Below are 115,343 nucleotides of genomic sequence, written 5' to 3'. Positions count from 1 at the left end.
TTCTGCAATAGCAGTTCTTGTTCCCGCTACAGGGTCAATTAACGAAGCTACTGGCGAGTGACCTACAGTGGTCGCAATTCCTTCTTTGCCTTTGAAATCCAAAGCCATAACTCCCACATTGTTAAGTGGTAATTGCAATGGACCAGCACATTGTTGTTTGGCCACGCGACCTCCCACACAACGGTCTACTTTATTGGTTAACCAGTCTTTACAAGCAACCGCTTCTAATTGCAGTACTTGATTAAGATAGTTCGGGATATTTTCAGTAGTATAATTTAGTTCTGTATAATTTACAGCTACTTTTTTGTCTGTCATTATCGTTTTTGGAGAACTTCCAAAGAAATCTTCCAAAGCATAATCCATAGGTTTTACTCCTGTAGTTTTGGATTCAAAAGTAAAACGATGGTCGTTCGTCACGTCACCTACTTGGTACATTGGAGAACGTTCTCTATCAGCAATGCGTTGTAAGGTGTCAATGTCTTTTTCGCCAATCACTAATCCCATACGCTCTTGCGATTCGTTACCAATGATTTCCTTAGCAGAAAGCGTTGGGTCACCTACTGGTAATTTATCCAAATCAATCAATCCACCAGTTTCTTCTACCAATTCCGAAAGACAGTTGAGGTGTCCACCTGCTCCGTGGTCGTGAATTGACACGATAGGGTTATGGTCGCTTTCTACTAGTCCACGAATGGCATTCGCAGCACGTTTTTGCATTTCTGGATTAGAACGTTGTACGGCGTTCAATTCGATTCCGGAGCCAAAAGCACCTGTATCGGCTGAAGAAACCGCTGCACCACCCATTCCAATTCTATAGTTTTCTCCACCTAAAATAACGATTTTATCGCCAGCTGTAGGTTTCTTTTTTATCGCTTGGTCTAATTTTCCGTAACCAATTCCACCCGCTTGCATAATGACTTTGTCGTAGCCAATTTTACGGTTGTTTTCTTCGTGTTCGAAAGTCAAAACAGAACCCGTAATCAACGGTTGTCCAAATTTGTTTCCAAAATCAGACGCTCCATTCGAAGCTTTAATCAAAATATCCATTGGTGTTTGGTACAACCAAGGTCTTTCTGCCATTCCTTTTTCCCAAGGTCTGTCATCCTGAGCGGAGTCGAAGGAGTTTAATCGAGAATACGCAGTCATATAAACCGCTGTTCCTGCTAATGGCAACGAACCTTGTCCTCCTGCCAAACGGTCACGAATTTCACCACCAGAACCTGTTGCCGCTCCGTTGAAAGGTTCTACAGTAGTAGGGAAGTTGTGCGTTTCAGCTTTTAAGGAAAGTACGGCGTCAAATTCTTTTTCTTCGTAAAAATCAGGCTTGTCAGCACTTTTTGGTGCAAATTGTGTCACTTTTGGTCCTTTTACAAAAGCCACATTATCTTTATAGGCAGAAACAATATCGTTTGGATTCGTTTCTGAGGTTTTCTTAATTAATTTGAAAAGAGAAGTCGGTTTTTCTTCGCCATCAATTACAAAAGTTCCATTAAAAATTTTGTGACGACAGTGCTCTGAATTCGCTTGCGAGAACGCAAAAATCTCAGAGTCGGTTAATTTTCGACCTAATTTGGTTGCCAAATTAGAAAGGTACTCCACTTCTTCTGGACTCAAAGCCAAACCTTCGGATTGGTTGTATCCTTCAATATCGTCAATTTCTAAAATAGGTTCTGGTTGGATATTGATGGTAAAAATATCTTGATTGAGTTCGCTAAACTTTTGCGAAAGCATAGGGTCAAAATCCGAAAAATCTTGAGTGACACGTTGAAATTCCTCTATTCTGATGATGCCAGAAATACCCATATTTTGAGTAATTTCAACCGCGTTGGTACTCCAAGGCGTAATCATAGTGGCGCGTGGACCAACAAAAAAATCCGACAAGACGGATTTTTCTATTTTAGTGGCATCAGCAAATAGCCAGTTGAGTTTTGAGATGTCTTGAGCTGAAATTTCGTTCTGCGTGTGTACGGCAAAAACAGTGTTACTTTGGTTTTCAAAGAAATGAATCATTGTTGTAGGGTTTGTTGTATTGCGGTGCAAATTTAGTTAATTAAGGCCTAAAAAAAAAGCGGCAATTGCTGCCGCTTTAAATAAAATTATCTTATCGTTATCTAATTTACAATTAGCTTTTTGGTTGTTGATTTTCCTTCTTTTGTGACTTTGACCAAATAAATACCTTTTTGAAGATTATTTACAGCCGCAGCAGCGGTGTTATTGTATTCTTTTTCAAAAACTTTTTGTCCCGAAACAGAAAATATGGTAACGTCGTGTTTGTCGTTAGCATTTTCAAAATTGATTTTTACCGTTCCATTAGAAGGATTAGGATAAATATTGAATTCATTAGCGTCAAAATCAATATTAGAAAGGGTTGCCAATGAATGACTCCCCAATCCATTGCAAGTATCCTTAGTATATACATCCCATTCAACAGTTTTGTTGAAAGTAGTGTTTGGACCTGTAATGCTCGGTTTTCTACGCAAGGTCTCATCAATTGCAAAATTTGGAGATCCTCCATTGAATGTTCCTATGATATCGATTAACACTCCATTTTTAAATAATCCCATAGGATCATTCCCATTGAATGCTTCTTGAGCTGATGATAGATTGGCATTTGCTACAGTGAAACAAGTTGTAGTGATTTGTGGATCAACTAAAATAAATACAGCACCAGAATTTAAAGTTCCAGTTAAATTAAGTCCTGTGGCGCTCCAAGCTCCAGCACCATTAGATTGTTTTTTTATAGAATAACCTGTCAAGTCAACTGCAGCTCCAGTAAAGTTAGCAATTTCTAACGCTTTGTTAAAACCAGTTCCTTCAACATACTCTGAAAAGAATAACTCTGTAGCTCCGGATCCACCTGATGGGGCAGCCGTAGTTGTTCCCGTTACCGAAGCACTCGCCACAGAAGCATTTCTATCAGCGTCTCTAGCAATTAAATAAAAGGTATAAGTTGTCTCAGCTGCTAAACCAGTGATAGTTGTAGTTATCCCAGTTACTGAAGTTTTCAAGGTGCTATTTACATATACATCATAGCCTGTAACTCCCACATTGTCTGCTGCCGCAGTCCAAGTTAAAGTTGCTGCATTGGTAGTGGTTTCGGTTACTACTAGATTGGTTGGGGCAGTTGGAGCTTCAGTATCAACGGTACCTGCTTTCCAAATTTCGGTTACATAGTTTGGGTTATCAATAAATGGATTTCTATTGTTTTGTCTGGCATAAATGGCATTGTTTCTTGCAATTTCCCTTGCGCTTACGGGGTCTTGATTGTGCCAAGCTAATAATTGATTTAAAAAAGCAGTGGTAAAAACTTGATTGCTGGTATTGTTGAACATCGCATAGTTGTAACCTGCTACGGTATTTTCATATCGAGTAGCAAAGTAGAAATACATTCTAGCAATATCTCCTTTGAATTCATCGATGGGTTCAAAAACCAATCCGCTGTAACCGGCTGTTGTGCTTGTTCCCAGTTTGCTTCCATTTAAGGTAGTTTGCGAAGGCGTTACTACAACTGAATGCGGATAGTTAGAACGGATTCCATTTACTTTTCCATCGGTTGGCGTAATAAAATGTGCATCAGAAACCATTGGTGAAAGCTCATTAAATACCGATTGCGGAATAATGTGTTCTCTGTTATAACAATCACCTTCGTTAGTGTAATTGCCACATCTTTGAGTGGCTGCAATGCTGTAGTTGTAAGGGTCTGTTCCTGCAGGATTCTCCGAATACATATCTAAAACGGAACCGTCTTTTTCGAAAAAATTGTCAATGTCAGAAGTTTGATAGGTGACATATAACCCTGCATAATCAATAACAGTATGGTCTTTAATAATGTTGTACAATTGGGTTTTTAGCGTGTAGCCTGTACCTGTTGCGGTGGAATAATATCCAGCCGGAGCTTGGGCAAAACTCGCTGAAAAGAGGACTAAAAAAAGTAGGGAGTAGATTTGTTTCATAATGTGAAATGGGATAAAATGTTTAAAAGTTTGTAAAGCTATTCTTTACAAATGGAACCTAGGTTAAGAAATATTTAAATATTAGTGGATTGGGGTTTATTCTTTTATGAAGAAAAAAGTATTGAGTTAACATAAAAAAAACGACACAATTGTGTCGTTTTTCATATTGGAACTGGTTGTAATTAGTTGATAATTATCTTTTTGTAGATAGTTTGTGTAGCGTCTTCTATTTTGATCAAATAGAATCCTTTTGGAATAGTGTTTAGAGTCACCGAAGGTTGCGTAATGTTTTCTTTCTCAAAAATGATTTGTCCTAACAATGAGATAAGCTGAATAGAATAATTTTTGTTAGAATTGTTGTAATTAATCGTGAAATCACCGTGAGAAGGATTGGGGTAAATTGAAATTGCATCGATATCAGTTACTTCTTCTTTGTTCACTTTAGTGCTAGTTTTGCTACCAAGGTTGTTGCAAGTGTCTGTTGTGAAAGAATCCCATTGGCTTGAAAGATTAAAGGTTGTGCTGGGTGACGTTACCGTTGCTTTTCTTCTCAAGGTTACATCGGCAGCGAAATTAGCCGTTCCTCCATTAAAAGTCCCAATGATATCAATCAATACTCCATTTTTAAAAAGGCCTACAGCATCATTTCCGTTAAATGCTAATTCGGTTGCGGCTGTTGAAATATTGGCAGATGTTTTAGGATAGCAAGTGGATGTGATAGAACTATTCACTATGGTAAATTTACCACCACTTGTTAATGTTCCTGACAAAGTTAGTCCCGTGCTCCAAGCTCCAGCACCATTAGTTTGTTTTTTGATGGTATAGCTCGATAAGTTTACTGCCGCTCCAGTGTTATTGGCAATTTCTAATGCTTTGTTGTTCGATGAACCTTCTATGTATTCAGAGAAAAGCAAGTCGATTGCAGCTGTTCCACCGCTATTAGTTGTTGCTGTAATGGTAGTACTTTTTGTTGAACTATTTCCTGCAGCGTCTTTTGCAATTACATAAAAAGAGTAAGCGGTAGAAGCAGTCAATCCTGTTATAGAGGCAGTTGTACCAGTAACAGTAGTTTTGAGGGTGTTGTTCATATAAATAGCATACCCAGTTACTCCCACATTATCTGTTGAAGCAGTCCAATTTAATGAAACAGAAGTAGCTGTAATAGCAGAGGCTGTTAAATTGGTTGGAATAGTTGGTACTTGCGTATCAGAAGAAGGAGCGTATCCCCAAATAGCTTGTACATATTCAGGATGGTCTATATAGGGGTTACGGTTATTTTGTCTTGTATAAATAGCATTGTTTCGAGCTATTTCTCTTGCACTCACAGGATCTTGATTATGCCATGCTAATAATTGATTTAAAAAAGCGGTAGTAAAAACTTTGTTGCTAGAACCATCAAACATTGCAAAGGAATAGCCTGCTACGGTATTTTCGTATCGAGTGGCAAAGTAGAAATACATTCTTGCAATATCACCTTTGAAATCATTTATTGGCTCAAAAACAGTTCCGCTATACCCAGATACACCACTCGAACCCAATTTCCCTCCGTTCAATGACGTCCAACTTGCAGTAGTGACATTTCCGTGTGGATAATTAGAACGCTGTCCGTTTACTTTTCCGTCAGTAGGAGTAATGAAATGTGCATCAGAAACCATTGGTGCAGCAGAGTTAAAGGTAGATTGTGGGATAATATGTTCTCTATTGTAGCAATCGCCTTCAACTGAGTAAGTACCACATCTTTGCGTCGAACCCGAACTGTAATTGTAAGGATCTGTACCAGAAGGTTTTTCGGAATACATATCTAAAATGGTTCCATCATTTTCATAAAAAGAATCGATGTCAGAGGTTTGATAAGTGGTGTACAGTCCAGCGTAACCATTGTCGGTGTGACCTTTGATGATGTTGTAAAGTTGGGTTTTTAAAGTATATCCAGTACCAGTTGCAGTGCTGTAATAACCAGATGGAATTTGTCCAAATCCAATCGAAGCCGAAAGAATAAGAAGTAAAACGTAGAGTTTTTTCATAAGTGCAAGTTTTAGTTAAGTTAATAGATTAGGGTTTTATGTGTTTGGTTTTCAATATTATAATCTAGGTTTAATAACAAAAGTACCTTTTTTTGTTATACATTATGTTAAGAAATAGTAATATAAATATGGTTTTTCTTATTTTTTAATGAAGTATGATATAATGGTAAATTTTGAGTAATTAGATAGCTATAATGTATTCTCAAAAAAAAGTGCTGACGTAAAAGCATAAGTAGTTGCATCATCTGCATAACTAAATGCTGATGACGAGATACTTTAAAAAACGGTAGAATTAATTGGTTTTCGGAAAAGCTTTATTTTGATAAGCACCCAAATCAGGTGGCAGGGTTCTGCTTGTTCCTAAAATGTCCAATGGAATTAAATAACTAGTATTCCCTTTAGCAAAAGCCGCCGAAGTATTGTCAATGTTGAGTTGGTTCTGATTTACTTTGAAAAATTTGGGGTCTTTGTTTAAAATTATCCCACTGTAGTGAGTGGCATCCGTCTCAAATTGGTATAAAGGGTTATTTGTAAAAGAATTACTGCTATTGTTGAATTTAAGCAAACAATGATTGAATTGATAATTGAAAGCCGAAGTAGCTTTTTTATTCAACAGCATTTCATTAGAGTAAGAGCCGTAAATGATACAGTTATTAAAAGTAGCTTGCGTCAAATCTTTAGACTCAGGAACGGCGCCAGTAATAAAGTTGCTGACCAAAACTGCAACTTGTGAGGAACTGTTCCAATTGTTATTGAAAGTAGAATGCGTAAAATTATATTCTCCACCATACAAACAAGCCAAACTTGCCACACCTGCATTGTTTATCACTACATTTTCACCTACGATTTTTCCCGTTTGAGCCAGAATGCCGTAGTTACTTGAATTATAGATTTGAGTATTTTTTAGTTGTACTGTAGTTCCATCGTTATTTTGAATCAAAAGTCCGATGGTTGCATTTTTTATAGTCAAATGGTTGATGCGGTTATTGGTGCTTCCGTTGGTTAGCCATAACGCTCCCCATTGTCCTGCTACATTCGAAAATCCGGGCTCTAAGCGATTGCCTTCAAAAATGACTTCATTTTCTAAAGCATTCGTGGTTGAGGTAGTTCCGTTGATTTGAATGCTTCCTTGATTGGCAACAATCAATCCAGAATTGGCGTGAAAATGCACTCGAGAACCCGCATCAAAAACAGCTATTTTTCCCGAAGGAACTGCAGCATAACCATAAATAACATAAGCTTTTGTTTTGGTAAAATGCAACTCATTGCCATTGATTGGGTCATTTTCGTCCAAATAAAAACCTTCGATTTTTTCGCTGCCAATCGGCAGAGTTTCGGTCGTGCCATCCGCGAATCGCTGTGGATAAAGAAAAATAGCATCTTGAATTAGCGTAACCAATTCAACCGTTTGTAAATTGGCACCACTATCAAATTGAATTTTATCGGTATACAAAAAATCAGTAGGGTTAGCATCAGCGATACTTGCCGTGGTTTCGATGAAAATATACAAACTGTCTTTGGCCAACAACGTAATGTCTTTGAAAATCTTATCCGCTGTTCCTTGCTGTCCGTCTACGGTCATTCGGTATTTCGAATTGAGTCCTTTTTCGAATTGAATGATTGGAATGTTGATGTCCTTTTTACTTTTATTATAGACTTTTAGTTGGTACGTACTCGAACCAATATTGGTAAAAACCGTGTCCAAATACACCGTATCCTTAGAAAATTTCAAATCGCCCGTGCTAGCCACAGTTTCAAAATCAGCTCGGCAAGAACCCAGCAGCAGTATAATTCCAAGAATAAAAACGGTAGCAATGGAGCGCATTTCTTATTTTTTTTGGTAAAAATAACGATTAATTAGAATATGCCATCGCAAAACCCACAAATTTGATGGTGATGGCTGTTGCCTTTAAATCTAGTCAATTATACTAAAAAACAAGGATAGGTTTGTACTGACCAATTAGTTCGCTTATTTTTACAAGAAATATAATGACAATGGAAAAAGACAAAGAAAAAATGCTCCAATTTTGCAATGACTTTTCGAAGAATACGTTGATGGAGACCTTAAATATAGAATACATTGATGCTGGCGAAGGTTTTTTGGTAGCCAAAATGCCAGTCAATTCCACAGTACATCAGCCTATGGGATTGTTGCACGGCGGAGCTTCTGTGGCTTTGGCAGAGAGTGTTGGGAGTGCGGCTTCTCACTTTTTTATCAATCCTAAGGAACAAGAAGTTCGTGGCATTGAAATCTCGGTGAATCATCTAAAAAGCATACGTGAAGGTGTAGTTTTCGGTACCGCCAAAATTATTCATAAAGGTAAAACCGTACATTTATGGGAAATAAGAATCACCGACGAAGCCGGAAATTTGATTTCTTTATGTAAATTGACGAATATGGTTTTGCAAAAAAAGCCTTAATTATTTACCAACCATAAAATAGCGGTTATGATTGATTTTTTTATAAAAGTACAGCAGCAAATTGCCTTAAATTTACCTTTTGTTATCTATCACAAACCTAATAAAAGTAAGATAGTGGGCTTTTTTCAAAAAAATGACCACTTGTTTTTTGTAGATGATTTTAAAGAAAGTGGATTTGTTTTTTCACCTTTCAATGGGAACCAGATCATTTTGATTCCACTCAAAGAGTCTGTTAAATGGGAAACGATTGTGCCAACCGTTGATTTCGAAGAAACAAAAGTTACTTCTTCAGATGAAAATCAGGAGGCAAAAAATCATTTTTTAGCACTAATTGAAAAAGGAGTCGAAACGATTAAAAAAGGAGTTTTTGATAAAGTGGTTTTGTCTCGACAAGAAGAGGTCAATGTGTCCAATTTTGATGTTGTTACTACTTTCGAAAAATTAATTGCTTTGTATCCTACAGCTTTTACGTATTGTTGGTTTCATCCCAAAATAGGGCTATGGATGGGCGCTACACCCGAACGATTGTTGAAGGCGAACAAATTTAAGTTTTATACCACTGCTTTGGCCGGAACACAAACCTTTGACCCCAAAAAACGAACAACAGTTTGGGGAAATAAGGAACAAAAAGAGCAACAATATGTTACGGATTCTATTTTAGATAGTCTTAAAAACCATACTTCTGAGATTGTAATTTCGAGTCCTTACACCATTCAAGCAGGAAAGTTGCTGCACATCAACACAGATATCGAAGGCGTACTAAAACGAAGTTCGAGTTTAAAAGAAGTAGTTTCGGTTTTGCATCCAACTCCTGCTGTTTGCGGATTACCCAAGGAGCAAGCTAAAGATTTTATTTTGGATAATGAAGGCTATGACCGCAGTTATTATACTGGTTTTTTGGGTGAGCTAAATGTCAAAGGAGATTATTTGAATAAACCAAAATCTCATTTATTTGTAAATTTGCGTTGTATGCAAATTAAGCAAAGTGAAGACAAATCCGATACAGCAAAAGCTTATTTATATATGGGTTGCGGTATTACTTTAGAAAGTCTTCCAGAGAAAGAATGGGAGGAAAGTGTCAACAAATCGATGACGATGAAAAGGGTTTTGGGTTAATTGGAAGAAATTTTAATTTAAATAAACAAATAAATGACAACATTAAAAAAAGGAGATCAAGCACCCCAGTTTTCTGGAGTAGATCAAGACGGAAACACGCATCAATTATCTGATTATGCTGGAAAAAAATTGGTGGTTTTCTTCTACCCAAAAGCCAATACGCCAGGTTGTACAGCCGAAGCTTGTGATTTGAGAGATAATTTTGCTCGATTTGAAACACAGAATTATGCCTTGTTAGGCGTAAGTGCCGATAGCGCCAAAGCACAAGCAAAATTTAAAGATAAATATGAGTTTCCATTTCCTTTGTTGGCCGATGAAGATAAATCAGTGATTCAAGCTTTTGGTGTCTGGGGACCCAAGAAGTTCATGGGAAAAGAATACGATGGGATTCATAGAACCACTTTTGTGATTGATGAAAAAGGGGTTATAGAAGATGTGATTTCTGATGTTAAGACAAAAGTTCATGCTTCGCAAATTTTGAAATAAAAACAATTTTAGTTGTTTAAAGTAAGCCAAATGATTCGTTTTATTTGGCTTTTTTTGTTACTACATGTTAAAGAATCAAGACTGTTAAATAATGATTATATTTGATAATTACTTAAATCTTCACTGTTTCTTAATTCTCAAGTTATGAAAAAAACACTGCTACTTTTTACGTTTTTTTTGTCATTTACTTCAAGCTATGCTCAAAATGACAATCCAAAATATGATGCATCATTGGCACAACAACTGGGAGCCGATGAATATGGTATGAAAAACTATGTTTTTGTATTGCTAAAAACAGGAACGAATACGACTAAAGATAAGCAATTCATAGCGGATTGCTTTGCTGGTCATATGGCTAATATTGCTAAATTGGCCAACGTTAAAAAATTGATTGTGGCAGGGCCAATGGGCAAAAATGAGGCCAATTTGAGAGGGATTTTTATTTTGAATGTGGCCACGATTGAAGAAGCCAACAAATTATTAGAAACAGATCCAGCTATCAAAGCCAATTTATTAAGTGCTGAGGTGTTTCCTTGGTATGGCTCAGCGGCATTACCCGAATATTTGCCTTTTCACGAAAAAGTATCGAAAAAGAACCATTAATAATACAAAAGCCAAGTCTAGAACTTGGCTTTTACGGTTTTATTAGGCTTGTAACATTTTTTCTGGATCGTAACCAAATAAGCGCTGTTTTTTGATGATTTCTGCAACACCAGAAGGTAACATAGGTTCCCATCCAGGCTTACCTTGGCTAATCATTTTGAGGACTTCTCTCGAGAAAATCTCAAGGATTTTTGGGTCATAGTCCGTGATGTCTTCAACTTTTCCATTGAATTTAAAGAATTTGTACAACTCTTTCATTCTAGGATGAACTTTAAGGTTGGCTGAGGTAATAATTTCGCCTTCTTCACCAATCATCGGATATAAAAATACTTTCATGTCTCGGTAAAACAATTTACCAAAAGCTTCCAAAATACCTCCACTCAAATGGCGGTAGTATTTCTCGTCAAAAATATCAATTAAATTGTTAACGCCCATTGCTAATCCCATTCTGGCTTTGGTGTAGTTAGAGAAATATTCAACTACTTTGTAATACTCTTGGAAATTTGAAATCATTACGGTTTGTCCAAGCGAGCACAATAATTCGGCTCGATCCATGAAATCTCTTTCATCAATTTCACCATCAGAACGAAGATTCGATAAGGTAATTTCAAAGATAACCTGTGTGTTTTCTTTTTCTACTTTGTTTTCTTCCAAAAACATTTCGATGGATTTTTCATACATGTCCATATTAACTTTGGTCACAGGACGGAAACTTCCTCTAAAAGCCAAGATGTTTTTCTTGTATAAAATGGCTGCAGGAAGAATGTTTTTTCCTTCTGGATTGAACATCACAGCGTCGGTCATGCCGTTTTTAACCAATTGTAAACTCATCAAACGATTGTCAACTTCAGCAAATCGAGGTCCAGAAAAGTTGATGGTATCTATTTCAAGTTGGTCTTTATCTAAGTGATCGTACAAATAGCGCAACAATTTTTTCGGATCGTTGTATTTATAAAAAGCACCATAAATTAAATTCACCCCAAGGATTCCAAGCGTTTCTTGTTGTAAACGAGAGTCAGTTTCTTTGAAACGAATGTGAAGTATAATTTCGTTATACGCCTCAGTAGGATCCAATTGGTAGCGAATACCCACCCAGCCGTGGCCTTTGAATTGCTTTGCAAAATCGATAGTCGCAACAGTATTGGCGTAGCTAAAGAATAACTTGTTTGGGTGTTTGACTCTGCTCAAACGTTCTTCAATCAATTCTCCTTCAAAAGTCAACATTTTTTTAAGACGACTTTCGGTTACATATCGTCCATCTTCTTCGATTCCGTATACTGCGTCACTAAAATCTTTATCATAAGCAGACATTGCTTTCGCAATCGTTCCAGAAGAACCTCCTGCTCTAAAAAAATGTCTTACCGTTTCTTGTCCCGCACCAATTTCAGCAAAAGTACCGTATATGTTCTCGTTTAGATTTATTCGCAGTGTTTTGTCTTTTATGGATGGAATTTGTTCAATAAATTTATCCCCTTTGAGTTTGATTTTTTTTGTGTCCATTGGCTATCTAAAAAGTAGAATTTTGTTACAAAGTTAACTAATTCGATTTCGAATTGAATGATAAATAATTCTATTTTTGTAAAAAAAATAACAAACATTGAACATCTATTTTTTAGGTACAGGCACGTCACAAGGAATTCCTATTATTGGGAGTTCTCATCCTGTTTGTAAAAGTATTGATCCTAAGGATAAAAGGCTCCGCGTTTCGCTCTGGATGTCGTGGAATAATCATTCCTACGTTATCGATTGCGGGCCGGATTTTAGACAACAAATGTTGGCGGCTGATTGTCAGAAAGTAGATGGTATTTTATTTACCCATGAGCATTCAGATCATACGGCGGGTTTAGACGATATTCGCCCCTTTAACTTTAAGCAAGGGGAAATGCCTATTTACGCCCATCAGCGGGTTATTGAGAACTTGAAAAAACGATTTGATTATGTTTTTGAAACCGAAAACCGATATCCAGGCGCTCCCTCGGTAAAGACGATTGAAGTGATCAATGACCATCCTTTTGAACTGGGAGGCAAAACAGTTATTCCGATTAACGTTATGCATGGGAATTTACAAGTTTTTGGGTATCGCATAGAAAATTTTGCCTATCTCACAGATGTGAAAACGGTAGCTCAAGAAGAAATTGATAAATTGAAAAATTTAGAAGTTTTAGTATTGAATGCTTTGCGTATTGAACCGCATACTACGCATTTTAATCTTCAAGAAGCATTAAGTTTTATTGCTTTAGTACAACCTAAAAAAGTGTATTTGACGCATATTAGTCATTTGTTAGGTTTTCATGAGGAAGTACAACAACAATTGCCAGAAAATGTATTTTTGGCCTATGATAATTTAGCCATTACCCTTTAATCTTTATATTTAAAATGAAAAATTCGCTTTTACTTTATGGTTTTATTTTGGCAGTTTTATTCAATATTTACACCTATATGTTTTTGAGCAAAGAGGTGAAATTTGAACAAGATAAAAGTGCAAAAATAGCCAACAAACTTCGAGACAGTATCAAAACAGTAGGTTTAAAATTAGACGATGCGAATTACTTTTCGCTAGCTAAAAATGAGAATGCTCAAAACTATTTCGAAGCCAGTAATCCTAATAAAACTATTCTTATTGATCAATTGATTCCTGTTGTAACTGAAAAATTATTAGATTATAATGATGATCCAAAAGGCAATCCCTACACCGGGCAAGATCGCATTGGAGCAAATAAATTTGTGATCAACAAAGTCAGAATCTTAAATCACCGTTGGATTATTGCTGATTTTAGTGATGGAGAATATTGGGGAGAAGTACTCTTAAAATACTTTGTCAACTCCGATGATACGATTTCGTTTGAAGTAAATCAGTCTATTTTGTATCAAAAATAATTTTAGACATTAGTTTAAATGAATGTAACTCCTACGATCGAAAGAGTAACCATAAAGGACGCAGCTGAAATTAGCGATTTGATTTTAAATAATGCCTCATTTTATTTAAGGTCACATTATTCTGATGCACAATGGAGAGTTTTCAAGAGGTATTATTCAATTGAAACCATTCAACAAAAAATCCTAAAACAGCAAATGTTTTGTGCTAAACTAGAAAATACAATAGTGGGAACCATTGCTATAGATCACGATTATATTGTGGGGTTCTATACCCATGTTGATTATGCTAATAAAGGAATTGGGTCAAAGTTGCTTTGTTATATTGAAAAGGAAGCGCAAGAAATGGGACATTCTGAAATTTATTTGGCATCATCTCCAGTTGGAGTTGATTTTTATCTAAAATTTGGATGGCAGATAGTGGAAGAACTTGCCATCGAATATTTGGGAGTTCCTTTTGTAGAAGCGGTAATGAAAAAGCGACTTTAATCGATGGATTAAAGCCGCTTTTTTTGTACTTGAAAGGACTGCTATTTGTTTATTGCAACCAATTTTTAAAATCATAAAAATTTTGCGGCGAAACACCATGCCCAATAGGATATTCTTTATAAGTTATAGCAACGCCTAATTTTTCCATAAAAGGAGTTGTTTTTCTAGCCCATTCTACTGGAATTACTTGATCTACAGTTCCGTGAGAGGCAAAAATGCGTAACGAATTCAGATTGTTTTTTAAGTAATCTTCAGTAATGATATCAGGATTCAAATAACCGCTCATCGCTACTATTTGTTTTATTTTTTCTGGGTAAGAAAGTGCGACAGCATAACTCAAAATAGCACCTTGACTAAAACCAATAAGAGTTACTTCTTCTTTGTTGATAGGGTAATGTTGTGTTAATTCGTCGATAAAGTTCGCAATGCAATCACGAGATTCGCGTGCTTGATCATTATCTGAAAATTTGTTTTGATCGGCATCAAAATTAATCGCATACCAAGCATAACTTCCGTATTGTAAATCATAGGGCGCTCTGGCTGAAATGATATAATAATGCTCTGGTAATTCTGGTGCAAAAGAAAACAAATCAGCTTCATTACTACCGTAACCGTGCAGTAAAATCAAAACAGGATTTTTTTCTAAAACAACTTTAGGCTCTCTTATTTTGTATTCTAAGGATAAATTCATGAAATGTATTTGATTTATTTTATGTTTTTAAAAATCTTTTGAAATTGTTCACCTAAAAGCGGAATGAGTTTGGTTTCTCCTTGTAAGGCGGCAGTAAAACCATAAATCCAAAGGATAAAATAGAATACATAAAAGGCAGATGAGATCATCCAACTATCAAAATAGCCAATGAAATAGCCAATTAGAAAAAAAGAAATAAAAATTCCTAACGCCTGACGAATATGAAATGCGGCAAAAGTATCTTTTTTTTCTGAGTTCATGAAAATAGCAATCACGGCTCCAATTATGGTGATATAACTAACAATGGCCGTGTTTTTGCCTTCTTTAGTAGGATTCATTTTTTTGAATTTAATTTAATACAATTTGGTTTTGGTGAATACAGCCATACACTTTTCCTTTCATCGGCTGTCCTAAAAAGGCTGAATTTTTAGATTTGGAAAGGATGTTTTCTTTCTCAAAAACGCTTTCTCCTTCAGAAGTGAAAAGGGTTATATTGGCCATTTGTCCTTCTTCAATTGTTGTTACTGGAATTCCAAAAGTGGTTTTGCCAGCCGTTAGTTTGTCAATGATTACAGGCGTTGGCAAAACGGTAGATAAAGCTCCAAACGCACTTTCTAATCCAATGGTTCCGATTTTGGCTCCATCAAATTCCATTTTCTTGTGTTCAATATCAATTGGATTGTGATCGGAAGTAATCATGTCTATCGTTCCGTCGAGAACGCCTTCTATTAGAGCTTTTCTGTCTGCTTCGCTTCTAAGCGGTGGACTGACTTTGTAACGGGTATCAAAGCCATCGAGTAAGTCTTCGTTTAATACTAAATGATGCACACTCACACTACAGCTTACGGCTAGTCCTTTAGCTTTAGCTTCTTTAATTAAAGCTACCGATTTTTGAGTAGAGATGGTAGGAATATGAAGTTTTCCACCGGTGTATTCTAATAGAAATAAGTTTCTAGCAATATGTAATTCTTCGGCCAAAGCTGGAATTCCTTTTAAACCTAATCGGGTAGAAGCTAAGCCTTCGTTGGCGACTCCGTTTCCTTTGATTTTTTCATCTTGTGCAAAAGCGATGACAAGGCCATCAAAATCTTGTACGTATTGCAAAGCGATTTTCATCAAATTAGCGTTGTCCAAACTTTTATTATAATCACCAAAGGCAATCGCTCCTGCTTTCTTCATATCGTATAATTCTGCCATGTCTTTTCCTTCGCTTCCTACTGTAAGGGCGCCAATTGGATAAAGTTGTGTTACAGAATGCTGAGCTTTGTTGCGTACGAAATTAATCTGTGATTGATTGTCAATAATCGGAAACGAGTTGGGCTGCAACGCAATGGCAGTAAATCCGCTCTTGGCAGCTACGGTCAGACCGTTGCTGATGGTTTCTCGGTCTTCAAAACCGGGTTCGCCTAAAGATACACTACTATCAAACCAACCTGTAGAGATTTGTAAGTTTGGTAACTGGATTTCTTGTGCACCGTCATTTTGAAGTTCGGGACCTATTTTTTTTATCCAGCCGTCTTGGATATAAACATCCAAGGTTTGGTTATGAAAGGGACTTTTAGAATCGAGAATAGTGGCTGCTCTAAGGAGAATTTTCATGGGTTGAGAAGATTATTTTTTGAAACTTTTTTATTTGACAAATCGGATAATGGCCATTTCTGCTAGCAAAAAAGCTAGGGCAAAGATAAGAAACCATTTCCAAAGTTGATGGTCTGTTCTGTTGATTTGTAACGTGTTGAAAACGCTTTTGATACTATCAATTGTTTCAAAATCCGACGTCCATTGGGTGTTGATTTGGTTCAAATCGCTCTCCGTTCTGGCATAATTAAAGGAGAGGTTTTCTATGGTTTTATTTTGATTTTGTAAGCTGTAGTTTCCAGAGGTATGTGGTAGGTCAGCAAAAGTAACTTTGACTTTGTTGTCCAACATTTGTTGTATGGGTATAAACTGTTCTGTGGTGCCTTTTACGGTCAGCACGGCTTCTTTACTCAAAGATGTAGTGGCCCAAAACGGAATGTTGTTGCCAATCGTTATTGCATTGAGTAAGGTATTGTTGTTGGTTACGGCCATTTTATAGAAAACCGGAACAATTAATGGTGATTGCTGAAAATTACTATTGTCCGTATTTAGAGGTGCAGCGAAAACAAAAACGGCTCCAACGGATTTAGGAATAGCTGTTACAAATTGGGTTTGATCCTCGAACGAAAGAATGGAAGGATATGAGCTATTCAAAACAAAGCTGTTTTCGGTTTTTGGATATTGAAAATTAGAGGTTTTACTTTCGAAAACACCGCCAAAAAGAGGATGGTCAAAATTGATTTTGGTAATTTGTTGGGCTTGATTTTTTAGCGCAGCCAATTGTACACTTCCTAAGGTTTTTAGGAACGAATTGGTGGTTTCAAGTACGGAAGTTTCAGAGGGGATTAACACCAAATTCCCACCTTTGGCCACAAAAGAATGCAGTGTTGTTTGTAAGGCTTGTGGAATATCGGCTACTTCGTTGAGAATAATTGTTGATTGGTTTTCGATCAGGTTGTAATTCAAACTGCGCAATTCAGTAGGCGTGAAATTGAATTCTTCTGGGGTGAAAATACGAGAGAGAAAGTTGTTTTTTTGGGTGTCTCCTATACTTAAAACGGAAATTTTTTTGTTTTTGCTGATGCTGAAAAAATATTCATTATCGTAGGTTAAGCCTTTGTCCTTGATGGTAGCATAACCATGAAATTCTTGTTTGGGAATGGTGAAATTTACCTTTTTCTTAGGGGTTTCAAAGTTGACGATAGTTTTGGCTATCAATTTGTTTTGATTGTACAATGCTAGGGGAATGGGGCTAAAGTCGGATCCGAAGGCCTGTAAAGCTACAGTTATTTCATAAAAATTATCGAGTGTTTTATGAATGTAAACACTATCAATCGCGACATTGTTTTTTTGTTCAGCTTCGGATATAATGAAATAGGGTATGGGTTGATCCGATTTTTTTTGAGCTGTTTTTTGGGGCTTGCCAACAGCATCTGAGAGGATGATGATGTCTTTATTTACGGCTGATTTACGAGCGTTGACTTGGGTTAATTGCTCGTTGATGTCAAAGGGTTTTGCGGAGTAGCTTACTTGATGTAACTCACTTTGTATGGATTTGATGTCCGTGTTCCAAAACGTTTGGTCGTTGGTTAAAAGCGAAAAAGTAGTGTTTTCAGGAGTATCTTCTAGTAGTTCTTGAACGGCTCTTTTTAGGAGTTCGCCACGATTGCCTTTGGCTTGCATACTGAAGGAGTTGTCTAAAATGATGTACAACTCGTTGTTGGTATTGCTGCTGTCTTTGGCAGCAAAAAAGGGTTGTGCAAAGGCCAAGATTAATCCGGTGAGCAGTAATAAGCGCGTGGCCAATAAAAGTCTTTTTTTGATTTTAGAACTTTTTCTGGATTCGATGGTTAGTTTTTTTAGAAAACGGACATTGGTAAAATATTCTGTTTTAAATTTTCGCAACTGGAACAAATGCACCAAAATAGGTACTAAGAGAAGGAATAAAAAATATAGAATTTCGGGGTGTTTGAAATGCATTCTATGTTGGTTTTACTTGAATATTAGATTAAGCGTATTGGTTTTAATGCTTTTTGATAAAGCCCATTGTTATGATTTAGCCCCGATCGAAGTGGCATCCTTTTTTTTATAGTTAATAGGTGCAAACCGGTTAACTATAAAAAAAAGATACAACGTAGAGCGGGACGATGTGTGTTAAAAGGCCAATTGTTCATGCTCCTAAAAAAAAAGAGTAGCCCAGTGAACGAGCTTTCAAAAATACAAATTTGTGACCAATGCTGATGGAAATTATAGGTGTTTTTGAGTAGGAAATATTTTGTTTCAAATTCTTGAAAATTGCTGTACTTTCGCAGCAAAATTTGACCGTTACTATCGGAAATACAGGATCGAGATGGTTTAGTTACTAATCGATTAGATAATGGTCAAAAGCCTCAATTACAAAAATCAATTGTTATGAAAATTAAAGCGTTATCATTTTCTTTTTTATTCTTTTTTACGGCTGTACAAGCGCAACAAAATTTGTATCATTTATTGGTAGGAACCTACACCAATAAATGCGAGAACAAAGGTGTTTTTAATTACAAGTTAGAAGTAAATTCTGGAAACTCGTTATTGCATGGTTCGACTGTTAATATTCAAAATCCGAGTTTCTTGGCTCTTTCGTCAGATAATAAGCATTTGTATGCGGTTAATGAATCAGGTAATTCTAGTACTGTGACTTCATTTAATTACGATGGCAAAGCGGGAAAAATTATTATGCTGAATAAGCAGGCTACTAAAGGAGCGGATCCTTGTTACTTGATTACAGATGATAAAAATGTGATTACAGCCAATTATTCAGGTGGCAGTATTACGGTGTTTTTTAAGAATGTGGATGGTAGTTTGACAGATGCTAAGCAAGTGGTACAACTTTCTGGTAGTGGTCCGAATAAAGAGCGTCAAGAAGCGTCACACTTGCATATGGTGGCTTTTTCTGAAGATCATAAGTATGTTTTGGCTGTTGATTTGGGGGCGGATAAAATTTATGTGTACAATTATAATGCCGATGCGAGTAAAGATATTTTGACCTTTAAGGGAAGTGTGAGCATGAAACCAGGTGCTGGGCCGCGACATTTAACGTTTAGTGAAGATGGGAAATTTGTGTATGTTTTGAACGAACTAGATGGTGGTTTGTTGACGTATAGTTTTTTGAAAGGGGAATTGATTTTGCTGGATGACACCTCGGTAATGCCAAGAGATTATACTGGTGATTTTCGTGCAGCTGCTATCTTATTATCGCCAGATGGTAAGTTTTTGTACGCAACTAATAGAGGGGAAGCCAATACGATTTCTGTTTTTAAGGTGTTGAAAAACGGGAAATTAGAGTTTAAAGAAACGGTAAGTACTTTGGGTAAAGGGCCAAGAAGCTTTGTGATTGATCCAACGGGTAATTTATTGTTGGTGGCTAATCAGTTTAGTAACGAAGTAGTGATTTTTAAACGCGATAAAGAAACGGGAAGTTTAACGGATTCAGAGAAGAGGATTTCGGTGTGCGAACCGGTTCATTTGCTTTTTGAAAAGCGATTGTAATCTGTTGAAAACAAAATATCAAGTTAAAGCCACGAATTCACCCATTTTATTAATTTGTGAATTCGTGGCTTACTTTTTATTTTTTGCTCTTATTTATTGGAGTCTTTGCGTTTTTTATTTCTGGTTTTAAGCATGTTTCGGTTTACGGAGCCATGTGTTTTTTTCTTGGTTACCCCAGGTCCTCCCAAATTAACTTTTTTATTCTTTTTGCTTTTTTCGTGAAAAGCGCCATCACCCTCTAATTTCACCTTTTTCATTAGGAATTTAATAGGTTGGCGATCTTTTTCGGGTTCGATGAGTTTGGTGGAGATTTCGACTTCTTCTGGAAAATCAGCGATGGGTAATTCCATGTTCATCAAGACTTCGACTTCTATCTTTGATTCTTCTTCACGTGGAGTTACAAAACTGATGGCTGTTCCTGTAGCGTCGGCTCTACCGGTTCTACCAATACGGTGCATGTACAATTCTGGCATTTCCGGCATTTCAAAATTGATAACATGAGTAATGTTTGAAATGTCCAAACCTCTAGCCATAATATCGGTAGTAATTAGCCCGCGTAAGTTTCCTTGCTGAAATTCGGCCATGGTGCTCAAACGGTAATTTTGGGATTTGTTGGAGTGGATCACACCAAATTGCCCTTCAAATACTTCGTCCATTCTGGTAAAAAGCATGTCCGAAATCTTTTTGTTGTTTACAAATACTAAAATGCGGCTCATGTCCTCATTATTTTCTAGTAAATGCTGTAAAAGATTGATTTTGGTGTTGAAGTTAGGAAGATTGTAACTTATTTGGGAAATGTTTTCCAATGGTGTTCCTGAAGCTGCAAGCGTTACTTCTTCTGGGAAATCAAAATAGTCATTCAATACAGCATCCACTTCATCGGTCATGGTGGCCGAAAACAAAATGTTCTGTCTTTTAGTTTTCATCATCGCCAATAAGGCGGTTAACTGTGTTCTAAAACCTAAGTTGAGCATTTCGTCAAACTCATCAATCACTAATTTTTGTGTTTCGTCAAAACGGACTACGGCATCTAAAGCCAAATCCATCATTCTACCAGGTGTTCCCACCAAGATGTCAACACCTTCATAGATGGCTTTTTTTTGAGTATTGATGTTAACTCCACCGAAGATTCCAAGGGTTTTAACCGACATGTATTGGGTTAATTTTTCAACTTCTTCAACAACTTGTACTACTAATTCTCGAGTAGGAACTAAGATTACGATTTTAGGAGTATTGGTGTTGGTAAATTTATATAGTTTTAAAAGCGGCACTAAGTAAGCAAAGGTCTTACCTGTTCCGGTTTGTGCAATTCCCATCATATCTCTTCCTGACATAATTACCGAAAAGGTTTTTTCCTGAATGGGAGTAGGAGAAGTGAATCCTATTTCATCAATTGCTTTTTGTAAAGATTTAGGAAGGTTAAATTGCTCGAAAGTACTCATTTGTATTAATTTTTTTGCAAAGGTACACTTTTTTTTGGTCTTGTTTTGTGTTGTTATTCAGTGGTTTATGTAAATGAATAGGATCAGAATAACATAATTAGATCAGATGTAATCATGCAGACTCCTGCTTTTTGTGAGATGATTTTTGATTATTTTTTCAATAAACGCTTTATTCGTAGTAAAAGTTCGTTGGGATTGAATGGTTTGGCAATAAAATCTGAAACACCTAATTGAAAGGCTTCTTCAACTGTTTTTTCTTCGTCTGCCAAGTTGGAAAGGGCTACGATCGGAATGTTGGGATAGTTTTTACTTAGGTAATTGATAACTTCTAATCCTGATCGTGGCGGAATGAGTATTGCTATTAATATCAAGTCGAATGGTTTTTTTTGTACCAGTGAAATGGCTTCGTTCCCATCTTTGGCGATGGTTAAATTAAACTTTTCTCTTTCTAGAATAATTGACAAAATATCCGAAGTCATGGTATCATTTTCAATAATCAATAGGTTTGGAATTGTATTCATATCAAATGGGGTTTTAATTCAAAAAAACTTCGATTTCATCCAACATTATCATTGGTTTTTTGTTTTTACGAAAACGCCAACTAGGCACTGTTTCTTGATTTTGAATGACTAATTTAATTTTTTTATATTTTCTAAAATTAGGATTTGTTATTTCCCATGTTTTAGGTGTAATATCATAATTTTCAATTATAGGTTCTCCTTTTTTAGTGGTGATTGTCTCCCAATGCTTGTTTTTTAGCCCCAAAATCGTCAAAGCTTTGGGCGGAAAAATCCAATGTCTTTGATCTTCTAGGAACGTTACTTTTATGGTATTGAACGCTATCGCATTGGGATTGATTTCTATTTCTGGGTTTGTGCCATACCAACCCATCCAATTGATGTTAAAATCATGATACCCTTTTATGCCATCCATTAATTCTTGTGCTCCTTTGCCTGCATATTCAGGGGCTGGAGATGTTAGTATATTGATTTTCATTTTTTCTCCCAAATGTTGGGTGGTATTTTTACTAATCACCAACCAATCTTCATAATATTTATTTGGCGAAATTCCTCCTTCACTTAATTCATAGATGCCCATTTTATTGCATTGTTGGCTAAATTGAAGCACTCTCTCGGTAAGTCCATTTCTAACCATTTTTTTACCATTTTCATCACTTACAAAAAGGCCATGCGCATCGGTACCATAAAATTTAGACTGTTCGAAATAAACGTATTCTAGGGAGAGTCTTAATTTTTCTATTCTAGATTTGATAAGGTTATCATTTGTGACAGCATTTAAAGCCTCTTCCAAAATTTGATCATATTGATCCATTGCTTCTGGTGTGAGATACGTATTTCTGTTTTGTATAGGACCAGAATAAATATCGAGATAGGCTTTTGATTTTTTTTGATTTGACGAAAGTAGATTTAAATACTCTTGGATAGAATTGGCTGCTTTTCCATAATATCCTCTCAGAAAATCGGCGGTTGTGGTTTGAACATCGATATTGGTATCCCAAAGTAGTTTTGCTAGAAGATATTGTCTTAGTTCAGAAAGGTCTCCTGGTACATCTGCGTAGCCTTGAACAAATACTCCCTTTACATTACTTTTTTTGAATTTTGTGTAGTTTTCTTTACAATACGAAAGATTTGGAAAAGGAGACAAATAATTTGAAAATTGAACGGTATAATCCCAAACCAATACATTTTTGTTGGTTTTTCCCCATCGATTCAGCGTATTGGCAATAGATTTATTTCTGTTTTCTAGAGATATAGGAAGACCACGATCCATTTCTATTGGGCAGAATATAGTGGTAATATTAGGAGCTATAGTTAGATTAGTGGGAGGATTGAAAGTGTGTAAATAGGCCAAAGTACTTATTTGTATTTTTGGATACTTTTTTGCGATTACATTCAAAAAATGATAGAGAGCGCCCTGAGGACCTCCGTGTTTTGAATTTAAATCTTTACATTTTTGACATTCACAATGTATCACATCATCGTTTTGGCTAATAGAAAAAAATTTGGCATTTGGCTTTTGGTCTATTTCCTTTTTTAAATAGTCGGAGACTAGTTTTACGACAGTATCATTGGTCATGCATAGGGATTCAGCTCTTCTTTTCCCATTGTAAAGTGCAAATAGCTTAGGATTTTTTTTGAAAAAGTCTTTGGGAGGGACTAGGCGATCAAAGGTGTGTCCCCAAAGGCCAAAGTCGTCTTGGTGCCAATCAAGTTTGTGCCATTCTCTAAAGGATTCATCATAGCAATCAGGATAAAGCAGGTATCTGTAGGTAAACGATGGCGAGTACTTTTGGTAAAAGTTTTGAGGAAAAGAAAACGATATTGGTTTGGGTACATAGGTTACAGTACTGCTGAATTTTCTAAATTCCCATTTTTCTAACAATGTATATACCGCATATTTTAACGCTTTTAAATTGGTAGCAAGTAAAGAAATACTTAGAGTGTTACTTTTTAGTATGAACTCTTGATCTTTTAATTCTTTATTCTTTTTTTCTATCTCAAGAATAATTGTAGTATCGTTATTAGACGTTTTAGTGTTGCTTATTTCAAAAGTGTTGGGAAATGATTTTTCTACAAACGAATAGAGTATTTCAGCAGCGAATTTGGATTCAGCGCAAGAGTAGGTGATGGCTACTTTTTTTTGCTGATTCGAAATTTGGATGGTATTAGATTGCGCCATACTAGTAGTTAAGGAAATAATTCCATTGATAAATAACAGTAAAAGTTTTGTTTTTAAGTTCATAGCTACAATTTATAATGTAATAATAGCGATAGTTCGTATTCATTTTGATATTCGTTAGGAATGTATTCTTGATAATTATAGTTGAATTGAATACCGGTAATGAATTTTTCAAATAAAAGTCTATAATAGCCAATACCCATTCTGTAGGAGTTTAAATTGAGTCGATTTTGTAATTGGGCTATGGTGGTTCTCTCATCAGGAGACGTTCCAAAACCTAAATTTAGTGTGGCATAATCGTATTTAGAATCAAAATAGTATCGATTGTTTAAAGAAAACACAGGATTATATCTTTTTTTATTGTTGTTAAGATAAGCTTTAAAAGACAGCCAATAAGGCCCAATAGTTTTAGTAACTCCAGTTACCATTGTTAAGACATCAAGGTTTTGCGTTTTGATGAAACGAAGTCCTAAATCGGTTTCCCATCCTTTTTTGAAATTTAAATAGAAAGAGCCTCCAAGTTTGTATTTCGGAAAGACAAGGTCGTTACTGTAAGTAGCATCCCAATAAGTATAGCTTCTTTTACTTGTTTTATAATAGGATTCTAGTTCATATTGCATGCCTTTAATAACAAAATTATTGATGGCATGCCGTTCAGCATAGCTAATTCTACCTATTATAGAACCCCATTTTTGATCATTAACATATTCTAGATTGAGCAAATGCCAAGGGCCAATTTCTTGTCGGCTTATAGTAGTGTAATTATAGTTAATTCCCATTCTGTTGTTCTTATTCTCTTGATGAAGTTGTTCTAATGCAGAGCGGGTTTGAGGATCGTAGGGAAAAATTTCGAGTGTTTCTTTTAGGCTTTTTATTTGTTGTTCTCTGTCTTGAAGTAAACCATAGATTTCGGATTTTTTTTGATAAAATAGAATTGATTTTGAATGTAAAATAATCGTTTTTTCGGTGGTTTCTAGTGCTTGATTATATTTTTTTTCTTGGATGTCTAAGTTAATGGAATATAAAAAGGCATCTTCGTATTTTGGGTTTTTATCCATTACTTTTTGGTAATAATATCGTGCGCTATCGGTTTGTTTTGTGAATTCATAGTTTCTACCAAGGAGCAATTGATAATCTAAATAGTCTGGTGCTATTTTTTTTCCTAATAGGCATTTTTCTATATTTTTTTGATAATTATTGGATGTTTTCATGTCTGAAATAATCACAACCAGCAAACTATCTGTATTTAATTTTTGAGCACAAACCGACATTGTCCCCAAAAAGAGTATCATTGTGTAAATGAATCGGAAATAACAATAGTAATATCTCATGTTTTTAGGTTTGTCTAGGTTGTTCGTATCCCTTTCGAACCATAACTCCCCATTTTTGTTCTTTTTGATTAAAAAAATCCCAATATCCTTTTAATGAAGTAAAAATGGTTAAAGGATGGTATACAATAGGTTCAATGATTGCCATTCCAATTAAAATAAGAAGTTCTTTGTAATTGGCATAACTTCTGTATAATGTTTCGTCAATTAAGATACACATCAAGGTGATGCATAAATAAACTAAATATACAAAGGCGGTCATGATGACTAGAAAATCAAAATTTATAAGTCCCCAAGCATAACTTAATATCAGAACTATTATTCCTAAAAATTCAATAATAGGAACTAAAAACTCAAAAGCAAAAAAGAAAGGTAAGGTGACAAATGCTGTTCGACCATATTTTTTATTGTAAAACATTTTTCTATGCAAATAAAGGGTCTGGACTAAGCCTCTGGCCCATCTCACCCTTTGTCTAATAAAAATAGTTTTAGTCTCAGGAACCTCTGTCCAACATAAAGATTCTGGTATATATCGTATTAAAAAAGGTTCGTTTTTATGATGCATATATTTTCTCATGCGAGTAATCAATTCCATATCTTCTCCAAGAGATTTGTGCCAATATCCTCCTGCGGCAATTACAATTTCTTTATCAAACATCCCCAATCCACCTGAAACGAGTAATAATCCATTGATTTGGCTCCAAGCCATTCTCCCAAAGATGAAAGAACGCACATATTCCAATTCTTGAAATCGTGGATACCATTTTTTAGGAAAATGAACTTTCACTAGCAATCCATCTTTTATTTCACAAGAATTAGAGATACGGATACCAGCTCCAGTAGCAATAACTCTTTTTTCGTTTTCTATAAAAGGTTTTGATAATTTGAGTAGGGTATCTCTTTTCAATATGCAATCAACATCAGTACACAAAAACAAGGGATGTTGTGACGAGTTTATGCCAGCATTTGAGGCATCTGCTTTGCTTTTGCCATTTTCTTTATCTACAATCAGGAGTTTTGAGTAGACTGGATTTTTAGACTTGTAATGGCCTTTTACAGGTTGCGTTTTTATTTTTTCTTGATAATAAAAATCAATTTTTTCTAATTCAAATTCGTTGATGAGTTTTTCAAGTGTATCGTCAGTACTCCCGTCGTTTATGATAATAATTTCATAGTTAGGATAGGTTAATGACAATAAAGATTTTACATTATAAACAATATTAATTCCTTCATTATAGGCCGGGGCAATAACAGAAATACCTGGCATATAATTAGAACGCGCAATAACATCATCTTCTAAAAATTTTTTGTTATTAATGTGTTTTAGGATTGCGATGTATGATAATATTGCTAAACATAAATAGAAAAAAATGTAGGAAAAAGAGAAAATTGCTATGAAAATTTCATACAGAGATAAAAAAACGTCTACTATGTTTTTAATTACATCCATAGCGATTTCACGTGTTGTAACATTTTGGAATACTCATTATTACAAGAAGCCATGTTTTGGGCTAAAATTGGATCAATTTTTAGTATGCAATACATTGCAGCTAATTGTATCTCTGGATCATTAATGTGTTTAAAGCTAGATTTTATATACGTTGTAGTGCTATGAGAACCTATTTCTGCCAAACACCAATAGCATTTTATTTGAGCTTTTTTTGAATAGATATTTATTTTATTTAGAATGGGTTCTTCAGCTTCTTGAAGGTAGAGTTTGCTAGCTGCAATTAATGCCTCTATTCTCGTAGATTCAACTGGGTAATTCAAAAGTTGAATGATTCTTTTTGAAGCGTTTCTGTTATTAAAATAGGTGACTATTTTTAATCCTAATTCAATTAAGGAGCTTTTATCAGCTTCTAAAAAAAAATCAAGGTTTTTGGGATAGTCTTTTTTGATTTCAAAGAAAATATCCATTATTTTGATTTGATTGAGTTTTGAAATTTTATCAGGAACATGAGATAATTGTTCTTGATTTAAATCAATAAGTGCTATGAAGCTAATAGTGGCATTGGATTGAATTAAATCATTTTCACTATTTAAGAAAGGTAAGATTTGATGTTTTCCTTTGGTATATTTCATCATCTGAAAATGATAAAAACCAATACATTTTTTATAAGGTCTAAAATCATGGATCAGTTTTGAAGAATATTTATTGAGGTTTAAGCTTTTATACAAAAGCGAAATAATAGTTGTTTTGTCCCCTTTGATATTCTTTTTTAATCGGATCATCTCATTGATAACGATAATTTTGCACCAATTTCTTTTAAATGGAATTGCTTTTCGAAAGTCTTTAAGTTTAGCTTTAAGCTCTTGTTTGTCATAATCATGTATGACAATTTCTATTAAGAATTGTTGAATGATCACTCTATACTTTTTTTTAAGGCGATACAGCCATTGATTATAAAATCTTTTTGTTAGTAAAAGAATACTAACAAATAGAATTACAATAACCAAGATGGGAATAGCGAAATTTTTTATATAAAATAAAAAAGCACCCATAAAAAAGATTTGTTACTCAAATGTAGTAAAAATATTGGTAACTTTTTGTTTTTTACAGGTTTATGTGTTTAGAAGTCCTCGAAAACGCCTAGTCCAAATAAGGCAAAATCATACTTAACGGGGTCTTTTGGATCTAAAAGTCGGAGTTGAGTGTCGAGTTCATAGAGTGCTTTAGCGTCATTTTGTTTTCTGGTTAAAAGGCCTAGTTTTCTTGCTACATTTCCAGAATGAACATCAAGCGGACACGAAAGTTTGGAAGTGGAAATGCTTTTCCAAATACCTAAGTCTACACCTTTGTTATCTTGTCGGCACATCCACCTCAAATACATGTTAATTCTCTTCGCTGCTGAGTTATTCAGCGGGTCGGATATGTGTTTTTGGCTTCTTTGAGGTTGATTGGCTTCAAAAAAAACTTTTTTAAATTCATGTATGCTTTTTTGGACACTTGTTGCCTCTTGATGTTTTGCAAAAACAGATTCTAAACCACCATGATTGTTATAAACGTGTTTCAATCCTTTGATAAAAGATTGAAAATCCTGTCCATTAAAAGTACGGTGAACAAATGTATTGAGTTTTTCTAAATGATGTTCTGAATGCGATAAAACAAAATCATAGGGAGAATTACCCATCACATCCATCATTTTGATGCTGTTTTTGATAATCATTTTGCGGTTGCCCCAAGCAATAGTAGCACTCAAGAAACCTGCAATCTCGATATCTTCTTTTTGAGTAAATAAATGCGGAATTTGAACCGGATCACTTTCTATAAAGTCAAGCGTGTTGTATTGTAGTACTTTTTCGTTAAGAAAGTCTTTAAGTTCAGCCTCAGTCATATTTTTAAATAAATGCTTTTTTGGGTTCTAATCGCTAAGCACTAATTTGCCCATCAACCATCACTAATTTTCTATCGGCCATATTGGCTAACTCCTCATTGTGTGTAACAATAACAAAGGTTTGTCCCAACTCGTCTCTAAGCTTAAAGAAGAGTTGATGCAAATTTTCTGCTGATGTAGTGTCCAAATTCCCTGAAGGTTCATCTGCAAATAGGATGTCGGGTTTATTGATTAATGCTCTAGCTACCGCCACTCGTTGTTGTTCACCACCTGATAATTCGTTAGGTTTATGATGATGTCTATGCGAAAGCCCTAAATAATCCAATAATTTCTTTGCTTCAATTTCTGTTTCTAATTTGTTTTTTCCAGCTATAAAAGCAGGAATACATACGTTTTCTAATGCGGTAAATTCAGGTAATAACTGATGAAATTGGAAAATAAACCCAAGGTTTAAATTTCTAAAACGTGACAAAGCTTTGTCGTTCATTTTCAAGACATCTTCTCCATTAATCAACAAACTTGAATTTTCATTCGAAGTCGGTCTGTCCAAAGTGCCAAGTATTTGAAGTAAAGTGGTTTTTCCAGCACCAGAGGCTCCCACTATAGATACAATTTCTCCTTTAGTGATATGTAAATCAACTCCTTTTAAAACCTCAAGTTGGTCGTAGAATTTATGTATGTTTTTTGCAAGTATCATTCCAATCTATTTTTACAAAGAAACAAAGATTTTGTCTGCCACTCAACTATTATAAAATTTCTTTATGGTAACATTTATTAATATTTAGTTAAATCATCTTTTTTGTTTAATTAATTACTATTTTTGTTAAACAAAATTATAATTCAATTTTTAATGAATAAATCGATTGCAACATTTGCTGGAGGCTGTTTTTGGTGTACCGAGGCTGTTTTTTTACAGCTCAAAGGAGTAGAATCAGTAGTATCGGGTTATATTGGAGGTACTGTTGAAAATCCAACCTACCAACAAATATGTACAGGTACAACAGGACACGCAGAAGCTATTCAAATTACATATGATCAGGACTTAATTGCTTTTGAAACTCTTTTAGAAGTATTTTTTGCTACACACAATCCAACAACACTCAATAGACAAGGCGCCGATGTAGGAACACAATACCGAAGTGAAGTTTTTTATCATTCGGACAATCAAAAGTTACTTGCTGAGGCCTATATCCAGCAATTAGAAGAAGCTAAAGTTTTTGATTCCCCTATCGTTACTCAGCTTTCACCAGTTTCAAAGTTTTATCCTGCAGAATCGTATCATCAAAACTATTATCAACTCAATAAGGAACAATCGTATTGTCATTACGTCATTACTCCCAAAATGAATAAACTTTCTGAATCGTTTACTAGATTATTAAAATAAATAACACCTAAAATATGAACACAGTATTAGACAGAGAATTAATTGAAATTTTAGGTGATAATCACCAAGCCACTAGTGCAGATACACCTCTTAGAGCTGACGCATTTGTAAAATCGGATGCCCAGAAAATGGAACGAATTGAGCATCATTTTCACGCCATTATGGAAGAAATGGGATTGGATATGACAGATGATAGCCTGAGCGGTACCCCGTTTCGTGTAGCTAAAATGTACATTCAAGAAATTTTTAGTGGTTTAGACCCTAAAAACAAACCCAAAATTTCGGTTTTCGAGAATACCTATCATTATGACAAAATGTTGGTTGAAGCCAACATTAATTTCAACTCTACTTGCGAACATCATTTCTTGCCAATTGTGGGTAAAGCGCACATTGGTTATGTCTCTAGCGGAAAAGTGATTGGTTTGTCAAAATTGAACCGAATCGTTGATTATTATTCTCGTCGTCCCCAAGTTCAAGAGCGCTTGATTATGCAAATTTTTAATGAATTAAAAACTGTTTTGGAGACGGATAACGTTATCATTGTTATGGAAGCCAAACATTTGTGCGTTTCAAGCCGTGGAATCAAAGATGAAACTAGTTTTACCTCTACCATTCAATATGGAGGAATTTTTAATGAAAAAGAAAATAGAAATGATTTCTTCAATATGATTAAGCAAGAATAAAAGGCACTATTTTTGTTTGGACTTTTTCAAAAATTAAAAAATGACAAACCAAGCAGAAATTAGCGCTGAAGCTTCTCTAAAAAAAAGACATTTATTTTTAAGTATCTTGTTTGATGCCATTGGGATGCTCTCTTTTTCCATTCCATTGATTGGTGAATTCTCAGATGTTATTTGGGCACCTTTAGCGGGTTTTCTGATGACCTGGATGTACAAAGGAAGTGTAGGCAAAGTAGTAGGAGCGATTACATTTGTAGAAGAAGCTTTTCCTTTCTCGGATGTTATTCCCACGTTTACTTTGACTTGGATATACACTTATCTCATCAAGAAACAGAAAAATTCTTAATTAATAGCAACAAAAAAAGCTTCAGAAAGGAAGCTTTTTTTTATGTTTTGAAAAGAAAACCGAGTCCCATACTTCGGAGCATTTTTTTTTCGAAAGCCCAAAAAAATCGAAATTGACCAAACAAAAATCCTATGCAAACTAAAAGTACTTGATAAATAGGAAAAATAAGTAGGAGTCGGACAGGAGTGAACCAAAGTCCTAAATCAGATTTGGTAATACCTAGCCAATAACAAAAAGGTTTAGATAACCATGCGGATGCTGAACCAGTGATTGCAAAAACAATAAAAATTAATGTTAATTGAAAGTTACTTTCTATTCCCCAACGTTCTTTTAATTTTTTCATTCTAAAGTGTCAATTGTACAAATATACTAAGATTATCGTATTGGGACATTGCCAAATAGCCTTTGCTGGTATCGATTTTGGAAATAAATCATATAATTGTAGATTAAATAATTCACTTCGTATCCATAATTTATCTGTGGGTCATAATTTATTGTCATTTCATATAAATTTGGGTCAAATCGTAACGGTTGTTGCGCTCTATTGTTCCATTCTGTAATATAAAATCGGTTCTTATTTTCTAAATAAAATTGCGAATAATAACCTCTTGGAAGCGCAATAGAATTCAACCAAGTGCTAAAGCCAGGGTCAATAATGATAACCTCGTATTCAAGTGAATCATTAGCAATTCTTACCGTGTCTCCTTTAACGGCAGCGGTGGCAGGAAGAGAGGCGAGATTGTTTTTTGGAGTCGAACAAGCGCCAAGTATTGCAATAAGCACTATTATAAAAGCTATCTTTTTCATGGCTTAACTATTGAAATCGAAATTTACAAAATCTGAGCCTGAAAAATGTAAATTCTATCATAAAAAAGCGTCATTTCTTTTAAGGAAATGACGCTTTTCTCTATGTTTTTAGCTTTTATTTACCAAATAATTTACCGAGTATTCCTCCAATCCCGCCACTGCCTTTTGCTAAATCCATGGCGTCACTAATATCTACTTTACCATCTGCATTTTGGTCTAAACCAAATTGTGTTCCGTACTTAGAAATAGTATCCATAATACCGCCAGCTTGTTCACTATTACTAGCAATTGCGCCAATAATATCCGAAATTTGAAAACTATCGTTTGGGTCATTGGCTTTGCCCATCAATCCTCCTAGTATTTTCGGAATCATATCTCCAGCAACACCAGATGCTGCTTCTCCACTTATTCCGAATTTCTCACTCAAACTTCCAGTAAGTTGTTGCGTGATTTGTTGGACTGCAGGATTCGAACTATCCTGAGCAGTATTGCCTTGCAACAAACCTGCCAATTGCTCAACTCCTCCTTCAGAAGCCATTTTTTGTAAACTTGAAAAAATTGAACTTCCAGCTTCTTGTAAGACAGCTTCGTTTTGCTCATTTGGGATAGCGCTGTTTTTCACAACAGCATCCTCTCCAAATTGCTGTACTAATTGTGTTAATTGCTCAAACATAGTCTTTTAGATTTAAAGTATTCTCAAATTTAAATAAAAAAGGGTAATTTATAACTACTGTTAATAAATTACCCTTTTGGTATGTTGAAGGCTTAAAATTATCCTAACAATGCAATAATTTGTGAGGCTAATTCTGTTCCAATTCTGTCTTGAGCTTCTCCTGTAGCAGCACCAATATGAGGTGTCAACGAAATTTTAGAATGCATCAAAATGGCCATTTCTGGTTTTGGTTCGCTTTCAAAAACATCTAAACCTGCAAAAGCAACTTTTCCACTGTCTAAAGCTTTTACTAAAGCAACTTCGTCAATTACACCACCACGCGCACAATTTACAATTCCTACTCCATCTTTCATAGTAGCCAATTGCTCCTCACCAATGATGTATCCGTCTTGTGCTGGTACGTGCAAAGTAATAAAGTCTGCTTCTTGAAACAATGATTCCAAAGATTGAGAAACAATTGTAGTTGTTATAGATTGCCCATCAAAAAACTCCACTTTAATATCAACTTGAGGGATAAAGCTATCGGCAGCGATAACTTTCATACCTAGTCCTAAAGCCATTTTTGCAGTAGCTTGACCAATACGTCCAATACCTACAATTCCTAAAGTTTTTCCTCTTAGTTCAGTACCATTAGCATAGGCTTTTTTCAAACCATCAAAATTTGAGTCTCCCTCAAGAGGCATATTTCTGTTAGAATCGTGTAAAAAACGAACTCCTGTAAACAAATGTCCAAAAACCAATTCCGCCACCGATTCTGAGGAAGAAGCAGGAGTGTTGATTACGTGAATTCCTTTACTTTTTGCATAGTCCACATCAATATTATCCATACCAACACCTCCACGTCCAATAATTTTGATACCAGGACAAGCATCGATAATGTCTTTGCGCACTTTGGTAGCACTTCTTACCAAAATAACGCTTACGTTGTTTTCATTAATAAAATTGGCTACTTGTTCTTGCGCCACTTTTGTAGTGATTACTTCAAAACCACCTTTTTCTAAAGCTAGAATTCCACTTTTTGAAATTCCGTCATTGGCTAATACTTTCATTTTGTTTTTATTTTGTTTCTCTAATTCCTTGTTTGTGGCAAAGAATCAACTATACTATATTTTTATTTTTTTTGGAGCTAATCCCGCTATCCGTTCTTATCTTTTCTATTTTTAAAGAAAAAATAGAAAAGGATATCCACTGCTATCGGGGCTAGGGGAATGTGCTTTTAAGAAAATTTGGTTTAAGCGATTAAACCGCAGCTTCCAACGCTTTCATAACATCAACCAAAACTTGAACACTTTCTATTGGCATCGCATTGTAGATAGATGCTCTATAACCTCCTACAGAACGGTGTCCTGGAAGACCAGAAATGTTAGCAGCTTTCCATATTGCGTCAAAAGTGTCTTTATGCGCTTCGTCGTTCAATAAGAAAGTTACGTTCATATTCGAACGGTCTTCTATAGCAGCTGTTCCTCTAAACAATGGATTTCTGTCGATTTCATTGTACAATAAAGCCGCTTTTTCATTATTGATTTTTTCGATGGCAGCTACACCTCCCAAGTTTTTCAACCATTGTAAAGTCAATAGCGAAGTGTATACTGGGAAAACTGGTGGAGTATTGTACATACTCTCTGCTTTGATATGTTTAGCATAATCCAACATACTTGGAATCACGCGACCATTTTTGCCCAAAATCTCTTCTTTAATCACTACTAAAGTTGTTCCTGCTGGTCCCATATTTTTTTGAGCACCTGCGTAAATAATATCAAATTGTGTGAAATCCAAAACACGCGAAAAAATATCCGAACTCATATCACATACGATTGGAATATTCAATTTTGGAAATTCTTTCATTTGTGTTCCAAAAATGGTGTTGTTGCTCGTACAGTGAAAATAATCTGCATCTTCAGGCACAGTATACCCTTTTGGAATATGATTGTAGTTTTGTTCTTTGGAGGATGCCACGATTACCGTTTCTCCAAAAGTTTTAGCTTCTTTAATGGCAGCACTAGCCCAAGTTCCAGAATCTAAATAGGCCGCTTTGCCTCCTTCTTTCATCAAGTTGTAAGGCGCCATAATAAACTCTAAACTAGCTCCTCCGGCCAAGAATAAAGCTTGGTAGCCTTTGCCTGTTAGACCCAATAAGTCTAAAGCAAGAGCTCTCGCTTCTTCCATTACGGCAACAAAGTCTTTACTGCGGTGTGAAATTTCTAAAATGGATAACCCTGAGTTATTGAAGTCTAAAATAGCTTGTGCTGATTTTTCAAAAACTTCTTGAGTTAAAATACTGGGTCCTGCGCTGTAGTTGTGTTTTTTCATGGTTTGTAAGTATCCGAAAATTTAAAAATGCAAATTTCGACAATCATACCTGAAATCAAGCTGAATTATTCGAAATAATTATACAATTTTTTACTTTATTGTTAGTAAAAATGAAATAGTATCTATATTATCTGCATAATCCCATAATTCAGGGGTTTGGGTGTGGCCAAATGGGATGCTGTTGGTAGTTAAATTATTGGAAACAATACATTGAATGTGTTCATTTTCATGACGTAAGCGCTCGGTAATAACTCCAACGTTTTCGTAGTATTCATAAAACGTACTCGATATCGGGGAGGCGTATCCAGGGTCTTCTTTTAGTGTTAAAAAGCCATTGTCTAACAGCTTGAAATTACTCATCAAAAAGACGGCTTTGTTATAGTCGTAATTATTGGCGTATTTTTCATATTCGATTACATCTTTATACTTGAAAATGGCCTCAAAAAAGGCTACAAATGAATAGTCTTTGGGAACAAATAGTTTCGAAACATTACGGCAACCTAAACCAAAATAGCGGAAAATATCTTCTCCCAAAGCTTCTAGTTGTTCACGAGTTTCTTCACCAGTAAGCAATGCCACCGAGTTTCGGTTTTTTCTAATAATGGATGGTTTGTCTTTGAAATAATATTCAAAATAGCGAGCAGTATTATTACTTCCTGTTGCGATAACGGCATCAAAATTTTCTAATTTTCCTTCCACAAAAGTGATTTTCTCTTTGAATTCAGGAGCAATGTGTATTAGGTATTTCGCTATAAACGGAAGTAAATGCTGATCATTCGAAGAGGTCTTTACTAGAACATTATGTCCCGAAATCAATACCGATAAAAAATCATGAAAACCTACCAAAGGAATATTTCCTGCCAATATCAGCGCAATGGTTTTGGACGATATAGTTGTTAATTCATAATTAGAAAGCCATTGGTTTAATTTGTCTTCAGTCAAAGCCTTTGCCCAAGATTGAAAAGCGAAACAAACTTGCTCGGGTGTGTACCAACCATTATGCGACTGAGAAAGAGCAATTAGATTAAGACATTCGTCAAAAAAGAGATCGTTGCCTTGTGCTTCATTTTTGATTGGATTTTCTAAAGAAGGAAATTGACTTAAGAATTTACCCAATTCAACAAATTTACTTTTTTTTGTTTCTAATGTCATATTGCTTGTGTATGAAATCTTTTGATTGTAATTTTGCACAAAAATAGGCTTTTTAGAAGCGAATGACAATAGTTGTTTTTTTATTATGAAGTTCAAATTAAAAAACAATACTTAGTAGGATTTTAATTAAAAAATTTAGTTAAAGATGGCGATTATTATTACAGACGAATGCATTAACTGTGGGGCTTGTGAACCAGAATGTCCAAATACTGCAATTTATGAAGGTGCGGATGATTGGCGTTACAAAGACGGAACCAAGTTAAAAGGAAAGGTAATTTTACCCGATGGTACCGAAATTGATGCTGATGCGGCTCAAACTCCAATTTCTGATGAAGTGTATTACATTGTACCTGGTAAATGTACAGAGTGTAAAGGATTTCATGATGAGCCGCAATGTGCAGCTGTTTGTCCTGTTGATTGTTGTATTCCTGATGACAACCACGTCGAATCTGATGAAACATTATTGAACCGACAATCGTTTTTACATAACGAATAGCCTGTTTTTTGATACCCTATACAACCTGAGTTTACTCAGGTTTTTTTGTTTTATACAACCAAGTTCAGGTTTATTCACCTAGGTCTTAGATTAAAGGATTGGGATTTATTTTTGAATTTTAGTATTTTTATTACGTTTTTTTGTATATGTTTATGTTGTTGTAAAATGCTTTTTCGTAATTTTCTGAATATTAAAACTTTGTTTATGAAGAATGTATTATTTTTCTTTTTGTTTGCTAATTTGGTCGTGGCTCAAAAAGTTGAGAAAACGATACTTATTAAAGATATCGATACGCAGTTGACAATAGAAGAGGTTTCGGTTTTGGTGTTAAAAACCAAACAGATTTTGTTGAGTAATCAGCAGGGTGAGGTAAGCTTTATGATTACAGGAGGCTCGGCTTTAAAACTATCACATCCTTCGTATGAAGAATTGGTAGTAAAAGCGGCTGTATTGAAGCAAAATAATGCAGTTGTTTATTTGAAAAGCAGTCTTAACAAATTAGACGAATTAATTGTGACACGACAACACCCACAAAAAATTCTAAAAAGCTTAGTGTCTAATTCCATTAAGAGTCTAAATATTCCGGCTCGTTTGAAAGTTTATAGTCGTGAATTTTTTAAACACAACGGTGTCTATTCTTATTATACCGATGGATTGCTTAATTTTCAATTGGCTGCCAATCAAAAGAAAGTGAATGCTACTATTTTAGTCGAGCAAAATCGCTCTTTTGGTACTATTGATCAAGAGGTAAGTCCTGATTTGTTGGGTTACAACTTAAATAATATTATGGAAAATTATTATAGTTTTAAGTATTTGGCTCCTGTTTTAGATCCTAAATTTAAAGATAAGTATTACTTTTTGATTCGATCGTATTCTGAAAATGATGCGTATTATGTGTTAACTGCCACGCCACTTGATAATTCAAAGGAGGTTTTAGACGAGTATAGGGTGATTTATGACAATCAAAAGAAATTAATTATTGAAGTAAGTTCCAAAATATTTCAAGGTAACTTGGCTAATAACTTGATTCAAAGAAAAGGGACTAAAAATGTTTATAAATCTGATTTTAAAACTACCTACAGAGTTGAAGATACTAATTATTTTTTAGTGAGTTCCAAAGAAGAAATTGGTTTTGAAAAGCAGTATAAAAAAGGAATTAAAAACATCGAGGTTAAGAATTATTTGGTGACGACCAATTTTAGCAATCAGAATTATACCTACAGAGAACCACAAGTGTTTAAGGATAAAACCCTGATCAATAAAGGGAATAGTGTTTTGACAAATTACTGGGATTTTTCAGGCTTAGCGGCTACCGATGAGGAACAACGTATTATTGAGTTGATCAAATCCAACTAAGTTTTACTAAGGCTCCATCGATTCTTTGAGCAACTTATCGTGATTGTTTTTTTTGAGCCACGATCACAAAGGTGTCATAGGCATATGTTTTACGATCAATGACCTCTAAAATCTCAAAACCTTTGAGTTGTAAAAACAATTGCATTTCATTCAATGTGAATACTCTAACCGTAGAGAAATCCTCGGCTATGATTTCTTTTTGTTGGTTGTTTACAATGTAATACACTGCAGTCCATTCCATCAAAAAATTGTCAGCAGTTGTAATTTTCCAATTGCTTTCTCGATAATACTGCTTGTCTTCGTATTGGGCTTCGTGAAGTATTTTGGTATTCTTTTCTGTGTATGGAATGTATCTGTTGGCATCGATAAAATCAAATACAAATATACCGTTGTCACATAGGTTTTGTTGCACCGATTCAAAGCAATAATACACATCTTCGTTCGAAATTAAATAACTGGTAGATCGTCCAGTAATTATTATGGCTTGTACTGGGGTTTGTAAAACAAATTCTCGCATGTCCTCATGAATAAAACAGCTGTTTGGTGCTTTCTTTTGTGCAATTGCAATCATGTCTTCGCTAACGTCTAATCCAGTGTAATCCATCAAGTTGTTTGAGAAAAGTTGGGCTAAATTTCCTGTTCCGCTTCCTAATTCAAGAACCGATCGGCACTTGTTTTTTTGCAAAATTTCATTGTAAAATTCAAACTCTTGAGGATAATCAATGAAAGTTTGGTACATCGCGTCGTATATGCTGGCCATTTCATTTTTGTATAAATCACTCATATTGTATTTTTTAAGTGCAATAAATATAGTGATTTTTCAAAAGAAAAGGGCTGTCGAAATGACAACCCTTTGTTTTTTAATTTGTAAAAAAAATTAGAATTTATAGTTAAGTGATAAGTTTAACATGGTTCCTAATTGGCTAAAGTGATATCCATCATAAGTCATTTGAGAATAACGTCCGTTAAACGTAATCAAATTGAATTGTGCTTTGGTTTGCAATGGGTCGTTTAAAATAGCTTGACCCGCTGCATTTTCAGCTTTGAATTCCCATTCTGGTAAAACATTCAATAAGTTGTTCACGTTCAATGCTAGAGTTAGTTTGTCAGTAGCATTGAAATTAATTCCTAAATCGGTTACGATTTTTGGTATAAATTCTGTTCTCAAATCATTACTCATACCATCTTGCTTGAAAGTAGTTTTTCCAAAATAGGTGTTATTAAGCGAGAATCCAAATTTGCCAATTTCATAATTAGCACCTAGTATCCATTTAGTTTCTGGTCTTGAAGTAAAAGTCAATGCATCTAAAATAGGTCCAAAAGAGTTGTTTCTTACGTCAGAAATTCTTTCGTTTTGCAATGTAATATTTCCTGATAAATTAAATCCTAATTTTCCTGATCCAACTTCTAAATTGTTGTAATTAGCTACAAAGTCTAATCCAGAAGTTCTAGAATCGAATGAGTTGGAGAACCAAGCTACATTCGAAACTACACCATTAATGGTTTTGTCTTGTCTGTCTCCTAATACTATTCTGTCTTCTACTTTGATGTTGTAATAATCAATTGTGAAGTTGAAGTTTTTGGATGGTTTAGCTCCAATTCCTACCGTAATATTGGTGGAGTTTTCAGCTTTTAAAGAAGGTATTCCAAGAATGCGTGCTTGTGGTGAAACGTTATTTATAATTCCACTTACCTGAATACCTTGTCCAGCTACGAAAGAATATTGTGCTTTTTGGGTATAAATTTGGTGTAAAGTAGGGGCTCTAAATCCAGTAGATACAGATCCTCTTAAAGTGATTTTATCATCAAGAAATTTGTAGCGAGTACTTAATTTCCACACAGTAGCTCCACCAAAATCACTATATTCTTCGTGACGTAACGTTCCATTTAATAGAAAATCTTCAGTAACATCAAAAGCAATATCAGCATAGAAACCTAAATTATAACGATTCCATTTTCCAGAGTTTTCAGGTCTGTTTCCTGCAAAGGAGTCAGCGCCTAAGCCATCCCAAGAGGCTTTTTCTCCTTCGATCACTTCAAAAGTTTCTGTTCTAAATTCTGATCCAAAACCAATACTAACTTTGTCGGATAAGTTTTTAGAAATATCGATATTACCAACAACATGGTTGAATTTTGTTCCACCTGGTTTGAAAGTAATAGGAGAGTTCTCTTTATATACATTTTGGTTGTTACTATCTTTAATATCAGATCTGTTTTGAGAATTTTCTACAGTATAGATTTGACTGTTTCCACCTACAGTGATACTTCCGTCAGTATTCCATCCATTGGTTTGGTTTTTGAAACCTAGGGTAGCATTGTAATCGTTAAGATCTCCAACAAATGTAGGTACATAACCTTTATAAGACGGTTTTGCATCATTTCCGTTTCCGAAAAAATCATTTAGATATGGATTTGTTGGGTCTAATGTTCTCCAGTAAGGGGTTCTGTAGTTGGCAAAGGAGTTTACTTTCTTATACACATAAGCAGCGTTATAGTACAATTGTGTTTTATCACTTAAATCGCGACCTCCGTTTACTAAGAATTTTGCAGCAAGTGTTTCTGGTGACCCGTTAATGTTTCCAGCATCTGGATATTTTGCTAAAAAAGCTTGAACGTCAGATAAGTCAGCACCAAAGTCACTTGCTTCGCCAGCGGCATCAACTGTACCTGGACGATTGGCTAATTTTACTTTTGAGAAATCTAAAGTATAGTTTAAAAAACCTTTTTCACCAACAGTAGTTCCGTTATTGATGCTAATGCCTAACATTTCTCCATCTCCCTCTGTGGTGATACCACTTCTAAGAGTAGCGGATCCAGAGTTGTTGTTTTTCTTTAAAATGATATTCATAACCCCTGCAATCGCATCCGATCCGTATTGAGCAGAGGCTCCGTCACGTAAAATTTCTACTCTCTCGATAGCGTCAGTCGGAATAGCTGAGATATCAGCACCAGTTTCACCACGTCCTGGCGATGTTTGCACATACACCAATGAACTTAGGTTTTTACGTTTACCATTAATTAAAATTAAAGTTCTACTCGGTCCCATGTTTCTTATTTCATATGGATCTAATAAGGATGTTGCATCGTTTACCGGCGTTTGTACTGTATTAAAAGAAGGAATTTTGTACTGCAATGCTTTGTCAAAAGTTGCTTGTCCTGTTGAAACTAAATCTTTTGATGAAAGTACATCAATTGGTAAAGCAGTTGTAGTATTACTTCTAGGCGCTGTTCTTGTACCTGTTACCACAACTTCTTCAAGATTTTGAGAACCTTCTTCTGTTAGGGTTACGTTAAGTACAATTCCTGCAGTTGATTTAGTTACTGTTGTGTAGCCAATATAGCTAAATACCAAAAAGGAGTCTTCGTTAATCCTTATTTTGTATTTCCCATCCATGTCGGTGGAGGTACCGTTAGAAGTCCCTTTTTCGATGATATTTACACCGGGTAACGGGTTGCCTTGGTTGTCTTTTACCATACCAGTTACTTCTTTTTGTGCTACCATGACAAAGGAGCATAAAAGAAAAAATAATAAGCTTAGTTTTTTCATAAAATGGTTGTTTTTTGGTTATTGAATAAGTTAATATGATGTTAAATATAGCTTAATTTTAACAAAATACATCTTGATTGTTTATTTTTTTTTAAAATGGTCATTTAAATTAAATTTAGAATGTTTTCAACTAGGATATTTTAAATCATATATTTGCAAACTTTTAAATGTAATAGTAAAATGAGGATTGTTAATTGATTCTCGGAAAAATAAAAACTATGAAAGCAGGAATTGTAGGCTTACCTAATGTTGGAAAATCCACATTGTTCAATTGTTTGTCAAATGCCAAAGCGCAAAGTGCAAACTTCCCATTTTGTACTATCGAACCTAATATAGGTGTAGTAAATGTACCCGATCCTAGAATTGAAAAATTAGAAGAGTTGGTAAAGCCAGAACGTGTGCAAATGGCAACAGTTGATATTGTTGATATTGCAGGTTTGGTAAAAGGAGCTAGTAAGGGCGAGGGGTTAGGAAATCAGTTTTTAGGAAACATTAGAGAGTGTAACGCTATTATTCATGTTTTACGTTGTTTTGATAACGATAATATTGTGCATGTTGACGGTAACGTCAACCCAATTCGAGATAAAGAAACTATCGATATCGAATTACAATTAAAAGATTTAGAGAATGTTGAAAAACGTTTGGAAAAAGTAAATCGTGCGGCAAAAACGGGAAACAAAGAGGCGCAAACTGAGAAAGCTTTATTGGATCGAATTAGAGAGGCGCTTTTACAAGCCAAATCGGCTAGAACTATTTTTCCTCAAAGTAATGAAGAAGAAGTTTTGATGGAAAGTTTTCAATTGATTACAGCAAAGCCTGTTTTGTATGTTTGTAATGTTGACGAAAATTCTGCGGTAAATGGAAATGCATATGTTGACCAAGTACGTGAATTGGTAAAAGATGAAGAGGCAGAGGTAATCGTACTTTCAGTAGGAGCAGAGGCAGATATTACGGAGCTAGAAAGCTACGAAGAGCGCCAAGTTTTTCTTGAAGATATGGGCTTGAAGGAGCCTGGTGCTTCAGTATTAATTCGTGCAGCCTACAAATTATTAAAACAGCAAACTTATTTTACAGCCGGTGTAAAAGAAGTGCGCGCTTGGACCATTAACATCGGAGCTACTGCGCCTCAAGCAGCTGGTGTTATTCATACCGATTTTGAAAAAGGATTTATTCGTGCCGAAGTAATTTCTTATGAAGATTTTGTACAGTACGGATCAGAAGCCAAATGTAAGGAAGCTGGAAAATTTAAAGTAGAAGGAAAAGAATACATCGTTAAAGATGGAGATGTAATGCATTTTAGATTTAACGTATAATTTTTTTAACACAAAACGAAAGCCTGTAATTGAGTTTACAGGCTTTTTTTGTGGAATGATTTATCATTAACGGATAGTTTTATCCAATTTAAGGATAAAAACTAACAATTTGTTGGGAAAGAGATACCAAGTAAAGGTTGTAAATTTGTGAAAACATAAAAATTTTTACATTATGAAACTAAATACTATAGGATTGCCAATCGAAGAAACGGATAAAATTGTACTTGAATTAAATGTTTTATTGTCTAATTTTCAAGTGTACTATCAAAGTTTAAGAGGAATGCATTGGAACATTCGCGGGAAACGTTTTTTTGATTTGCATGTGAAATTTGAAGAATTGTATAACGACTCTCAAATTAAAATTGATTTAATTGCAGAACGTGTCTTGACCCTTGGTGGAACGCCTTTGCATACTTTTGAAGATTATATCAAGCACAACAAAATCGAAATTGGTAAAAATATTTCAAACGATGAAAAAGCCATTCAGTTAATTGTGGAATCATTAGCCGCATTATTAACTATCGAAAGACAAATTTTAGCAAATGCTTCAGAAATTAATGATGAAGGGACGAGTTCTATGATGAGTGACTTTATTGTAGAACAAGAAAAAACGATTTGGATGATGCAAGCTTGGTTAGCTTAAACTCATCCCGATAGTACTCATAAAAAAAAAACGAAACGTACGGTTTCGTTTTTTTTATATTAGTCTTCATTGAGATTTTCATTAAAGGATGAAGGCAATAATGTGGGGATAAATTTTATTAAAATAGGTAAGAGTAAACTTCCTCCAGGTAATAAAAATATAGTAAGCGAAGGAATAGTTTTGCAAATATCAAGGACTTGTTTTCTTACTTTTTTCTTTTCTTTCTCGTCCAAATCTCTTCGGGTAGAGTGAGCCAACAAGACCATTAACTCTTTACTCTCCATGATTTCTTTAACCAGTCTATTTTTGTTTCGAGTGACTAAATTCACAACACTTTCGGTAGTTTGATCGTAAAAGTGTTTTACAGGATTGGAATAATTAAAATACGGAATCTCTTTTTTATGATTGCTGATAAAATCGTTAGTGTGGTGAATAGATGCTTCCACAAATTCATCAGTTTCGCTCAAGATACTACCTAAAGTATACAAGAAATAGGCTTCTTCTTTTTCTATAATACCATCACTCCATAAGGCCATTCCAGTGACATCAATCAAGTATTTTCGCTCTAATTCATGACTAAAATAGTCTAATTCTAACGATTCTAAGGTAACTACTGCATTTTTAGAAAATTTAGAATAACGAACGGAAGCTTCAAAAAGTTTGATCAGTAAATCATCATAATTACTTTTATTACTTTTTATTTTTAAAGCTAAAGCAACAATATTGACTACGGTTTCTTCGATTCGTTTTAAATATTTTTCTGGAATTTCTCCGTGTTGCAAAAAGCGACAAAACGCCAAAACATCAATAAATAAAAGGGCATTAGTTACCAGATGAGAGAAATTTTTATTGATTATTCCATCATTGGTTTGTACTCTTTCGTTAATATAATTTTCAAGTGTAAGCGATCGGCTACTTTTGGGTAATATTTTTTTAAACAAATTGAACCCAGAAGGATTCATTTGGTTGTAAAAATCAAGTGTTTTAGCAATAAAAGCTTCAGGAGCGGTCTGTTTTTCAAATAAACAATAAGCGCCATAAAGTGTATTTAACAACGCAATTTTTGAAATTTCTTCTTTGAACCATCTTTTTGATTCGATCGGATTTATGGTATTAAAAGCAATAATATGACCATAAATAAAACCTGTATCTCTGGTTTTTAGATAAAAAGAGGCCTTGCTTTCTTGGGAAAGCACTTCAGAAAAGGGTTGTTCAATGAAGTATTTGTCTATCCAACCTGGAGCTGAAGGGTTAATCATTGTTGTAATTTAAAAATGCAAAACTAGGGTATTTAATAATTACCAAAGATAAGTCTAAGTTAAACTTTTGTCATCGCTAGCTGAAGCTTGTTTTTTGTTTTTGACAGAATGCTGCAAGAAACAGTGATTTTTATTTTCTGGACTAAGTAAAATATTAAAAATAAGCATGTTATGTGTTGAATGTATTTAAATTTATAGAGGTCAATATTTAGTTTCATATCTTTGAAGTCAACAAAAAAGCTTTTTTATGGATATTTTTAAAGGACAAAACCTCATAGAGTTTGCTGAACGCTTCAAAACAGATGAGAATTGCAAAGAATATTTGTCTGTTTTGAAATGGGAAAATGGGTATACTTGTCGAAAATGCGGTCATAAAAAAAGTCAAATCCGTAAGGATTTTTCAAGAACATGTAACATATGTAGTGATACAGAATCCAGTACTGCAAATACCTTATTTCACAAAGTAAAATTTGGTTTACGAAAAGCATTTTTCATTTGTTTTGAAATGGTAACCACCACAAAAAGTCTTTCGGCAATGCAGATAAGTGTGCGCTATAGTGTTCAGGAAAGTACGGCCCGATTATTTATGCATAAAGTAAGAGAAGCTATGAAATCCAGTGGTAATAATCCCATTGATGGGATTGTTCATGTAGATGAATTTGTGGTTGGAGGATATGAAGAATCTAAACAAGGAAGAAGTTACGATAGTAAAAAGAAAAAGTCCGTTTGTGCAGTAGAATTAACCCCTGAGGGGAAAGTGAAACGATTTTATGCTTTAAAAATAAACGATTTTTCGGCAAAATCACTCAGAAAGATATTCGAGAATCACATCGGTAAAGAAGCAAAAATAACCACTGACAATTGGAAAGGGTATAGACCGATTGCAAAGGATTATAATATCACACAAATCCCGAGTGAATCAGGCAAAAACTTCAAAGCTTTACACACGATGATACATCAAATTAAAACTTGGATAAGGACAACATATTCATGGGTTAGTGAAGGAAACATTGAGCGCTATTTTAATGAGTTCTGTTATAGAATAAATCGTTCACAAAACAAAGACACAATATTCAATAATCTAATCAAAAGAATGGTCAAATCTGACAATATTACACATAAGCAAATTATATGTAATTAAATATTGACCTCTATAAATTTAAAAGAAAGCTAAAGTTAATAATTTATAATTTGTAGGTTATTTTTATCTCATTATAATCTTAAAAGATAAAAGATTGAGTAAAGAGCAACCACTTTTAATAGGTTAGTTGCTCTAACTAGAATTCATATGTTTTGAGTTAAGAATTAAATGCTATTTCGGCAGCTTCCCAATTGACTACATTCCAAAACGAAGCAATGTAATCGGCTCTTCGGTTTTGATTTTTAAGATAATAGGCGTGTTCCCAAACATCTAAAGCCAAAACTGGTTTTCCTTTTGAAATAATAGTTGGTAAATTCATCAACGGATTGTCTTGATTTGGGGTCGAAGTGATTACTAATTTTCCATCTGAAATCACCAGCCACGCCCATCCGGAACCGAATCGTTTTGCCGCCGCCTCAGAAAATTGTTTTTTGAAGTTGTCAAACGAACCAAAAGTTTGGTTGATGCTTTCGGCTAATTTGCCTTTTGGACTGCCGCCACCATTAGGTTTCATTAAATTCCAAAACAAGCTATGATTATAATGTCCACCGGCATTATTACGAATAACTTCTGGGAAAAGTTTCATGTTTTCAAAAATCGAATTCAAATTCTGGGCTTTGTCCTGTAGATTTTTGTCTAGACTTTGTACTCCTTTGTTCAGATTGGTAATATACGCTTGATGGTGTTTGGAATGATGAATTTCCATCGTCAATTTATCAATATGCGGTTCTAAAGCATCATAGGAATAAGGAAGTTTTGGAAGTGTAAAAATGTCTTCTGCTTGCAAAAAATCATCTTCGTTTTGTACCTGGGAAACCGAATTAGAAGCCAATAGGGAATGTAGGACAGAACTTCCCATAAAAATTCCGGTAGATAGTAAACCTGTCTTTTTTAGAAATTCTCTGCGGTTATTATTGTTTTTCATAGCTCAATGTTTTTTTGATGAATTATAGAAAAAAATTATTTGGTTTTTTCACCGACAAAGTTATGCGATGGTGACTTGAACAGCACGTTAAAAGTAGTTAAAGTGCCATAGATACGGGTTAAATATTGTTGCAACTCAATTTTTTCTAATTCTTCTATTTTGCTTGAGTTGATCTTTTGTTCCATGACTCTAAGTCGATCTCTAACCATTATTATTTTATGGAAAAAAGTATCTATTGGAATTTCTTTTGAGGCTAAACTAGGTTGGCCAGGTTCTAAAATAATTTTACCGCCTTTCCATTTATCGGCCAAAGGAACAATTTCTGAGACATCGGACCATTTTTTCAAAATTGTTTTTAACGTATTTTCAATTTCGTATAAACTAATAGTGTCCACTTCATTTTCCGCGGCTTCTATAACATGGAACGTTTCGTCCAATGCAATAGTTTCTAATCCAGAATCTATGAAAGTAACCCAATATTGCGTTGAGGTAACATTGGTTACTACGCCTTTACCGTGTTTTTCATGTTCTATTCGTGATCCAATTCCTAATATTTTCATTTTTTCGAGGTTGTTTTTTTTCTTAATTAAATATTAAACTTTTTAAAATAGCATTCTTTCGAAACGATTTTGGTATGGTTTTAGTAAATTTACATTTCAACAATAAATAAATACATAATGAAAAATTTTTCTCTAGTAACAGCATTAATTTTTATGACATTCACTTCTTGTACTACCACCAAAAATACAACAAATTCTGCTAATTCATTGCAAGGCGAATGGGTATTGACATTTATAAGCGGACCAAGAATTGCATTTCAGGGCTTGTATCCTGATGCCAAACCTACGATCAACTTTGACCTAGCGGGTAAAAAAGTTTTCGGAAATAATAGTTGTAATAATTACACTGGTGCGCTACAAGCTGAAGGTAATAAAATTTCGTTTAAAGACAGTAAAATGGCCGTGACTATGATGGCTTGTCAAGGAAATGGGGATTCGGTTTACATGAATATGCTTGAGAAAATAGCGACTTATACCTTATCAGAAGACGGTAAGGTACTTACTTTTGAAGGTGAAGGCGTGGCTTTGATGCGTTTTGAGAAAAAATAATTTTGTTATCATTTAAAAATACATATTTCAGTATTGATATTTGATCCTATAGCAACATAGAATTGTAATTTTTTATAGGTTTTGGATAAAAGTAAATCCATTTTCTGTATTAGTTTTTTATAATTCTATGTTGTTTTTTGTTACGCCAAATTCCTCTTTTTTCAGGGTTATTCACTTTTGAAATGGTGATAATGCTGCTGTGGATTCTTATAATTTTACTAACTCTATAATTTACAATTTATGAATACATTATTGAAAAAACACGTTGTCTTATTGTTGTTATTGGTTACAGGATTTTCTTATGCTCAAGAAAAAACAAAAAAAGAACTGAAAAATGATCAAAAGATAGCACAGCAAAAAAAGATTGAAAGTTTATTAGCTACTCAAAAATTTCAATTTGTGGCTAATAGGGCTTTTCCCATGGGATATAGAAGTATTGATTTGACCACTAATCCTAATTTTATTTCTTTTTCTCCAGAAATGATTGTAAGTGAAATGCCTTTTTTTGGACGAGCCACAGGTAGTCTTCCTTATGGAGGCGGAGAGGGTGGTTTGAAATTTGAGGGTGTTCCGGATATTTACACCATTGAAAAAACTAAAAAAGGACATGAATTGAAGGCGAACGTAAAGGGGAAAAATGATAGTTATAAAATCCTATTGACCATTTTTAATGACGGAGGAGGTTCTTTAGTGATTACTAGTAACAATAGGGCAAGTATAAGCTACACCGGCTTAGTGAGTGAGAAAAAATAATTAAAACGACTAGCTAAAAGGAAAGCATTTCTTTTCGTGTTTTTATGGAGTGGATTTGTGATAAAAAGTATCATATTAAGATCCTGCTTGATTTATATATTAGGTATTACTAATGAAAGTCTGTTTTTTTTTCTTAAATTTATAAAGTAGATACTATGGATTCAAGACGGATCTTAGTAGTGGTGTTTAAACGTAAAATTCAAATCCCATGAAATATAGTGTGTTGTTTTTTTTCGCAACTGGATTCTTGTTGTTCTCATGTAAACAACAAGAGCAACAAGTGTCCCAAAATGATTCAGTAACCGAATTGAATGCTATTGATGGAGTTTCTTCCTCAAAAATAATACCCAAAGGAGATACTTCGCAAAACGCTTTGGATTGGAATGGCGTTTATAAAGGTGTACTTCCATGTGCCAATTGTGAAGGTATTGAAACAGAGTTATCGTTGTTGCTTAATGGTACTTTTGTTTTAAAAACGAAGTATTTAGGTAAGGGTTCTGGGGAAATAAATGAAATTAAAGGAGCATTTTCTTGGGATGAATCGGGTTCTATAGTGGTTCTATCAGGTTTGGATTATAGTCCTAATCAATATAAGGTTGGAGAAAATCAATTGTTTCAGTTGGATAGACAAGGTGAGGTAGTTAAAGGTGATTTAGCTTCCTTGTATATTCTTAAGAAAGTAGAGTGATAATGTTTTATTTTGTTCAAAAAAAACTCAAAATCAAGTATTGATTCTGAGTTTTTTTATGCTTTACGATTTAATATCGAAAAATCGGAGATCTATAAAGTGATTGCTAAATCATAGCCATATAGATGTTCGTCTCTAACAAATCCCATTTTGTGATATAGATTTTGAGCGGCAAAATTATTTTTTGCGGTTCTTAATCTTATGACAGGAGCGCCTATTTTTTTTGCTAAATCTTTGGTCTCTTCAATAAGTTTTTTAGCGGTGCCGTTTTTTCTTAAAGAGGTATCCACAAATAAATCATTAAGAATCACGATTTTGTTGAGCAACAAAGATGAAAATGTGATGTAATTCAATACAAATCCAATAGGATTGTTTTGTTCGTCGAAAGCCATGTATACTATAGCTTCGTTATTTTCTAATCGTTCTTTCAAATAGTTCTTATGGCGTTCTATATCAGATTTTTTTTTGTAAAAAACCAAATATTGATCAAACATCAGGGCTAAGGAATCAAGATCATTGAGGGTAGCTTTTCGGATCATAACTATTTGTTTTAAAGTTGGTTGAGACTAAAGTTACATTTTTTTTTAAAACTTTCAAAATATAGCTTGTTATATCCAAAAAACAACAACTTACAAAGACCACTTTGTGAGCGTCTTAAAAATTCAATTGATATACTTCATCCAAATCTTTATTACAATTAATATTCACCTTTAAATCGGTTATATAGCCAGAGTTTAATCCGTATACCCAACCATGTAAAGAGAGCGCTTGATTGCTTTTCCATGCAGATTGCACTATTGAGGTTTTGGCCAAGTCAAACACTTGTTCTTTGATGTTCAACTCCACAAATTTATTAAATCGATCGTCAGTGTTTTGAATGTCGTCTAATTCATCTTTATGATGTCTGTAAACATCTTTAATATGACGAATCCAATTGTCGATTAATCCAATTGAATTGTTTTCCATAGCGGCTTTAATACCTCCACAACCATAATGACCACATACAATTATATGTTTTACTTTTAAAACATTAACTGCATAATCCAATACACTTAGCATATTCATGTCGGTATGAATGACCATATTGGCAATGTTTCTGTGTACAAAAACTTCTCCTGGTTTTGCGCCAATAATTTCATTTGCGGGTACTCGACTGTCAGAGCAACCAATCCATAACAAAGGAGGGTTTTGGCCTTGTGCTAAATCTTTAAAGCAATTAGGGTCTAAAGCCAAAGAATCTTCTACCCATTTTTTGTTTTTTTCTATTATGTTTTTATAAAATTCGCTCATATTCTTTAAAAATTAATATATGTTTTTGTTCAAAAAGGAGTAAAGCTTTAAAGTTGATATTCTTTTCTAAAATTAATTAATTCAACTGTAATATTACGATTTTTAGATTGTATGTTTTGGAACTCTTTAAGAATGTCTAATACATCATGCGTAATGTAAACAGTATCAACGGCATTAATAATTACTTTGGTATTTTCTGGAATCTCGTTTAAAGTTGACTTGATTTCAGCTTTGTTTAAAAAAGAAACTTCTTCGGCCAAATCAATATGGGTGACTTCGTTATTGTCTTTTCTTAATGTAAAAGCTTTTTTGAGATTTCCTTTTAAGATAAAAAAGATACTGATCACGATTCCTAGCGCTACTCCTTTTAATAAATCCATAAACACTACAGCCAGTAAGGTGGCTATAAACGGAATGAATTGATATTTGCCTTTCAGCCAAAAATGCTTTATGACCGATGGATTAGCTAATTTGTAACCGATAAGTAATAAAATTGAAGCTAGGGTGGCTAGTGGGATTTTATTTAACAACCAAGGAATGGTAATTGCGCAAACCAATAAAAGGAGGCCATGAAATATGGTAGATAGTTTAGTTTGAGCACCAGCGTTATTATTGGCAGAGGTTCTAACAATTACCGAAGTCATGGGTAGTCCTCCTAAAAGGGATGAAACTATATTACCTGTACCTTGTGCTATTAATTCGATATTTGTATTAGTGTTTCTTTTTTGAAAATCAATTCTATCAGCAGCTTCAATACATAATAAGGTTTCTATAGAAGCCACTATTGCAATGGTAATGGCAACACTCCAAACTTTTGGATTGGTAATGCTTGAAAAATTTGGAGAGGTAAAAATAGATTTTAGTTCATCTATAGATTCAGGAATTGGAAGTGTAACTAATTGATCTTTTGAAATGGCTAAAGAACTTTTAGTGTAAACAAAAAAGTAATTTATTAAAATACCAATAATGACAACTACTAGAGCGCTTGGTATAAGTTTTATTTTTTTTAAGAAAGGTATTTTATCCCATGATAATAGTAGGGCAACGGATATAATTGTAATAAGTAAGGATCCATAATGAATTGAGCTTAGCAGTTCAGACGGAGAGGAGGTGTTATTTAAACCGGAGTTGATGCCCAATGCGTAGGGTAATTGTTTAAAGAAAATAATCACTCCTATACCAGCAAGCATTCCTTCGATTACGTTACTAGGGATGTAATTTGAAAGACTTCCAGCTTTTATAAAACCTAAGATAAGTTGAAAAATTCCAGCCAAAAAAACAGCTAGTAAAAATATGTTGAATGCCCCTAAGTCTGTAATAGCAGTTAAGACTATAGCGGTAAGACCAGCAGCGGGACCTGATACACTAATATGTGATTGGCTGATCATTCCTACAATGATTCCTCCTACAATTCCTGATATAATTCCTGAAAATAATGGTGCCCCAGAGGCAAGAGCGATACCTAAACATAAAGGTAAGGCGACTAAAAAGACAACTAGTCCTGAGGACAAGTCTGCAGTTATGTTGGAAAATAAATTTGTTTTTTTAAGCATTTTGTAAAATTATAAATTGGTATTAGTGTAGTTTTTAAAAGTAGATTAAGGATGGTTTAAATGTGTTTCAAAAAAGAAAAAAGAGAATTTGATTTCTTAGGAATGAATGGTTTTTGTGAATTTTATTTTCTATTAAGCAATTCATTACTACATAGGTTTTTTTGAAAAGGTGACATGTTGATATTTTTTTTAATGTAATAAAATAAAAAATAAAAATTAAGGAAGCTTACTTTTTGTTTTGATTACTTGGAAAGTAAAATTAAACAAATAAATAAGAAAATAGAAGTCGGTTTTGGCTTTTGAGAATTCTTTATTTTTTTACACAATCACATTGTTTGAATTTTTTGTGTATTGTTGAGAATAGGTTCTTTAATTATTAAAAACAGTGCTAAATGTTGTGTTGGGTATTTTTATTTTTTAGTAGCTATTGTGTGATTTTTAATGTGGGTTGTTTTTTAAATTTTAATATTTTGAACGATAATGACGTTTTTTGATAGGGGTGTATGTGTATTTTTGTGTTTTTTTTGTTGAAACACCCTTTATGTTATTTTTGTTATAAGGCTATTAAAATATTGAATTAATATTATTTTAATCTAATATTTTAGATTTCGTAATTCTTCAATGAAAAAGTAAAATACTCTTTTTTAGATGTAAGTTCTTAGAAAAAAAGGTAATAAATTCGTCCAATAAAAAAAGGAAAAAAGCTTACAAAGTTCTTTTTTTAAGTTCGATTTTTAGCTAAAGTCATATCGCATACCAAAAAACAATAACCAAATAATTGAAATTTTAACCAAAATTAAATGCACATGAAAAAAGCCACCTTTATTTTTGCTTTATTGCTCTCTTCTAATTTTATTATAGCACAAGAGGGAGAAACTAAAACCACTCCAACCACTATTTTTGCAGGTTCAGCAGATGCTTATTATAAATATGATTTTGCTAATGATCCAGCCAATAATAAAACCAGTTTTACAAATTCAAGTAATTCTTTTGAGTTAGGAATGGCTTCTATTGAGGCGTCTCATAAATTTGGTAAAGCATCTGTTTTTGTGGACTTAGGTTTCGGAAAAAGAGCAGCAGATTTTTCTTATAATGACACATCTCCAAATGATAATGCTACATTTTTGATAAAACAATTGAATTTTACCTATGAATTCTCAGATAAGTTTAAAATAATTGCGGGTAGTTTTGCAACTCATATAGGGTATGAATTAGTTGATGCTGTAGATAATAAGAATTACAGCATGTCATACGCTTTTACCAATGGCCCTTTCTTTAATACTGGGGTAAAAGCACAATATACTGCGGGTAAATTCGGAATTATGGCTGGTGTGACTAATCCTACCGATTTTAAAACGGCTTTGGATAGCGGAACAGATCAAAAAACTTATATTGGTCAAATTTCTTATACAGGAGATACTGGTGCAGTTTATTTAAATTTCACTTCAGGTAGTAATAACCCCTCTTCAGAAACTAATGCCACTCAATTTGATATTGTAGCTACCAAAAAATTGAATGATAAATTTTCCTTAGGATTTAATGGTACTTATGCTTCATTGAAAGACGATTCAGATAGTGCGTTGGATGCTAATTGGTTTGCATTAATAGGATATGCTAATTATTTCTTTACAGATAAAGTGAGCTTGGCTTACAGAGTAGAGTATTTTGATGATAAAGATGCTGCTAAATATTTGCTTGTTGATAACAATGTTTTTTCAAATACCTTATCGTTGAACTTCAAAGAAGGTAATTTTACTTTCATACCAGAAATTCGATTTGATTCTGCTTCAAAAGATATGTTTTTCAAAAGTAATGGTAATGCTACAAGTTCAGCAGGGAATATTCTGTTCGGTACCACGTATTCTTTTTAATAACACAAACTATTTTTTTTTCTGCCATGGCACTTTATCTAAAAGTGTTGTGGCAGTTTTTTTTATTAATCGCACTACTTGTTTTGATAAAATTCAAAATCAAGTAGTGCTTTTAAGAATTGTTTTAGGTAGTGAAATGTTTTTTTCTAAACCAAAAAGCAAGATTAACCAGTGCTATCAAAGCTGGTACTTCTACCAATGGTCCAATTACACCTGCAAATGCTTGTCCGCTATTGATGCCAAAAACACCGATACTTACTGCAATGGCTAGCTCAAAATTGTTTCCCGTGGCCGTAAACGCAATAGCAGTTGCTTTTGAATAATCTGCGCCAAAATATTTTCCTAGAAAAAAACTAATGATGAACATGATGCTAAAGTAAATAATTAACGGAATAGCTATTCGTACTACATCCATTGGGATTTGAATGATTAATTCGCCTTTTAGACTAAACATGATTACGATGGTAAAAAGTAATGCGATCAATGTCATTGGCGATATTAGTGGGATGTATTTGTTGTTAAACCATTCTTTTCCTTTACACGCAATCAAGCCATATCGGCTTATAACGCCTAATGCAAAAGGGATTCCCAAATAGATACCCACACTTTCTGCGATTGCCTTTATACTAATGTCTACTTCAAAACCAGTATATCCAAAATAGGGAGGTAGAATGGTAATGAATATATAAGCATAGACACTATACAGAAGTACTTGGAAGATACTGTTTAGGGCAATCAAGCCTGCGGCGTATTCTCGGTTTCCATCAGCTAAGTCATTCCATACAACAACCATGGCGATACATCTGGCTAATCCAATCAAGATTACACCAATCATGTATTCAGGATAACCATTTAGAAAAAAAAGTGCTAAGAAAAACATTAAAATAGGTCCAATGATCCAGTTTAAAAACAAGGAAGTGCCGAGTACTTTAGTGTTTTGAAACACTTGTCCTATTTTACCATAATCTACTTTTGCCAATGGCGGGTACATCATTACGATTAACCCGATGGCTAAGGGAACGTTAGTGGTTCCCTTGGAAAAAGAGTTGATGAAATCGGCACTATTGGGTAAGAAATAACCAATGCTGACTCCAATTGCCATGGCGAGGAAAATCCAAAGCGTTAAATTTTTATCTAGAAAACTTAATTTTTTTCGTTCTGCTGCTGGGCTGCAATTTGTTGCTGACATTATGTGTTATTTTTTAATTTTACTGAATACATACATGAAGTCGGTTGCGATTTGTAGGCTTCGCTCCTCGTATTTTTGAGTTTGTAACGGGGTATTGTCAAAAGCTTTTGGGTCTTCAAACATGATTGGGATACGTTTTTCTGCTCCTGCAATAAAAGGGCAACCTTCGTCTGCGCTTGAACAAGTAAGTACCGCGGCAAAATCTTTATTAGGATTAAAAGCGTCATCATACGTTTTGGAAAACCCGATGATTGGATGGTCTTGTGTGTTGTATTTTATAGTATAAATTGGATTCTTTCCTTCTGCAATGGTTTTGATTTGAAAACCAGTGTTTTCCAATGTTTCAGCTATCTTTGGGAATAAAGCGGTTGCTTCGGTACCGCCAGAATAGCATGCAACATTAGGGATGTTGTAAAATGATGCAGCGGTTTGTGCCCAAATTTGAGAAAGATGACTTCTTCTGGAATTGTGCGTACAAATGAAATTGATACGAACCGCAGATGTAGTATTAACTTTTTCTTGAATGTAGTCAATAAGTGGTTGTAATGTTGCTTTTCTTTCTTCAGTTATGGAATTAAAATTTAAATCATTGATGGTACTGGTGATTTTTGTAAACATAATATCTAATGTGTGGTTTATGATTTTTTTAGTTTTAGCAACAACCTCCTCCAGGAATACAAGTGTTGTTGGTGTTTCCAAGATTGATTAAAGCTTTCTTTTGTTTTGTTTCAGGTATACCGCAATTGTCTTTTGCTAAGCAATCTGTTTGTTTGTTGACTAGTAAAAAGTGACTTCCATTGAAATCGAGATTGTATTTGCCAATCGTCTCGTTTTGATATTCTACCTCAATTTCGTAATCTTCTATGGCTAATGCCTTTTCTGCTAGTTCAATGATCGCTAATAATTTCGTTGGTTTTAATCGGTGGTCGGTATCATTCGCGTTCCATAATTGGAAATTTACTACTTGCTCAACTCTTATCGTACCACCACAATCGATAAATTTTTTGGTAACAATACCGACTTCTGTTACGTGAAAATGAATAGGAATCATTTGGCCGTTGGGTAAGCTAAAATTGACATCTTCTAGTTTTTGTAGATTTTCTTTTACTTCGGATACTTTCATAATGATTAATTTTTAAAGTTTAGCAACAAGTTGATACGGTTGTACAGTCGACATCTTCTGTTTTGGTTGATATCAGATTACAAAACGCTTTTATTTTTTCAAAGCCATTCTCATTAATACAGTAGCATATTGAGTTTCCTTCAATGGTCCCTTTGATGAGTCCAGCGTTTTTTAATTCTTTTAAATGTTGTGAAATGGTGGGTTGTGCAAGAGGTAATTCAAGGACGAGATCGCCACAGATACAAGATTTTGATTGTAAAATGAATTCTAAAATAGCAATTCTTGCAGGGTGGCCAATGGCTTTAGCTACCATAGCTAGTTCGTTTTGAGTTGCTGAAAATTGGTCTGACTTGGAGATTCCCATATTTTTGTTTTTGTATATTGCAATATTACGATAATATATTTATTATTTTGATTTTTTATAAAAAAAATGCCATCTGATAATGATGGCATTTTGAATGTGAAGGAAATTTTTATTTACTATTGAGCGACCAGTTGTAAGCGCGAGTCATTACTTTATAGGTAGTCTCAATTTTTTTCTCTAAAAAGATATTGATAAAGTCTATTTCATTAAAATATCCTGTAACAAAATCGCCTTTATATGTTTCAAACATTTTAGGCAATTCGATTGAGTTGGTGTTTTTAAAAATTCTATAGAAGTCTTTGTCGTTAATATACAACCTAGCTCGTTGTTTGATTTGATCGTTTACTTTTTCTGGAGTGTAGGCTTCATTCAAAAGTGGAGCATCTCCATTAGTCCCTTTGCATAAAACGAAATGTACACCAGCATCAGCAATAACTTCTCTTAGTATGGTGTTTTCAATGTCATTGAGTGTTAATTCTTGCTTAGCAACAATAAAAGTTCTTTCATCAAAAAAACCAGGTACTGCATTTACTGCTACTATAGGGAATTTTTCAACCACCGATTTTATCACTAATAAATTGTAGGTGTTAATCCAAAATGCTTTGGCTTCTTCTTTGGTTTTGAAGTCTGTTTTGAGTTTTGAAATATTGTCTAAAATATAAATCAATTCACCGGGGCTTTTTTTCAATTGTGCGTAGCCTATTTTTCCAGTTTCGGAGACATTTTTCTTTAAAAATTCGTTGGTTTGTTCAAAGAAATCATTTAAAGTTTGTGCCTGAGTGAATGAACTAGCGACACAAAACAAAATGAGAAGTAATTTTTTTTTCATAAAAGGGTATTTACTTATCTTACATATATTCATATTAAATAATCGGCAAATAAACTGTTTTTTTTTCTATCTATGTAGTTTTTTATGTCAAAATTTTAATTAAATTTTAAGATTTATGTTTATTAATAAAGGACAAATTATGAATTATATTTTTAGATGTTTTGTGATCTAAATTCTGGATTTTTTGATTAGCTATTTAGTTTGTTTTTAGAGTGCAATTAAACAAATGGTTTGGCTAGTAACCTGAAACGTATTTTGAGGCTTTTTAAATTGATGTTATAGGTATTTTTTAGACGAAAGTTAGTCTAGAGCAGAGAAATTACTTTACTTTTGGGGATTATTTCAAATTTAAATCAAAATTTTGAGTTCAGGTATTTTAGTTTCAGTTGTTATTCCGGTTTTTAATGTTGAGGGGTTCATCTCTGAGACTATAGAAAGCGTTTTGAGTCAATCTCTAAAGGATATTGAAGTGATTTTAGTGGATGATGGATCAACTGACAAATCATTAATAATTTGTCAAGAATATTTGAATAAGGATTCAAGAATTAAAATAGTAAAACAATTAAATTCAGGGGTTTCAATAGCACGTAATAGAGGTTTAGAGCTTGCGATAGGTGAATACATTTTTTTTATGGATGCTGATGATACAATAGATTTTGATTTTTTGAATTCATCGTATAAAGTAGCAAAACAGAAAGATTTTGATATTGTAGTGCTTGGAGAGGACTGTTGCAGTCGTTTACCAAATGTTTCGGCATTACCAACATGGGGACAATTTCTAAGACATGATTTTTTAAAAAAACATTCAAGAATTAGATTTCCAGAAAACATTCAGCCTTGTGAAGATGGATTGTTTTCACATCAGCTATTAGCGTTGACCCAAAAAATTGGCACAAATCCTCAGGCTAAATATCATTATCGACATCACGAGAATCAAAATCATAAAAAAAATAATGACCGCGTTGACAAGGTGCTTCTACAAATTCCACTTTGGCTTACAATTTTAGAAGATTTTTATAAGGAGTACAATTTGTTCGAAACTCACGCGCTTCATCTAGCGCTTTTTATGGAACATGAGCCCCTAGAGTTAAGGTATTTTTCAATGCCATTAAATCCGAATCAAAAAGAGTGTTTACATGCATTGATTGTTCAGTTTATGCAAAAAAATGTATTGCCTTTTTTAGGAAACGAGGATCAAAAAGTATTAAAAAAATATTTTTTGATGTTTATACAATCTAAAGATTATTCAGATTTTGATCATGCGTTCAAGATGTTGATCTTAAAATGTAAAATTAAGTTGTTTTTGCTGCGATTTGTTCCCGTTTCAAAACTTAGAAAAAGAATGCGAAAAGAAATAAAATCAAATATTTTTAAATGAAGATCATCATAATTCAGCACACAGGTTTTTTAAATGGATCAGGAGGAACTGAAAAAATATGTTGCTTTTTATCTAATATTTTTAGTAAAAATAATTTTGAAGTAGAAATTGCTACCAATCAGGATCTTTCTGGAAGTCCTATGTTTGAATTGGATGAAAAAGTGACTATTACTAATATTTTTGATAAAAATGTTCCGCAAAAAAAGCTGCTAGAATTATATAATTACGAAGGCAGAAATCCTTTTTTTTGGCTTTATTTTAAAGTTAAGAAAAAGTATTGCAAGGCACATAATAAGGCTTTATTAAAAAAAATGAATGGGATGGATGGTTTTAATACCTTCAACTTGTTGCATCGTTCTCAAAACTGGAAAAATTATATTGTCAGAGCCAATCCTGATTTGATCATTACCATGACAATTGGGTCCTTATTAGAGCTTACTTATAAGAATGAGTACAGCGTACCGATAATTAATTCCGTAAATGGTCGACCCGATTATGATTTTTCAGATGTATTATGGTATCGTTCTGCAATTGAAATGGATCAACTTAAGGATGCTTACAGACATTTAACTGCTATTCAGGTTTTATTTGATAGTTATAAAAAATATTTGCCCAATACTTTCAAAGGAAAAGCTTTTACTATTCCTAATCCAGTTTTTCAGATCGATGATGCAGAAATTGTTTCTCATTATACGGATAAAGAAAGGTTTAAAATTATAAATGTTGCTTCTCTAGTTACAAGCTGCAAACAGCAACATATTGCTATTGAAGTTTTTTCTAAAATTGCCAATAAGTATACAACGTGGGATTTTCATTTTTGGGGAACCGGTGATGATTTAGAAGTATTAGAAAGTCAAGTAAAACGATTACAACTTGAAAACAGAGTGTTTTTTAATGGGTTTACAAAAAATCCGATGGATGAAATGAAAGCATCTGATATATTTATTTTCCCTAGTAAGTATGAAGGGTTTCCTTTAGCTTTGACTGAGGCTATGTCTGTAGGGTTGCCGTCCATTGGTTTTGAAAGCTGTTCTGGAGTAAATGAGCTTATTGAAAACAATGTTAATGGCTTTTTAGTAAATAATGAAATCGACTTGCAGGAATCTTTAGAGAAATTAATACTTAGCAAAGATTTGCGACAACAAACAGGTTCGGCTGCGCATCAAATGGTGAAAAAGTACTGTGAAAAAAATGTAGCGGATCAGTGGATGCATTTAATAACTCAAGTTTTAATAAAATAGATTATGCGTATTTTATATTTCTATCCAGAGAATCCATTATCTTATACTCAAGGTAACAATGCAAGGGCTTTATCGTTACTACAGTATTTTAAAAACCGTAAAATTTATCTTGATTTTGTTGGAGAAGCATCAAAGGAATTTGAGGAAGATGCTATAAATGAATTAAAAAGAGAGAATTTAATTAAAAACGGATATCTGTTAAAGAAAGAAAAGAAAAGTAGTAACATCATTAAATATTATCTGAATTATTCTTTTCCAAAAAAGTTCAATAGTAAGTTGAAGGATTTTGACCGAACAAAATTTGGCTATAAAGAGCAATTTTCGAAGATAGTACGTGATAATGACTATGATTTTATAATTGTTTCATATGTTTATTGGTCTCCACTTTTAGATGCTGTAACAAAAGGATGTAATACGAAATGGATTATCGATACACATGATTTTTTAACCTCTCAATTTCAAGATCATAAAAAGTTTGCTTTGGATCGGTATTTCAAAAAGGAGATTTCTGTAATGAAGAAATTTGATGAGGTATGGGTGATTTCAAATGAAGAAAAATACCTTTTTTCTCAGTTTATAACAAAACAGGTAAGTCTTATTACTCATAGTTTGCCTAATGCTATTGAAACTTCATCAAAAACGGAGAAAACAATCGATGTTTTATATGTAGCCAGTGAGAATTTCCATAATATAAAATCTGCAAAGTGGTTTTTTAAAGAAGTATATCCTTTATTGTCTTCAGATTTAAAAATTACGATAGTTGGAAAAGTCGGGAATCATATTTCTAATTTTGAAAATGTTGAAAAATTGATTTTTGTAAAAGAATTAGAGGATGTTTATTCAAAGGCTAAAATTACTGTTTGTCCAATGTTATCGGGTACTGGAGTTAAAATAAAAGTAATTGAATCATTATCGCACGGAATACCAGTGGTATGTACAGAAAGAGGTGTTGATGGTTTACTGAATAAAACGAATAACGGATGTTTAACTACAAATGATCCGCTTTTATTTTCAAAACACATTAATACACTTTTAAATGATAATGAGTTTTACAAAAAAAATCATTTAGAAGCGAAGCGGTTTTTTGAGAACCATTTTGATGTCAAAAAAACATATAAAGTGCTTGATGCTATCTTTGCAAAAAATTAAAACAACAAACAAAATCCATTCAAAATGTTCAAATCAATTAAGTTATATTTTCGATTAAAGTCATTAGGCAATAAACTAAGAAAGCAAAAGAAAGAAGTGGATTTTACTAGTAATTTGAAATATACTAGAAACGTTATAATAATTGATACTAAAGTTCCTGAGTACAATAAAGATTCAGGTTCCAGAAGATTAACAGAAATTATAAAATTGCTTATAAAAAATAATATCGGCGTTTTTTTAATGGCTGATTTTAAGGAATATCGTTTTACAACTGATTATGTGCAGTACTTTAAAAATTTAGGTGTTGTGGTGTATGAGCCTGGCGTGGATAAAAAAGGCGAGTTAATTGCTAAAAATGATTTTATAAAGCAAGTACTTCCTTTTGCAGATTTTGTTTGGTTGCATAGACCTGAAATTTTTGCAAAGTATTATCCAATTATTACAAAATGTAAACCTGAAGCCAAAGTGTTTTTTGATATGGTTGATTTTCATTATCTGAGATTTAAGAGAGAATCTGAGTTGACACAAAACGCTGATATTTTAAAAAAAGCAGATAAATACCTCAAATTAGAACTTGATAATTGTAAAAAAGCAGATAAAATCATTGTGATTTCTGATGTTGAAAAAGAAAGTTTAAAAGATTTTTATAAAGAGGAAGCTAAAATAATCAGCATTGGTAATATTCATCAATTTATAGAAAATGAAAATCCTGTTTCTTATGAAAATCGTAAAGATTTGTTGTTTATAGGAGGTTTTGATCATAAACCAAATGTTGATGCGGTAAACTATTTGGCAGAAGAAATTATGCCTTTGTTATGGAAATCAAATCCAGACATTTCAATTACTATCATAGGAAGTAATCCTCCGGAATCCATTCAAAAATTGAATTCTGAAAAATTCAAAGTAGTAGGATATGTCGAGGACGTAACTCCCTATTTTTTAAACACACGAATCTTTGTAGCGCCACTTCGATACGGTGCAGGAATTAAAGGCAAAATTGGACAAAGTTTAGAGTTTGGACTTCCGCTTGTAACGACAAACATTGGAGCTGAAGGTTTCGATTTTCAAGGAAATAGACATGTGATAGTAGGAAATACAAGCCATGAAATTGTTGATAATATCCTTTCTTTATACCTAAACAAAGAACTTTGGCAGAAAGTAAGTACTGATTCAAAAAAGGTGATTGAGCCTTTTTCTATAGCTACTATCGAAGAAAAAATAGTGCGTTTGATTCAGTAATTTAATTAAGTTCGAATACTGTATTTACCCAATTTTCAATCGTGTATTTGTGATATACTTCCTCATCTAGTGGCTCATAAGGCGTGTTGAAAAAATCAGGGTTTATTTTTATTGGTTTGTTTTCTTCAAGTATCAAAATGTTATTTGGGTTATAAAAATCGTACTGGCTAATCGACTGATTTGTTGTGATTATTTTTCGTTGCATGGCCAAGGCTTCAAAAATTCGAAAACTAAGTCCATTATGACCATGTCTGATTAAATCAAGGAATATTTTTGAATGTTCTAAATCATTTTGCAAGTCTTCTTGAAAAACATGCTTTCTAGAATAAAAAATATTTGGATTAATACCTTCGGGTTTTCTTTTACCGATAATCAAAAATTTATATTCAATGTTGTGTTTTGATAGATAATTAGCGAGGTTATTCAAAAACGGAATACGTTCATCGATAGAAATTACGATAAAAACATTTTGATTGGTTTGATGATCTTTAATTTGTTTTTTGTCAATATATATGTAATTCGTTATAAAGTTGAAATTGTACTTTTTGCAGTCATCCAAATCAAATGAAAAGATTTTGTCAAATACACCATCAAGTAAATGATCAGTAGGAAATCTTGTGCAACTATCATACAGATAAGCAATATATTTATTGGTATGTTTTTTGATCTCTAAATGTGTTTGCTTGGTGAAACAGTCAGGGCGAATAACTAAAATTATATCATAATGTTCTTCCTTTTTAAAATGAGCAAGAACATGCTCTTCCATTTTTATATTTTTTATGTTTTTTTTGAAAATTAATTTATTAAAAAAATTTCTTACTCTATCAAAAACTGAGGAATATTTATATTTGAATTGAGAGATATCAATATGGTCTACCTGAACATTTCTCCTATTTAATTCTAAGACAATTTTTTGATCAAAATTAAAAAAATCAAAGCTGAGGATGCCTATTTTCATAAGAGTGTTTTTTTAATGGTTTAGTGTGATAAGTCGCGTTTTTACTGAATTAAAGCAATATGAAATATAAAAAAAAACGTCAAGAAGTGCGTAAATAAATTTCATAAAAGGCTCGACAAAAGTAGATATTAATTATTAACTTGCAGAATGTTTTATAATCAATTTTAATGAGTGGAAAGATACACATAGGTTATTTAGTTTCATATGATTATGAATTATTAAAGACATCTATCCCTACAATATATACTGAAGCGGATGCTATTTTTTTGGCTATTGATAAAAACAGGCAAACTTGGAAAGGAGAGCCTATTTTTATAGATGAGTCCTTTTTTGAATGGATTAAGGTTTTTGATGCTGAAAAAAAAATCACCATCTATGAAGATACTTTTTATGTTGAACATTTAACAACGATGGAGTGCGAAATTAGGGAGAGAAAAATGCTTTCTCAAAAAATGGGAATAGGGAATTGGCTTATTCAAATAGATAGTGATGAATATTTTGTTGATTTTAAAAAATTTGTTGCCAATTTAAGGAAGTACGATTCTTATCTTATTAACCCAGAAGAAAAACCGATACAAATTTGTGCTTTTTGGGTAATGCTCTATAAATATACCGAAAATGGGATTTTATATGTAAACAAACCTTTAAAAGCTATTTTTGCTACAAACTTCCCAAATTATGTCAATGGTAGGAGGATTAAGGGACGTCAAATTTATACCGACACTATAGTCTTGCATGAATCTTTATCTCGTAGTGAGGAGGAATTACGTTTTAAGTTTGAAAACTGGGGACATAATACCGATGTGAATGAAGGCTTTTTAGATAAATGGCTGGCTGTAAATGAGGATAATTATAAAGAATATGAAGATTTTTACTATCTACAGCCTAAAAAATGGAAAGAGTTGGCCTTTTTTCCAACAAAAAACATCTGTGAGATAAAGGATTTTATTCAAAACGAAAGCAAATTAAATACATTAAGTTCAGTTCTTTATATTAAGAATTTAGGGCATAAACTTAAGTTTTTATTGAAAAAGAACCTCTTAGAGTAGTATTTTTTTATAAACTTCAAGATATTCAGCCGCCGCAGTTTTCCAATCGAATGTTGCGGCTCTTTTTTTAAGTAAAATTTCCGCTACATTTTTGTTTGTTTCATGATAAGTTAATCCATTAAAAAGAACACTTTTCATATCTTCAGGATCAAAATTTGTCCAATAATTAGCCACATCGCCCCCAATTTCAGGGAGAGATGTTTTATCGGAAAGGAAAACTGGTTTGCCAAAGCTCATTGCTTCAATTGGAGGTAGACCGAACCCCTCTTTTAATGAAGGAAATAAAAATGCTGTACAGTTCTTCATGAAAAATTGTTTTCCTTCATTGCTTACTTTTCCAGTTAAAAAAACTTGCTTGCTTAATCCGTTTTGTTGGATCATTTTTTTTATTTCGTCACCATATTTTTTATCGTTGTTTCCTGAAATAATTAAATTAAAGTCTTTTATTACTTTCATCATATTGATAATGGATTCATAATTTTTTCTTTCTATGAAGTCTCCGATAGAATAGAAAAATGGGCGATCTACAGGGACATTTGGAATATATGAAGAAGTGTCCAATATTGCACTAATAGGATTTCCATTATGAATTACATATTCTGGGATGTTAGGTACCGAAAAGTGCTTGTGAGTTTCGATTTTTGTAAATTCAGAAACGTAAGTTATAGCTGTTGCTCGGGCTAACTTTTCAGTAAATAATTTGTTTAATTTGTAATTACGACTAGAGTCTAATTCATCTCTAAAATGAATGTCGTGTATGGTTAGTAAATAATTATTAAAATGATAAGGCTCTACTTTGGTGTTTTGATTGACAGAATGCCATAAGTCATTTTTTTTTCGAACCCGAAAAAGAGAATGTCTGGAGATACTTTGATATTTGTGGTATTCAAATTTATCTTTGAATTCTTTTTTTAATAATTCTGGATTTGAAGTGTTTAACGTCAATTCAAAACCATCTAAATTTAATAAAGATAAGCCTTTTATTAATTCGTAGTTAAAGGTTCCTAATCCAGTGTTTTTATTGTTAATGTTGTGGGTCTCTAGAAAAACACTTTTAAAAGGCATTGGTTTTTTTTTGCTAAATTACAATATTAATTTTAACTCTTAAAATGTATATACTTACTTTTGTGGTTCAAATATAAGAACAATGTGTGATAAAATTAACTCAGTTTACAAAAACAAAAAGCAATTGCTTTTAAATTATATTTCTGATTTCAATACTTCAGGAATACTTTTTGGAAATGGAGATCGCAACACCATAAAATTATTTGATCTTGAAGGCAAAACCATTAATGTTAAGTCCTTCAAAATACCTCATTTAGTAAACAAAATCGCTTACAAATATTTCAGAAAGTCAAAAGCAAGACGTTCATTTGAATATGCGACGGCTTTGTTGGAAAAAGGAATTGGCACACCAGAACCTATTGCATATTTTGAAAATTATGATCTGCTAGGATTAAAAGATAGTTATTACGTTAGCGAACATTTATCCTGTGATTTGACCTTTCGCGAATTAGTTGAAATCCCTGATTATCCTGATCATGAGAATATTCTAAGGCAGTTTACTAAATTCAGTTTTGATCTTCATGAAAAAGGAATTGAATTTATTGACCATTCTCCCGGAAACACTTTGATTAGAAAAAATGAGCAAGGAAATTATGATTTTTTCCTAGTTGATTTGAATCGTATGCAATTTCATTCAACGATGGATTTTGATATGCGAATGAAAAACCTAAGAAGGCTTACTCCTGAAAAGAGAATGGTTGCCGTGATGAGTAACGAATATGCTAAGCTGTATGGTGCATCTGAAATAATGATTTTTGATGCTTTGTGGAAGTATACAACAGATTTTCAAGAGCAGTTTTACAGAAAGAAAAGGCTAAAACGAAAAATCAAATTCTGGAAGCGGTAATTTTTTTTAGTTCCTTATAACGAATAAAAATACTATACGCATTGAGATAACAAATAATTACACCTCTTATACCATCTAAAAAACCTAACCTGATCAGGAATTGGTATAAAAAGGTGTAAATAGGATGAAGAAAGGCTACTATTTGCTGCGGTTTTTGTGCTTTTTTAATTTTTTCATTGGCTTTTAAAATCCCGTACTGTATCATTTTTAGTTTGTACTCTTGGTAGGAAGTGTAGGAAAAGTGAATGATTTTATTTTTTAAAACTGCTATTTCCCCCTGAACAATTAGCTTTTCGTGCACCATTCGGTCTTCATTGTATCTACAGGCAGATTTGTTGAAGAGCCTGAAAATCTTGTCAGTTTGCCAACCACTAAAATTGAGTTTTTTGTTTTTGAACATAAAAGTTCTGTACACCAAATAGGCGCTTGCAGCATCCTTGCTGTTTATGGTGGTGACAATCTCAGTTTTCAGTTTTGGAGTCAAAAGCTCATCCGCATCAAGGAATAATATCCAGTCATTTTTTGCCTGATCTATTGCGAAATTTCTTTGCGAAGTATAATTGATAAAATGGTTTTGAATTAATGTTACATGAGGCATTGAGGCTACAATACTAATCGTTTTGTCCGTACTATAGGAGTCAATCACAATTACTTCATCGGCAAAATCAATATCTTTTAGTAAAGATGCAATAAAACGTTCCTCGTTAAGAGTGATAATTAAAACAGATAACTTTTGTTTTCCTGTAAAATTCATGTGATATTTTTACTTTTTTCAATTTTTGTATTCTTGAAAATAAGTTTCTAATTTTTCTAGTAGTAGTGGTAATGGGTATTCATCATAAAATTTAAAAGTATGCTCTTTTATATATTGCTCAGTGTGCTGTTGGTAAATTTCAGGTTTTAAATCTTTTAAATGAATCGACACATTCTTTGCTTCATTTTCAAATAGCTGCCATGTTTCTTTTCTTACAGAAGGAGTAAAAAGTGAAAAAGTAGGAATTTCAAGTGCTTTGGCCATATTTACAGCGCCTCCTTCGTTTCCAATCAACATTTCACATTGGGAGAGAAGTGCTAAAAACGGTCGTAATTCCACACTATACAAATCCAAAACAATGTGTTTTTTGGTCGCTTCACTACAATAATTATAAACTTCTAAGGCTAGATCTTTTTGAAAAGGAACATAGTTGAATAGGATGGTAGCATTGGTTTTGGCAACAGTAAAATCAATAATTTTCGCCATTCCTTCCAAAGGATACGTTTTATAGACTTCACTGCCCAAAATACCAAACATAATTATGGGTTTTGTAGTGTCTATGTTGTGGCTCTTTAAAAGAGTTTTAGCGTCTTCAATTTCCGCATTATTTAAAAATATTTTGGGTTTTACCGCGGTTATTTTTTCAGAAATAAAAGGTTTTAGGAGTAACAACCTATTTTCAATTGCTAATCCATGTTCCGAGGCAATGGCATCAAAACGCTCGTACGTGTAATTGTAAAATATTTTGGAGTACCATTTGTGATAGGAGACCTTGTATTTTGCCCCTGAAAATAAAGTGATTAGATTGGTTTCTAATTTTGAATACACATCAATTACCGCGTCGTATTTTTCGCTACGTATTTTAAAAATAAATATAAATAAGGAAATATATGATTTTCTTACCTTATTAGACAAAGGAATGATGTGGTCAATATTTGGATTTTCTTTTAAAACATCTACAGAATTGGGATAGCACATATAATCAATTACAGCGTCTGGAAACTTTGCTTTTAAATTGTTGCAGATTATGGTGCTAGTTAAAACATCTCCAATTCTTTTTTGCTGTATGACTAATATCTTCATGTAATTATCGTTCAATTTGTGGGCTAAATTACAAACTATTTTATGAAGTGCGCAAGTCTATGTTTGTGATTCGGGAAAACTAAAGCAAAATTGTTTTATTTTTGCCGCAAATAATTTTAACTTTTGTTATGGGAATTAGTGGTCTGGTTATTACTTTCAACGAAGAAAAAAACATAGGAAAATGCATCGATGCTTTATTTAAAGTTTGCGATGAAGTGATAGTGGTGGATTCATTTAGTAAAGACCGCACTGTGGAAATTGCCAAAGCAAAAGGAGCAAAAGTTATTGAGCAAAAATTTTTAGGCGATGGTCCACAGCGTACGCATGGTCTTCCTTATTGTAAAAACAATTGGATTTTGAACCTTGATGCCGATGAGTTTCTTGATAAAGATGCTGAAGAATTTATCCTGAATAAAAAATATTTAGAAGGCAATTATGATGCTTTTAGTTTTAGAGTAAAAAACTATCTCGCGGATAAATTAATTGATTTTTCGGGCTGGTATCCGGATCAAAAGGTTCGTTTTTTTAATAAACAATCGGCTCATCCATCGGATGCTAAGGTGCATCAAAAAATTGTTACACAAAATGAGAAAAAAGTAGCCGTTCATATTCTGCATTACGGTTGGGATTCTCTGGATCAGATTATATCCAAAAAAAATCAATATTCCGATTGGCATGCGCATCAATTGTTTGAGCAGGGAAAAAGGATAAACGCATTTAAACCCGTTCTTAATGGTACGGTTGCCTTTGTTCGTTGCTATTTTTTTAAGAAAGGAATTTTTAATGGAATAGATGGTTTGTCGATTGCCATGATTCAAAGTTTCTTTTCTTATATGAAATATGCCAAGCTTTTAAAACTGCAAAACAAAATCAAATAAAAAATTCCAAATTCCTCTTGAAGTCAATTGGAATTTGGAATTTCAGTATGTTTTTTTCTGAAATTATACCGCTACATCATATTCGCGTAAGGCATTATTCAAAGAAGTTTTCAAATCTGTTGATGGTTTACGAGTTCCAATGATCAAGGCGCAAGGAACTTGATACTCACCAGCAGCGAATTTTTTAGTATAACTTCCTGGGATTACCACTGAACGAGCAGGAACATGACCTTTCATTTCAACAGGTTCGTCTCCAGTTACATCAATAATTTTTGTTGAGGCAGTCAAGCAAACGTTAGCTCCCAAAACCGCTTCTTTTCCTACGTGAACACCTTCTACCACAATACAACGAGAACCAATGAAAGCACCATCTTCAATAATAACAGGTGCAGCTTGTAAAGGTTCTAAAACACCACCAATTCCAACTCCACCACTCAAATGAACATCTTTGCCAATTTGAGCACAACTTCCTACAGTTGCCCAAGTGTCAACCATAGTTCCAGCATCAACATAAGCACCAATATTCACGTAACTTGGCATCATGATTACACCACTTGAGATATAAGCACCATAACGAGCAGACGCACCAGGAACTACACGAACTCCTTTTTCGGCATACTCTTTTTTCAGTAACATTTTGTCATGGTACTCAAAAATACCCGATTCCCATGTTTCCATTTTTTGAATAGGGAAGTACATTACCACAGCTTTTTTTACCCATTCGTTTACTTGCCATCCGTCAGCCACAGGTTCAGCTACTCTCAGTTTACCAGAATCTAGTAACTCGATTACTTCTCTAATGGCATCTGTTGTAGTGGTTTCTTGTAATAAAGCTCTGTTTTCCCAAGCTTGTTCTATAATTGTTTGTAATGAATTCATTTTTCTAAATATTTTTTGCAAAGATAAATTGATTTTTTTTAAAACCCGCTTTGTTTATTTTTTAGTAACATTTTTATTCGTTTTGTGAAATTTTGATAAATAATTATAGTCATGGGTGAGGAGTGATAGAAATCGATTGCGAAGTCGGTATTTTGACAGAATATATGATAAAAATCATTTTTCAATCGATTTCTTAACATTATTTTTGGCCACTTTTTGAAAGGAAGAGACTAACAATTAATACCAAATATAATACTTATGGGAGCAAATCAATTATTTCAAATGCCAGTAATTATTGATAAAGAAGTTGCTTGGGACAAAACCAGGACGATTATGAGTAAAACCGATCATCGTGGGATAATCGAATATGCTAATGAAGTTTTTTCTGATGTTTGTGGATACGAAGATTATGAACTTATGGGGCAACCCCATAGCATTGTAAGACATCCTGATATGCCGAAAGTTATTTTTAAAGTGCTTTGGGATAATCTGAATCAGGGTAATAATTTTCATGCTATTGTTAAGAATTTGGCCAAGTCAGGTCGATACTATTGGGTAGTAACGGATTTTGAAGTAACCAAAAACGAAACAGGAGAAGTGGTGAACATTTTTGGTAAAAGAAAAGCAGTGCCTAATGAAATTATCAAAGAACACATTGAGCCTTTGTACAAAAAATTATTGCAAATTGAACAAGCCAGCGGAGTGGCTTACAGTGAAAAATATTTGATTGGTTTTCTAGAAGAAAGAAAATGTTCATATATAGAATTTGTTGGGCAATTATTTGCTCAATATGAAGCATCACAAGGTACAGTAAACGAAAAAAAGACGGAAACTATCGATACTAGTAAAAGTTTTTTTAAACGTTTTTTCTTGGGATAATATAAAATTGGAATTTAAATAAGATGTACCGCTTTAGTTTTAAAGCGGTTTCTTTGGTTATATTTGTACTTTAAATTTTTAAAATGCCAAGAATTCTAGCCATAGATTACGGACAAAAACGTACAGGAATTGCCGTTACCGATGAATTACAAATTATTGCTTCGGGTTTGACTACCATTCCTTCCGAAACCGCCATATCCTTTCTCAAAGATTATTTTTCAAAGGAAAAAGTAGAAGCGGTGCTCATAGGCGAACCCAAGCAAATGAACGGAGAACCTTCGCAAAGCGCTTCAATTATTAAAGGGTTTGTTACGCATTTTACCAATCATTTTCCAGAAATGAAAGTGATTCGAGTGGACGAACGATTTACTTCTAAAATGGCTTTTCAAACCATGATTGATTCTGGGTTGAAAAAAAAGCAGCGCCAAAACAAAGCTCTTATTGACGAAATTTCGGCTACTATTATGCTGCAAGATTTTTTGAATAGAAAATAACGAAATTAATTTTCCAGTAAAATTTTGGTGTTTTTTAGGATGTTTTCTGAAAGATTGGTCAACCAAACTAATTGTTCAATGATGAGTTGTGCTTCTTGCATCTGTATGGAATGATCCAATGTTGTCGAAGCTTCCTTAGCTGATATTTCATTCATTTTTATTTTCATTAGTTCTAGAAATCCTGATGCTTTTTCTGTATTGGAAACCGTTACTTGTTCCGTTGGGGTGTTCGGATTTAATAATTGTAAGGCTTCCTCTAAGTTTTGAATCACAGTCGTCATAACGCTATTAAAGGCAATTGATGCAGCAGTAGTTTTGTGCGATTGGATGTAGGTACCCATTGAGGCTATCGAAGAAAGTAACGTGTGGTTTAGTACTGCAAGTTTGTATACTTGCGCTATTTTTACTTGTTTTGATTTTGGTTCTTGACTCATGCGTTGAAACGAGGCCATCAAATTGCCTATCTCCACAAAAGCATTTTTACGAGCTACTTTATACACCGTTGAGACGGTTCCTTTCTCGTTGTAAAACAGTGCGATTTGATTCAAATAATTTTTATTGGCCTGAATGGCTTTTTCAATGTGTTTCGGCGTATTGATGAATTCCCAAGACGGCCAAAAAAAATGATTGAAAGTGTAAGCAATTATGGCTCCTATGAGTGTGTCGATAATTCTTAATTCAATGACATTAGATATTTCTGGTGTTAAAATACTGTATAAAAAGACTACATACATGGTCACAAATGTGGCGCTAGTTTTGTAACTAATATTCGTGAATGCCATACCCAATAAAATGCATACAATAGCCATCATGCTCCGAACAACGGTATTGTCAATAAAGTACAGACATCCAAAAGCAATAAAGCCTCCGAGTATGGTTCCGATTGTTCGTTGGTAAGAGCGTACTTTGGTCAGTCCATAGCCTGGCCGCATAATTACGATGATGGTTAACAAAATCCAAAATACGTTTTGAAACGGTAAAAAGCTTCCAACACAAAATCCAAACAATAAAGCTACCGATAAACGAAGAGAATGCCTGAATAAAGTTGACGAAAAACTTAGATTATTGATAAAGGTAGATAAGGGATAATATTGAGGTGTTAGGAATTTTTGAAGTTCTTTTCGATTGATTTCAGGGTGTTTCTCTTTTATTTTTAAATCAAAAGCTCTTTCTATGGTTTTGATTTTTTCCACCTGACGCTCTGCATAATGTAGCATGTTGGTTAGCATGGATATTCCTTCATGTGATCCGGAATCTTTGATGTTGTTTTGATACTCAAGGATAGTGGATTCAAAATTTTTGAGGTCAACTTCTAAGGAATGTTTCGAACGATATTGGGAACTCTTAGGGATGTTATTGCTCAGTTGCTTTAGCGTTTTTTTTAAATTAGTGGCAAGTGTAGCGTAGCTTTTAATAATTTCTGGTTGTACATCAAACTTCTCATGAAGTGTTTTGTGGTCAAATGAAGTGGCCAATGCCAATTCTAAAATTTCGACCAAATTGATAAATACAATGAGGAGTTTTCTATTTTGTGCGGTATCCGAATATAAAGATTGATTCCCGATAAGTACACTTCTAATGGTTTCATGAACCGTATTCAATTCTACTTGTAACACAAGCTGTTTCTCAATAATACTTTTTCGATCGGCTTCTTTTTTCCATAAATCGGCTCTGAGTTTTAGGTATTTTGCCGTCAACTCAATGCAAGAAACCAACTGTAATTCAATAAAACGAAAAGGATTAAGGTAATGAAAAAGTAAAGAAACTAACAAGTAAAAAAGACCACCCGTAAATATTAGTGCGGCATAGCCTAACATTTCCCATCCGGTATGCAAATGTGCAAAAGCCAAACAAAGGGATAGCAAGCACGAAAATGAAACCGCCGTTGCTCTTTGTCCATAAACAGAGATCATGGAAAAAAGAAAAATTAATATTCCAAAAATCGGATAAAAAACAAATTTGTATGGATAGAGGATATTGACTAATAAATTGACTAATGCAATTAAAGAGGCAGTTACTAGTAAGCCTTTGATTTTGTGACTTAAACTACTTGGAATGTCACTGGGATAGGTAAAAAATGCCCCTAATGCTATTGAAAATCCTATATCAAAATGACCTAAATAGGTAAATAGTAATACAGGGATAACCGTGGCTGTGGTTACTTTTAATGCGTTAGTGAAATGAATAGTCTGAGTAAAATTTATTATTTTTTCAATCATAGGAATACAATGAACCTCAAAGATAGGAATTGTGTAGGGCTTGTTGATAGTAATGAGTATAGAAATTGAAATTTTAGTAAAATCTAAACTTATTGCCAATTGGAATTCGGCATTGTTGAATTTTTACTATTTTTGCCAACCAATTAAAAAGGAAGTATTCCCTTTTGTGGTACAAACTTAATTCTATAAAAAATGATTTTACCAATTATAGGTTACGGTGACCCAGTTTTACGAAAAGTTGGCGAAGCACTTACTCCTGATTATCCCAACTTAAAAGAAGTGATTGATAACATGTATGAAACCATGTATAATGCCTCTGGAGTTGGTTTAGCAGCAGAACAAGTAGGGTTATCTGTGCGCCTTTTTGTAATTGACACTACTCCTTTTAGTGATGATGAAGATTTAGAATCGGATGCTCAAAATAAATTGAAAGGTTTCAAGAGAACGTTCATTAATGCCAAAATCATCAAAGAAGAAGGTGAGGAATGGGCTTTTAATGAAGGATGTTTGAGTATTCCTGATGTTCGCGAAGACGTATACAGAAAACCAATCGTGACTATTGAGTATTGCGAAGAGGATTTTGTAATGAAAACCGAAGTATTTGATGGTTTAATTGCTCGCGTCATTCAGCACGAATACGATCACATTGAAGGCGTTTTGTTTACCGACAAAATTTCGTCTCTAAAAAAACGGTTGATTCAAAAAAAATTAAAAAATATTACCGAGGGAAAAACATTTCAAGACTACCGAATGAAATTTTTTGCCAAAAAAGGAAGATAAATTAGCAATAGCAAGAGTTGATTTTTGAATCAACAATTTTATACCATTGCCAACGAACTATAAATAAAAAGAAAATGAATTTAGAGAAAATTTTAGCCATTTCAGGTAAACCAGGATTGTTTGCTTTGAAAGTACAAACCAGAACAGGTTTTGTTGCAGAATCATTAGTTGATGGAAAAAAAGTAACCGTAAGTTTGAAAAGTAATGTAAGTTTATTAACTGAAATTTCGGTGTACACTTATGAGGCAGAAAAACCTTTGGCTGAAGTAATGTCTAATATTGCTAAAAAAGAAAATAACGGAAAAGCCATCTCTCATAAAGAAGATAACGCTACTTTGAATGCTTATTTTAGAGAAATTTTGCCAGAGTATGATGAAGAAAGAGTATACGCTTCAGATATTAAAAAAATCTTGAATTGGTATAATATGTTGCAAGAACGTGGCTTGGTAACCAATGATGCTCCGCCAGCCATTGGAACTGAAGAAACTGTAGCTGTAGCACCTGAGGCCGAAGCTAAGCCAAAAAAAGCAAAAGCTAAGAAAGAGTAGTACTAACTACCTGAAAGATAAAATCCTGTTGAGTTGTTTTTCTTGACAGGATTTTTTTATTTTTACCAAAAACCATTATGTTATGAATACAAGAGCCCAACAATTAGAAGCCTTTGATCGATTGTTAACCATTATGGATGAGTTGCGCGAACAATGTCCTTGGGACAAAAAGCAAACCATGCAATCCTTACGGCATTTGACCATAGAGGAAACCTATGAATTAGGCGATGCTATCTTGGATAATGATCTACAAGAAGTCAAGAAAGAATTGGGTGATGTATTGTTGCATATGGTGTTTTATGCCAAGATTGGTAGCGAAACCAACGATTTCGATATAGCAGATGTTTGTAATGAAATTTGCGAAAAATTGATTCATCGTCATCCTCACATTTACAGTGACACTGTGGTTGAAAATGAAGAGGAAGTCAAGCAAAACTGGGAAAAACTCAAACTGAAAGAAGGTAAGAAATCGGTTTTGGAAGGAGTCCCTAAAAGTTTACCAGCCCTAGTAAAAGCCAGTCGCATTCAAGATAAAGTAAAAGCGGTAGGTTTTGATTGGGACGAACCCCATCAAGTTTGGGAAAAAGTACAAGAAGAATTGCAAGAACTGCAAGTAGAAGTGGCAGCTAAAGACCAAGATAAAATAGAAGCTGAGTTTGGAGACGTGCTTTTTTCCATAATAAATTACGCTCGTTTTTTAAATGTAAATCCCGAAGATGCTTTGGAACGAACTAATAAAAAATTTATAAAAAGATTTCAGTATTTAGAAAGTAAAGCTAGCGAATTAGGCAAGCCACTTATGGATATGACTTTGGCTGAAATGGATGTTTTTTGGAACGAAGCAAAAAAAATATAATAAAAGTATCATTCAATAGTATAGTATAGTTTACACTTCATGTCAGAAAACAAAACCGAATTAAAGCGCTCTTTAGGATTAGTTGATGCTACTAGTTTAGTGGCAGGGTCTATGATTGGTTCTGGTATTTTTATCGTTACCTCGGCCATGGCTAGGGATATTGGTTCGGCAGCTTGGTTGCTGTTGATTTGGGTTGTGACAGGAGTCATTACCGTAGCTGCGGCCTTGAGTTACGGCGAATTAGCAGGAATGATGCCTAACGCTGGCGGGCAATTTGTTTATATTCAGAGAGCTTACGGTCGATTGGTATCTTTCTTATATGGTTGGACTGTTTTTTCGGTGATTCAAACAGGAGTGATTGCAGCTATTGCGGTTACATTTGCCAATTATAGTGCTATTTTTTTTCCGTTTTTAGATACTAAATTATACCAATCCGGATCGTTTATTATAGCGTATAAGCAAGTTTTGGCGGTGATGAGTATTTTTTTATTAACGTATATCAATACGAAAGGAATTGAAAATGGTAAATGGATTCAGTTGATTTTAACAGCGGCCAAGTTAATTGCTCTATTTGCACTCATCATACTAGGTATTTATGTTGGCATAAAAAAAGACACCTTGTTCGTTAATTTTGAAACGATGTGGGATGCTTATAAAACGGTTCAACATCCCGACGGATCGGTTACGGTTACTAAATTAGTTGGAACGGCTATTTTGGGAGCGGCTACTGCAACCATGGTGAATTCATTGTTTTCGAGCGATGCATGGAATAATGTGACGTTTATTGCTGGCGAAATTAAAGAGCCTAAAAAAAACATACCAAGAAGTTTGGTACTAGGAACACTCATTGTTACCGTGGTTTATGTACTGGCCAATGTGTCTTATTTGGCGCTCTTGCCGCTACAAGGCAATCCAGTGGGAGAAGATGCTTTGGCAAAAGGCATCATGTTTGCTTCCAATGATAGAGTAGGAGCAGCTGCTGCGAGTGTTATTATGGGAAATACAGGTGTTTTTTTAATGTCTGCTTTGATCATGATCTCTACATTTGGATGCAACAGTGGTCTGATTCTTTCGGGAGGAAGATTGTTTTATGCTATGGCTCAGCAAGGCTTGTTTTTCAAAAAGGCCATGCAACTCAATAAGCATCAAGTACCAGCAAAAGCACTTTGGTTACAAGGTTTATGGGCCAGTGTGCTTTGTGTTTCGGGAAAATTTGGAGATTTATTGACCTATGCTACTTTTGCTTCTTTGTTGTTTTATATTTTGACTATTCTTGGGGTTTTTATTTTGAGAAAAAAGGAACCTCATGCCGCTCGACCCTACAAAGCTTTTGGATATCCCATCGTTCCAGCACTCTATATCATAGTAGCTCTAGGAATAAGTGGTACTTTGTTAGTGTATGATACTGTGAATACAACTTTGGGATTAGGGATTGTTTTTTTAGGAATACCAATATATTATGGAATGCTCAAAAAAAAATAGCAGTTATTCTGCTATTTTTTTAAGTTGATTCAAATCTTTAACGGCAATTTTTTTACCGACCAATTCTATTGTACCATTTTTATTGAATTCAGATAAAATTCGGATACAACTTTCGGTTGCGGTTCCAATCATCCCGGCTAATTCTTCTCGAGACAGTTGTATTTTTAGTGTTTTGTCAGGATTGGTGCCAAATGTTTCTTGCAAATAAATTAAGGTTTCTGCCAAACGATTTTTGACTGTTTTTTGAGCCATCGAAACTACGTGCATATCTGAATCTTTCAAGTCACCACAAACCGATTTCATTAAGCTTAATGAAAATTGATTGTTGGTATTGAAAAAACCAAGAATCTCTGTTTTAGGAATAAAACATACCTCCATGTCCTCAATAGCTATGGCAGTAAGATTGGCTGGCTCGTCGCTTACCATAGATCGCTGTCCTAATAGTTCTCCTGCTTTTACTAATTTTACAATTTGATCTTTTCCATTAGTACTGAGTTTTGATAGTTTGCAATAACCATCTTTAATGCAATACACACCATTAACAGTATCACCTTCTTCAAAAATAGGTTCGCCTTTCTTTATAGTGTACGAAGTTTTACAACTGGCTATCTTTAATAATTCATCTTTGTTTAATGCTTTTAAAGCACTAAATTCACGAACAATGCATTGCTCACATTTACTCATTTGCGACAGGTATATTTTTCGGCAAAAATAATCAAATTTATGACAAATATCATATTTTTGAGAGGATCAAATGGTAATATTTGCTCTACTTTAACAGGAAAAATTTATTATGGGAAAAGAGAATTGTTTTCATTGTGGCTTAAACATTGAAAAGTCAGAGGAGATACATTTTGATGACAAATTGTTTTGCTGCAATGGTTGTAAAACAGTTTATGAAATATTTAGTACGAACGACCTCACTTGTTATTATGATTTCGAGCAATCACCAGGCGCTACACCCCAAGATATTGCTGGAAAATATGATTTTTTAGATAATAAAGCTATTGTTGATAAATTACTCGATTTCCAAGAAGCGACTACCGAAATCATTACGCTTAGTATTCCGCATATCCATTGTAGTTCATGTATTTGGATTTTAGAAAATCTGCAACGTTTACAGCCGGGTATCAATACTTCAACAGTGAATTTTCCTGATAAAAAAGTAAGAATAAATTACAACCCCGAACTAGTTTCAATAAAAACAATTGTTCATTTATTGAGCTCTATTGGCTATGAGCCCTACATTAGTCTTGAAAATTATGCGGCTGGAAAAGAGACGATTGATAGGAGTTTGACCTATAAATTAGGAGTAGCCTTCTTTTGTTTCGGTAACATTATGTTGCTTTCGTTTCCTGAGTATTTTGAGGTCGAAGAATATTGGTTAGACCAGTATCGCGGTTTTTTTCGTTGGTTGATTTTTGCGCTTTCACTCCCTAGTTTCTTTTATTCGGCTAGTGGTTATTATGTTTCGGCTTACAAAAGTATTCGTTCGAAGATGCTTAACATTGATATTCCTATTGCTCTGGGGATTGTGGTGATGTTTGTGCGAAGTACGTTTGATATCATAATGGACTATGGTTCTGGTTTTTTTGATAGTTTGTGTGGCTTGATTTTCTTTATGCTTTTAGGTAAAATGTTTCAAATCAAAACCTATAGTTTTTTAAGTTTTGAACGCGATTTTAAATCCTATTTTCCTATTGCGATTACCAGAATTAATCCTGATAATACCGAAGAGAGTATTCCAGTATATGATATTCAAAAAGGGAATAGGTTATTGGTTCGAAATCAAGAATTAATTCCTGTAGACGGAATTTTGATCAGTGAAACGGCCGAAATTGACTATAGTTTTGTAACCGGTGAAGCAATTCCAATTATAAAAAAATCTGGCGATAAAGTATTCGCTGGCGGTAAACAAATTGGAAAAGTAATCGAAATGGAGGTGTTGCATTCGGTTTCACAAAGCTATTTAACGCAGCTATGGAGTAATGATGTTTTTCAGAAGAATGTAGAGCAAAAACACAAAACAATTACCGATGCCATTTCGCGTTATTTTACCCCAATTTTATTGCTAATTGCTTTTGCTGGGTTTGGATACTGGATTTTTTTTAGTGCCAATACTGCATTTAATGTTTTTACTGCTGTACTTATCGTAGCTTGTCCTTGCGCCTTGGCACTTACGGCTCCTTTCACCATGGGTAATGTATTGCGCATTATGGGAAAACAAAAATTTTATCTGAAGAACGCTTTAGTTATTGAACAATTGGCTAAGGTTGATACGATTGTTTTTGACAAAACAGGAACCATAACGACCAATAAAAAATCAAATATTTCTTATATTGGTAAAGCATTGAATGAAGAGGAAACCATTTTGATCAAAAGTGTTTTACGAGCATCGAATCATCCTTTGAGTAGAATGTTGTATGATTATTTGCCAGAGTTATCAAGGGTAAAAGTTACGCATTTTAACGAAATTCCAGGAAAAGGAATTGAAGCCACTTTGGCAGATAAAAAAGTGGTGTTAGGCTCCGCTTCTTTTGTTGGAGTACAACTAGAAGATGGATTGCAACAAACCACGGTGCATATTGCTATAAACGATGCATATAGTGGATATTTTGTGTTTAATAATGAATATAGAGAAGGTTTAGAAAGTCTATTTCAATTGTTACATGAAAACTATGAAATAAAAATTCTTTCAGGAGATAATGAAGGTGAGCGTCCCGTTTTAGAAAAAATGCTTCCAAAAGATGTCACCTTTGTTTTTAATCAAAAACCTGATCAAAAGCTAGCATACATCAAACAATTGCAAGAGCAAGGCAAAAACGTGATGATGGTAGGTGATGGTTTGAATGATGCTGGGGCCTTAGCGCAAAGCAACGTTGGCATATCTATTTCTGAAAATGTTAATGTTTTCTCACCTGCTTGCGATGCTATATTGGATGCCTCAGAGTTTTTTAAATTGAAGTACTTTTTGAATTTATCCAAAGACGCGATAAAAACCATTAAAATGAGCTTTGTGTTGTCACTACTTTATAATGTTGTAGGGCTTTCATTTGCTATCACAGGAAATCTTTTGCCTTTGGTTGCGGCAATAATTATGCCATTGAGTACCATTACAATAGTAAGTTTTGTAACGGTGATGAGTAATTATTATTCACGAAAAAAATAAATTATTAAAAGCTACAATTGGTTTTTTTTGCATAATTTTAACAAAAGTAGATTTAATATGATAAAAATCATATTTTGAAATTATTCTTAAAACTATTTTTGTCTTACTAAAACGAGTGAAATGAGTGTGATTTACCTTTTAATTTCGATCAGTATTTTCGTAGCAATAGGGTTCTTTATTGCCTTTGTAATTGCCGTTCGATCTGGGCAATATGATGATGATTATACCCCGTCGGTTCGCATGCTTTTTGACGATGAGCTTGCTAAAAAAACTAAAAAATCAACAACAATAATAAAAGAAAACTAATTTAATTATGGAGATGCAACAATTTTATTACGACAACAAAATTGTAAAGAAGTTTATTTACGCCACCATCGTCTTTGGTGTAGTAGGTATGCTTGTAGGTCTTATTTTGGCTATAATGTTTCTTTTTCCAAACATTACCGATGGAATATCTTGGTTAAGTTTTGGTAGATTGAGACCTTTACACACCAACGCTGTTATTTTTGCCTTTGTAGGAAACGCAATGTTTGCTGGGGTGTATTATTCTTTACAGCGATTATTAAAAGCAAGAATGTTCAGTGATTTCTTGAGTAACCTTAATTTTTGGGGTTGGCAATTAATTATTGTTGCTGCTGCAATTTCATTGCCTCTAGGGTATACTTCCTCCAAGGAGTATGCAGAGCTTGAATGGCCTATTGACATTGCGATTGCGTTGATTTGGGTTGTTTTTGGTATCAACATGATTGGAACCATGCTTAAAAGACGTGAGCGTCACTTATATGTTGCAATTTGGTTTTATCTAGCGACTTTCATTACAGTAGCAGTATTGCATATTTTCAATAGTTTAGAATTGCCTATTTCGGCCATGAAAAGTTATTCTGTGTATGCAGGGGTTCAAGATGCTTTAGTGCAGTGGTGGTATGGTCATAATGCGGTTGCTTTTTTCTTGACCACTCCTTTCTTAGGTTTAATGTACTATTTTGTACCTAAAGTAGCCAATCGTCCGGTATATTCTTACCGTTTATCTATTATTCACTTTTGGTCTTTGATTTTCTTATACATCTGGGCTGGTCCTCACCACTTGTTATATTCTGCATTACCTACTTGGGCACAAAACTTAGGTGTAGTTTTCTCAGTGATGTTGATCGCTCCATCTTGGGGAGGTATGATCAATGGATTGTTAACCTTAAGAGGTGTTTGGGACAAAGTTAGAGTAGAGCCTGTGTTGAAATTCTTTGTGGTAGCCATGACAGGTTACGGTATGGCAACTTTTGAAGGACCTATGTTGTCTTTGAAAAATGTAAACGCTATTGCGCACTATACGGATTGGATTATTGCTCACGTTCACGTAGGAGCATTAGCTTGGAACGGATTTATGGCTTTTGGTATTATTTATTGGTTAATCCCAAGAATGTCAAAAGGCACTTTATACTCCACTAAATTGGCTAATTTCCACTTTTGGATTGGTACTTTAGGAATTATTCTTTACGCTTTACCAATGTATGTTGCAGGTTTCTTGCAAGCTTCAATGTGGAAGCAGTTCAATCCTGATGGTACATTAACTTACGGAAACTTCTTAGAAACAGTGACTCAAATCATGCCAATGTATTGGATGAGAGCTGTTGGTGGAACGTTATATTTAACAGGAATGTTGGTGTTGGTGTACAATATTGTACAAACCGTTAGAAACAGTGATGCTATCGAAGATGAGTTAGCCGAAGCACCTGCCTTAAAAGAAATTAGCACCAAACGAATTAAAGGTGAAAAATACCATACTTGGTTAGAAAGAAGACCAATACAAATGGCAATTTTAGCTACAGTAGCGATTTTAATTGGTGGAATTATCCAAATTGTTCCTACGATAATGGTCAAATCTAATATTCCTACCATTGCAAGTGTTAAGCCTTATTCTCCACTTGAATTAGAAGGGCGTGACTTATATATTCGTGAAGGATGTGTGGGATGTCACTCTCAATCGGTGAGACCGTTTAGAAGCGAGGTAGAGCGTTACGGACCTCAAGCCAAAGCGGGTGAATTTGTTTACGATCATCCATTCCTTTGGGGATCCAAACGTACAGGTCCAGATTTACAACGTGTGGGGCAAAAATACAATGACAACTGGCACTTTAATCATTTCTGGAATCCACAGAGTATTTCTGCAGGTTCTATCATGCCAAGTTACAAATGGTTGTTTGACAATGAAGCCATGGATGTTTCTATGTTAGAAAAAAAGATGAAAGCAATGGTTACTTTAGGTGTTCCTTACACCGAAGAACAGATTGCTAACGGTCAAAAAGATTTAAGAGCTCAAGCCTTAAAAATTGAGGAAAGCTTGAAAAACGATCCTGACTTTGTAAAAAGTTATGAAGAAAGTAAAAAGAAAGCTGCAGCAAGAGGTGAAAAATTTGTTCCGATGAACGAGAGAGAAATTATAGCCCTAATTGCATACATGCAACGTCTAGGTACAGATATTAAAGTAAAAGAATCTAAATAAAGTCGGTTATGTTTGAACAAATTAAACACAATATGGAGACCATCGTTGGGATCGAAATTTATCCCATCCTTTCTCTATTGATTTTCTTTTTCTTTTTTGTTGGATTAGCCATTTGGGTATTCTCTTATCAAAAAGAGACCATTCAAGAAATGAGCAACATCCCTTTAGAAGATAATCTTACTTTATAATTTTTAAAGCTTTAAAAAATGAAAAAATTAATTCCAGTATACGTTAGGGTTCCCCTTATTTTCTTTGCCGTATTTGGCGCAATGGAGTATTTTATTGACTCAGGAGATCGTCCTGCGTTTATAAAGTTCCCAATGGTATCTTTATTCTTATTTGTTTTTCTTTTTCTGCTAATCGCGATTGAGGTGACCATAAGTGCTATTGATACAATTACCTATCATTTGTTAACTGACGAACAGAAAGCCAAATTAGAGGAAGCGACTTCGTTAAGTTTTGGTGAAAGTGATTGGTATAAAAATATCATGAAAAAATTAACCAAATCAACTCCAATTGAAAAAGAAGGCGAGTTGCTTTTGGATCATGATTATGATGGTATTCGCGAGTTAGACAATAGTTTGCCGCCATGGTGGGTTTATTTGTTTTATGCTTGTATTGTTTTTGCAGTGGTTTATTTGGTTCGTTTTGAAATTCTTGGTGCACCAGATCAAGAAATGGAATTAAAAAATGATATTGCGCAAGCCAAAATTGAAATAGCGGAATACATGAAAACGGCCCCAGATTTGATGGATGAGAAAACGGTTACTTTGTTAACTGATCCAGCTGAATTAGCCATTGGGAAAGAAATTTTTACAACCAACTGCGCTGCTTGTCACCGTGCCGATGCCGGAGGACAAATTGGCCCCAACCTTACTGATGAACAATGGATTTTGGGCGGAGGGATCAAAAACGTTTTTCATACTATTATGAATGGTGGTCGTGACGGTAAAGGAATGATCTCTTGGAAAGGTACTTTAAAACCGAAAGAAATGCAAAAAGTAGCGAGCTACATTTTGTCCTTGAAAGGAAGTAATCCAAAAGATGCCAAAGCGCCTGAAGGTGAAATATGGGTAGATGATGCAGCTTCAAAAAACGAAGCTTCTGCTGCTCCTGCTGTAGATACTACGGCTGCTCAATAAATAGTTTCTGTCCTATTCTATACCCTGTGTCAAAGTATCTTACTTTGACACAGTTGTTTTAATAAGTTTTAATAAGTTTTAAAAAATTAGCTATGGCTGTTTTACCTGATGACTCCTTTAGAGACAGTATTGCGACTATTGATCAAGAAGGCAATAGAAAATATATTTATCCCAAAAAACCTAGTGGTAAGTTCTATGACTACCGCAAATGGGTGAGTTATATTTTACTCATCATCCTTGTGGCTAGTCCATTTATCAAAATTAATGGAAACCAATTCATGATGTTCAATGTTTTGGAACGTCGTTTTTCTATTTTTAGTTTTCCATTTTGGCCTCAAGATTTTTATTTGTTTGTTCTGTTCATGATTGTTGGGGTAGTGTTTGTAATTCTATTCACTGTAATTTTTGGGCGTATTTTTTGTGGTTGGATTTGCCCTCAAACCATTTTCTTAGAAATGGTTTTCAGACGTATTGAATATTGGATCGAAGGAGATAGAGGAGCACAAATTAGATTGGACAAACAAAAATGGGATTCGGAGAAAATTCGAAAAAAAGGAATTAAATGGTCTCTTTTCTTGGTCATCTCTTTTTTTATTGCGAATGTATTTTTAGCCTACTTAATTGGTAGTGATGTGTTGTTTAAAATGATCGAAGAAGGACCGAAAAACCACATCAGTACTTTAATTTCTTTATTTATTTTTACTGGAGTTTTTTATTTTGTGTTTGCTTGGTTTAGAGAACAAGTGTGCATAATTGCTTGCCCGTATGGACGTTTGCAAGGCGTTTTACTTGATAATAAATCTATTAATGTTGCTTATGATTTTGTTCGTGGCGAAAAAGAAATAGGACGAGCAAAATTCAATAAACAAGAAAATCGAGCCGAAACAGGAAAAGGAGATTGTATAGATTGCAAACAATGCGTACATGTTTGTCCAACCGGTATAGATATTCGAAATGGAACACAATTAGAATGTATTAATTGTACGGCTTGTATCGATGAATGTGATACCATTATGGAAGGTGTGGGATTACCAAAAGGCTTAATTCGCTATGCCTCTGAAGATGAAATTGAGAAAAACGAAAAATTCAAGTTTACAGCGCGTATGAAAGGGTACAGCGCCGTATTGTTGATTTTGATGGGAATTCTTTCGGGACTTTTGTTTTTGCGCTCCGAAGTAGAAACTTCAATTTTAAGATTACCAGGACAATTGTTCCAGCATAAAGGTGAAAATATTAGTAATGTTTACACCTTTAAAGTGATTAACAAATCTAATAATGAAATTAAAAATGTTCATTTTAAATTAAAAGAGATCAAAGGTACTTTGAAAATTGTGGGTAAGAATCAGTTAACTGTTCCTAGACAAGGTTTGACAAGTGGTACTTTATTTATCGAAATCAATAAATATTTGCTAGAAAGTGATAAAACTACTATTGAAATTGAAGTATATGAAGCCGACGAATTGATTCAAACAACGGCAACTAATTTCTTGGGGCCAAGAAGTTTCGATTAAAGTATTATTCTTTTTTTAAAAAAAAAATATGAAATTAAAATTCAACTGGGGAACATATATTGTGATTGCTTTTGCTTTGTTTATTACTTTTATTCTCTATTTTGTGGTAAAAGTACAATCGGATTCCAAATATGATAACGATTTGGTGGTCGAGGAATATTATAAGCATGATATTCATTATCAAGAGGAGATGCAAAGGGTTCAAAATGCCCAAGATTTAGCTACAAAACCCAAGGTTACACAATTGGATCAAGAAGTAACCATCACCTTTCCGGCCAACTTTGTTCCTAAAAAAATCAAGGGAACCGTATCGTTATATCGTCCGTCTAATAAAAAACTTGATTTTCAAGTGAAATTAGACCTAACCGAGTCTACTGTTCATATTCCTAAAACCAATTTGGTAGGTGGAAGTTGGGATATCAATATGGAATGGCAGTATGAAGGAAAATCCTATTTGACCAAGGAGACACTCTATATAAATTAAAATAAAGGTGTAATTCTAACTTGATTCATGTCATGGAGTTGCATTGAAAAACGATAATAAATGCTCTATACCGCTTTTATTTTAGGCTTGATTAGTAGTTTTCATTGTGTTGGAATGTGTGGTCCAATTGCATTAATGTTGCCTGTGGATCATTCGAATCCAACCAAAAAAGCTTCGCAAATACTTACCTATCACATAGGAAGATTGTTGGCTTATGGTGGTATGGGACTATTGTTTGGCTTACTTGGGAAAGGTTTTTTTGTAGCGGGTATTCAACAAAAACTATCTATTTTTATTGGTGTTTTGATGATTATCGTGGCGTTACTTCCTGAGCGTGTTTTTGCAAAGTATAATTTTTCCAAGCCAATTTTTAGAATGATTTCTAAATTGAAGCAAAAATTAGGTAGTCAATTCAAGAAAAAATCATACAGTTCATTGTTGACTATTGGGTTCCTAAATGGTTTACTCCCATGTGGAATGGTGTATGTAGCTTTGTTTGGTGCCATTGCTATGCAAAGTGCATTGGTTGGTGTTGTATACATGGTTTTGTTTGGCCTGGGAACAATTCCTTTGATGAGTGTGGTGGTTTATTTGAAATCCTTTTTAAGTCTTTCTGCGCGAAATACTATTCAAAAAGTTATTCCATATGTAATGGTAGTAATTGGGGTGTTATTCGTGTTACGAGGCTTGGGGCTTGGGATTCCTTATGTTTCTCCTACAACCTTAAGTTTGTTTGTTCAAGAAACCCCTAATTGTCATTAAATTAAAGGAAGTATTTGGATAAGTACGTTAATGATTTAGGATTGTTTAAAAGGGTTTAATGTTTTTATTTACCGTTTTTTGCGTTAGGGTTTGCAGTAAAAATCCTTTTTAGGCTTTTTCTGCCTCAAAAAGATTGTAACCTAAAGCCTGACCCTTGTGGTAACGCCCAAATATTGAGATTTACCGTAATGTGGTTTATTAAAAAAGTAAACGAATAAAAGTGATTGCGTTAGACTGTCATTGAAAACAAGGCGGTTTCTGGCGCTTTTCTTTTTAATAAAAGATCAAAGGCCATGCAAATGTTTCTGACAAAGGGTTTGCCTTCTTCTAATACCTTGATACTTTGTTTTTCAATGGTAATCAATCCGTCTTTTTGCATTTCTTCTAATTGCATGAGGACTTCTGGAAGCTCTTTAAAATAGCCATTTTCTTTGTCCCATGAGGTTTGAAATTGGCACATTAAATTTAATATATGCTGTCTGATGATTAAATCTTCTGAAGTAAGAATATGACCACGATAAACCGGTAGCTCTCCTTTTTCAAGACTAGCATAATATTCTTCAATTGTTTTTACATTTTGGGCAAAACTCGTCCAACTATCACTGATAGAAGATACGCCAAGACCAATCATAACTTGTGTTTTTGAAGAGCTATAACCCATGAAGTTACGATGAAGTTTTTCGGATTTGAAGGATGTGTAAAGACTGTCTTCTTCTAAAGCAAAATGGTCCATACCAATTTCATGATATCCGTTTTTACTCAATAATTGTTTGCCTACTTCGTATAATTGTCTTTTTTCTTGATCTTTTGGAATATCGCTATCCTTAAATCCTCTTTGTCCGTTTCCTTTGATCCATGGCACATGCGCATAGCTATAAAACGCTAAACGATCCGGATTTAATGATTTTGTTTTTTCGATGGTATCAATTACATCGTCAAGTTGTTGAAACGGAAGGCCGAAAATGATGTCATGACCGATAGAGGTGTAACCAATTTCTTTAGCCCAAAATGTTACTTTGGCAACGTTATGGAAGGATTGCACCCTGTGAATTGCTTGTTGCACTTTTTCGGAATAATCTTGTACGCCAAAACTTACTCTCCTAAAACCTAAATTGTAGAATGTTTGTAATTGAACTTTGGTAGTATTGTTGGGATGTCCTTCAAAACTGAATTCGTACCCAATCGCTTTAGTGGCTTTGTTTAAGATTCCATGAATTAACTTCTCGAGGTTTTCGGACGAAAAGAAAGTTGGAGTACCGCCGCCCAAATGAATTTCTTTAATGATTGGTTTTTCTTCTAGTAGTGAACAATAAAGATCCCATTCTTTTAAAACAGCCAATATGTATGTTTCTTCAACATTGTGATTCTTTGTAATTCTCTTGTTGCATCCGCAAAATGTGCAAAGACTTTCGCAAAAAGGCAAATGAATGTATAAGCTAATTCCTTCTTTTGTATTACTTTCTTTAAAAGATTGTTGAAGCGTTTTTAACCACAAGTCAGTAGAAAAAAGTAATTCATTCCAATACGGAACCGTAGGGTAGCTAGTATACCTAGGGCCAGGAACATTGTATTTTTGAATAAGATTATTTTTCATATTAACTTAATTTTGTAGAACAAAAGTATCTTATAATACTTTTAGTGCAAATGATATTTATCATAAATATTAAAACACTGAGAAATGAATAATTATTTTCGTTTCTCAGTGTTTTGTTTTAGTATTTTTTTAGGTATTTATAAACAATTGCGTTCTTAATGTGTTAAACAGTTGTCTATAATTTTTTTCCATTTTTTAGCCAATTGACCATCTTCATGTTCGCATATTTGATTTATTAGATCATATTCTGCATTGTAAACGGTAATTGATTCTTTGATATTACTAGTGCTTGATATGAAGTATAGCTCAATTTTTTTAGTTAGATCGTTTGCCACATCTTTAATGTACTTGATCTCACAACTGGATATGGTATTGAGTTCAATCAGTTTTGAAAAGGGTTCTTTCGGATGAAAGTCCATAAACAAAAACGCCTGGTTTAGTGTATCAATGGAGTATACCTTTTTGTTTTGATTTTCAGTTATAGTAAAGTTGTACTTGTTTTTAGGATTGTGAATAGCTTGTATTGATAGTATTCTTTTTTTCTGAATAGCGTTACTTTTAAAGATAAAATAGAGAGGTATCGCAATTAGTAATGTTATTACCAATCCGATGATAGTTACGGAAGTGTCCATAGTGTAAATTTTTGATTTTTTTAAATAGTGAAACATGCGAATTCATTAGTAATTCGCAAAGTGGATCGAGAAGTTGATCTCTAAAGATTGCACTATCTAGTTACCAAAAATAATGTTTTGGAAAGAGCAGGCACGATACGGCTGGTATTGCATTAATGCTCTTGTAAAGGAATGCTTTTGAAGCGACTTTGTTGCTGTAGTTGATAAGGAGAGCTACATGGGCAAAAGACGCAAAAGTAGCTTGAATAGGTGGGTAAAAATGATATGTTGCAACCGTATAACTTAGAGTTTTAGGTAACATACATGGCAAATTGTTTTTGTCAATTTGCTCGAAAGAAGTTTCTTTTTGAGCTGTACCATTATCAAAGTAATGCTTGTTGTTTTTTGTTTGTAAAACAAAAAACAATAATACAACTCCTATAGTTAAAATTATTTTGCTCAAAAACTTCATTTGGCAAAATTACTTTATTTATGTTTTAAAGGTTTGGGAGTTTGTATAAAGTATTGTTAATCTTTAAGGTATAAAAATAAAGCCTCAAAATTTACTTTGAGGCTTTATTGTATTTATTCGATGGTTAAATTTCGAAGTTGATGAAGTTTTTCTTTCCAAACTTCTAAGCTTTCTTTGTGGATGGCTATGTTTTTTCGGACTTCTAAAACAATCGAATTTTCCTTTTTTGCGTTTTTGGTATTGGTAAAAAACTGAATGTTATTTTCTAATTGGAAAATTTCATTTTGAACTTCCTCAATTTTACGCATTAAAAAGATTTTTTCATTGTCTAGTTTGCGAATATCATTGCTTTCGGATAAGTTTTCCATACGATTTGAAAAACGCATCATATCTGTTTCTTTTTTACTCAAACTTAACTTGGCAAACAAAGCATCTAGAATTTTATTGAATTTCCCTTCTATATGTCGTCTTGGAAACGGTACTTTTCCAAAATTTTTCCAGTTTTCAATATGTTTTTTTATACTCTCAAGATCCGTTTTGTGATCTCCTGTTAGTTGAAATTCTTTGATGCTTTCTAGGTATGCTTTTTTGTTTTCAAAAGCAGCAATTTCTTCACTATTTTCTTCATTGCGTTGCTCTTTTACCTTAGCAAAGTAATGGTTGCAAGCTTCCTTGAATTCATTCCAAATTTTATCTGAATATTTTCTTGGAACATGACCTATTTGTTTCCATTCTTCCTGAATTTGTTTCATTATAGGCGTTGTTGTTGCAAAATCTTCACTTTCTTGTAATTCTTTGGCTTTGGCAACTAAGGCTATTTTTTTATTTAAATTGTCGGTTTGGTCTTTTTTAATGTCTTTGTAAAAGGAGTTTTTAAAGCTATTAAAGTTTCTAACCGCTGTTTTGAATGCTGACCAAGTAGCTTCGTTTACCTCAGAAGGTACTTTTCCTGTAGAGAAAAAAGCATTTCTTAGCGCCTCAACTTTGTCAATTTGAACCAGCCATTGCGAATGACTGTTGACTTTTTCAGTGGCTAAGATTTCAATTTTGGCAATTATATCTTTTTTTACTGCTAAATTCTCTAATTCAACCCCTCTTAGTTTTTCAAACAATTTTTCACGATTGTCATGCATTTGCTTGGTCAATTCGCTGAACTTATTCCAAATCTCATCGCGATGTTCTTTGGAAACTGGCCCAATATCTTCTTTCCAAATTTTATGTAAATCTTGTAATTCTCGAAACGATTTGTTGATATCCTCTTCTTTGGTAAGCTCTTCAACTCTGGCGATTATTTTTAATTTTAAATCAAGATTGTGTTTAAAATCGATGTCTCTAGCCTCACGGTCTAAATGCAAATAATCGTAAAAATTTTCAACATGGAAATGATAATTATTCCACACATGATTGTATTTATCTTTCGGAATCGGACCAGCATTTTTCCAGCGATCTCTAAGGTCATTGAAGTGTTTGAGGGTATCCTTAATGTTCGCTTGTGGATCAATTAAGTTTCTCAACTCTTCAACAATTGCTAATCGATGCTCTAAATTGCTTTTTAAATTGGTCTGAAGGCTTTTAAAATGCGCGTTTTTTTGATCTTTATAATTGGTGTAGTATTGATCGAACTTGTTTTTTAACGGGAAATGATATTCGAAAGTTTCATTTGTATCCTGATTTTCAGCAGCAAATTCTTCTCTTTTCTCTTCTAAAAGATGATGATATTTAGCTAAGAAAGCTTTTTTGATTTCTTCAACGTGAAGTTTAATTGACATTACTGTCTCTGTAGTGACTAGTTTTTGTAATTCTTCTACTAATGCAGCCATGTCCATAGCTTCATAATCTAATAGAGGAATATCATGGCGCCCTTTTAGGGTTTCATCTTCACTTTCTTCAGCATTGTTGCTGGTTATCGCATCAAGGATGGTTTGGTTTTCGTGTACCTCCGCAGTTGTAGAATCTGTTGTTGCTGCATTATCCTCATTTGTAGTCAAGTCAGTTGATACTTGATCTACTACTTCTTGTTGTTGTTCTCCGTCTGCAACTGGCAGGTTATCTTGCTTTTCTTCTAACATTTTTGAAATGTTTAAGGTTGTTTTTATAATGCGAAAGGTACTAAAGGATTGGTTAATTGCAAAATTTTTCTATGTTTTATAGTTGATTTACTGTGTAAAATACCTTAAAAATGCTTTTCAGTATCATCTAGATTAATATCGGATAAGCATTCCTACTTCAAAACCATAATTATATGCTTTTTTATTTCCAAAGGCTAAACTCGGATGGATATAAAAAAAGGAGTCGGGAGTGATTTTTCGTCCAAATTCAATAAAGGTACTGTTTTGAAAACCATTTAACACTTCATTGTATCGAAACGAAATATTGGCACTCATCCAATTCTTTGAAAAGGAATAAATCAAGCTGTTTTCAAGTACTGTGATCCTGACGTCATCTCTATTGGTATCTCCAGCTATGCTATATTGGTATTCCAAATCCGTTATAAATACAATGTTTTTGGCACTATCAATAAAGGTTCCGTAGAAAATGGCGGGAACAACAACCCATTTTCCTAGCCCAAAATTTCTATCTGTAGCTGTATTTGCTATAAGTCTTACTCGTGTAGCAATGCCCGATGTTTTGGTTAAAAATGGTATAAATGAAGTCGCTATACTAAGATCTCCTAGTCCTGTTTTATTTTTGGTCGATGAGTTAGTTGAAACAAGTGGAGTATCAAAACGTATCGTCCAAGCCCGATTACCTATTGGTTTTAGTAAACGAAAGGTAGTTGTGTTAAAAGAACCATTTTTAGTGTCTAAATATTCATTAAATAAGATTATAGTCTCTTTGAAATAATTAAAGCGCGCTTCAGAAAAGGGATTTTGCTCCTCTCTGATTTTTTTTTTATCCTGAGCATTTACACTTGAGGTGTAAAAAAATAGCGCCAAAAATAGTAGAATTAGCTTTTGCATAACATTACATAAAATTACATAAAATTACATAAAATTTCGTACTGCTAATTTACTTAAATGTTTTGATAATTAAATGGTTGCGTTTTTTTTTTAATACGTTTTTTCTATTTAGTATACCACTGAATTGGTGTACACTTTGTAGCGTTTATTCTGTCTTGTTTTTTTTGACAATTTATTTGGACGTTTTACTATGGTGTTTTTTTACTATTTATTCCAAATACGCCATGCTTTTTCTGCTTGAAGTACTAACATTTCAAGTCCGTTTTTAATAGTAGCGCCTCTTTTTTTTGCTTTTTTTAGAAATACGGTTTCCGCTGGATTGTAGATCAAATCGTAGGCAATGTGTTTCTCTGTGAAAAACTCATAAGGTATATCAGGGAAATTATCTGTGTTTGGGCTAGTTCCCAATGGTGTGGTATTGATGATAATGGTGTGATTCTCAAAAATAGTGGCATTGAGTAAATCATAACGAATGGTTTGTTCTTTATTTTCTCTCGAAACAAAGGTGTATAAAATACCCAATTCTTCCAACGCAAAAGCAACGCCTTTAGCGGCACCTCCAGTGCCTAGAATTAAAGCTTTGGTGTGATGCGGTTGTAATAAAGGTTGTAAGGATTTTTTGAAACCAAAATAATCGGTATTGTATCCTTTTAGTTTTCCTTTTTTGGTGAATTTTATCGTATTTACTGCGCCAATGGCCGTAGCTTTTTTTGAAAGTTTATCCAAAAAGGGAAGTATGGCTTCTTTGTAAGGAATAGTTACATTTAGGCCGCGTAAATCAGGATTATTCTTGACTAATTCTGTAAAATAATTGATGTCTTGTATGTCGAAATTTTCATAACTATAGCCTTCAAATACTGGATTGTTAAACTTTTCGGTAAAATGTCCTTTAGAAAATGAATAGCTAATATTGCGTCCGAGTAAGCCAAAACGCATCTTAATAGAATCAGTCATTATTATTTTTATTTTTTGTAATATAATTTTGAACCAATTTTCGGTTCCAAACTACTGGGAATAAATCTTCAAGTATATTATGGTTTTCAAAGTTAATGCGTAAACCGTTGCCGAGATGTTTTTTTCCTTTGGTGTCATTTTGTAGCATAAAATACAGGCCTGCTAAGCGGTATTCTATCTCGTTTTCTTCTGGAAAAAATTCGCCCGCTTGCAAAAGGGTTTGTATCGCTGTTTCAAATTCGCCTAAAAATTGCAAAATATCTACCCAAAACAACCAAGTATCGAGTTGATAGTCGCCATATTCTACTGCTTTTCGATATCCAAATTCTGCTTCTTCAAAAAAGTTCATTTGTTTGTTGATGTTGGCGTAACGCTTCCAATACAATCTATTTTGATTGTCGATTGCCAAGGCTTTGTTGACAAAAAACAAGGCTTTTTGGTAGTTTTTTTGACGGATATAGAAATCAGTAATGGCAATCCAACCTTTATCTAGTAATGGATCTTCATGGACTGTTTGGTTGAAAAACTGTAAGGCTAATGCTTTATTGCCCAGTTTTTCATGACATTTTCCAATCCTCAATAAGGCATATGAAGTGGCATCGTCAAGATCAATAGTACGAGTATAGCTTTCTATGGCTTCTTCGTATCTTTTTAAACGTTCCAAAGCTTTTGCTTTTTCCATAAAAGCACCTAGAAACTCTTCGTCGATTAGCGTAGCATAATCAAAAGCGCGAATGGCATTTTCGTATTCTTTTACGCTATAATGCAATCTGCCTATTTGGTGCCAAGCAATCTCGCTGTATGGATTTTTGTTAATGTATTGGTTTAAATAGACAATTGCTTCTTGAATTTGATCTAAAAACTCAAAACAATAGACTACATTGTAAAGGGCTGATTGGTCCTCAATGTCTTCTTCTAAACATTGTATGAAGCTTTGTTTGGCTAATTCTAAATTGTCCATGAACAAATATTCCATACCGATTAAGTTGTAAACATCAGCATAATCATCTGTATACTTTAAAGCTATTTTGAGCTCAGCAACTGCTTTTTCATGTTGGTCTCTTTTGGACCAAATATTGGCTTTTTGGATATAAATTTCTTCGTTTGTAGGCTCTATAGCGTACAACTCATTGAGCATTTTTTCGGCCAAATCTAACTTGTCATCATACACCAACATTTCGATTTGGACTAATTTTAGTCCAGTGGATTTTGGGTGTTGATCTAGTGCTAATTTTAAGGCTTTTTTAGCCAGATTGGCTTTTCCCATATCTAGGTAGTGAAGAATGATTTCTTCAAATTCCTCTGAGTCAAAAAAAAGAACTTTGTTCGTTTTTAACATGGACTCAAATTTGGAAAGCGATAAGCTGTAATCTTCTTCTTCGTTGCTTAATTGCATACTTGTTTTTTTTTGAGTTTGCCTATTTTAAAAGTAGGCATCCTTACTGTTATTGTGAGGTTTTTTTAGAATTGTTGTGAACAATTTAATTAACAAACTCTCATTTTATACTTGGCTTGTTTGTGCTAATTTGTGAATGGGCTACAAACAAAATAATTTTTATTCTGAAAGGACTTCATCCATTGCTTCTAATATAATAGCACAGCCTTCACGTATTTCGCTTTCAGAGATGTTCAAAGGTGGTGTTATACGTATGGCACACGCTTCAAAAAGCAACCAAAACAGTATCAGTCCTTTATCTTGGCATTTAAAAATAACTTTATTGGTAATTTCTGCGCTTTCAGTCATGGCTGCCAGCATCAATCCTTTGCCTCTAATATCTTTTATCAAAGGATGTACCAAAAGACTACGAAACAGCTTTTCTTTCTCTAAAGCTTCTGGCATTAGATTAGTTTCGGTAATTTCTTGCAAGGTAGCCAAACTCGCTGCCGCAATGACAGGATGTCCACCAAAAGTGGTAATGTGTCCCAGTTTTGGATCATGACTTAATAAATCCATCCTCTCTGGTGCTGCGGTAAAAGCACCTACTGGCATGCCGCCTCCCATTCCTTTTCCCATCACAACAATGTCAGGAACTACATCATAGTTTTGAAAACCAAATAATTTTCCCGTTCTACCAAATCCGGGTTGTATTTCATCAACAATCATCATGGCACCCACCTCGGTACAGCGTTGTCTTACTTTTTGTAGAAAATTATTTTCTGGTTGAATAAAACCTGCGCCACCTTGAATGGTTTCTAGAATGATTCCCGCGGTTTTGGTGGTTATTTTTTCTAAATCGGCTTCGTTGTTGAAGGTGATAAAATCCACATCTGGAATCAAAGGACGAAAGATTTGTTTTCGTTCTTCAAAACCCATTACGCTCATGGACCCCATCGTGTTACCATGATAGGCATTGTGGCATGAAATAAGCTGACTTCTGCCTGTGGTTCTTCGGGCTAATTTTAAGGCACCTTCGATGGCTTCGGTTCCTGAATTGACTAAATAGGTTTTTTTTAGTGGTTCAGGCATGTGCTCGGCTAGTAGTTTACAAAATTCCACGGCAGGGCTTTGTGAATATTCGCCGTAAACCATCACGTGTGAGTATTTGTCTAACTGATTTTTGATCGCATCATTCACACGTTTATTTTGATGCCCTAGAGTACAGGCTGATACACCGGCTACAAAATCTAAATATTTCTTATTGTTGGTATCATATATATAGGAACCAATAGCATGCGAAACTTCCATTCCTAAAGGATAAGGTGACGTTTGTGCTTGGTATTTTATAAAATCTGGATTCATTTTATTTGCTCTAAATTAATGATGAATGTATGGCACTGGTTCTCCTTTTAGTTTTTTTAAATAGTAGCAATACACTTCTCAAATGCTATTTTTTATTCTTGTTCGTCCCTTTTTTCTTGTCGTAGTTTACGGTTTCTTTTCTGGGCTTCAAAGGTGTTTTTGCTTTGTCGGCAGCAGCTTTGGTTTGTTTGGCAATTTTTTCATTGTCCATATTTTCTTCAGGTGGAAAAATATCATCTTTTGATTTAATTCTTTCGTCGCCTCGCCACACTAATCCCCTAAATTTCCGAGCGTTTTCTGGAAGATCTTTTTCGGGAAACAAATCCCCATCTACATCTTGAAAAAAGGTTAGGGTTTCCACGTCATTATTTTCGAAAATAATATTGATTTTACTGCTCTTGTTTTTATTGATTCCAATCAGTTCTTGTTGATCGTTTCGCATATAATAAATGACTTCGGTATTTTTAACAATATCAACATCATGCAGCTTTCCATCTTTGAACTTCCCAAATAAATTTTGTCCTTTGACTTGGTTAAAACCTGTGCCTAAAGTATCCTTGGAGACGATGAACGTATTGTTTATTACTTTTAGAGAATCTAGTTTTTCAGTTTTTGAATTGCCTATGAGATGCATCAAATCGCCTGTGATTTGATTTTCAGCATTCCATAAAATCGGATTTCCAATGAGTTTGGTCAGTGCTTCTTTGGTGCTGGAATGAATTGAATCACATTTGCCACTCATGTCTGTTTTGTAAAAGCGAACATTGTTAAAGGCTCGAATGATACGATTGCCTTCTTTTCCGGTCACCATCAACTTTTTGCCATGAATATAAACCGAATCGTTTTCGACAAAGTTCACAGCAAGTGCTCTTTTGGTCACATACATCGAATCCTTTTTTTTGAAAATCTCGGCATAATGTCCTTTTACAATACCTCTGTTAATTGAATCTGTAATTTTTACGTTCCGTGTTGCCGAAGCAAATTCGCGGTTTCTATCATAATATAAACTGTCGCCTCTGATGAGTCTGTCGTCGTATTTGATATAGGATTTATTCAAAAAATGCGCTAAATTTTTCTTAGTGTCATAAAATCCTTTTTCGGTATAAATATAATTAGCCTTACTGGTTATGGTCGAAGGGCCTAATAAGTACGAGTGTCCCGAATTACTGTAATAATCGAGATGATTAGATTTTATGGTATAAGTCGGATTGGTTAAAGTCACGGCTGTTAAAAAGCGAAACTTCTTTTCCGATACATAATAGCGTCCCGATTTGCTTTTTAGGGTGTTTTCTTTGTTTATAATTGTTCCGTTGGTGTTGTAAAAAACTTCTTGTACGTTGCGATCAAAATTAATAGTGTCCGTGGCCAAAGTAGCATCAGGTGAGCTCATAACGGCATTTCCTGTGGCGAACGCTTTTTTTACATTCCCACTATATTCAGCGTATTTGCTATTTAGATACAAAGTGTCTCCTTGCACTAATTGTACATTTCCAAAGGCTTTGATGTAATTTTCCTTTTGAAAATAATAGGCTTTATTACAGGTCATGATTACGCCATCGTGAGTCATTCTTACGTTTCCAGTTAGTAACGCAGCATCAGGCGCTTCGACTTGATTTACGGTAAAAAAATCAGAATGTTCAATTATTATTTTTTTAGGAGCTTGAGCCAATAATTGAGAAGTAATGCTTATTATCAAACAAAAACGGATACTATCTACTAGTTTTTTCAAGGGTTAAAATTTTTGTCAAATTTATGAAAATCCTAATTAGTATAGCTTTAATATATTTTAATTGTAATTGTTAAAGTTAGTGTTAAAATAGTAGGCTAGGGTAGGCTATAAATTACTAACAATTTTTTTAACTCTCACGTTGTAGTTGCTATTGTTTTGTGCGGTTAACTGTTGCATAGTTGTTAAAAAGATATTATTTGGGGCTATTTTTTGTAAATTTATAAAATGGAATAGTTATTTCTTCATTATTAATAAAAAAGACAGAAATGCATAAAATCATCATTATGTTTAAAAAAATTACCTTATTTTTAGTTGCAAGTGCTTTGCTTGTGGTAGGATGTAAATCAAAAGATTTGAAAATGAATGCTGAAAACAAACCAACAGAACACCAACATAAAAAAGTGGTGTATCAGGTCTTTACAAGATTGTTTGGGAATACTAATACAACCAACAAACCTTGGGGAACCATAGAAGAAAATGGAGTAGGTAAATTCAATGACTTTACTGATAAAGCATTGCATGAAATTAAAGATTTAGGAGTAACACATATTTGGTATACAGGTGTACCTCACCATGCTGTAATTAAAGATTATACCGCTTTTGGCATTTCGAATGATGATCCAGATGTGGTAAAAGGGAGAGCCGGATCACCTTATGCGGTTAAAGATTATTACAATGTTAATCCTGATTTAGCCGTTAATCCAGCAAATCGTTTGGCAGAATTTGAAGCACTGATTGCACGAACGCACAAAGCGGGTATGCAAGTAATTATTGATATTGTACCTAATCACATTGCCCGTAAGTACAAAGGTAAGAGTAATCCAAAAGGAGTTAGAGATTTTGGTGCCGATGACGATGTTAGTGTTGAATACAAAAGAGATAATAATTTTTATTACATTCCTAATACTCGTTTTGAAGTTCCAGATGCTCCGAAACCACTCAATGGAGAAAATCATCCTTTGGCAGATGGTAAATTTGAAGAGTTTCCTGCGAAATGGACCGGAAATGGCTCTAGATTGGCTAAGCCAGATAAGAATGATTGGTATGAAACGATCAAAGTAAATTACGGTATTCGTCCTGATGGAAGTAAAGATTTCCCAACGCTTCCCGAAGGTTTTGATAAGAAGGATTACAAAGAGCATTTTGCCTTTTGGGCAGATAAGAATGTTCCAAGCTCATGGGTGAAATTCAAAGATATTGCGTTGTATTGGATTGCAAAAGGTGTTGATGGTTTTCGTTATGATATGGCCGAGATGGTGCCATATGAGTTTTGGAGTTACATGAATTCAGCGATAAAAATGGCCAAGCCTACTTCTTTTTTAATGGCCGAGGTGTACAACCCTAAAGAATATCGAAACTATCTTCATTTGGGTAAAATGGACTACTTATATGATAAAGTAGAAACATACGATAAATTGAAGGATATCATTCAAGGAAGATCATGGCCTGATGAACTTTCTTCGATTCAATACAATATGGTTGATATCGAACATCACATGTTGAAATTCTTAGACAATCACGATGAACAACGTTTGTCTAGTCCAGAATTTGCTAGAACGGCAGAGCGCGGTAAGCCATTAATGGTGGTATCTACTACTTTGAGTTCTGCGCCAACTATGATTTATTTTGGGCAAGAAGTTGGTGAACCAGGAAAAGAAGATGCTGGTTTTGGAACGCATTCTAGAACGTCAATTTTTGATTATATTGGAGTGCCACACCATCAACGTTGGATTAACAATGGCAAATTCGATGGAGGTCAATTATCTTCAAGTGAAAAAGATTTGCGTGATTTTTATAAACGTCTTTTGAATTTTTCATTAAAGAGCAGTGCTTTAATGGGAAGTTTCCAAGAAATTCAAGGAGCTAATCGAAATATTGTTCAAGGATATGATAAAGATTTGTATACTTTTACTCGTTGGTCTGATACAGAAAAATTAATTATCATTGCTAATTTCTCTTCTGAGGTTAGTAGTACGTATGAAATGAAAGTGCCAGCGGATTTACTTCAAAAGTGGAATGTAAAAGACGGAAGTTACACTTTAGTAGATCAATTGTACGGGAAGTTTAAAACTGAATTAAAAGTAAGTAATGGAGTGGGTACAGCTGCTATCACGATTGCTCCTTCTGAATCTTTTGTTTTGAAACTGCAATAAATCTCACTAGTAATAGGTTTGAAAATGCTCCAACTAAGGAGCATTTTTTTTTGTACTCCATTGATGTTTTCTTGTTTATGATTACTCGAGTTTCCTTAATTGGGTTTTGCTGGTTTGTTTCAGAGACTTACTTCTTTTTAGTGCTGTATTTTGTGTTAGGGATTACTTCACTTATACTATTTTCATTGGAGTTCAGTGAACTTCGTTTGCAGTGAAAATCCTTTTAAGGCTTTTTCTGCCTCAAAAAGATTGTAGCGTAAAAGCCCAACCCTTGTGGTAACGCCCAAATATTGAGTTTTGAAATTTTTTTTGTTATGGTATTCAGTGGTTTCGGTCTTTTAAATCAGGATGTTGTCTGGGAACTAACTCAATAGAAAAATTAGTAGAAGTTCTTTGTTTTGAAGGTGACATCGAAGACTGTAGTGTATCAGTGCAACAATGGAAATAAGTATTGCGTTCAATGGTCAATAATTTAAGATGTTTTTGATTGAAAAGTAACGATTCTTGATTTTAAATTTTGTGCTAATAAATAAGAAAAACTAGTTTTTTCAATGGTTTATACATCAGCAATCAAGAATCGTTATTCAAAAATCAGTAATCAAATTATTGATTATTCCTTAACTTAATGACATTGGGATTGCGGTTGGTTGTAGCAGGTTTCTAATGCGTAATTTGGGATGAATACCTTATAAAAAAAGGCATGAATCTGTTGTGATGATTCATGCCTTCTGGCTTATTTTTTCTTGAAAGTAGCTTGATAATTTTCATTTACTTTTTGCCAATTTATCGTTTCAAAAAAGGCGTCAATGTATTTTTTTCTTTTGTATTGGTAGTCCATATAATAAGCGTGTTCCCAAAGATCTATACCTAATATTGGTTTTCCGTGGTATCCAATCACTGGCGCATTAGGCATTAATGGATTGTCTTGATTTTGAGTGCTTGTAATTTGTAATTTCCCTTCACGATCTACCACTAGCCAAACCCAACCAGAACCAAAATGCTTTGAAGCGGTGTTTTTGAATTGCGTGGTGAAATTTTCAAAGGAACCAAAGTTTTTAGTGATGGCGCCTGCTAGGGTATCTTTAGGAGCGCCCTCGGATTTTGGATCCATTATTTTCCATAAAAGAGAGTGGTTGTAATACCCTCCGGCGTTATTTCTCAAATCGGCATTATTGATATCTAATTTGGTTAGGACTTCTTCAATCGTTAGATTTTCTAGAGGAGTTCCTTTAATGGCTTTGTTTAAATTATTGGTATACGTTAAGTAGTGTTTAGAAAAATGAAGTTCTAAGGCTAAAGCAGAAATAGAAGGTGATAAAGCATCGTATTTATAAGGCAAAGGTTCAATTTGGAAAGAACCATCGTCAGCTTTTACATCTTCTGGATTTCCTATCGTTATTTTTTCTTCGGCACTTGGTAGCGGAACTTCGACAACTTCAACTAATTCTTTTTTTTGACAACTGATAAGAAATAAAACGGATAATAAAGGTGTTATAAAAAAATATTTTTTCATGACGGATTGTTTTTTAATATGTCGTTTACTGTCTCAATATATTTTTTTTTGGCTTGCTCTTGGGTTAAATGACTAATTTGTATCCAAGCATTTGTTTTAAACGCATTTCGTAAATCAAAATTGTCATTTCTATTATAATTCGACGTACCAAAGGTAGCTTGTTTGAAATAGGCATACAGTCGCAACATCACGTCTGGCGGTAAAGGCTGTGTCATGTTTGAAGCCTTTTCAAAAGCTTCTTTGAATTCTAATTCCAATGTGTCGTTGGTCATTATGCTTTACTTGCAATAATAGTTTTTCCTCCAATGGCTTTTTGATTCAATACTACATTAATTGGAGTGCCTAAAGGTAAAAATAAATCTACTCTAGAACCAAATTTTATAAATCCAGCATCGGTTCCTTGAATGACTTGCATACCTTCTTCGGCATAATTAACAATTCTTTTGGCTAAAGCACCTGCTATTTGACGGTACAAAACAGCACCAAAAGTATCGTTCTCTACAACAATTGTAGTTCTTTCGTTTTCTTCACTTGCTTTAGGATGCCAAGCTACTAAGAATTTCCCAGGATGGTATTTGCTAAATTTTACTAGACCGCTCAGTCCGTAACGAGTCACGTGTACGTTTATTGGAGACATGAAAATAGACACTTGAATACGTTTGTCTTTAAAGTATTCTTTTTCAAACACTTCTTCAATAACTACTACTTTTCCATCAACAGGTGATAATATATGTTTTTCATTAAGAATTACGGTTCGTTTCGGGTTTCTGAAAAACTGTAGAATAATGATCAAAAATGCTAATGTAGCTAATTGTATAGTCATTTTTATCCAATTGGTTTCAATTAGATAGTCAGTGAGTAGCAAAACAATCGCAGTAAAAGTTGTTCCTAATAAAATGCTCGGGGTTCCTTCTTTATGAAACATAATTTAAAATTTGGTAAAATAAAAATATTATTGGCGCTACAAATATAACACTATCTAGTCGATCTAGTATGCCTCCGTGTCCCGGCATGATGCTTCCGCTGTCTTTTACTTCAGCAATTCGTTTAAATTTAGATTCTATTAAATCACCAATGGTGCCTAATACGCCTACAATTACTGCAATCGAGGTCCAAATTAAAATTGATTTTTGACTAAACTCAGGTTTGGGTTCAATGTAAAGTTTTGAAATTAGGTAGCCAGCAAAAACTGCAAAAGCTATACCGCCTAGAAAACCTTCTATTGTTTTTTTAGGTGAGATTTTTTCAAATAACTTATGTTTTCCCATTGATTTCCCTACGATGTAAGCGAAAGTGTCATTGGTCCAAATCAATATAAAAAGGCCAATAATTATTTTTGGATTATAGGAATTGACACCGAAAGATATTTTTGTAATAAATACAAAAGGCAATATAATATAGCCCAATAAATAAAGATATTTCCCCGACAAGCTTATTTTTTGTACTGAATCGTAAAATAAAAATAGAATACATTTTACGGATACGACTAGGGTTATGGCTAATAAAACAATATCTAACTGTTGTATGTTTACAGATAAATCCCATTGAGTGAGAAATACTCTGTTGAGAAATACTGTAGTTTCTTTGTTATAATTACTTATTAATGTGATGCTTGTGTAAAGCGTACTACCGAATAGTATTGGAAAAATTGAATTAAGTTGTACTAAAGCACAGAATTCATAAATTGCAATAACAAGAAATATACCAAATAGTATAAAAAAACTTTCAGTAGAGTAGAGGATGGATGCTAGTAATAAAGTAATATATACTGCTCCAGACAGGGATCTTTTAAGCGTTTCATTCATTATTATAGATCCTCTAGTAGTATAAGGTATAAATTTTTAGCAGCACTTCCATACTGTGTAAAATCTTCTTCTTGTGCTTTTTCGAAATACTTTATTGTGGTAATATTGCTGGGGTATTCTTTTTTGTATTTGTTTTTGATAGCACAGAGAATATCACTTTTATTAGCAATAATTTGACTAGTTTTTGCAATGATTACCATATTTGTAGGTAACTCATTTGGTTTTTTTTGTTTGATTTGACTGGAAGAAAAGGAAATGGATCCTTCATCAGCAACCAGATTTTCGCAAGTGGCCAATAGAAAATTAGGTTTTTGCGTGTTTTCAAAAAAGATATTATTTTCTTTTAACATTGAAAATAAATTAGGTTCAAAGCAAAGGGCTTCACTTTCAAACCAATCGTTCTCTTCCAATATGTTTTCAAATTGTTCTTTTACTTCAGTTATGGAGTCACAATATAAAAATTTCCCGCCGTTTCTCTTGAAATTAAAGATAAATTGTTCATCAACAGGGATATTCTGTTCAAATGAGAGTTTTTGTTCCTCTTTTTCTTCATCTGAATTTGTTTGACCAGAACTAAAAAATTTTCTGAAAAGATTCATATTGGGTTACTATTCTTAATAATCTATTGGAAATCGGTCAAAGATAAAAAAATCTTAATTCAAAAGTTGATTTTGAATTAAGATTTTAAAAAATATATATTTTATGTTTTGAGAGGTTATGAAACCGTTTCTTCCAAATTTTTATCGAAAGAACGTTTTCCGAAAATAGTTTCTAAATCATCTTTAAAAATTACTTCTTTTTCAATTAGTATATCCGCCAATTGGTTCAGTTTGTCTTTGTTTTCTTCTAAAATACTGATCGCTCTTTGGTATTGACCTTCGATTAATTCTGAAATTTCCGCATCAATAATTTTGGCTGTATCATCAGAATATGGTTTTGAGAATCCGTACTCATTTTGACCTGTAGAATCGTAGTAAGTTACGTTACCTATCTTATCGTTCAATCCATAAATAGTTACCATTGCTCTAGCCTGGCGAGTTACTTTTTCTAAATCGCTTAAAGCACCAGTTGAAATTCTATCAAAGGTTACTTTTTCAGCAGCTCTACCGCCCATAGTGGCACACATTTCGTCTAACATTTGGTCTGTTCTAACGATTTGTCTTTCTTCTGGCAAATACCAAGCAGCTCCTAAACTTTGACCACGAGGGACAATTGTCACTTTAATTAGCGGCGCGGCATGTTCAAGCATCCAACTAACTGTTGCATGACCAGCTTCGTGTATCGCAATTGCTCTTTTTTCATCTGGAGTGATGATTTTGTTTTTCTTTTCTAAACCACCAATGATTCTGTCTACAGCATCTAAGAAATCTTGTCTATCAACAGCGGTTTTGTTGTTACGAGCAGCAATCAGCGCAGCTTCGTTACAAACATTAGCAATATCAGCACCAGAGAAACCAGGAGTTTGCTTAGCTAAGAAGTCTAAATCTAATCCTTCTACCTTTTTAATTGGAGCTAAGTGAACCGCAAAGATTTCTGCTCTTTCACGGATATCTGGAAGGTCAACAAAGATTTGTCTATCAAAACGTCCTGCACGCATTAATGCTTTGTCTAATACATCAGCTCTATTAGTTGCTGCCAAAACAATTACATTGGAATTGGTACCAAAACCATCCATTTCTGTTAAAAGTTGGTTCAATGTATTTTCGCGTTCGTCGTTTCCGCCTGACATATTGCTTTTTCCTCTGGCTCTACCAACTGCGTCAATTTCATCAATAAAGATAATTGCAGGTGATTTTTCTTTAGCTTGTTTGAATAAGTCACGGACACGTGAAGCTCCTACACCTACAAACATTTCCACAAAATCAGAACCTGATAAGGAGAAGAAAGGTACTTGCGCTTCGCCTGCAACAGCTTTAGCTAAAAGAGTTTTTCCTGTTCCTGGAGGTCCTACTAATAAGGCTCCTTTTGGAATTTTACCACCTAGATTGGTATATTTTTCAGGATTTTTCAGGAATTCAACAATTTCTTGAATTTCTTCTTTGGCTCCTTCTAAACCAGCAACATCTTTAAATGTGGTTTTGATATCTGTTTTTTCGTCGAATAATTTGGCTTTAGATTTTCCAATGTTGAAAATCTGTCCACCACCTCCAGCTCCTCCGCCAGACATTTTTCGCATAATGAATATCCATACTCCAATAATGATGATGATTGGGAGTAGACTAATTAAAATATCAGACCAATTGTTTTTTTGTAAAAAGTTAAAGTCTTTTAGTTTTCCTTCTTTAACCGCTTTTTCTAACTTGGTTTGGAAAATTTGATCATTTCCAATTTCTAGTGTATAATGAGGCCCTTTGTTAGGTCTTTCAAATACATCTTTAGAAACTTTTTGATGTGTTTTTTCTTTAAGTGCAGCTGCATTTAAAAAGACTTCTGCTTCAGATTTGTTGTAAACGATTACTTTTTCTATTTGCCCTTTTTCTAAATAATCATTGAATTTAGAAGATGTCAATTGCGAGGCTTCTTGTAAACTAGAACCTCCAGTTGCAAAGTTTATTAATAGAAAAATGATAAGTATCGCCGCGTAAATTAACCAAGGACTTATTTTAAATTTATTGGAATTTGGATTATTCTCTTTAGCCATTAGACGTTAAGTTTCTTTAGTATTTATTTTCGATAGTTGTTATTTTGGCATCTCCCCAAAGACTTTCAATATTGTAGTACTCACGAATGTGTTTTTGAAATACATGAACAACAATATTCACATAATCCATCAATACCCATTCTGCATTGTCAGTACCTTCAACATGCCAAGGTTTGTCTTTCAATTCTTTTGAAACTGTTTTTTGTATAGAATTGACAATGGCATTGACCTGAGTATTTGATGTACCATTGCAAATTATGAAATAATCACATACCGCAGTATCAATTTCTCTTAAATCAAGAATGGTAATATCATTTCCTTTTACTTCTTCGATCCCTTTGATGATGTTTGCTAGTAAAACATCATTATTAACAGTCTTTTTCGCCATGAATTATTTTTATATAAGTTTGTAAAGTTACCATTTTTTGTGATTATTTTTGAACCTTAACATAATATTAAATTATGTTTTTTTAAAAAAATAGTAAATGAAGTTAATCAAACTCGATGCCATAGATTCTACAAACGATTTTCTCAAGGGTATTTCGGTTCTTCCTGAAACTACTAATTTTACTGTAGTTACCGCCGAAAGACAAATGAAAGGAAAGGGGCAAATGGGGCAAAAATGGGAGTCAGAATATGGTAAAAATTTGATTATGAGTGTTTTGGTTGGTGATTTTTGTCAGGACATCAACCAGTTGTTCCATTTGAACATAGCCTTTGCTTTGTCGGTAATTGAGGCCTTAGAAAGCTTTAAAGTTCCTGAATTAAGTGTTAAGTGGCCAAACGACATAATGTCATACCAGAAAAAAATTGGTGGCATTTTAATCGAAAACAGTATCAAAAGTGACGGTACTATTGATTCGATCATTGGTTTAGGATTGAATGTAAATCAGACTAATTTTACCGGTTTACCAAAGGCTTCTTCGATGTCAGTTGTTTGCGAACAAGCCTTTGAAAGGGACGTAATTCTAGAGCAGATTATAGAAAAATTAAAAAATAAAATTGCTCAATGGAATGAAAAGGAAGTGCAGTTTTGGACTGATTATAAGAATTTGCTTTTTAAAATTGGGACGCCTATGCCATTCTCTACTGCAAACGGGGAGCATTTTATGGGTATGATTCAGGGCGTTTCGTCTATAGGTAAATTGCAAGTATTGTTAGAAGATGATACTGTTGCAGAATTTGATATTAAAGAAATTCAGATGTTATATTGAAAACAAAAGGGCGAAAAAATAATTTTTCACCCTTTTTTATACTTTACCATGCAAGATTAGAGCTTGGTCATATTAGTAGCTAATGTTTCGATAAATTTTCCAATAGGTCCTTTAATCATCATGGCCATCATTGGGTTAAATTCGCCAACAAAATCCAATTTTACATCGCTTGAAGTTTCGGAAACACTATCAATTGAAGCGGTAAGTGTAAACGGTAATTTATCACTAGCAGCACCCAAAACCACTTTATTTGGTGCCACTTTTTCTTTCATTTTTAATTTGATTTCAGGCATTCCTTTTAATCCAAAAATGAAAGCATCTTCGCCAATTACTTCAAATTTAGCAATGTTATCTGGCATTAATTTTTCAAAATTCTTTACATCTGTCAATAAATCAAATAGTTCTTGGTCTGATTTTGACACTGTAACTTTAGGGCTTTCTAAATTCATTTGGTTTTTGTTAAAATATTATTGTTCTGTTCCCCAGGTTGACGGAGAAGCATTCCATTCTCTTAGTGTACTTTCTTCTTTTTCGGTTATGTATTGTTTGGCCACCGCCAAATTGAGAAGATTTTGGTAATTGCTCAAGGTGTACAAGTCTAAATTGGCTTTTTTGAAGTTTTGTTCCGAAACATCAAATCCATAAGTAAATATGGCTGCCATACCTTTGACCACAGCTCCTGCTTCTTTTAAAGCTTCAAAAGCTTGTAGGCTACTACCTCCAGTACTAATTAAATCTTCTACAATGACTACATTTTGTCCTTTTTGTAAAAAACCTTCAATTTGGTTTTGTCGGCCATGCTTTTTGGGTTCGGGTCGAACATAAACAAAGGGTAATCCCATGCTTTCAGCTACTAGCATACCAATACCAATAGCTCCAGTGGCTACACCAGCAATAACATCTGGTTTTCCAAATTGTTTTTCTATGTGCTTGGAAAATTCGTCTCTAACATAATTTCTTATCACTGGAAATGAAAGAATTAGACGATTATCACAATAAATAGGGGATTTCCAGCCAGAAGCCCACGTAAAAGGATTTCCGGGATTCAATTTAATTGCATTTATTTGCAAAAGCAATTCGGCTGTTTTTTCGGCAGTATCTTTATTAAAAATCATAATACAAATGTATAAAGTTTTTGTGAACGACAAACCACTTTTTTTGACAAATCAAATTTCTAAAGAAACCGATTTTGAGTTGTTTCTTTTGGAAAGTATTGATTTCGAAAGGGTTATTATAAAAATGTTTCAAAATAAAATTCAAAAGGCCTACTTGTACCATCCTGATGAAAAAGAGATAATGAAAACCTTAAAAGCTAAAATTCCTGTTTGTAAAGCAGGTGGCGGTTTGGTATACAATACAAAAGGTGAGGTTTTATTTATTTTTAGAAACGGAAAATGGGATTTACCCAAAGGCGGCATCGAGAAAGGCGAGGAGATCGAAGTCACTGCAATGCGTGAAGTAGAGGAAGAAACAGGGGTTAATCAATTAAGGGTTACTGATAAACTCCAAAAAACCTATCATGTTTTTAAACGAAATGGCAAATACAAACTCAAAGTGACCCATTGGTTTGAAATGCAGTCTAAGTTTGATGGAATCCCAAAAGGGCAGCTTGAAGAAGGTATAGAGAAAGTAGCTTGGTTGAATCCTGAGGAAATCAAGGAGGCATTAAAAAATTCCTATGAAAATATAAAATTGTTATTTGAAGAAGAAAAGCTCCTAAAATAGGAGCTTTATTTTTGTTATAAAACGCGGCAAACCGGGTAATTGAGGTGTGCTTTTTCGTAATAAACAGAATGTTTATAAATCCAGTCCAATTGTGCTTCAGGATTTTTATTGAAAGCAGCGTCTTTTGTTTTTAAGGCTTCAAATTCGGTCTTTAAACTAGGGTTGTCTTTCAATAATTGAGCAGCAGTATCTTCAAAAACATAGTCTGAATACCCTTCTTTTTGTTGTAGGATAGTATCAAAAAAGTTCCAATTAAAAAAAGAATCTACGCCTTCTGGCTCAAGTGTTTCTAATAAGTATTTTACTCCTTTTTGTTGGGTCGAAATTAAATAATCGCCTTTTCTGAACGGTACTTTTTCTGTCGAAGCCTTGACGGTTGTATTACGATGGAGATAATGACCTTCGTAGGCATTGGGCGTGGTTTTAAAATCTGCAATACGATAGCGTTCAACAGTTATTAGCGTATCGTTTTCTATTGCTTTCATTTTGATTCCATTGTGTTTTAGTAAATCGATTACGGACCAGAAACCTTGCGGAATAATGTAATATTTAGGGATTTCAATTTCTTTTACAGCTTTGTAGTCTTTGATAAAAGGGACTTCTTTTTTGTACGGTTTTGTACGGTCATAAAACAAACGATTTCCTGTGGTGGCATCGCTTTTTTTATAATTAGCTTCAAAGCCTAAAAAGGGGATAGTTGTTTTTTTAGTGGTATCTATTTCCCATTTTATAGTGTAATTTTTATTGGGTAAATATTGTCCTTCATTCTGTTGGCGCAAAGTTTTAATTTTCTGATAATTATTATCGGTATAATCTATAGTGGAACGCATGTATTCGTAGGTCACTTTTACTCTATCCGAATATTTTTTTAGCATATGCGTTTCCACAACAAAACCGATGGTATTGAATAAGGAAGTGTAGCCTGTGGTATAACGTGGGCTTTCAAAGAATTGACCAAAACCTTTATCAGGAGTGTCAGAAAAAGTATTAACATAAGGTGTACTTTCTATTTTCTTTTTTTGAAGATCATTCACGATAGAAGGCATCATTTCTTCATTTAAAAAATTACCCAAAACAGTTCCTAATTTGTTGTGTTGGGTCATGATATAGGTCAGTTTATATTGATAATCGGAACCATTACTTACGTGATTGTCGATAAAAACATCGGGTTGGGTGAGATGGAAAATTTCAATAAAACTCTTGGTGTTTTTGGTGTCAGATTTTATAAAATCACGATTCAAATCAAAATTACGAGCATTGCCTCGAAACCCATATTCCTCTGGGCCGTTTTGATTGGCTCTTGAGCTCGAATTTCGGTTTAAAGCACCACCAATATTGTACACTGGAATACAAACTAAAACAGTGTTCTTGGGGGCTTTTATTTTTTCCAAGGCCAAGTCGCGATACAATTGCATGCTGGCATCAATGCCGTCGGGTTCGCCAGCATGAATGCCGTTGTTGAGAAGCACAACGGCTTTGGTGGTGTTTAGTTTGGTAAAGTCGAACTCTTTTTCGGGATTATAAACAACAATATGCAAGGGTTTTCCGCTATCGGTTAGTCCCATTTCCTTTAGTTGGATGGTTTCGAAGTCATTTGCTAAAAGTTGATAATAACGAATGGTTTCTTCGTAAGTAGCCGATTGATTTCCATTTCCTTTTTCGAAAAAAGTATCGTATTTGTTGCTTTTTTGTGCTATGGAGAATGTCGAAAATAGCAGGAAAATGAAAGGAAGTTTATTCATAATTTTATAGTGTTTGGGAAAAATCAAATATACTTATTTCTCGTATTATTTGATAGAAACGATGTTGTGAAACACTCAAAATAGGCGCTACCAACTATTTTAACTACTTTTGCACTATGAATACACCATCAAATTTCCATCCGATTCTTGCTAATTTTGGAATTTCAAGCCTGAATGAAATGCAAGAAGTGTCGCATGATGCGATTCTTAACGAGAATAATGTTTTATTGCTTTCACCTACGGGTTCTGGCAAAACATTGGCTTTTTTACTCCCAATTTTCGAATTGCTGCAACCTGAAATTCTATCGGTTCAGTGTTTAATTTTGGTTCCCTCACGTGAGTTGGGATTGCAAATTGAGCAAGTTTGGAAAAAAATGAATACGGGCTACAAAGTAAATGTATGTTACGGTGGTCATTCCATCGATACTGAAATCAAAAATTTGAGCAATCCACCCGCTGTTTTGATAGGAACTCCTGGGAGAATCGCCGATCATATCGATCGTGGTACGTTTCGTGTGGACAAAATTCAGACCTTAGTTTTGGATGAGTTTGACAAGTCTTTACAACTCGGATTTCATGAACAAATGTCGTTTGTGATTGGTAAATTGTCTAAATTGAACAAACGTGTTTTGGTTTCGGCAACCTCGGGTATCGAAATTCCTAAATATACAAGGGTTGTGAATCCTTTGGTGTTGGATTTTATACCAGAACATCAAGAGGAAAATAACCTTTCTATGCAATTGGTGGTTTCGAAAGAAAAAGATAAATTGAATACTTTGTTTCAGTTGATTTGTTCATTAAAATCTGAAGCAGCTATTGTTTTTTGTAATCATCGTGATGCTGCCGAGCGCATTAGTGATACTTTGAATGAAAAAGGTATTTATGCTACCTATTATCATGGAGGAATGGATCAAGAAGAACGGGAACGTGCTTTGATTCAGTTCAGAAATGGGAGTATGAGTTATCTTATCACGACTGATTTAGCTGCCCGTGGATTGGATATTCCAGAAATGAAACACGTTATTCATTATCATTTACCTTTAAAGGAAGAAGAATTTACCCATCGAAACGGTAGAACAGCGCGTATGCAAGCCTCAGGAACAGCTTATCTCGTGATACATGAAAGCGAAAAGAAGTTAGAGTATGTTGATTATGGAATGTCGGTTTTGACAGTGAATAGTACTACTGCTTTGCCAAAACCACCGCAATTTCAAACCATTTATATTAGTGGTGGGAAGAAAAATAAATTGAATAAAATTGATATTGTAGGTTTCTTTTCTCAAAAAGGAAAATTAGAAAAAGGTGATTTGGGATTAATTGAAGTCAAAGATTTCATTTCGTTTGCAGCTGTAAAATACAATAAAGTGAAAGATTTGCTTTCTAATATTCGTGATGAAAAAATGAAAGGAAAGAAGTTTAAAATTGAAGTCGCCAGAAAAGTCATAAAGAAAGAAGAGGAGTAGAGAGACTTCAGATTGTAGATTTTAGTCTTCAAATTTCAGATAAAAAAAACGAAAACACTTTGAAACACAAAGCGTTTTCGTTTTTTTTGCTAACTGCAAGTTATATTTTCTTCACATACTGCGTGATGATCACGATTTGTTGTCCATCTACTTTTCCTTCGATGTATTCGGCATTTTCATGATCTAGGCGAATGTTTCTAACGGCAGTTCCTTGTTTAGCTACCATGCTAGAGCCTTTTACTTTTAAATCTTTGATGAGTACTACAGAGTCGCCGTGTTCAAGAATGACACCATTGCTGTCTCGGTGAACGATTTTGTTTTCGTCTTCTTCTCCTTCGCCTGTAGCTTTTGCCCAAGCCAAATCCTCTTCTTCAAAGTACATTTGATCGGCCAGTTCTTGGTTGCCTAAACGACTCAACATTCTCCAAGATAGCACCTGTACTGGAAGATGTTCGCTCCACATACTATCGTTTAAACATCTCCAAAGATTAATATCCATGGATTCAGGATTTTCTATTTGGTCGATCAGTGTTTGATTAATCAAAACATGTTCGTCTATGCCTCCTTTTCTGGTGGGTAAAATTTGGTACACTTTTAAATCTTCTGTAACTCCTGAAAGTTCACATTTACCACCACTACGTTTGTTTAATTCTCTCTCTATACTCATTTTTTTATGTCTTAAATCGTTGGCAAAAATACCGTTAAATGGTTGGTTTTACAACTACCTGTTGCTATGTTAGCATTTATTTATGCAATTTCACTCGTACGGATTCTGGAACCAACAATTTGTAATCACCATGGTTTCGAATCACATCTCTTACAATACTTGAGCTTATATAGGAAGTTCTAGCTGCGGTTAATAAAAAGACAGTTTCAATTTTTGATAGTTTTCTGTTGGTATGCGCAATGGCTTTTTCAAATTCAAAATCGGCTGGATTTCTTAGACCTCTTAAAATAAAATCGGCATTTATTTTTTGGCACAAATCAATAGTTAGGCCTTCATAGGTAATAACGCTAACCTTCGGTTCGTTTTGGAAAGTTTCCTCGATAAATCGTTTTCTATCATCTAATGAAAACATGTATTTTTTTTCAGCGTTCACTCCAATAGCGATGACGATCTCATCAAAAAGAGGTAAGGCTCTTTTAATGATGTCTTCGTGCCCTAAAGTGATGGGATCAAAGGATCCTGGGAATATGGCTTTTTTCATTTTTTTAAGGTTGGGTGTTGCGAAGTGCTTAGTGGCTCAGCATCTTAGCCACTCAGAAACTTAATTAAGCGCTAACTCAATAGCATTAGTAAACAAATCTTCAAGAGAAATTCCTGCCGCTCTGGCTTGTTGTGGAATCAAACTTTCAGTAGTTAAACCTGGGATCGTATTCATTTCTAGCATATGAGGTTCGCCATCCACAATTATGAATTCGCTTCGGGAGAATCCTTTCATTTTCAAAACTTCATAGGCGCGTTTGGCAATATCGCCTACTTTTTGTGTCATTTCATCAGAAATACGAGCAGGCGTAATTTCTTGTGATTTGCCCTCATATTTGGCTTCATAGTCAAAGAAATCATTTTCAGAAACAATTTCAGTAATTGGTAACACGGTAATATTTCCTTTATAATTAATGACACCAACGGATACTTCGGTGCCGTCTAAGAAACTTTCAATAATAATTTCGTTATCTTCTTTATAAGCAACTTCGATAGCAATAGGTAATTCGGCTTCCGTTTTTACTTTTGAAATTCCAAAACTAGAACCGGCTTTGTTGGGTTTTACGAAGCAAGGCAGTCCTACTTTTTTTACGATTTCGTCGGTATGAATCACATCGCCTTTGTTCAGGTAATAAGAAGTAGCTGTTTTGATGCCATAGGGTTTCAAAACTGATAATAAGTCTCTTTTGTTGAAAGTCAAGGCCGCTTGGTAATAATCGCAAGCTGTTTGTGGTATTCCTAAAAGTTCAAAATAAGCTTGCATAAGGCCGTCTTCTCCGGGTGTTCCGTGAATGGCATTGAAGACGACATCAAAACTAATTTTAGTACCGTTTACAGTCACAGAAAAGTCGTTGCGATCGATAGGGAATTCGGCATCATTGGCATCTACATATACCCATTTTTCTTTGAAGATGTGGATTCTGTATGCTGAATATTTGGTTTTATCAAGGGTTTGATAGACTACGTTTCCGCTGATGAGAGAGATTTTGTATTCGCTTGAATAACCTCCCATGATGATGGCAATGTTTTTCATTTTAAAAAATTAATCGGTTAACCGTTTAATCGATCAAGAGATTAAACGTATTCAAAACAAAATTATCATTTTTTTTGAAACGAAATACCTTTATCTTTGCGGCTTACTAAAAATAAGTTTATGAGTTTACGCAAGTATCTAAGTAGTCGTGTTTTTTTCGGTCAATTGTTCCTAGCAATTGCTTTTATAGTGCTTTTAGCGTATTTTTTTATGCATTGGCTAACGTATACCACGGATCATGGTCACGAGATTTCGGTTCCTGATTTGTCAAAATTGACTGAGGAGCAAGTAGAAGAAAAATTAGATGAATTGGATTTGGACTACGAACTGTTAGATAGCGTAGATTACCGAAGTGACTTTCCTAAATTTAGCGTTGTAGAGCAAGATCCTTCACCAGGGACGAAAGTAAAAGTTGGTCGTAAAGTCTATATCAAAATCAATTCTTCTGGCTTTTCTTCCGTACAACTTCCAAACCTAATTGAAAAAACCTATCGTGAGGTGGTTCCTACGCTTAAAGCCTTAGGGTTAGAAGCAGGAACAGTAACGTATATACCCAATATAGCCAAGGATATGGTGCTAGAAATCCGTTTTAAAGGACGTAATCTTAAAGCAGGAGATCGTGTTTTAAAAGCCTCTAAAATCGATTTGGTTTTAGGCGATGGAAAAGCAACCTATGAAGAAGTGATTGCAAATGATAGTTTGCAAGTGCCGGCTGTAGAATCTGAAAATAACACCAATGAACAATAATATTGAAGCCAATGATTTAGAAGACGAATTATTCGAGCACTATCGATTTGAGGTTCCCAAAGGGCAAGCCATTTTGAGAATCGATAAATACTTGATGAATTTGATTCAAAATGCTACGCGAAATAAAATACAGAACGCCGCTACCGAAGGTAATATCTTTGTGAACGATCTTCCGGTGAAGTCCAATTACAAAGTAAAACCCTTTGATGTGATTACGGTGATGTTGACGCATCCTCCTTTTGAAAATCATATTTTACCCGAGGATCTTCCATTGAATATAGTGTATGAGGACGATGCTTTGTTGTTGGTCAACAAAGAGCCAGGTATG

Annotated in this window: 112 protein-coding genes (2 of these 112 cut by a window edge); 47 read left to right on the top strand and 65 right to left on the bottom strand. The window is 34.0% G+C overall.

The genetic code is table 11. From position 1 onward, the window contains the following. From purL to AO58_RS0107275, 4 genes are all read right to left on the bottom strand, one after another. Positions 1-2,010: the 5' portion of a phosphoribosylformylglycinamidine synthase gene (gene purL, locus AO58_RS0107290; RefSeq protein WP_024981081.1), read on the bottom strand. The gene continues 1,692 nt to the left of window position 1, outside the view; the window shows 2,010 of its 3,702 coding nt (coding positions 1-2,010); the start codon lies at positions 2,008-2,010; the stop codon falls past the left edge of the window. A gap of 101 nt (positions 2,011-2,111) precedes the next feature. Next, positions 2,112-3,953 (bottom strand): endonuclease, encoded by a 1,842-nt coding sequence (locus AO58_RS0107285; protein WP_024981080.1) that lies wholly within the window; start codon positions 3,951-3,953, stop codon positions 2,112-2,114. A 182-nt stretch (positions 3,954-4,135) separates the two neighbouring features. Continuing rightward, complete coding sequence (locus tag AO58_RS0107280; RefSeq protein ID WP_024981079.1) at positions 4,136-5,977, bottom strand: endonuclease; 1,842 nt, start codon at positions 5,975-5,977, stop codon at positions 4,136-4,138. Between the two features lie 292 nt (positions 5,978-6,269). After that, positions 6,270-7,802 (bottom strand): hypothetical protein, encoded by a 1,533-nt coding sequence (locus tag AO58_RS0107275; protein ID WP_024981078.1) that lies wholly within the window; start codon positions 7,800-7,802, stop codon positions 6,270-6,272. A gap of 170 nt (positions 7,803-7,972) precedes the next feature. Between AO58_RS0107275 and AO58_RS0107270 the strand changes: the two genes are divergently transcribed. From AO58_RS0107270 to AO58_RS0107255, 4 genes are all read left to right on the top strand, one after another. Then, positions 7,973-8,398: a PaaI family thioesterase gene (locus tag AO58_RS0107270; RefSeq protein ID WP_024981077.1), complete on the top strand. Its 426-nt coding sequence runs from the start codon at positions 7,973-7,975 to the stop codon at positions 8,396-8,398. Positions 8,399-8,425: 27 nt separating this feature from the next. Further along, positions 8,426-9,514, top strand: coding sequence for an isochorismate synthase (locus AO58_RS0107265; RefSeq protein WP_024981076.1), 1,089 nt, complete (start codon positions 8,426-8,428; stop codon positions 9,512-9,514). Between the two features lie 33 nt (positions 9,515-9,547). Further along, the gene (gene bcp / locus AO58_RS0107260; RefSeq protein ID WP_024981075.1) at positions 9,548-10,000 is read left to right on the top strand and encodes a thioredoxin-dependent thiol peroxidase; all 453 of its coding nucleotides are present in this window, start codon (positions 9,548-9,550) and stop codon (positions 9,998-10,000) included. A 144-nt stretch (positions 10,001-10,144) separates the two neighbouring features. Next, complete coding sequence (locus AO58_RS0107255) at positions 10,145-10,603, top strand: YciI family protein (RefSeq protein WP_024981074.1); 459 nt, start codon at positions 10,145-10,147, stop codon at positions 10,601-10,603. Positions 10,604-10,645: 42 nt separating this feature from the next. Here AO58_RS0107255 and AO58_RS0107250 read toward each other — a convergent pair whose 3' ends face one another. Then, on the bottom strand, positions 10,646-12,103 hold the full coding sequence (locus tag AO58_RS0107250; RefSeq protein ID WP_024981073.1) for a nicotinate-nucleotide adenylyltransferase: 1,458 nt from the start codon (positions 12,101-12,103) through the stop codon (positions 10,646-10,648). Positions 12,104-12,200: 97 nt separating this feature from the next. Between AO58_RS0107250 and AO58_RS0107245 the strand changes: the two genes are divergently transcribed. Genes AO58_RS0107245 through AO58_RS17555 form a run of 3 tightly spaced genes read left to right on the top strand, consistent with a single transcriptional unit; the run spans position 12,201 to position 13,966 of the window. Beyond that, positions 12,201-12,965 (top strand): MBL fold metallo-hydrolase, encoded by a 765-nt coding sequence (locus AO58_RS0107245; RefSeq protein WP_024981072.1) that lies wholly within the window; start codon positions 12,201-12,203, stop codon positions 12,963-12,965. Positions 12,966-12,979: 14 nt separating this feature from the next. Next, positions 12,980-13,480 (top strand): hypothetical protein, encoded by a 501-nt coding sequence (locus tag AO58_RS0107240; protein ID WP_024981071.1) that lies wholly within the window; start codon positions 12,980-12,982, stop codon positions 13,478-13,480. A gap of 18 nt (positions 13,481-13,498) precedes the next feature. Further along, positions 13,499-13,966 (top strand): GNAT family N-acetyltransferase, encoded by a 468-nt coding sequence (locus tag AO58_RS17555; protein ID WP_024981070.1) that lies wholly within the window; start codon positions 13,499-13,501, stop codon positions 13,964-13,966. 49 nt (positions 13,967-14,015) lie between these two features. On the opposite strand, the gene AO58_RS0107230 is transcribed toward AO58_RS17555, so the two are convergent. The 4 genes from AO58_RS0107230 to AO58_RS0107215 are packed head-to-tail and all read right to left on the bottom strand — an operon-like array spanning position 14,016 to position 18,215. Next, on the bottom strand, positions 14,016-14,657 hold the full coding sequence (locus AO58_RS0107230; RefSeq protein WP_024981069.1) for an alpha/beta hydrolase: 642 nt from the start codon (positions 14,655-14,657) through the stop codon (positions 14,016-14,018). Between the two features lie 14 nt (positions 14,658-14,671). Then, positions 14,672-14,995 carry a DUF4870 domain-containing protein gene (locus AO58_RS0107225; RefSeq protein ID WP_024981068.1) on the bottom strand — a complete coding sequence of 108 codons (324 nt, stop codon included), beginning with the start codon at positions 14,993-14,995 and terminating at the stop codon, positions 14,672-14,674. Positions 14,996-15,005: 10 nt separating this feature from the next. Next, on the bottom strand, positions 15,006-16,256 hold the full coding sequence (locus AO58_RS0107220; RefSeq protein ID WP_024981067.1) for a dihydroorotase: 1,251 nt from the start codon (positions 16,254-16,256) through the stop codon (positions 15,006-15,008). A 30-nt stretch (positions 16,257-16,286) separates the two neighbouring features. Then, on the bottom strand, positions 16,287-18,215 hold the full coding sequence (locus AO58_RS0107215) for a vWA domain-containing protein (protein ID WP_024981066.1): 1,929 nt from the start codon (positions 18,213-18,215) through the stop codon (positions 16,287-16,289). Between the two features lie 432 nt (positions 18,216-18,647). On the opposite strand from AO58_RS0107215, the gene AO58_RS0107205 reads away from it, so the two are divergent. Then, positions 18,648-19,763, top strand: a complete 1,116-nt coding sequence (locus tag AO58_RS0107205; protein ID WP_024981065.1) for a lactonase family protein — start codon at positions 18,648-18,650, stop codon at positions 19,761-19,763. Positions 19,764-19,852: 89 nt separating this feature from the next. On the opposite strand, the gene AO58_RS0107200 is transcribed toward AO58_RS0107205, so the two are convergent. The 8 genes from AO58_RS0107200 to AO58_RS0107165 form a co-directional block, all read right to left on the bottom strand. Continuing rightward, positions 19,853-21,205, bottom strand: a complete 1,353-nt coding sequence (locus AO58_RS0107200; RefSeq protein ID WP_024981064.1) for a DEAD/DEAH box helicase — start codon at positions 21,203-21,205, stop codon at positions 19,853-19,855. Between the two features lie 149 nt (positions 21,206-21,354). Continuing rightward, entirely contained in the window at positions 21,355-21,726 is a 372-nt protein-coding gene (locus tag AO58_RS0107195; protein WP_051536637.1) for a response regulator, read from the bottom strand. A gap of 13 nt (positions 21,727-21,739) precedes the next feature. Then, positions 21,740-23,968: a glycoside hydrolase family 20 protein gene (locus AO58_RS0107190; RefSeq protein ID WP_024981062.1), complete on the bottom strand. Its 2,229-nt coding sequence runs from the start codon at positions 23,966-23,968 to the stop codon at positions 21,740-21,742. Between the two features lie 2 nt (positions 23,969-23,970). Continuing rightward, entirely contained in the window at positions 23,971-25,236 is a 1,266-nt protein-coding gene (locus AO58_RS0107185) for a YaiO family outer membrane beta-barrel protein (protein WP_074917610.1), read from the bottom strand. A 4-nt stretch (positions 25,237-25,240) separates the two neighbouring features. Beyond that, positions 25,241-26,683: a glycosyltransferase family 2 protein gene (locus AO58_RS0107180; protein WP_024981060.1), complete on the bottom strand. Its 1,443-nt coding sequence runs from the start codon at positions 26,681-26,683 to the stop codon at positions 25,241-25,243. Next, positions 26,674-27,600, bottom strand: coding sequence for a hypothetical protein (locus tag AO58_RS0107175; RefSeq protein ID WP_139225544.1), 927 nt, complete (start codon positions 27,598-27,600; stop codon positions 26,674-26,676). Before AO58_RS0107175 ends, AO58_RS0107180 begins: the two co-directional genes overlap by 10 nt. Before the next feature lie 203 nt (positions 27,601-27,803). Beyond that, positions 27,804-28,568 (bottom strand): TIGR02757 family protein, encoded by a 765-nt coding sequence (locus AO58_RS0107170; protein ID WP_024981058.1) that lies wholly within the window; start codon positions 28,566-28,568, stop codon positions 27,804-27,806. A gap of 34 nt (positions 28,569-28,602) precedes the next feature. After that, a complete protein-coding gene (locus AO58_RS0107165; protein ID WP_024981057.1) occupies positions 28,603-29,265 on the bottom strand; it encodes an ABC transporter ATP-binding protein in 663 nt (220 codons plus the stop codon). Positions 29,266-29,418: 153 nt separating this feature from the next. Between AO58_RS0107165 and msrA the strand changes: the two genes are divergently transcribed. From msrA to AO58_RS0107150, 3 genes are read left to right on the top strand one after another with little or no spacing between them, the layout of a single operon-like run. Next, positions 29,419-29,952 (top strand): peptide-methionine (S)-S-oxide reductase MsrA, encoded by a 534-nt coding sequence (gene msrA / locus AO58_RS0107160; RefSeq protein WP_024981056.1) that lies wholly within the window; start codon positions 29,419-29,421, stop codon positions 29,950-29,952. Between the two features lie 14 nt (positions 29,953-29,966). Next, positions 29,967-30,635 carry a GTP cyclohydrolase I FolE gene (folE, locus tag AO58_RS0107155; protein WP_024981055.1) on the top strand — a complete coding sequence of 223 codons (669 nt, stop codon included), beginning with the start codon at positions 29,967-29,969 and terminating at the stop codon, positions 30,633-30,635. 40 nt (positions 30,636-30,675) lie between these two features. Next, positions 30,676-30,978: a hypothetical protein gene (locus AO58_RS0107150; RefSeq protein WP_051536631.1), complete on the top strand. Its 303-nt coding sequence runs from the start codon at positions 30,676-30,678 to the stop codon at positions 30,976-30,978. Between the two features lie 40 nt (positions 30,979-31,018). Here AO58_RS0107150 and AO58_RS0107145 read toward each other — a convergent pair whose 3' ends face one another. From AO58_RS0107145 to AO58_RS0107120, 6 genes are all read right to left on the bottom strand, one after another. Beyond that, a complete protein-coding gene (locus AO58_RS0107145) occupies positions 31,019-31,321 on the bottom strand; it encodes a DUF6787 family protein (RefSeq protein WP_024981053.1) in 303 nt (100 codons plus the stop codon). Positions 31,322-31,353: 32 nt separating this feature from the next. Then, positions 31,354-31,785, bottom strand: coding sequence for a DUF6146 family protein (locus AO58_RS0107140; protein ID WP_024981052.1), 432 nt, complete (start codon positions 31,783-31,785; stop codon positions 31,354-31,356). Positions 31,786-31,900: 115 nt separating this feature from the next. Beyond that, entirely contained in the window at positions 31,901-32,458 is a 558-nt protein-coding gene (locus tag AO58_RS0107135) for a DUF937 domain-containing protein (RefSeq protein ID WP_024981051.1), read from the bottom strand. A gap of 98 nt (positions 32,459-32,556) precedes the next feature. Beyond that, entirely contained in the window at positions 32,557-33,507 is a 951-nt protein-coding gene (locus tag AO58_RS0107130; protein ID WP_024981050.1) for a D-2-hydroxyacid dehydrogenase, read from the bottom strand. Between the two features lie 190 nt (positions 33,508-33,697). Beyond that, positions 33,698-34,768 carry a 3-phosphoserine/phosphohydroxythreonine transaminase gene (serC, locus tag AO58_RS0107125; RefSeq protein WP_024981049.1) on the bottom strand — a complete coding sequence of 357 codons (1,071 nt, stop codon included), beginning with the start codon at positions 34,766-34,768 and terminating at the stop codon, positions 33,698-33,700. Between the two features lie 90 nt (positions 34,769-34,858). Further along, positions 34,859-35,920, bottom strand: a complete 1,062-nt coding sequence (locus tag AO58_RS0107120) for an acyl-CoA reductase (protein WP_024981048.1) — start codon at positions 35,918-35,920, stop codon at positions 34,859-34,861. A gap of 145 nt (positions 35,921-36,065) precedes the next feature. Here AO58_RS0107120 and AO58_RS0107115 point away from each other — a divergent pair, with 145 nt between their 5' ends. Then, positions 36,066-36,416, top strand: a complete 351-nt coding sequence (locus AO58_RS0107115; RefSeq protein WP_024981047.1) for a 4Fe-4S dicluster domain-containing protein — start codon at positions 36,066-36,068, stop codon at positions 36,414-36,416. Positions 36,417-36,620: 204 nt separating this feature from the next. Next, entirely contained in the window at positions 36,621-37,772 is a 1,152-nt protein-coding gene (locus AO58_RS0107110) for a hypothetical protein (protein WP_024981046.1), read from the top strand. 34 nt (positions 37,773-37,806) lie between these two features. Here the strand turns inward: AO58_RS0107110 and AO58_RS0107105 are convergent, their stop codons facing one another. Then, entirely contained in the window at positions 37,807-38,556 is a 750-nt protein-coding gene (locus AO58_RS0107105; protein ID WP_024981045.1) for a class I SAM-dependent DNA methyltransferase, read from the bottom strand. Positions 38,557-38,649: 93 nt separating this feature from the next. Then, positions 38,650-41,319, bottom strand: coding sequence for a TonB-dependent receptor (locus AO58_RS0107100; protein WP_024981044.1), 2,670 nt, complete (start codon positions 41,317-41,319; stop codon positions 38,650-38,652). Positions 41,320-41,537: 218 nt separating this feature from the next. Here AO58_RS0107100 and ychF point away from each other — a divergent pair, with 218 nt between their 5' ends. Together ychF and AO58_RS0107090 are read left to right on the top strand one after the other, a co-directional pair. After that, positions 41,538-42,632 (top strand): redox-regulated ATPase YchF, encoded by a 1,095-nt coding sequence (gene ychF, locus AO58_RS0107095; protein ID WP_024981043.1) that lies wholly within the window; start codon positions 41,538-41,540, stop codon positions 42,630-42,632. Between the two features lie 172 nt (positions 42,633-42,804). Further along, the gene (locus tag AO58_RS0107090; protein WP_024981042.1) at positions 42,805-43,275 is read left to right on the top strand and encodes a Dps family protein; all 471 of its coding nucleotides are present in this window, start codon (positions 42,805-42,807) and stop codon (positions 43,273-43,275) included. A 59-nt stretch (positions 43,276-43,334) separates the two neighbouring features. Here AO58_RS0107090 and AO58_RS0107085 read toward each other — a convergent pair whose 3' ends face one another. Then, positions 43,335-44,534, bottom strand: coding sequence for an LETM1-related biofilm-associated protein (locus AO58_RS0107085; RefSeq protein ID WP_024981041.1), 1,200 nt, complete (start codon positions 44,532-44,534; stop codon positions 43,335-43,337). Positions 44,535-44,781: 247 nt separating this feature from the next. Here AO58_RS0107085 and AO58_RS0107075 point away from each other — a divergent pair, with 247 nt between their 5' ends. Then, entirely contained in the window at positions 44,782-45,675 is an 894-nt protein-coding gene (locus tag AO58_RS0107075) for an IS1595-like element ISFsu1 family transposase (RefSeq protein WP_024981040.1), read from the top strand. A gap of 157 nt (positions 45,676-45,832) precedes the next feature. Here AO58_RS0107075 and AO58_RS17015 read toward each other — a convergent pair whose 3' ends face one another. Together AO58_RS17015 and AO58_RS0107065 are read right to left on the bottom strand one after the other, a co-directional pair. Then, entirely contained in the window at positions 45,833-46,600 is a 768-nt protein-coding gene (locus AO58_RS17015) for a superoxide dismutase (protein WP_024981039.1), read from the bottom strand. Positions 46,601-46,635: 35 nt separating this feature from the next. After that, complete coding sequence (locus AO58_RS0107065; protein ID WP_024981038.1) at positions 46,636-47,160, bottom strand: DUF8685 domain-containing protein; 525 nt, start codon at positions 47,158-47,160, stop codon at positions 46,636-46,638. A gap of 117 nt (positions 47,161-47,277) precedes the next feature. Between AO58_RS0107065 and AO58_RS0107060 the strand changes: the two genes are divergently transcribed. The 3 genes from AO58_RS0107060 to AO58_RS0107050 all read left to right on the top strand — a co-directional run bounded on the left by AO58_RS0107060 (position 47,278) and on the right by AO58_RS0107050 (position 49,150). Beyond that, complete coding sequence (locus AO58_RS0107060) at positions 47,278-47,709, top strand: META domain-containing protein (RefSeq protein WP_024981037.1); 432 nt, start codon at positions 47,278-47,280, stop codon at positions 47,707-47,709. Positions 47,710-47,949: 240 nt separating this feature from the next. Next, positions 47,950-48,462 (top strand): DUF4251 domain-containing protein, encoded by a 513-nt coding sequence (locus AO58_RS0107055; RefSeq protein WP_024981036.1) that lies wholly within the window; start codon positions 47,950-47,952, stop codon positions 48,460-48,462. Between the two features lie 208 nt (positions 48,463-48,670). After that, positions 48,671-49,150: a copper resistance protein NlpE gene (locus AO58_RS0107050; RefSeq protein WP_024981035.1), complete on the top strand. Its 480-nt coding sequence runs from the start codon at positions 48,671-48,673 to the stop codon at positions 49,148-49,150. Positions 49,151-49,242: 92 nt separating this feature from the next. Here AO58_RS0107050 and AO58_RS0107045 read toward each other — a convergent pair whose 3' ends face one another. The 3 genes from AO58_RS0107045 to AO58_RS17010 all read right to left on the bottom strand — a co-directional run bounded on the left by AO58_RS0107045 (position 49,243) and on the right by AO58_RS17010 (position 51,993). Next, on the bottom strand, positions 49,243-49,689 hold the full coding sequence (locus AO58_RS0107045) for a GNAT family N-acetyltransferase (RefSeq protein ID WP_024981034.1): 447 nt from the start codon (positions 49,687-49,689) through the stop codon (positions 49,243-49,245). Between the two features lie 115 nt (positions 49,690-49,804). Beyond that, complete coding sequence (can, locus tag AO58_RS0107040; protein WP_024981033.1) at positions 49,805-50,440, bottom strand: carbonate dehydratase; 636 nt, start codon at positions 50,438-50,440, stop codon at positions 49,805-49,807. 47 nt (positions 50,441-50,487) lie between these two features. Next, positions 50,488-51,993: a SulP family inorganic anion transporter gene (locus tag AO58_RS17010; protein WP_035717471.1), complete on the bottom strand. Its 1,506-nt coding sequence runs from the start codon at positions 51,991-51,993 to the stop codon at positions 50,488-50,490. An 806-nt stretch (positions 51,994-52,799) separates the two neighbouring features. On the opposite strand from AO58_RS17010, the gene AO58_RS0107030 reads away from it, so the two are divergent. Then, entirely contained in the window at positions 52,800-53,864 is a 1,065-nt protein-coding gene (locus tag AO58_RS0107030) for an outer membrane beta-barrel protein (protein WP_024981032.1), read from the top strand. A 124-nt stretch (positions 53,865-53,988) separates the two neighbouring features. On the opposite strand, the gene arsB is transcribed toward AO58_RS0107030, so the two are convergent. From arsB to AO58_RS0107005, 5 genes are all read right to left on the bottom strand, one after another. After that, positions 53,989-55,053: an ACR3 family arsenite efflux transporter gene (arsB, locus tag AO58_RS0107025; protein ID WP_024981031.1), complete on the bottom strand. Its 1,065-nt coding sequence runs from the start codon at positions 55,051-55,053 to the stop codon at positions 53,989-53,991. 6 nt (positions 55,054-55,059) lie between these two features. Continuing rightward, the gene (locus AO58_RS0107020; RefSeq protein WP_170852020.1) at positions 55,060-55,671 is read right to left on the bottom strand and encodes an arsenate-mycothiol transferase ArsC; all 612 of its coding nucleotides are present in this window, start codon (positions 55,669-55,671) and stop codon (positions 55,060-55,062) included. Positions 55,672-55,705: 34 nt separating this feature from the next. Next, a complete protein-coding gene (locus AO58_RS0107015; RefSeq protein ID WP_024981029.1) occupies positions 55,706-56,176 on the bottom strand; it encodes a DUF6428 family protein in 471 nt (156 codons plus the stop codon). A gap of 19 nt (positions 56,177-56,195) precedes the next feature. Then, positions 56,196-56,540, bottom strand: a complete 345-nt coding sequence (locus AO58_RS0107010; RefSeq protein ID WP_024981028.1) for an ArsR/SmtB family transcription factor — start codon at positions 56,538-56,540, stop codon at positions 56,196-56,198. Positions 56,541-56,649: 109 nt separating this feature from the next. Further along, positions 56,650-57,369, bottom strand: a complete 720-nt coding sequence (locus AO58_RS0107005; RefSeq protein ID WP_024981027.1) for a DUF547 domain-containing protein — start codon at positions 57,367-57,369, stop codon at positions 56,650-56,652. 361 nt (positions 57,370-57,730) lie between these two features. On the opposite strand from AO58_RS0107005, the gene AO58_RS0107000 reads away from it, so the two are divergent. Genes AO58_RS0107000 through AO58_RS0106985 form a run of 4 tightly spaced genes read left to right on the top strand, consistent with a single transcriptional unit; the run spans position 57,731 to position 62,376 of the window. Beyond that, positions 57,731-58,747, top strand: a complete 1,017-nt coding sequence (locus tag AO58_RS0107000) for a glycosyltransferase family 2 protein (protein ID WP_024981026.1) — start codon at positions 57,731-57,733, stop codon at positions 58,745-58,747. Next, positions 58,744-59,988: a glycosyltransferase gene (locus AO58_RS0106995; protein ID WP_024981025.1), complete on the top strand. Its 1,245-nt coding sequence runs from the start codon at positions 58,744-58,746 to the stop codon at positions 59,986-59,988. Before AO58_RS0107000 ends, AO58_RS0106995 begins: the two co-directional genes overlap by 4 nt. A gap of 3 nt (positions 59,989-59,991) precedes the next feature. Then, positions 59,992-61,137 (top strand): glycosyltransferase, encoded by a 1,146-nt coding sequence (locus AO58_RS0106990; RefSeq protein WP_024981024.1) that lies wholly within the window; start codon positions 59,992-59,994, stop codon positions 61,135-61,137. 24 nt (positions 61,138-61,161) lie between these two features. Beyond that, positions 61,162-62,376, top strand: a complete 1,215-nt coding sequence (locus tag AO58_RS0106985; protein WP_024981023.1) for a glycosyltransferase — start codon at positions 61,162-61,164, stop codon at positions 62,374-62,376. A 1-nt stretch (position 62,377) separates the two neighbouring features. On the opposite strand, the gene AO58_RS0106980 is transcribed toward AO58_RS0106985, so the two are convergent. After that, positions 62,378-63,334, bottom strand: coding sequence for a WaaS/CpsH family glycosyltransferase (locus tag AO58_RS0106980; protein ID WP_024981022.1), 957 nt, complete (start codon positions 63,332-63,334; stop codon positions 62,378-62,380). Positions 63,335-63,501: 167 nt separating this feature from the next. On the opposite strand from AO58_RS0106980, the gene AO58_RS0106975 reads away from it, so the two are divergent. Further along, positions 63,502-64,383, top strand: coding sequence for a hypothetical protein (locus tag AO58_RS0106975; RefSeq protein ID WP_024981021.1), 882 nt, complete (start codon positions 63,502-63,504; stop codon positions 64,381-64,383). On the opposite strand, the gene AO58_RS0106970 is transcribed toward AO58_RS0106975, so the two are convergent. Beyond that, positions 64,375-65,448 (bottom strand): glycosyltransferase family 4 protein, encoded by a 1,074-nt coding sequence (locus tag AO58_RS0106970; RefSeq protein ID WP_024981020.1) that lies wholly within the window; start codon positions 65,446-65,448, stop codon positions 64,375-64,377. The two genes, AO58_RS0106975 and AO58_RS0106970, sit on opposite strands and share 9 nt — an antisense overlap. 82 nt (positions 65,449-65,530) lie before the next feature. On the opposite strand from AO58_RS0106970, the gene AO58_RS0106965 reads away from it, so the two are divergent. After that, positions 65,531-66,295, top strand: coding sequence for a lipopolysaccharide kinase InaA family protein (locus AO58_RS0106965; protein ID WP_024981019.1), 765 nt, complete (start codon positions 65,531-65,533; stop codon positions 66,293-66,295). On the opposite strand, the gene AO58_RS0106960 is transcribed toward AO58_RS0106965, so the two are convergent. Both AO58_RS0106960 and AO58_RS0106955 read right to left on the bottom strand, forming a co-directional pair. Beyond that, complete coding sequence (locus AO58_RS0106960) at positions 66,276-67,049, bottom strand: glycosyltransferase family 2 protein (protein ID WP_024981018.1); 774 nt, start codon at positions 67,047-67,049, stop codon at positions 66,276-66,278. The two genes, AO58_RS0106965 and AO58_RS0106960, sit on opposite strands and share 20 nt — an antisense overlap. A gap of 18 nt (positions 67,050-67,067) precedes the next feature. After that, the gene (locus AO58_RS0106955; protein ID WP_024981017.1) at positions 67,068-68,132 is read right to left on the bottom strand and encodes a glycosyltransferase family 9 protein; all 1,065 of its coding nucleotides are present in this window, start codon (positions 68,130-68,132) and stop codon (positions 67,068-67,070) included. A 128-nt stretch (positions 68,133-68,260) separates the two neighbouring features. On the opposite strand from AO58_RS0106955, the gene AO58_RS0106950 reads away from it, so the two are divergent. Continuing rightward, positions 68,261-69,010: a glycosyltransferase family 2 protein gene (locus AO58_RS0106950; RefSeq protein ID WP_024981016.1), complete on the top strand. Its 750-nt coding sequence runs from the start codon at positions 68,261-68,263 to the stop codon at positions 69,008-69,010. 63 nt (positions 69,011-69,073) lie between these two features. Here AO58_RS0106950 and AO58_RS0106945 read toward each other — a convergent pair whose 3' ends face one another. Next, the gene (locus tag AO58_RS0106945) at positions 69,074-69,889 is read right to left on the bottom strand and encodes a 2,3,4,5-tetrahydropyridine-2,6-dicarboxylate N-succinyltransferase (RefSeq protein WP_024981015.1); all 816 of its coding nucleotides are present in this window, start codon (positions 69,887-69,889) and stop codon (positions 69,074-69,076) included. 258 nt (positions 69,890-70,147) lie between these two features. On the opposite strand from AO58_RS0106945, the gene AO58_RS0106940 reads away from it, so the two are divergent. Continuing rightward, positions 70,148-70,768 carry a PAS domain-containing protein gene (locus tag AO58_RS0106940; protein WP_024981014.1) on the top strand — a complete coding sequence of 207 codons (621 nt, stop codon included), beginning with the start codon at positions 70,148-70,150 and terminating at the stop codon, positions 70,766-70,768. 83 nt (positions 70,769-70,851) lie between these two features. Continuing rightward, positions 70,852-71,262, top strand: coding sequence for a Holliday junction resolvase RuvX (gene ruvX / locus AO58_RS0106935; protein ID WP_024981013.1), 411 nt, complete (start codon positions 70,852-70,854; stop codon positions 71,260-71,262). A 5-nt stretch (positions 71,263-71,267) separates the two neighbouring features. Here ruvX and AO58_RS0106930 read toward each other — a convergent pair whose 3' ends face one another. Continuing rightward, entirely contained in the window at positions 71,268-73,481 is a 2,214-nt protein-coding gene (locus AO58_RS0106930) for an FUSC family protein (protein ID WP_024981012.1), read from the bottom strand. Between the two features lie 192 nt (positions 73,482-73,673). On the opposite strand from AO58_RS0106930, the gene def reads away from it, so the two are divergent. The 4 genes from def to AO58_RS0106905 all read left to right on the top strand — a co-directional run bounded on the left by def (position 73,674) and on the right by AO58_RS0106905 (position 77,147). Then, a complete protein-coding gene (gene def, locus AO58_RS0106920) occupies positions 73,674-74,261 on the top strand; it encodes a peptide deformylase (protein ID WP_024981011.1) in 588 nt (195 codons plus the stop codon). Positions 74,262-74,335: 74 nt separating this feature from the next. Continuing rightward, entirely contained in the window at positions 74,336-74,809 is a 474-nt protein-coding gene (locus tag AO58_RS0106915) for a DUF5606 family protein (protein ID WP_024981010.1), read from the top strand. An 82-nt stretch (positions 74,810-74,891) separates the two neighbouring features. Beyond that, positions 74,892-75,665 (top strand): nucleoside triphosphate pyrophosphohydrolase, encoded by a 774-nt coding sequence (gene mazG, locus AO58_RS0106910; protein WP_024981009.1) that lies wholly within the window; start codon positions 74,892-74,894, stop codon positions 75,663-75,665. A 39-nt stretch (positions 75,666-75,704) separates the two neighbouring features. After that, positions 75,705-77,147, top strand: a complete 1,443-nt coding sequence (locus AO58_RS0106905) for an APC family permease (protein WP_024981008.1) — start codon at positions 75,705-75,707, stop codon at positions 77,145-77,147. 3 nt (positions 77,148-77,150) lie between these two features. Here AO58_RS0106905 and AO58_RS0106900 read toward each other — a convergent pair whose 3' ends face one another. After that, complete coding sequence (locus AO58_RS0106900; protein ID WP_024981007.1) at positions 77,151-77,831, bottom strand: Crp/Fnr family transcriptional regulator; 681 nt, start codon at positions 77,829-77,831, stop codon at positions 77,151-77,153. Positions 77,832-77,940: 109 nt separating this feature from the next. On the opposite strand from AO58_RS0106900, the gene AO58_RS0106895 reads away from it, so the two are divergent. From AO58_RS0106895 to AO58_RS0106860, 8 genes are all read left to right on the top strand, one after another. Then, positions 77,941-80,316 carry a heavy metal translocating P-type ATPase gene (locus AO58_RS0106895; RefSeq protein ID WP_024981006.1) on the top strand — a complete coding sequence of 792 codons (2,376 nt, stop codon included), beginning with the start codon at positions 77,941-77,943 and terminating at the stop codon, positions 80,314-80,316. Between the two features lie 120 nt (positions 80,317-80,436). Beyond that, positions 80,437-80,622, top strand: a complete 186-nt coding sequence (ccoS, locus tag AO58_RS0106890; RefSeq protein WP_024981005.1) for a cbb3-type cytochrome oxidase assembly protein CcoS — start codon at positions 80,437-80,439, stop codon at positions 80,620-80,622. Positions 80,623-80,629: 7 nt separating this feature from the next. Further along, positions 80,630-82,813, top strand: coding sequence for a cytochrome-c oxidase, cbb3-type subunit I (gene ccoN / locus AO58_RS0106885; protein WP_024981004.1), 2,184 nt, complete (start codon positions 80,630-80,632; stop codon positions 82,811-82,813). Between the two features lie 8 nt (positions 82,814-82,821). Continuing rightward, the gene (locus tag AO58_RS0106880) at positions 82,822-83,001 is read left to right on the top strand and encodes a CcoQ/FixQ family Cbb3-type cytochrome c oxidase assembly chaperone (protein WP_024981003.1); all 180 of its coding nucleotides are present in this window, start codon (positions 82,822-82,824) and stop codon (positions 82,999-83,001) included. Positions 83,002-83,019: 18 nt separating this feature from the next. Then, positions 83,020-83,955 carry a cbb3-type cytochrome c oxidase N-terminal domain-containing protein gene (locus tag AO58_RS0106875; RefSeq protein ID WP_024981002.1) on the top strand — a complete coding sequence of 312 codons (936 nt, stop codon included), beginning with the start codon at positions 83,020-83,022 and terminating at the stop codon, positions 83,953-83,955. 92 nt (positions 83,956-84,047) lie between these two features. Continuing rightward, positions 84,048-85,466, top strand: coding sequence for a cytochrome c oxidase accessory protein CcoG (gene ccoG, locus AO58_RS0106870; RefSeq protein WP_024981001.1), 1,419 nt, complete (start codon positions 84,048-84,050; stop codon positions 85,464-85,466). A gap of 28 nt (positions 85,467-85,494) precedes the next feature. Further along, on the top strand, positions 85,495-85,950 hold the full coding sequence (locus AO58_RS0106865) for a FixH family protein (protein WP_024981000.1): 456 nt from the start codon (positions 85,495-85,497) through the stop codon (positions 85,948-85,950). Between the two features lie 60 nt (positions 85,951-86,010). After that, complete coding sequence (locus AO58_RS0106860; RefSeq protein ID WP_024980999.1) at positions 86,011-86,712, top strand: sulfite exporter TauE/SafE family protein; 702 nt, start codon at positions 86,011-86,013, stop codon at positions 86,710-86,712. A 229-nt stretch (positions 86,713-86,941) separates the two neighbouring features. Here the strand turns inward: AO58_RS0106860 and hemN are convergent, their stop codons facing one another. From hemN to AO58_RS0106815, 9 genes are all read right to left on the bottom strand, one after another. Next, positions 86,942-88,306 carry an oxygen-independent coproporphyrinogen III oxidase gene (gene hemN, locus AO58_RS0106855; RefSeq protein ID WP_024980998.1) on the bottom strand — a complete coding sequence of 455 codons (1,365 nt, stop codon included), beginning with the start codon at positions 88,304-88,306 and terminating at the stop codon, positions 86,942-86,944. Between the two features lie 155 nt (positions 88,307-88,461). Continuing rightward, positions 88,462-88,938 carry a hypothetical protein gene (locus AO58_RS0106850; protein WP_035717467.1) on the bottom strand — a complete coding sequence of 159 codons (477 nt, stop codon included), beginning with the start codon at positions 88,936-88,938 and terminating at the stop codon, positions 88,462-88,464. 100 nt (positions 88,939-89,038) lie between these two features. After that, on the bottom strand, positions 89,039-89,380 hold the full coding sequence (locus AO58_RS0106845; protein ID WP_139225546.1) for a hypothetical protein: 342 nt from the start codon (positions 89,378-89,380) through the stop codon (positions 89,039-89,041). 122 nt (positions 89,381-89,502) lie between these two features. After that, the gene (locus AO58_RS0106840; protein WP_024980995.1) at positions 89,503-91,458 is read right to left on the bottom strand and encodes a DUF349 domain-containing protein; all 1,956 of its coding nucleotides are present in this window, start codon (positions 91,456-91,458) and stop codon (positions 89,503-89,505) included. A 132-nt stretch (positions 91,459-91,590) separates the two neighbouring features. Next, complete coding sequence (locus AO58_RS0106835; protein ID WP_244530688.1) at positions 91,591-92,325, bottom strand: lipid A phosphoethanolamine transferase; 735 nt, start codon at positions 92,323-92,325, stop codon at positions 91,591-91,593. Between the two features lie 228 nt (positions 92,326-92,553). Beyond that, the gene (locus AO58_RS0106830) at positions 92,554-93,303 is read right to left on the bottom strand and encodes a shikimate dehydrogenase family protein (protein ID WP_024980993.1); all 750 of its coding nucleotides are present in this window, start codon (positions 93,301-93,303) and stop codon (positions 92,554-92,556) included. Further along, on the bottom strand, positions 93,296-94,699 hold the full coding sequence (locus AO58_RS0106825) for a tetratricopeptide repeat protein (RefSeq protein WP_024980992.1): 1,404 nt from the start codon (positions 94,697-94,699) through the stop codon (positions 93,296-93,298). Before AO58_RS0106825 ends, AO58_RS0106830 begins: the two co-directional genes overlap by 8 nt. A 159-nt stretch (positions 94,700-94,858) precedes the next feature. Beyond that, on the bottom strand, positions 94,859-96,043 hold the full coding sequence (locus tag AO58_RS0106820) for an aspartate aminotransferase family protein (protein WP_024980991.1): 1,185 nt from the start codon (positions 96,041-96,043) through the stop codon (positions 94,859-94,861). 85 nt (positions 96,044-96,128) lie between these two features. Next, on the bottom strand, positions 96,129-97,772 hold the full coding sequence (locus tag AO58_RS0106815; protein WP_024980990.1) for an OstA-like protein: 1,644 nt from the start codon (positions 97,770-97,772) through the stop codon (positions 96,129-96,131). A gap of 266 nt (positions 97,773-98,038) precedes the next feature. Between AO58_RS0106815 and AO58_RS0106810 the strand changes: the two genes are divergently transcribed. Then, positions 98,039-99,925 carry an alpha-amylase family glycosyl hydrolase gene (locus AO58_RS0106810; RefSeq protein ID WP_370696018.1) on the top strand — a complete coding sequence of 629 codons (1,887 nt, stop codon included), beginning with the start codon at positions 98,039-98,041 and terminating at the stop codon, positions 99,923-99,925. Between the two features lie 733 nt (positions 99,926-100,658). Here the strand turns inward: AO58_RS0106810 and AO58_RS0106805 are convergent. From AO58_RS0106805 to rsfS, 7 genes are all read right to left on the bottom strand, one after another. Continuing rightward, on the bottom strand, positions 100,659-101,438 hold the full coding sequence (locus AO58_RS0106805; protein WP_024980988.1) for a superoxide dismutase: 780 nt from the start codon (positions 101,436-101,438) through the stop codon (positions 100,659-100,661). Continuing rightward, positions 101,435-101,710, bottom strand: a complete 276-nt coding sequence (locus AO58_RS0106800) for an acyl-CoA-binding protein (protein WP_024980987.1) — start codon at positions 101,708-101,710, stop codon at positions 101,435-101,437. The genes AO58_RS0106805 and AO58_RS0106800 overlap by 4 nt, the downstream gene beginning before the upstream one ends. Further along, the gene (locus AO58_RS0106795) at positions 101,710-102,363 is read right to left on the bottom strand and encodes a phosphatidylserine decarboxylase family protein (RefSeq protein WP_024980986.1); all 654 of its coding nucleotides are present in this window, start codon (positions 102,361-102,363) and stop codon (positions 101,710-101,712) included. The genes AO58_RS0106800 and AO58_RS0106795 overlap by 1 nt, the downstream gene beginning before the upstream one ends. Continuing rightward, on the bottom strand, positions 102,353-103,243 hold the full coding sequence (locus tag AO58_RS0106790) for a phosphatidate cytidylyltransferase (protein ID WP_024980985.1): 891 nt from the start codon (positions 103,241-103,243) through the stop codon (positions 102,353-102,355). The genes AO58_RS0106795 and AO58_RS0106790 overlap by 11 nt, the downstream gene beginning before the upstream one ends. Positions 103,244-103,245: 2 nt before the next feature. Further along, positions 103,246-103,842 (bottom strand): lactate utilization protein B/C, encoded by a 597-nt coding sequence (locus tag AO58_RS0106785; RefSeq protein ID WP_024980984.1) that lies wholly within the window; start codon positions 103,840-103,842, stop codon positions 103,246-103,248. 116 nt (positions 103,843-103,958) lie between these two features. Then, entirely contained in the window at positions 103,959-105,884 is a 1,926-nt protein-coding gene (gene ftsH, locus AO58_RS0106780; RefSeq protein ID WP_024980983.1) for an ATP-dependent zinc metalloprotease FtsH, read from the bottom strand. Between the two features lie 16 nt (positions 105,885-105,900). Further along, a complete protein-coding gene (rsfS, locus tag AO58_RS0106775) occupies positions 105,901-106,272 on the bottom strand; it encodes a ribosome silencing factor (protein WP_024980982.1) in 372 nt (123 codons plus the stop codon). A gap of 97 nt (positions 106,273-106,369) precedes the next feature. Between rsfS and AO58_RS0106770 the strand changes: the two genes are divergently transcribed. Further along, positions 106,370-107,098, top strand: coding sequence for a biotin--[acetyl-CoA-carboxylase] ligase (locus tag AO58_RS0106770; protein ID WP_024980981.1), 729 nt, complete (start codon positions 106,370-106,372; stop codon positions 107,096-107,098). Positions 107,099-107,154: 56 nt separating this feature from the next. Here the strand turns inward: AO58_RS0106770 and AO58_RS0106765 are convergent, their stop codons facing one another. Then, positions 107,155-107,547, bottom strand: a complete 393-nt coding sequence (locus tag AO58_RS0106765) for a hypothetical protein (RefSeq protein ID WP_024980980.1) — start codon at positions 107,545-107,547, stop codon at positions 107,155-107,157. 18 nt (positions 107,548-107,565) lie between these two features. Continuing rightward, on the bottom strand, positions 107,566-108,213 hold the full coding sequence (pyrE, locus tag AO58_RS0106760) for an orotate phosphoribosyltransferase (RefSeq protein WP_024980979.1): 648 nt from the start codon (positions 108,211-108,213) through the stop codon (positions 107,566-107,568). A 7-nt stretch (positions 108,214-108,220) separates the two neighbouring features. On the opposite strand from pyrE, the gene AO58_RS0106755 reads away from it, so the two are divergent. Then, the gene (locus AO58_RS0106755; RefSeq protein WP_024980978.1) at positions 108,221-108,823 is read left to right on the top strand and encodes an NUDIX hydrolase; all 603 of its coding nucleotides are present in this window, start codon (positions 108,221-108,223) and stop codon (positions 108,821-108,823) included. A 14-nt stretch (positions 108,824-108,837) separates the two neighbouring features. Here AO58_RS0106755 and AO58_RS0106750 read toward each other — a convergent pair whose 3' ends face one another. Next, complete coding sequence (locus AO58_RS0106750) at positions 108,838-110,565, bottom strand: M14 family metallopeptidase (protein WP_024980977.1); 1,728 nt, start codon at positions 110,563-110,565, stop codon at positions 108,838-108,840. A gap of 116 nt (positions 110,566-110,681) precedes the next feature. Between AO58_RS0106750 and AO58_RS0106745 the strand changes: the two genes are divergently transcribed. Next, a complete protein-coding gene (locus tag AO58_RS0106745) occupies positions 110,682-112,028 on the top strand; it encodes a DEAD/DEAH box helicase (protein ID WP_024980976.1) in 1,347 nt (448 codons plus the stop codon). A 100-nt stretch (positions 112,029-112,128) separates the two neighbouring features. Here AO58_RS0106745 and AO58_RS0106740 read toward each other — a convergent pair whose 3' ends face one another. From AO58_RS0106740 to AO58_RS0106730, 3 genes are all read right to left on the bottom strand, one after another. Then, positions 112,129-112,695 carry a PhnA domain-containing protein gene (locus AO58_RS0106740; protein WP_024980975.1) on the bottom strand — a complete coding sequence of 189 codons (567 nt, stop codon included), beginning with the start codon at positions 112,693-112,695 and terminating at the stop codon, positions 112,129-112,131. Positions 112,696-112,771: 76 nt separating this feature from the next. Continuing rightward, positions 112,772-113,236 carry a pantetheine-phosphate adenylyltransferase gene (gene coaD / locus AO58_RS0106735; protein WP_024980974.1) on the bottom strand — a complete coding sequence of 155 codons (465 nt, stop codon included), beginning with the start codon at positions 113,234-113,236 and terminating at the stop codon, positions 112,772-112,774. A gap of 60 nt (positions 113,237-113,296) precedes the next feature. Then, on the bottom strand, positions 113,297-114,268 hold the full coding sequence (locus tag AO58_RS0106730) for a D-alanine--D-alanine ligase (RefSeq protein ID WP_024980973.1): 972 nt from the start codon (positions 114,266-114,268) through the stop codon (positions 113,297-113,299). A gap of 120 nt (positions 114,269-114,388) precedes the next feature. On the opposite strand from AO58_RS0106730, the gene AO58_RS0106725 reads away from it, so the two are divergent. Both AO58_RS0106725 and AO58_RS0106720 read left to right on the top strand, forming a co-directional pair. Further along, complete coding sequence (locus AO58_RS0106725; protein ID WP_024980972.1) at positions 114,389-115,015, top strand: PASTA domain-containing protein; 627 nt, start codon at positions 114,389-114,391, stop codon at positions 115,013-115,015. Further along, positions 115,005-115,343: the beginning of an RluA family pseudouridine synthase gene (locus AO58_RS0106720; RefSeq protein ID WP_024980971.1), read on the top strand. It continues 699 nt past the right edge of the window; 339 of the gene's 1,038 nt are visible here — the first part of the coding sequence; the start codon lies at positions 115,005-115,007; its stop codon lies beyond the right edge, outside the window. Before AO58_RS0106725 ends, AO58_RS0106720 begins: the two co-directional genes overlap by 11 nt.

Origin of the sequence: Flavobacterium succinicans LMG 10402, assembly GCF_000611675.1 — a bacterium.
In the GTDB taxonomy this organism is placed as follows: Bacteria; Bacteroidota; Bacteroidia; order Flavobacteriales; family Flavobacteriaceae; genus Flavobacterium; species Flavobacterium succinicans.
The sequence above is the reverse complement of the archived record's forward strand: the minus strand, read 5'-3'. Positions and strand labels throughout refer to the sequence as shown.

Coding starts and splice junctions, on each gene's coding strand:
- AO58_RS0107180 (WP_024981060.1), bottom strand. CDS start 26,683: ATGGATGTAATTAAAAACATAGTAGACGTTTTTTTATCTCTGTATGAA.
- AO58_RS0107130 (WP_024981050.1), bottom strand. CDS start 33,507: ATGAAAGTATTAGCCAATGACGGAATTTCAAAAAGTGGAATTCTAGCT.
- AO58_RS0107100 (WP_024981044.1), bottom strand. CDS start 41,319: ATGAAAAAACTAAGCTTATTATTTTTTCTTTTATGCTCCTTTGTCATG.
- AO58_RS0107220 (WP_024981067.1), bottom strand. CDS start 16,256: ATGAAAATTCTCCTTAGAGCAGCCACTATTCTCGATTCTAAAAGTCCC.
- AO58_RS0107165 (WP_024981057.1), bottom strand. CDS start 29,265: ATGATACTTGCAAAAAACATACATAAATTCTACGACCAACTTGAGGTT.
- AO58_RS0107250 (WP_024981073.1), bottom strand. CDS start 12,103: ATGGACACAAAAAAAATCAAACTCAAAGGGGATAAATTTATTGAACAA.
- AO58_RS0107145 (WP_024981053.1), bottom strand. CDS start 31,321: ATGAAAAAATTAAAAGAACGTTGGGGAATAGAAAGTAACTTTCAATTA.
- AO58_RS0106755 (WP_024980978.1), top strand. CDS start 108,221: ATGTATAAAGTTTTTGTGAACGACAAACCACTTTTTTTGACAAATCAA.
- AO58_RS0106850 (WP_035717467.1), bottom strand. CDS start 88,938: ATGGACACTTCCGTAACTATCATCGGATTGGTAATAACATTACTAATT.
- AO58_RS0107190 (WP_024981062.1), bottom strand. CDS start 23,968: ATGAACTTAAAAACAAAACTTTTACTGTTATTTATCAATGGAATTATT.
- AO58_RS0107090 (WP_024981042.1), top strand. CDS start 42,805: ATGAAACTAAATACTATAGGATTGCCAATCGAAGAAACGGATAAAATT.
- AO58_RS0107275 (WP_024981078.1), bottom strand. CDS start 7,802: ATGCGCTCCATTGCTACCGTTTTTATTCTTGGAATTATACTGCTGCTG.
- AO58_RS0107030 (WP_024981032.1), top strand. CDS start 52,800: ATGAAAAAAGCCACCTTTATTTTTGCTTTATTGCTCTCTTCTAATTTT.
- AO58_RS0106750 (WP_024980977.1), bottom strand. CDS start 110,565: ATGAATAAACTTCCTTTCATTTTCCTGCTATTTTCGACATTCTCCATA.
- ccoS (WP_024981005.1), top strand. CDS start 80,437: ATGAGTGTGATTTACCTTTTAATTTCGATCAGTATTTTCGTAGCAATA.
- AO58_RS0107280 (WP_024981079.1), bottom strand. CDS start 5,977: ATGAAAAAACTCTACGTTTTACTTCTTATTCTTTCGGCTTCGATTGGA.
- AO58_RS0107085 (WP_024981041.1), bottom strand. CDS start 44,534: ATGATTAACCCTTCAGCTCCAGGTTGGATAGACAAATACTTCATTGAA.
- AO58_RS0106895 (WP_024981006.1), top strand. CDS start 77,941: ATGGGAAAAGAGAATTGTTTTCATTGTGGCTTAAACATTGAAAAGTCA.
- AO58_RS0107020 (WP_170852020.1), bottom strand. CDS start 55,671: ATGTTTACAAAAATCACCAGTACCATCAATGATTTAAATTTTAATTCC.
- AO58_RS0107195 (WP_051536637.1), bottom strand. CDS start 21,726: ATGAATACAATTCCAAACCTATTGATTATTGAAAATGATACCATGACT.
- AO58_RS0106975 (WP_024981021.1), top strand. CDS start 63,502: ATGAGTGGAAAGATACACATAGGTTATTTAGTTTCATATGATTATGAA.
- def (WP_024981011.1), top strand. CDS start 73,674: ATGATTTTACCAATTATAGGTTACGGTGACCCAGTTTTACGAAAAGTT.
- AO58_RS0106945 (WP_024981015.1), bottom strand. CDS start 69,889: ATGAATTCATTACAAACAATTATAGAACAAGCTTGGGAAAACAGAGCT.
- ruvX (WP_024981013.1), top strand. CDS start 70,852: ATGCCAAGAATTCTAGCCATAGATTACGGACAAAAACGTACAGGAATT.
- AO58_RS0107255 (WP_024981074.1), top strand. CDS start 10,145: ATGAAAAAAACACTGCTACTTTTTACGTTTTTTTTGTCATTTACTTCA.
- AO58_RS0106955 (WP_024981017.1), bottom strand. CDS start 68,132: ATGAAGATATTAGTCATACAGCAAAAAAGAATTGGAGATGTTTTAACT.
- pyrE (WP_024980979.1), bottom strand. CDS start 108,213: ATGATTTTTAATAAAGATACTGCCGAAAAAACAGCCGAATTGCTTTTG.
- AO58_RS0107135 (WP_024981051.1), bottom strand. CDS start 32,458: ATGTTTGAGCAATTAACACAATTAGTACAGCAATTTGGAGAGGATGCT.
- AO58_RS0107065 (WP_024981038.1), bottom strand. CDS start 47,160: ATGAAAATATTAGGAATTGGATCACGAATAGAACATGAAAAACACGGT.
- AO58_RS0106860 (WP_024980999.1), top strand. CDS start 86,011: ATGCTCTATACCGCTTTTATTTTAGGCTTGATTAGTAGTTTTCATTGT.
- AO58_RS0107060 (WP_024981037.1), top strand. CDS start 47,278: ATGAAAAATTTTTCTCTAGTAACAGCATTAATTTTTATGACATTCACT.
- AO58_RS0106785 (WP_024980984.1), bottom strand. CDS start 103,842: ATGAATCTTTTCAGAAAATTTTTTAGTTCTGGTCAAACAAATTCAGAT.
- ccoN (WP_024981004.1), top strand. CDS start 80,630: ATGGAGATGCAACAATTTTATTACGACAACAAAATTGTAAAGAAGTTT.
- AO58_RS0106960 (WP_024981018.1), bottom strand. CDS start 67,049: ATGAATTTTACAGGAAAACAAAAGTTATCTGTTTTAATTATCACTCTT.
- AO58_RS0107215 (WP_024981066.1), bottom strand. CDS start 18,215: ATGCATTTCAAACACCCCGAAATTCTATATTTTTTATTCCTTCTCTTA.
- mazG (WP_024981009.1), top strand. CDS start 74,892: ATGAATACAAGAGCCCAACAATTAGAAGCCTTTGATCGATTGTTAACC.
- folE (WP_024981055.1), top strand. CDS start 29,967: ATGAACACAGTATTAGACAGAGAATTAATTGAAATTTTAGGTGATAAT.
- AO58_RS0107110 (WP_024981046.1), top strand. CDS start 36,621: ATGAAGAATGTATTATTTTTCTTTTTGTTTGCTAATTTGGTCGTGGCT.
- bcp (WP_024981075.1), top strand. CDS start 9,548: ATGACAACATTAAAAAAAGGAGATCAAGCACCCCAGTTTTCTGGAGTA.
- AO58_RS0107225 (WP_024981068.1), bottom strand. CDS start 14,995: ATGAATCCTACTAAAGAAGGCAAAAACACGGCCATTGTTAGTTATATC.
- msrA (WP_024981056.1), top strand. CDS start 29,419: ATGAATAAATCGATTGCAACATTTGCTGGAGGCTGTTTTTGGTGTACC.
- AO58_RS0107270 (WP_024981077.1), top strand. CDS start 7,973: ATGGAAAAAGACAAAGAAAAAATGCTCCAATTTTGCAATGACTTTTCG.
- AO58_RS0106795 (WP_024980986.1), bottom strand. CDS start 102,363: ATGTTTCATAAAGAAGGAACCCCGAGCATTTTATTAGGAACAACTTTT.
- arsB (WP_024981031.1), bottom strand. CDS start 55,053: ATGTCAGCAACAAATTGCAGCCCAGCAGCAGAACGAAAAAAATTAAGT.
- AO58_RS0106905 (WP_024981008.1), top strand. CDS start 75,705: ATGTCAGAAAACAAAACCGAATTAAAGCGCTCTTTAGGATTAGTTGAT.
- AO58_RS0106965 (WP_024981019.1), top strand. CDS start 65,531: ATGTGTGATAAAATTAACTCAGTTTACAAAAACAAAAAGCAATTGCTT.
- AO58_RS0107265 (WP_024981076.1), top strand. CDS start 8,426: ATGATTGATTTTTTTATAAAAGTACAGCAGCAAATTGCCTTAAATTTA.
- AO58_RS0107050 (WP_024981035.1), top strand. CDS start 48,671: ATGAAATATAGTGTGTTGTTTTTTTTCGCAACTGGATTCTTGTTGTTC.
- AO58_RS0107115 (WP_024981047.1), top strand. CDS start 36,066: ATGGCGATTATTATTACAGACGAATGCATTAACTGTGGGGCTTGTGAA.
- AO58_RS0106745 (WP_024980976.1), top strand. CDS start 110,682: ATGAATACACCATCAAATTTCCATCCGATTCTTGCTAATTTTGGAATT.
- AO58_RS0106840 (WP_024980995.1), bottom strand. CDS start 91,458: ATGTTAGAAGAAAAGCAAGATAACCTGCCAGTTGCAGACGGAGAACAA.
- serC (WP_024981049.1), bottom strand. CDS start 34,768: ATGAAAAAACACAACTACAGCGCAGGACCCAGTATTTTAACTCAAGAA.
- ychF (WP_024981043.1), top strand. CDS start 41,538: ATGAAAGCAGGAATTGTAGGCTTACCTAATGTTGGAAAATCCACATTG.
- AO58_RS0106875 (WP_024981002.1), top strand. CDS start 83,020: ATGAAAAAATTAATTCCAGTATACGTTAGGGTTCCCCTTATTTTCTTT.
- ftsH (WP_024980983.1), bottom strand. CDS start 105,884: ATGGCTAAAGAGAATAATCCAAATTCCAATAAATTTAAAATAAGTCCT.
- AO58_RS0107055 (WP_024981036.1), top strand. CDS start 47,950: ATGAATACATTATTGAAAAAACACGTTGTCTTATTGTTGTTATTGGTT.
- AO58_RS0106740 (WP_024980975.1), bottom strand. CDS start 112,695: ATGAGTATAGAGAGAGAATTAAACAAACGTAGTGGTGGTAAATGTGAA.
- AO58_RS0106915 (WP_024981010.1), top strand. CDS start 74,336: ATGAATTTAGAGAAAATTTTAGCCATTTCAGGTAAACCAGGATTGTTT.
- AO58_RS0106810 (WP_370696018.1), top strand. CDS start 98,039: ATGCATAAAATCATCATTATGTTTAAAAAAATTACCTTATTTTTAGTT.
- AO58_RS0106830 (WP_024980993.1), bottom strand. CDS start 93,303: ATGACTGATTCTATTAAGATGCGTTTTGGCTTACTCGGACGCAATATT.
- AO58_RS0107010 (WP_024981028.1), bottom strand. CDS start 56,540: ATGGGAATCTCCAAGTCAGACCAATTTTCAGCAACTCAAAACGAACTA.
- AO58_RS0107150 (WP_051536631.1), top strand. CDS start 30,676: ATGACAAACCAAGCAGAAATTAGCGCTGAAGCTTCTCTAAAAAAAAGA.
- AO58_RS0106730 (WP_024980973.1), bottom strand. CDS start 114,268: ATGAAAAACATTGCCATCATCATGGGAGGTTATTCAAGCGAATACAAA.
- AO58_RS0107045 (WP_024981034.1), bottom strand. CDS start 49,689: ATGATCCGAAAAGCTACCCTCAATGATCTTGATTCCTTAGCCCTGATG.
- AO58_RS0106985 (WP_024981023.1), top strand. CDS start 61,162: ATGTTCAAATCAATTAAGTTATATTTTCGATTAAAGTCATTAGGCAAT.
- AO58_RS0106995 (WP_024981025.1), top strand. CDS start 58,744: ATGAAGATCATCATAATTCAGCACACAGGTTTTTTAAATGGATCAGGA.
- AO58_RS0106770 (WP_024980981.1), top strand. CDS start 106,370: ATGAAGTTAATCAAACTCGATGCCATAGATTCTACAAACGATTTTCTC.
- AO58_RS0106820 (WP_024980991.1), bottom strand. CDS start 96,043: ATGAATCCAGATTTTATAAAATACCAAGCACAAACGTCACCTTATCCT.
- AO58_RS0106790 (WP_024980985.1), bottom strand. CDS start 103,243: ATGAATGAAACGCTTAAAAGATCCCTGTCTGGAGCAGTATATATTACT.
- AO58_RS0107170 (WP_024981058.1), bottom strand. CDS start 28,568: ATGACTGAGGCTGAACTTAAAGACTTTCTTAACGAAAAAGTACTACAA.
- AO58_RS0106980 (WP_024981022.1), bottom strand. CDS start 63,334: ATGAAAATAGGCATCCTCAGCTTTGATTTTTTTAATTTTGATCAAAAA.
- AO58_RS0107015 (WP_024981029.1), bottom strand. CDS start 56,176: ATGAAAGTATCCGAAGTAAAAGAAAATCTACAAAAACTAGAAGATGTC.
- AO58_RS0106865 (WP_024981000.1), top strand. CDS start 85,495: ATGAAATTAAAATTCAACTGGGGAACATATATTGTGATTGCTTTTGCT.
- AO58_RS0107185 (WP_074917610.1), bottom strand. CDS start 25,236: ATGAGATATTACTATTGTTATTTCCGATTCATTTACACAATGATACTC.
- AO58_RS0106940 (WP_024981014.1), top strand. CDS start 70,148: ATGGGAGCAAATCAATTATTTCAAATGCCAGTAATTATTGATAAAGAA.
- AO58_RS0107105 (WP_024981045.1), bottom strand. CDS start 38,556: ATGAGTGATTTATACAAAAATGAAATGGCCAGCATATACGACGCGATG.
- AO58_RS0107230 (WP_024981069.1), bottom strand. CDS start 14,657: ATGAATTTATCCTTAGAATACAAAATAAGAGAGCCTAAAGTTGTTTTA.
- AO58_RS0106805 (WP_024980988.1), bottom strand. CDS start 101,438: ATGAAAAAATATTTTTTTATAACACCTTTATTATCCGTTTTATTTCTT.
- AO58_RS0106950 (WP_024981016.1), top strand. CDS start 68,261: ATGGGAATTAGTGGTCTGGTTATTACTTTCAACGAAGAAAAAAACATA.
- coaD (WP_024980974.1), bottom strand. CDS start 113,236: ATGAAAAAAGCCATATTCCCAGGATCCTTTGATCCCATCACTTTAGGG.
- AO58_RS0107285 (WP_024981080.1), bottom strand. CDS start 3,953: ATGAAACAAATCTACTCCCTACTTTTTTTAGTCCTCTTTTCAGCGAGT.
- AO58_RS17015 (WP_024981039.1), bottom strand. CDS start 46,600: ATGAAAAACAATAATAACCGCAGAGAATTTCTAAAAAAGACAGGTTTA.
- AO58_RS0107005 (WP_024981027.1), bottom strand. CDS start 57,369: ATGAAAAAAAAATTACTTCTCATTTTGTTTTGTGTCGCTAGTTCATTC.
- AO58_RS0107240 (WP_024981071.1), top strand. CDS start 12,980: ATGAAAAATTCGCTTTTACTTTATGGTTTTATTTTGGCAGTTTTATTC.
- AO58_RS0106880 (WP_024981003.1), top strand. CDS start 82,822: ATGTTTGAACAAATTAAACACAATATGGAGACCATCGTTGGGATCGAA.
- can (WP_024981033.1), bottom strand. CDS start 50,440: ATGAGCGAATTTTATAAAAACATAATAGAAAAAAACAAAAAATGGGTA.
- AO58_RS0106900 (WP_024981007.1), bottom strand. CDS start 77,831: ATGAGTAAATGTGAGCAATGCATTGTTCGTGAATTTAGTGCTTTAAAA.
- AO58_RS0106990 (WP_024981024.1), top strand. CDS start 59,992: ATGCGTATTTTATATTTCTATCCAGAGAATCCATTATCTTATACTCAA.
- rsfS (WP_024980982.1), bottom strand. CDS start 106,272: ATGGCGAAAAAGACTGTTAATAATGATGTTTTACTAGCAAACATCATC.
- AO58_RS0106970 (WP_024981020.1), bottom strand. CDS start 65,448: ATGCCTTTTAAAAGTGTTTTTCTAGAGACCCACAACATTAACAATAAA.
- AO58_RS0107200 (WP_024981064.1), bottom strand. CDS start 21,205: ATGAGTACTTTCGAGCAATTTAACCTTCCTAAATCTTTACAAAAAGCA.
- AO58_RS0106725 (WP_024980972.1), top strand. CDS start 114,389: ATGAGTTTACGCAAGTATCTAAGTAGTCGTGTTTTTTTCGGTCAATTG.
- AO58_RS0107140 (WP_024981052.1), bottom strand. CDS start 31,785: ATGAAAAAGATAGCTTTTATAATAGTGCTTATTGCAATACTTGGCGCT.
- AO58_RS0106765 (WP_024980980.1), bottom strand. CDS start 107,547: ATGAATTTAGAAAGCCCTAAAGTTACAGTGTCAAAATCAGACCAAGAA.
- hemN (WP_024980998.1), bottom strand. CDS start 88,306: ATGAAAAATAATCTTATTCAAAAATACAATGTTCCTGGCCCTAGGTAT.
- AO58_RS0107205 (WP_024981065.1), top strand. CDS start 18,648: ATGAAAATTAAAGCGTTATCATTTTCTTTTTTATTCTTTTTTACGGCT.
- AO58_RS0106800 (WP_024980987.1), bottom strand. CDS start 101,710: ATGACCAACGACACATTGGAATTAGAATTCAAAGAAGCTTTTGAAAAG.
- AO58_RS0107075 (WP_024981040.1), top strand. CDS start 44,782: ATGGATATTTTTAAAGGACAAAACCTCATAGAGTTTGCTGAACGCTTC.
- AO58_RS17555 (WP_024981070.1), top strand. CDS start 13,499: ATGAATGTAACTCCTACGATCGAAAGAGTAACCATAAAGGACGCAGCT.
- AO58_RS0107120 (WP_024981048.1), bottom strand. CDS start 35,920: ATGACATTAGAAACAAAAAAAAGTAAATTTGTTGAATTGGGTAAATTC.
- AO58_RS0106825 (WP_024980992.1), bottom strand. CDS start 94,699: ATGCAATTAAGCAACGAAGAAGAAGATTACAGCTTATCGCTTTCCAAA.
- AO58_RS0106930 (WP_024981012.1), bottom strand. CDS start 73,481: ATGATTGAAAAAATAATAAATTTTACTCAGACTATTCATTTCACTAAC.
- ccoG (WP_024981001.1), top strand. CDS start 84,048: ATGGCTGTTTTACCTGATGACTCCTTTAGAGACAGTATTGCGACTATT.
- AO58_RS17010 (WP_035717471.1), bottom strand. CDS start 51,993: ATGCTTAAAAAAACAAATTTATTTTCCAACATAACTGCAGACTTGTCC.